Origin of the sequence: Bradyrhizobium sp. SMVTL-02 (assembly GCF_051853005.1) — a bacterium.
Taxonomy (GTDB): domain Bacteria; phylum Pseudomonadota; class Alphaproteobacteria; order Rhizobiales; family Xanthobacteraceae; genus Bradyrhizobium.
In genome coordinates, this window is record NZ_CP182469.1 from 5,826,159 (window position 1) to 5,939,167 (window position 113,009).

General features: G+C 64.3%; 106 protein-coding genes and 2 pseudogenes (2 of these 108 cut by a window edge). 59 read left to right on the forward strand and 49 right to left on the reverse strand.

From position 1 onward, the window contains the following. The 6 genes from ACNJYB_RS27915 to ACNJYB_RS27940 all read left to right on the forward strand — a co-directional run. Window positions 1-1,115, forward strand: the 3' portion of a protein-coding gene (locus ACNJYB_RS27915; RefSeq protein ID WP_439369734.1) for a methanol/ethanol family PQQ-dependent dehydrogenase. Its footprint begins 550 nt before the window's first position; 1,115 of the gene's 1,665 nt are visible here — the last part of the coding sequence; the start codon falls outside the window, past its left edge; the stop codon is at window positions 1,113-1,115. Window positions 1,116-1,125: 10 nt separating this feature from the next. After that, window positions 1,126-1,482: a c-type cytochrome gene (locus tag ACNJYB_RS27920; protein ID WP_439369735.1), complete on the forward strand. Its 357-nt coding sequence runs from the start codon at window positions 1,126-1,128 to the stop codon at window positions 1,480-1,482. After that, a complete protein-coding gene (locus ACNJYB_RS27925; protein ID WP_439369736.1) occupies window positions 1,479-2,402 on the forward strand; it encodes an ABC transporter substrate-binding protein in 924 nt (307 codons plus the stop codon). The genes ACNJYB_RS27920 and ACNJYB_RS27925 overlap by 4 nt, the downstream gene beginning before the upstream one ends. A gap of 212 nt (window positions 2,403-2,614) precedes the next feature. Then, window positions 2,615-2,953, forward strand: a complete 339-nt coding sequence (locus ACNJYB_RS27930) for an FUSC family protein (RefSeq protein WP_439369737.1) — start codon at window positions 2,615-2,617, stop codon at window positions 2,951-2,953. Window positions 2,954-3,062: 109 nt separating this feature from the next. Continuing rightward, the gene (locus ACNJYB_RS27935) at window positions 3,063-4,064 is read left to right on the forward strand and encodes a Bug family tripartite tricarboxylate transporter substrate binding protein (protein WP_439369738.1); all 1,002 of its coding nucleotides are present in this window, start codon (window positions 3,063-3,065) and stop codon (window positions 4,062-4,064) included. Window positions 4,065-4,200: 136 nt separating this feature from the next. Continuing rightward, the gene (locus ACNJYB_RS27940) at window positions 4,201-4,626 is read left to right on the forward strand and encodes a hypothetical protein (protein ID WP_439369740.1); all 426 of its coding nucleotides are present in this window, start codon (window positions 4,201-4,203) and stop codon (window positions 4,624-4,626) included. A 114-nt stretch (window positions 4,627-4,740) separates the two neighbouring features. On the opposite strand, the gene ACNJYB_RS27945 is transcribed toward ACNJYB_RS27940, so the two are convergent. Then, on the reverse strand, window positions 4,741-5,709 hold the full coding sequence (locus ACNJYB_RS27945) for a helix-turn-helix domain-containing protein (protein WP_439369741.1): 969 nt from the start codon (window positions 5,707-5,709) through the stop codon (window positions 4,741-4,743). A gap of 514 nt (window positions 5,710-6,223) precedes the next feature. Between ACNJYB_RS27945 and xoxF5 the strand changes: the two genes are divergently transcribed. The 7 genes from xoxF5 (at window position 6,224) to ACNJYB_RS27980 (ending at window position 14,131) form a co-directional block, all read left to right on the forward strand. Further along, on the forward strand, window positions 6,224-8,026 hold the full coding sequence (xoxF5, locus tag ACNJYB_RS27950) for a lanthanide-dependent methanol dehydrogenase XoxF5 (RefSeq protein WP_439369742.1): 1,803 nt from the start codon (window positions 6,224-6,226) through the stop codon (window positions 8,024-8,026). A gap of 110 nt (window positions 8,027-8,136) precedes the next feature. Next, entirely contained in the window at window positions 8,137-8,628 is a 492-nt protein-coding gene (locus tag ACNJYB_RS27955; RefSeq protein ID WP_439375662.1) for a c-type cytochrome, methanol metabolism-related, read from the forward strand. A 60-nt stretch (window positions 8,629-8,688) separates the two neighbouring features. Next, a complete protein-coding gene (locus tag ACNJYB_RS27960) occupies window positions 8,689-9,798 on the forward strand; it encodes an S-(hydroxymethyl)glutathione dehydrogenase/class III alcohol dehydrogenase (RefSeq protein WP_439369743.1) in 1,110 nt (369 codons plus the stop codon). Between the two features lie 31 nt (window positions 9,799-9,829). Then, entirely contained in the window at window positions 9,830-10,393 is a 564-nt protein-coding gene (gfa, locus tag ACNJYB_RS27965) for an S-(hydroxymethyl)glutathione synthase (RefSeq protein WP_439369744.1), read from the forward strand. 661 nt (window positions 10,394-11,054) lie between these two features. Further along, window positions 11,055-11,507, forward strand: coding sequence for a (2Fe-2S)-binding protein (locus tag ACNJYB_RS27970; protein ID WP_439369746.1), 453 nt, complete (start codon window positions 11,055-11,057; stop codon window positions 11,505-11,507). 1 nt (window position 11,508) lies between these two features. Next, window positions 11,509-13,821 carry a molybdopterin cofactor-binding domain-containing protein gene (locus ACNJYB_RS27975; protein WP_439369747.1) on the forward strand — a complete coding sequence of 771 codons (2,313 nt, stop codon included), beginning with the start codon at window positions 11,509-11,511 and terminating at the stop codon, window positions 13,819-13,821. A 52-nt stretch (window positions 13,822-13,873) separates the two neighbouring features. Beyond that, window positions 13,874-14,131, forward strand: a complete 258-nt coding sequence (locus ACNJYB_RS27980; RefSeq protein WP_439369748.1) for a hypothetical protein — start codon at window positions 13,874-13,876, stop codon at window positions 14,129-14,131. A gap of 335 nt (window positions 14,132-14,466) precedes the next feature. Here the strand turns inward: ACNJYB_RS27980 and ACNJYB_RS27985 are convergent, their stop codons facing one another. From ACNJYB_RS27985 to ACNJYB_RS28010, 6 genes are all read right to left on the reverse strand, one after another. Next, the gene (locus ACNJYB_RS27985) at window positions 14,467-16,218 is read right to left on the reverse strand and encodes a methanol/ethanol family PQQ-dependent dehydrogenase (RefSeq protein WP_439369749.1); all 1,752 of its coding nucleotides are present in this window, start codon (window positions 16,216-16,218) and stop codon (window positions 14,467-14,469) included. 117 nt (window positions 16,219-16,335) lie between these two features. Next, window positions 16,336-16,989 (reverse strand): ubiquinol-cytochrome c reductase iron-sulfur subunit, encoded by a 654-nt coding sequence (locus ACNJYB_RS27990; protein ID WP_439369751.1) that lies wholly within the window; start codon window positions 16,987-16,989, stop codon window positions 16,336-16,338. A 60-nt stretch (window positions 16,990-17,049) separates the two neighbouring features. Then, on the reverse strand, window positions 17,050-17,238 hold the full coding sequence (locus ACNJYB_RS27995; RefSeq protein WP_439369753.1) for a hypothetical protein: 189 nt from the start codon (window positions 17,236-17,238) through the stop codon (window positions 17,050-17,052). Then, window positions 17,235-17,699, reverse strand: coding sequence for a group III truncated hemoglobin (locus tag ACNJYB_RS28000; RefSeq protein ID WP_439369754.1), 465 nt, complete (start codon window positions 17,697-17,699; stop codon window positions 17,235-17,237). The genes ACNJYB_RS27995 and ACNJYB_RS28000 overlap by 4 nt, the downstream gene beginning before the upstream one ends. 135 nt (window positions 17,700-17,834) lie before the next feature. Then, window positions 17,835-18,686: a 3-hydroxybutyryl-CoA dehydrogenase gene (locus tag ACNJYB_RS28005; protein WP_439369755.1), complete on the reverse strand. Its 852-nt coding sequence runs from the start codon at window positions 18,684-18,686 to the stop codon at window positions 17,835-17,837. Window positions 18,687-18,948: 262 nt separating this feature from the next. Further along, entirely contained in the window at window positions 18,949-20,427 is a 1,479-nt protein-coding gene (locus ACNJYB_RS28010) for an FAD-binding oxidoreductase (RefSeq protein WP_439369756.1), read from the reverse strand. A gap of 226 nt (window positions 20,428-20,653) precedes the next feature. Between ACNJYB_RS28010 and hisC the strand changes: the two genes are divergently transcribed. Beyond that, on the forward strand, window positions 20,654-21,706 hold the full coding sequence (hisC, locus tag ACNJYB_RS28015) for a histidinol-phosphate transaminase (protein ID WP_439369758.1): 1,053 nt from the start codon (window positions 20,654-20,656) through the stop codon (window positions 21,704-21,706). A gap of 101 nt (window positions 21,707-21,807) precedes the next feature. Then, on the forward strand, window positions 21,808-22,506 hold the full coding sequence (locus ACNJYB_RS28020) for an ABC transporter permease (protein ID WP_439369759.1): 699 nt from the start codon (window positions 21,808-21,810) through the stop codon (window positions 22,504-22,506). Here the strand turns inward: ACNJYB_RS28020 and ACNJYB_RS28025 are convergent. Then, window positions 22,480-23,289, reverse strand: a complete 810-nt coding sequence (locus tag ACNJYB_RS28025) for a substrate-binding domain-containing protein (RefSeq protein ID WP_439369761.1) — start codon at window positions 23,287-23,289, stop codon at window positions 22,480-22,482. The two genes, ACNJYB_RS28020 and ACNJYB_RS28025, sit on opposite strands and share 27 nt — an antisense overlap. A 422-nt stretch (window positions 23,290-23,711) precedes the next feature. Between ACNJYB_RS28025 and ACNJYB_RS28030 the strand changes: the two genes are divergently transcribed. Next, window positions 23,712-24,944, forward strand: coding sequence for a hypothetical protein (locus tag ACNJYB_RS28030; protein ID WP_439369762.1), 1,233 nt, complete (start codon window positions 23,712-23,714; stop codon window positions 24,942-24,944). Window positions 24,945-25,007: 63 nt separating this feature from the next. Next, window positions 25,008-25,292 (forward strand): TonB-dependent receptor plug domain-containing protein, encoded by a 285-nt coding sequence (locus ACNJYB_RS28035; RefSeq protein ID WP_439369764.1) that lies wholly within the window; start codon window positions 25,008-25,010, stop codon window positions 25,290-25,292. Window positions 25,293-25,551: 259 nt separating this feature from the next. Here the strand turns inward: ACNJYB_RS28035 and hutU are convergent, their stop codons facing one another. Genes hutU through hutI form a run of 3 tightly spaced genes read right to left on the reverse strand, consistent with a single transcriptional unit; the run spans window position 25,552 to window position 30,002 of the window. Further along, window positions 25,552-27,222, reverse strand: a complete 1,671-nt coding sequence (gene hutU, locus ACNJYB_RS28040) for a urocanate hydratase (protein WP_439369765.1) — start codon at window positions 27,220-27,222, stop codon at window positions 25,552-25,554. 9 nt (window positions 27,223-27,231) lie between these two features. Then, a complete protein-coding gene (hutH, locus tag ACNJYB_RS28045; RefSeq protein WP_439369766.1) occupies window positions 27,232-28,791 on the reverse strand; it encodes a histidine ammonia-lyase in 1,560 nt (519 codons plus the stop codon). Next, entirely contained in the window at window positions 28,788-30,002 is a 1,215-nt protein-coding gene (hutI, locus tag ACNJYB_RS28050) for an imidazolonepropionase (RefSeq protein ID WP_439369767.1), read from the reverse strand. Before hutI ends, hutH begins: the two co-directional genes overlap by 4 nt. Before the next feature lie 86 nt (window positions 30,003-30,088). On the opposite strand from hutI, the gene ACNJYB_RS28055 reads away from it, so the two are divergent. From ACNJYB_RS28055 to ACNJYB_RS28085, 7 genes and pseudogenes are all read left to right on the forward strand, one after another. Then, window positions 30,089-31,447, forward strand: a complete 1,359-nt coding sequence (locus ACNJYB_RS28055; RefSeq protein WP_439369768.1) for a formimidoylglutamate deiminase — start codon at window positions 30,089-30,091, stop codon at window positions 31,445-31,447. Further along, window positions 31,444-32,172 (forward strand): histidine utilization repressor, encoded by a 729-nt coding sequence (gene hutC, locus ACNJYB_RS28060; RefSeq protein ID WP_439369769.1) that lies wholly within the window; start codon window positions 31,444-31,446, stop codon window positions 32,170-32,172. The genes ACNJYB_RS28055 and hutC overlap by 4 nt, the downstream gene beginning before the upstream one ends. A gap of 106 nt (window positions 32,173-32,278) precedes the next feature. Beyond that, a complete protein-coding gene (locus ACNJYB_RS28065; protein ID WP_439369770.1) occupies window positions 32,279-33,223 on the forward strand; it encodes an ABC transporter substrate-binding protein in 945 nt (314 codons plus the stop codon). Window positions 33,224-33,293: 70 nt separating this feature from the next. Continuing rightward, a complete protein-coding gene (locus tag ACNJYB_RS28070; protein WP_439375663.1) occupies window positions 33,294-34,067 on the forward strand; it encodes an ABC transporter permease in 774 nt (257 codons plus the stop codon). Next, the gene (locus ACNJYB_RS28075; RefSeq protein ID WP_439369771.1) at window positions 34,064-34,849 is read left to right on the forward strand and encodes an ABC transporter ATP-binding protein; all 786 of its coding nucleotides are present in this window, start codon (window positions 34,064-34,066) and stop codon (window positions 34,847-34,849) included. The genes ACNJYB_RS28070 and ACNJYB_RS28075 overlap by 4 nt, the downstream gene beginning before the upstream one ends. Next, complete coding sequence (locus tag ACNJYB_RS28080; protein ID WP_439369772.1) at window positions 34,842-36,074, forward strand: Zn-dependent hydrolase; 1,233 nt, start codon at window positions 34,842-34,844, stop codon at window positions 36,072-36,074. The genes ACNJYB_RS28075 and ACNJYB_RS28080 overlap by 8 nt, the downstream gene beginning before the upstream one ends. 160 nt (window positions 36,075-36,234) lie before the next feature. Continuing rightward, window positions 36,235-37,085: pseudogene (locus tag ACNJYB_RS28085) on the forward strand (catalase); the annotation flags it as partial. Window positions 37,086-37,105: 20 nt separating this feature from the next. Here ACNJYB_RS28085 and ACNJYB_RS28090 read toward each other — a convergent pair. Continuing rightward, the gene (locus ACNJYB_RS28090; RefSeq protein WP_439369774.1) at window positions 37,106-38,038 is read right to left on the reverse strand and encodes a helix-turn-helix domain-containing protein; all 933 of its coding nucleotides are present in this window, start codon (window positions 38,036-38,038) and stop codon (window positions 37,106-37,108) included. A 546-nt stretch (window positions 38,039-38,584) separates the two neighbouring features. Here ACNJYB_RS28090 and ACNJYB_RS28095 point away from each other — a divergent pair. Further along, window positions 38,585-38,848: a hypothetical protein gene (locus ACNJYB_RS28095; RefSeq protein WP_439369775.1), complete on the forward strand. Its 264-nt coding sequence runs from the start codon at window positions 38,585-38,587 to the stop codon at window positions 38,846-38,848. Window positions 38,849-39,345: 497 nt separating this feature from the next. Here the strand turns inward: ACNJYB_RS28095 and ACNJYB_RS28100 are convergent, their stop codons facing one another. Continuing rightward, window positions 39,346-40,335, reverse strand: coding sequence for a Bug family tripartite tricarboxylate transporter substrate binding protein (locus ACNJYB_RS28100; RefSeq protein WP_439375664.1), 990 nt, complete (start codon window positions 40,333-40,335; stop codon window positions 39,346-39,348). Between the two features lie 293 nt (window positions 40,336-40,628). Between ACNJYB_RS28100 and ACNJYB_RS28105 the strand changes: the two genes are divergently transcribed. Further along, complete coding sequence (locus ACNJYB_RS28105) at window positions 40,629-43,463, forward strand: ATP-binding protein (RefSeq protein WP_439369776.1); 2,835 nt, start codon at window positions 40,629-40,631, stop codon at window positions 43,461-43,463. Window positions 43,464-43,469: 6 nt separating this feature from the next. Here the strand turns inward: ACNJYB_RS28105 and msrA are convergent, their stop codons facing one another. From msrA to ACNJYB_RS28125, 4 genes and pseudogenes are all read right to left on the reverse strand, one after another. Beyond that, window positions 43,470-43,985 (reverse strand): peptide-methionine (S)-S-oxide reductase MsrA, encoded by a 516-nt coding sequence (msrA, locus tag ACNJYB_RS28110; RefSeq protein ID WP_439369777.1) that lies wholly within the window; start codon window positions 43,983-43,985, stop codon window positions 43,470-43,472. A gap of 139 nt (window positions 43,986-44,124) precedes the next feature. Beyond that, window positions 44,125-44,547: an OsmC family protein gene (locus ACNJYB_RS28115; protein ID WP_439369778.1), complete on the reverse strand. Its 423-nt coding sequence runs from the start codon at window positions 44,545-44,547 to the stop codon at window positions 44,125-44,127. 85 nt (window positions 44,548-44,632) lie between these two features. Then, window positions 44,633-45,322 (reverse strand): VOC family protein, encoded by a 690-nt coding sequence (locus ACNJYB_RS28120; RefSeq protein WP_439369780.1) that lies wholly within the window; start codon window positions 45,320-45,322, stop codon window positions 44,633-44,635. Window positions 45,323-45,356: 34 nt separating this feature from the next. Beyond that, window positions 45,357-46,023: pseudogene (locus ACNJYB_RS28125) on the reverse strand (sensor histidine kinase). Between the two features lie 327 nt (window positions 46,024-46,350). Here ACNJYB_RS28125 and ACNJYB_RS28130 point away from each other — a divergent pair. From ACNJYB_RS28130 to ACNJYB_RS28140, 3 genes are all read left to right on the forward strand, one after another. Further along, on the forward strand, window positions 46,351-49,194 hold the full coding sequence (locus ACNJYB_RS28130) for an ATP-binding protein (protein WP_439369781.1): 2,844 nt from the start codon (window positions 46,351-46,353) through the stop codon (window positions 49,192-49,194). A gap of 117 nt (window positions 49,195-49,311) precedes the next feature. Continuing rightward, window positions 49,312-50,019 (forward strand): hypothetical protein, encoded by a 708-nt coding sequence (locus ACNJYB_RS28135; protein ID WP_439369782.1) that lies wholly within the window; start codon window positions 49,312-49,314, stop codon window positions 50,017-50,019. 351 nt (window positions 50,020-50,370) lie between these two features. Further along, complete coding sequence (locus ACNJYB_RS28140; protein WP_439369783.1) at window positions 50,371-51,357, forward strand: helix-turn-helix domain-containing protein; 987 nt, start codon at window positions 50,371-50,373, stop codon at window positions 51,355-51,357. A 146-nt stretch (window positions 51,358-51,503) separates the two neighbouring features. Here the strand turns inward: ACNJYB_RS28140 and ACNJYB_RS28145 are convergent, their stop codons facing one another. Together ACNJYB_RS28145 and ACNJYB_RS28150 are read right to left on the reverse strand one after the other, a co-directional pair. Beyond that, entirely contained in the window at window positions 51,504-52,004 is a 501-nt protein-coding gene (locus ACNJYB_RS28145) for a Dps family protein (protein ID WP_439369784.1), read from the reverse strand. A gap of 212 nt (window positions 52,005-52,216) precedes the next feature. Continuing rightward, on the reverse strand, window positions 52,217-54,538 hold the full coding sequence (locus tag ACNJYB_RS28150; RefSeq protein WP_439369785.1) for a molybdopterin guanine dinucleotide-containing S/N-oxide reductase: 2,322 nt from the start codon (window positions 54,536-54,538) through the stop codon (window positions 52,217-52,219). Window positions 54,539-54,855: 317 nt separating this feature from the next. On the opposite strand from ACNJYB_RS28150, the gene ACNJYB_RS28155 reads away from it, so the two are divergent. After that, on the forward strand, window positions 54,856-55,206 hold the full coding sequence (locus ACNJYB_RS28155; protein WP_439369786.1) for a RidA family protein: 351 nt from the start codon (window positions 54,856-54,858) through the stop codon (window positions 55,204-55,206). 7 nt (window positions 55,207-55,213) lie between these two features. On the opposite strand, the gene ACNJYB_RS28160 is transcribed toward ACNJYB_RS28155, so the two are convergent. Then, window positions 55,214-56,695, reverse strand: a complete 1,482-nt coding sequence (locus tag ACNJYB_RS28160; protein WP_439369787.1) for an aldehyde dehydrogenase family protein — start codon at window positions 56,693-56,695, stop codon at window positions 55,214-55,216. Between the two features lie 173 nt (window positions 56,696-56,868). Continuing rightward, on the reverse strand, window positions 56,869-57,369 hold the full coding sequence (locus ACNJYB_RS28165) for an Lrp/AsnC family transcriptional regulator (protein ID WP_439369788.1): 501 nt from the start codon (window positions 57,367-57,369) through the stop codon (window positions 56,869-56,871). A gap of 125 nt (window positions 57,370-57,494) precedes the next feature. Between ACNJYB_RS28165 and ACNJYB_RS28170 the strand changes: the two genes are divergently transcribed. The 5 genes from ACNJYB_RS28170 to lpdA are packed head-to-tail and all read left to right on the forward strand — an operon-like array spanning window position 57,495 to window position 62,758. Next, entirely contained in the window at window positions 57,495-57,815 is a 321-nt protein-coding gene (locus tag ACNJYB_RS28170; RefSeq protein WP_439369789.1) for a hypothetical protein, read from the forward strand. Further along, on the forward strand, window positions 57,812-59,044 hold the full coding sequence (locus ACNJYB_RS28175; RefSeq protein ID WP_439369790.1) for a 3-methyl-2-oxobutanoate dehydrogenase (2-methylpropanoyl-transferring) subunit alpha: 1,233 nt from the start codon (window positions 57,812-57,814) through the stop codon (window positions 59,042-59,044). The genes ACNJYB_RS28170 and ACNJYB_RS28175 overlap by 4 nt, the downstream gene beginning before the upstream one ends. Window positions 59,045-59,047: 3 nt before the next feature. Beyond that, window positions 59,048-60,064: an alpha-ketoacid dehydrogenase subunit beta gene (locus tag ACNJYB_RS28180; protein ID WP_439369791.1), complete on the forward strand. Its 1,017-nt coding sequence runs from the start codon at window positions 59,048-59,050 to the stop codon at window positions 60,062-60,064. Next, entirely contained in the window at window positions 60,064-61,347 is a 1,284-nt protein-coding gene (locus ACNJYB_RS28185) for a dihydrolipoamide acetyltransferase family protein (RefSeq protein ID WP_439369792.1), read from the forward strand. The genes ACNJYB_RS28180 and ACNJYB_RS28185 overlap by 1 nt, the downstream gene beginning before the upstream one ends. Before the next feature lie 13 nt (window positions 61,348-61,360). Further along, complete coding sequence (gene lpdA / locus ACNJYB_RS28190) at window positions 61,361-62,758, forward strand: dihydrolipoyl dehydrogenase (RefSeq protein WP_439369793.1); 1,398 nt, start codon at window positions 61,361-61,363, stop codon at window positions 62,756-62,758. A 36-nt stretch (window positions 62,759-62,794) separates the two neighbouring features. Here the strand turns inward: lpdA and ACNJYB_RS28195 are convergent, their stop codons facing one another. Then, window positions 62,795-63,571 carry a LamB/YcsF family protein gene (locus ACNJYB_RS28195; protein WP_439375665.1) on the reverse strand — a complete coding sequence of 259 codons (777 nt, stop codon included), beginning with the start codon at window positions 63,569-63,571 and terminating at the stop codon, window positions 62,795-62,797. A 48-nt stretch (window positions 63,572-63,619) separates the two neighbouring features. Here ACNJYB_RS28195 and ACNJYB_RS28200 point away from each other — a divergent pair, with 48 nt between their 5' ends. Beyond that, entirely contained in the window at window positions 63,620-63,892 is a 273-nt protein-coding gene (locus ACNJYB_RS28200) for a hypothetical protein (RefSeq protein ID WP_439369795.1), read from the forward strand. Window positions 63,893-63,919: 27 nt separating this feature from the next. Here ACNJYB_RS28200 and ACNJYB_RS28205 read toward each other — a convergent pair whose 3' ends face one another. Beyond that, window positions 63,920-64,996 (reverse strand): flavodoxin family protein, encoded by a 1,077-nt coding sequence (locus tag ACNJYB_RS28205; protein WP_439369797.1) that lies wholly within the window; start codon window positions 64,994-64,996, stop codon window positions 63,920-63,922. Window positions 64,997-65,142: 146 nt separating this feature from the next. On the opposite strand from ACNJYB_RS28205, the gene ACNJYB_RS28210 reads away from it, so the two are divergent. Next, window positions 65,143-65,865, forward strand: coding sequence for a DUF72 domain-containing protein (locus tag ACNJYB_RS28210; RefSeq protein ID WP_439369798.1), 723 nt, complete (start codon window positions 65,143-65,145; stop codon window positions 65,863-65,865). A 21-nt stretch (window positions 65,866-65,886) separates the two neighbouring features. Here ACNJYB_RS28210 and ACNJYB_RS28215 read toward each other — a convergent pair whose 3' ends face one another. Next, window positions 65,887-66,495: a cysteine hydrolase family protein gene (locus ACNJYB_RS28215; RefSeq protein ID WP_439369799.1), complete on the reverse strand. Its 609-nt coding sequence runs from the start codon at window positions 66,493-66,495 to the stop codon at window positions 65,887-65,889. 350 nt (window positions 66,496-66,845) lie between these two features. Here ACNJYB_RS28215 and ACNJYB_RS28220 point away from each other — a divergent pair, with 350 nt between their 5' ends. Both ACNJYB_RS28220 and ACNJYB_RS28225 read left to right on the forward strand, forming a co-directional pair. After that, window positions 66,846-67,139, forward strand: coding sequence for a cupin domain-containing protein (locus ACNJYB_RS28220; protein WP_439369800.1), 294 nt, complete (start codon window positions 66,846-66,848; stop codon window positions 67,137-67,139). 151 nt (window positions 67,140-67,290) lie between these two features. Next, a complete protein-coding gene (locus ACNJYB_RS28225) occupies window positions 67,291-68,169 on the forward strand; it encodes a hypothetical protein (RefSeq protein WP_439369802.1) in 879 nt (292 codons plus the stop codon). An 83-nt stretch (window positions 68,170-68,252) separates the two neighbouring features. Here ACNJYB_RS28225 and ACNJYB_RS28230 read toward each other — a convergent pair whose 3' ends face one another. The 5 genes from ACNJYB_RS28230 to ACNJYB_RS28250 form a co-directional block, all read right to left on the reverse strand. Then, window positions 68,253-68,576 carry a hypothetical protein gene (locus ACNJYB_RS28230; RefSeq protein WP_439369803.1) on the reverse strand — a complete coding sequence of 108 codons (324 nt, stop codon included), beginning with the start codon at window positions 68,574-68,576 and terminating at the stop codon, window positions 68,253-68,255. A 27-nt stretch (window positions 68,577-68,603) separates the two neighbouring features. Next, complete coding sequence (locus ACNJYB_RS28235; protein WP_439369804.1) at window positions 68,604-69,389, reverse strand: SDR family NAD(P)-dependent oxidoreductase; 786 nt, start codon at window positions 69,387-69,389, stop codon at window positions 68,604-68,606. 95 nt (window positions 69,390-69,484) lie between these two features. Continuing rightward, window positions 69,485-69,652: a DUF2934 domain-containing protein gene (locus ACNJYB_RS28240; RefSeq protein WP_439369805.1), complete on the reverse strand. Its 168-nt coding sequence runs from the start codon at window positions 69,650-69,652 to the stop codon at window positions 69,485-69,487. A gap of 28 nt (window positions 69,653-69,680) precedes the next feature. Beyond that, the gene (locus ACNJYB_RS28245) at window positions 69,681-70,751 is read right to left on the reverse strand and encodes an ATP-dependent DNA ligase (RefSeq protein WP_439375666.1); all 1,071 of its coding nucleotides are present in this window, start codon (window positions 70,749-70,751) and stop codon (window positions 69,681-69,683) included. A gap of 59 nt (window positions 70,752-70,810) precedes the next feature. Then, window positions 70,811-70,999 carry a hypothetical protein gene (locus ACNJYB_RS28250; protein WP_439369806.1) on the reverse strand — a complete coding sequence of 63 codons (189 nt, stop codon included), beginning with the start codon at window positions 70,997-70,999 and terminating at the stop codon, window positions 70,811-70,813. 91 nt (window positions 71,000-71,090) lie between these two features. Between ACNJYB_RS28250 and ACNJYB_RS28255 the strand changes: the two genes are divergently transcribed. The 6 genes from ACNJYB_RS28255 to ACNJYB_RS28280 all read left to right on the forward strand — a co-directional run bounded on the left by ACNJYB_RS28255 (window position 71,091) and on the right by ACNJYB_RS28280 (window position 76,158). Further along, the gene (locus ACNJYB_RS28255) at window positions 71,091-71,261 is read left to right on the forward strand and encodes a hypothetical protein (RefSeq protein ID WP_439369807.1); all 171 of its coding nucleotides are present in this window, start codon (window positions 71,091-71,093) and stop codon (window positions 71,259-71,261) included. A gap of 31 nt (window positions 71,262-71,292) precedes the next feature. Then, window positions 71,293-72,468, forward strand: coding sequence for a zinc-dependent alcohol dehydrogenase (locus tag ACNJYB_RS28260; protein WP_439369808.1), 1,176 nt, complete (start codon window positions 71,293-71,295; stop codon window positions 72,466-72,468). A gap of 13 nt (window positions 72,469-72,481) precedes the next feature. Next, entirely contained in the window at window positions 72,482-73,024 is a 543-nt protein-coding gene (locus tag ACNJYB_RS28265) for a hypothetical protein (protein ID WP_439369809.1), read from the forward strand. 38 nt (window positions 73,025-73,062) lie between these two features. Next, window positions 73,063-74,664, forward strand: coding sequence for an alpha-amylase family glycosyl hydrolase (locus ACNJYB_RS28270; protein WP_439369810.1), 1,602 nt, complete (start codon window positions 73,063-73,065; stop codon window positions 74,662-74,664). A gap of 148 nt (window positions 74,665-74,812) precedes the next feature. Next, window positions 74,813-74,992 (forward strand): CsbD family protein, encoded by a 180-nt coding sequence (locus ACNJYB_RS28275; protein WP_439369812.1) that lies wholly within the window; start codon window positions 74,813-74,815, stop codon window positions 74,990-74,992. A 59-nt stretch (window positions 74,993-75,051) separates the two neighbouring features. After that, entirely contained in the window at window positions 75,052-76,158 is a 1,107-nt protein-coding gene (locus tag ACNJYB_RS28280; RefSeq protein WP_439369814.1) for a DUF305 domain-containing protein, read from the forward strand. 269 nt (window positions 76,159-76,427) lie between these two features. Here ACNJYB_RS28280 and ACNJYB_RS28285 read toward each other — a convergent pair whose 3' ends face one another. The 9 genes from ACNJYB_RS28285 to ACNJYB_RS28325 form a co-directional block, all read right to left on the reverse strand. Beyond that, entirely contained in the window at window positions 76,428-77,063 is a 636-nt protein-coding gene (locus ACNJYB_RS28285; protein WP_018642565.1) for a response regulator, read from the reverse strand. Between the two features lie 167 nt (window positions 77,064-77,230). Further along, window positions 77,231-77,860: a response regulator transcription factor gene (locus ACNJYB_RS28290; RefSeq protein WP_439369815.1), complete on the reverse strand. Its 630-nt coding sequence runs from the start codon at window positions 77,858-77,860 to the stop codon at window positions 77,231-77,233. A 60-nt stretch (window positions 77,861-77,920) separates the two neighbouring features. Next, window positions 77,921-79,126, reverse strand: coding sequence for an ATP-binding protein (locus ACNJYB_RS28295; protein ID WP_439369816.1), 1,206 nt, complete (start codon window positions 79,124-79,126; stop codon window positions 77,921-77,923). A gap of 369 nt (window positions 79,127-79,495) precedes the next feature. After that, the gene (locus ACNJYB_RS28300) at window positions 79,496-79,744 is read right to left on the reverse strand and encodes a hypothetical protein (protein ID WP_439369817.1); all 249 of its coding nucleotides are present in this window, start codon (window positions 79,742-79,744) and stop codon (window positions 79,496-79,498) included. A 14-nt stretch (window positions 79,745-79,758) separates the two neighbouring features. Continuing rightward, window positions 79,759-80,598, reverse strand: a complete 840-nt coding sequence (locus ACNJYB_RS28305) for an outer membrane beta-barrel protein (protein ID WP_439369819.1) — start codon at window positions 80,596-80,598, stop codon at window positions 79,759-79,761. 139 nt (window positions 80,599-80,737) lie between these two features. Continuing rightward, window positions 80,738-82,003 (reverse strand): arginine deiminase, encoded by a 1,266-nt coding sequence (arcA, locus tag ACNJYB_RS28310; protein WP_439369820.1) that lies wholly within the window; start codon window positions 82,001-82,003, stop codon window positions 80,738-80,740. Between the two features lie 14 nt (window positions 82,004-82,017). Next, complete coding sequence (locus tag ACNJYB_RS28315; RefSeq protein ID WP_439369822.1) at window positions 82,018-83,451, reverse strand: basic amino acid/polyamine antiporter; 1,434 nt, start codon at window positions 83,449-83,451, stop codon at window positions 82,018-82,020. A 144-nt stretch (window positions 83,452-83,595) separates the two neighbouring features. Beyond that, complete coding sequence (locus ACNJYB_RS28320; RefSeq protein WP_439369823.1) at window positions 83,596-86,661, reverse strand: efflux RND transporter permease subunit; 3,066 nt, start codon at window positions 86,659-86,661, stop codon at window positions 83,596-83,598. After that, window positions 86,658-87,740: an efflux RND transporter periplasmic adaptor subunit gene (locus ACNJYB_RS28325; RefSeq protein WP_439369824.1), complete on the reverse strand. Its 1,083-nt coding sequence runs from the start codon at window positions 87,738-87,740 to the stop codon at window positions 86,658-86,660. Before ACNJYB_RS28325 ends, ACNJYB_RS28320 begins: the two co-directional genes overlap by 4 nt. 350 nt (window positions 87,741-88,090) lie before the next feature. Here ACNJYB_RS28325 and ACNJYB_RS28330 point away from each other — a divergent pair, with 350 nt between their 5' ends. Both ACNJYB_RS28330 and ACNJYB_RS28335 read left to right on the forward strand, forming a co-directional pair. Beyond that, window positions 88,091-88,294: a DUF3551 domain-containing protein gene (locus tag ACNJYB_RS28330; RefSeq protein WP_439369825.1), complete on the forward strand. Its 204-nt coding sequence runs from the start codon at window positions 88,091-88,093 to the stop codon at window positions 88,292-88,294. A 216-nt stretch (window positions 88,295-88,510) separates the two neighbouring features. Beyond that, window positions 88,511-89,014: a DUF1269 domain-containing protein gene (locus ACNJYB_RS28335; protein ID WP_439369826.1), complete on the forward strand. Its 504-nt coding sequence runs from the start codon at window positions 88,511-88,513 to the stop codon at window positions 89,012-89,014. 19 nt (window positions 89,015-89,033) lie between these two features. Here the strand turns inward: ACNJYB_RS28335 and ACNJYB_RS28340 are convergent, their stop codons facing one another. Then, window positions 89,034-89,744, reverse strand: a complete 711-nt coding sequence (locus ACNJYB_RS28340; RefSeq protein ID WP_439369827.1) for a Bax inhibitor-1/YccA family protein — start codon at window positions 89,742-89,744, stop codon at window positions 89,034-89,036. Window positions 89,745-89,991: 247 nt separating this feature from the next. On the opposite strand from ACNJYB_RS28340, the gene ACNJYB_RS28345 reads away from it, so the two are divergent. The 9 genes from ACNJYB_RS28345 (at window position 89,992) to ACNJYB_RS28385 (ending at window position 95,651) form a co-directional block, all read left to right on the forward strand. Next, a complete protein-coding gene (locus ACNJYB_RS28345; RefSeq protein ID WP_439369829.1) occupies window positions 89,992-90,222 on the forward strand; it encodes a DUF6894 family protein in 231 nt (76 codons plus the stop codon). Between the two features lie 149 nt (window positions 90,223-90,371). After that, window positions 90,372-91,805, forward strand: a complete 1,434-nt coding sequence (locus ACNJYB_RS28350; RefSeq protein ID WP_439369830.1) for a basic amino acid/polyamine antiporter — start codon at window positions 90,372-90,374, stop codon at window positions 91,803-91,805. 26 nt (window positions 91,806-91,831) lie between these two features. Continuing rightward, on the forward strand, window positions 91,832-92,071 hold the full coding sequence (locus ACNJYB_RS28355) for a hypothetical protein (protein WP_439369831.1): 240 nt from the start codon (window positions 91,832-91,834) through the stop codon (window positions 92,069-92,071). A 29-nt stretch (window positions 92,072-92,100) separates the two neighbouring features. Next, window positions 92,101-93,222, forward strand: a complete 1,122-nt coding sequence (locus ACNJYB_RS28360; RefSeq protein WP_439369832.1) for an AI-2E family transporter — start codon at window positions 92,101-92,103, stop codon at window positions 93,220-93,222. Between the two features lie 6 nt (window positions 93,223-93,228). Continuing rightward, window positions 93,229-93,828 (forward strand): hypothetical protein, encoded by a 600-nt coding sequence (locus ACNJYB_RS28365; protein WP_439369833.1) that lies wholly within the window; start codon window positions 93,229-93,231, stop codon window positions 93,826-93,828. Continuing rightward, entirely contained in the window at window positions 93,829-94,314 is a 486-nt protein-coding gene (locus tag ACNJYB_RS28370) for a DUF992 domain-containing protein (RefSeq protein ID WP_439369835.1), read from the forward strand. It begins immediately after the preceding gene. 158 nt (window positions 94,315-94,472) lie between these two features. Continuing rightward, complete coding sequence (locus ACNJYB_RS28375; protein WP_439369836.1) at window positions 94,473-95,033, forward strand: HdeD family acid-resistance protein; 561 nt, start codon at window positions 94,473-94,475, stop codon at window positions 95,031-95,033. A gap of 14 nt (window positions 95,034-95,047) precedes the next feature. Beyond that, entirely contained in the window at window positions 95,048-95,371 is a 324-nt protein-coding gene (locus tag ACNJYB_RS28380) for a twin-arginine translocation signal domain-containing protein (protein WP_439369837.1), read from the forward strand. 37 nt (window positions 95,372-95,408) lie between these two features. Then, entirely contained in the window at window positions 95,409-95,651 is a 243-nt protein-coding gene (locus ACNJYB_RS28385) for a hypothetical protein (protein WP_439369839.1), read from the forward strand. A 784-nt stretch (window positions 95,652-96,435) separates the two neighbouring features. Here the strand turns inward: ACNJYB_RS28385 and ACNJYB_RS28390 are convergent. The 9 genes from ACNJYB_RS28390 to ACNJYB_RS28430 all read right to left on the reverse strand — a co-directional run bounded on the left by ACNJYB_RS28390 (window position 96,436) and on the right by ACNJYB_RS28430 (window position 108,420). Further along, window positions 96,436-98,397, reverse strand: coding sequence for an APC family permease (locus tag ACNJYB_RS28390; protein ID WP_439369841.1), 1,962 nt, complete (start codon window positions 98,395-98,397; stop codon window positions 96,436-96,438). Between the two features lie 271 nt (window positions 98,398-98,668). Further along, window positions 98,669-100,126: an aldehyde dehydrogenase family protein gene (locus ACNJYB_RS28395; RefSeq protein ID WP_439369842.1), complete on the reverse strand. Its 1,458-nt coding sequence runs from the start codon at window positions 100,124-100,126 to the stop codon at window positions 98,669-98,671. Next, complete coding sequence (locus ACNJYB_RS28400; protein WP_439369843.1) at window positions 100,123-101,400, reverse strand: NAD(P)/FAD-dependent oxidoreductase; 1,278 nt, start codon at window positions 101,398-101,400, stop codon at window positions 100,123-100,125. The genes ACNJYB_RS28395 and ACNJYB_RS28400 overlap by 4 nt, the downstream gene beginning before the upstream one ends. Before the next feature lie 68 nt (window positions 101,401-101,468). Further along, window positions 101,469-101,861 (reverse strand): hypothetical protein, encoded by a 393-nt coding sequence (locus ACNJYB_RS28405; protein ID WP_439369844.1) that lies wholly within the window; start codon window positions 101,859-101,861, stop codon window positions 101,469-101,471. An 11-nt stretch (window positions 101,862-101,872) separates the two neighbouring features. Further along, entirely contained in the window at window positions 101,873-102,748 is an 876-nt protein-coding gene (locus ACNJYB_RS28410; RefSeq protein ID WP_439369845.1) for a GNAT family N-acetyltransferase, read from the reverse strand. 384 nt (window positions 102,749-103,132) lie between these two features. Then, window positions 103,133-104,011: an ABC transporter permease gene (locus tag ACNJYB_RS28415; protein WP_439369847.1), complete on the reverse strand. Its 879-nt coding sequence runs from the start codon at window positions 104,009-104,011 to the stop codon at window positions 103,133-103,135. 38 nt (window positions 104,012-104,049) lie between these two features. After that, entirely contained in the window at window positions 104,050-105,000 is a 951-nt protein-coding gene (locus ACNJYB_RS28420; protein ID WP_439369848.1) for an ABC transporter permease, read from the reverse strand. A gap of 61 nt (window positions 105,001-105,061) precedes the next feature. Further along, window positions 105,062-106,732 (reverse strand): peptide ABC transporter substrate-binding protein, encoded by a 1,671-nt coding sequence (locus tag ACNJYB_RS28425; protein WP_439369849.1) that lies wholly within the window; start codon window positions 106,730-106,732, stop codon window positions 105,062-105,064. After that, window positions 106,729-108,420: an ABC transporter ATP-binding protein gene (locus ACNJYB_RS28430; protein WP_439369850.1), complete on the reverse strand. Its 1,692-nt coding sequence runs from the start codon at window positions 108,418-108,420 to the stop codon at window positions 106,729-106,731. The genes ACNJYB_RS28425 and ACNJYB_RS28430 overlap by 4 nt, the downstream gene beginning before the upstream one ends. Before the next feature lie 658 nt (window positions 108,421-109,078). Between ACNJYB_RS28430 and ACNJYB_RS28435 the strand changes: the two genes are divergently transcribed. Both ACNJYB_RS28435 and ACNJYB_RS28440 read left to right on the forward strand, forming a co-directional pair. Continuing rightward, window positions 109,079-110,404 (forward strand): NAD(P)/FAD-dependent oxidoreductase, encoded by a 1,326-nt coding sequence (locus ACNJYB_RS28435; protein WP_439369851.1) that lies wholly within the window; start codon window positions 109,079-109,081, stop codon window positions 110,402-110,404. A gap of 112 nt (window positions 110,405-110,516) precedes the next feature. After that, window positions 110,517-110,993, forward strand: a complete 477-nt coding sequence (locus tag ACNJYB_RS28440; protein WP_260375977.1) for an Lrp/AsnC family transcriptional regulator — start codon at window positions 110,517-110,519, stop codon at window positions 110,991-110,993. A 16-nt stretch (window positions 110,994-111,009) separates the two neighbouring features. Here ACNJYB_RS28440 and ACNJYB_RS28445 read toward each other — a convergent pair whose 3' ends face one another. Beyond that, the gene (locus ACNJYB_RS28445; protein ID WP_439369852.1) at window positions 111,010-112,386 is read right to left on the reverse strand and encodes an aspartate aminotransferase family protein; all 1,377 of its coding nucleotides are present in this window, start codon (window positions 112,384-112,386) and stop codon (window positions 111,010-111,012) included. A gap of 328 nt (window positions 112,387-112,714) precedes the next feature. Here ACNJYB_RS28445 and ACNJYB_RS28450 point away from each other — a divergent pair, with 328 nt between their 5' ends. Beyond that, window positions 112,715-113,009, forward strand: the 5' end (the start) of a protein-coding gene (locus tag ACNJYB_RS28450) for a haloacid dehalogenase type II (protein ID WP_439369853.1). The gene runs 395 nt beyond the window's last position; only the first 295 of its 690 coding nucleotides appear in the window; its start codon is at window positions 112,715-112,717; its stop codon lies beyond the right edge, outside the window.

Here is a 113,009-nt window from a genome sequence, read left to right on the forward strand (position 1 = left end):
CCGGCATCTCCGGCGCCGAGTTCGGCACCCGCGGCTTCATCGACGGTTGGGATCCGGCGACGGGCAAGCATCTCTGGCGCACCCATTCGATCCCCTCGCCGGACGAGCCTGGCGGCGACACCTGGAAGGGCGACACCTGGAAGCTCGGCGGCGGCTCGACCTGGATCACCGGGTCCTACGATCCCGAGCTGAACACTGTGTATTGGGGCATCGGCAATCCCGGCCCATTCAATTCGGCGGTGCGTCCCGGCGACAATCTCTACACCTGCGCCGTGCTGGCGATGGATCCCAAGACCGGCAAGATCAAGTGGCACCACCAGTTCTCGCCGAACAATCCGTTCGACTATGACTCGGTGGCCGAGATGGTGCTCGCCGACATGAACGTCGAGGGCAAGCCGACCAAGGTGCTGATGGATGCCAATCGCAACGGCTTCTTCTACGTGCTCGACCGCACCAACGGAAAGCTGCTCGCGGCCAACCCCTACGTGAAGGTCAACTGGGCGACCGGCATCGACATGAAGACGGGCCGCCCGATCGAGACCGACGTTTCCAAGGACGCGCGCGAGGGCAAGAAGGTGACGGTCTATCCGTCGATCCTCGGCGGCAAGAACTGGGAGCCGATGTCGTTCAACCCGCAGACCGGCCTCGCCTATGCCAACACCCTCGCCTTCGGGGGCCGGTACAAGACCGAGCCCGTCACCTTCAAGCAGGGTGAATGGTATCTCGGCATGGACCTCACCGACCTCTGGGAATGGGGTGACGGCCCGCGGGGTCATCTCAAGGCGATCGATCCCATGACCGGCAAGGCCAAGTGGGAAGCCCCCGCCGATATTCCGCGCTTCTCCGGCGTGCTGTCGACCGCGGGCGGCGTGGTGTTCACGGGCGCGCTGACCGGCGAGTTCGAGGCCTTCGACGCCGACAGCGGCAAGAAGCTCTGGCAGTTCCAGACCGGCTCCGGCATCGAGGGACAACCGGTGACCTGGCAGCAGGACGGCGTGCAGTATGTCGCGGTCACGAGCGGCTATGGCGGCGTCTACTCGTTGTTCTCCGGCGACGAGCGGCTTGCCAAGGTGCCCCCCGGCGGCTCGCTGTGGGTTTTTGCTGTCAAGCAGTAACCACGGCACGATGCTGAAAGACGCAGCTCACAACACGGTGGCTATGATCGCCACCGTCGCGGCGCTGACGGTCGCGCTGGCGGCGACCGTTCGTGCCGCGGACGATGCAACCGGTAATCCGCTTCAGGCGCAGATTGACCATGGCAAGTCGACCTATGCGTCGAAATGCTCGCACTGCCACGGCCCGAACATGATGAACTCCGGCACCATCACGCCGGACCTGCGCGCCTTCCCCGACGACAAGACGCGCTTCGTCACCACCGTGAAGAACGGCAAGAACAACAAGATGCCGCCCTGGGGCGATATCCTGAGCGACGAGGAGATCGGCGATCTCTGGGCCTTCATCTCGAGCCGGAGGAAGCCATGAGAGGCTGGCTCGCGGTGTGGGGCGTTGCTGCGCTGCTCGCGGCGGCCACCGCGCATGCGGCCGACGATCCGCTGAAAATCTGTCTCGACGAGGACCGGCCGCCGCTCTCGCTGCATCACAAGGGCGAGCCCGACGCCGGCTTCGACGTGCTGCTGGCGCAGGCGATCGCGGAGCGGATGGGACGGCCGCTGAAGATCCAGTGGTTCGAGAGCAAGCTGGACGAGGATTCCAGCCCGCAGCTCGAGGCCAATGCGCTGCTCTCCGACGGGCGCTGCGCGCTGGTTGGCGGCTATGCGCTGACGCAGGATTCCCTCGTCAAGCCGGGCATGAAGACGGCACGCCTGCCGGATTTCGCCGGGGCCACGCGCGACGACCGGCGCCGCCGCGTCGCGCTTGGCGTGCTTGCGCCGAGCCAGCCCTACATCTATTCACCGATGACGGTCGTGCTCGGGCCGAAGGCGAAAGGACGCAAGATCGCCGACATCGGCGACCTCGCCGGGCTTCGTCTCGTGATCGAGAGCGGCTCGCTCGGCGATGCCATCCTGATGACCTTCGACAAGGGACGCCTGATCGACGGCATCACTCATCTCGTCCCCGGCCGCGACGACCTCCTCGGCGCGCTCCAGCGCGGCGACCATGACGCAACGCTGATCGACCTTGCCCGCTTCGACGCCTACCGCGCTGCATATCCTGATACGGCGATCACCGCGTCCGGCTACTATTACCCGATCGGCGCCAATCGCGGCTATGTCGGGCTCGCCAGCGATCCCGCGCTGATCGAGGCGGTCAACAAGGCGCTGACGGAGCTCGCCCAGGAAGGCAAGATCGCAGAGTTCGGCAAGCAGGCCGGCCTGACCTATCTGCCGCCACGCGAGCCGGCGATCCTCGGCGATGTCTGGATGAAGATCATTCAACGGTGACGGTAAGGGCTTTCGTGCCTGGCTGCATCCAGAACACAAGACTTGGTTTTTGCGAGTAGCTGCATCAACACCGTCATTGCGAGCGCAGCGGAGCAATTCCAGAGTCCCTCGACGGAAAGATTCTGGATTGCTTCGCTACGCTCGCAAATGACGGGAGTGCAGAGGAGCGGGAGCGTACCTCTTGCGGCAGCCCGACGGCATCGACTCGCCTCGTGGCGGCCCGCAAGCTGAAGCAGCGGGCGATCGGCGCTCTCGTCGGCGTGCCGCTCGGCTTGCTCGCCGGCATGGCGCTGCCGCAGAGCCGGGTCGGCTATGCGGTCGCGGTGCTCGCGGCCACCCTCACGCTGATCTCGTTCTCCCGCTATATCGTCGGCTTCGGCCTGCGCTGCTTCTTCATTGCGCCGGCTGCGTCCTTTGCCGGCGGCGCCAGCGGCATCGCCGAGGAGCGCATCGTCAACGTCCTGATTGGCGGCACGTTCGGCCTGATTGCAGTGGCGCTGACCGAAATCGTCTGGCTGCGGGTCGTGCGAAAGGTGCGATCGTCCGGGTGACGTGCAAATGAGCACAGCCGCCTTCTCGAATGCGCCAATCTGTCTCGCCCCCCGCCCATGCCGGCGCCAGCCCGATGCGGTACCTTGGGCAAAAATCAGGGAGAGAATCATGTCCGCTAAACTCGATCGCCGCCACTTCGTCGCCGCCGGCAGCGGCGCACTCGCGATGCCCTTTGTCTCGCGCAGCGCCCCGGCGCAGGGCACATCGCAAGGCACTTGGCCATCGCGCCAGATCCGCATGATCTGCAGCTATCCCGCCGGCGGACAGACCGACCTGCTCGCACGCGCCTATGGCGAATTCATCTCCAAGCAGGTCGGCAAGACCGTCGTTGTCGAGAACAAGCCGGGTGCTTCCGGCGCGATCGGCACGGCCGAAGTTGCTCGCGCGGAGCCCGACGGCCACACCGTCCTGTGCTCGATCTCGACCACCTACATCATGAACCGGGTGGTGATGAAGAACCCGGGCTACGACATGGACAAGGATCTGACGCTCGTCAGCGTCATTCCGGGCGCCGGCCTGCTGCTGGTGGCGAACCCCAAGACCGGCGTCAAGACGCTGGAGGATTTCGTCGCCTTCGCGCGCAAGAGCGGCAAAGTGAATTTCGGCACCTACAGCGCGGGCTCGGCCCCGCACATGACGATCAACGAGCTCAACAAGCAGTACGGCCTCACCATCGAGCCGGTGCACTATCGCGGCGAGGCGCCGATGTGGACGGGCATGCTGGAGGGCACGCTCGATGCCGCCATGGGCAGCTACACGGCCGCGCAGTCGGTTCTGCAAAGCGACCGCGGCACCGTGTTCGCGGTGCATTCGAAGAAGGTCGACGCGATCCCGAACGTGAAGACGCTGCCCGAACAGGGTGCGACCTCGAAGTTCTTCACGGTGAGCGGTTTCTCGGGCTGGGCCGTGCCGAAGGCAACACCGCAGCCGGTGGTCGACCGTCTCGCCGAGCTCTGCGTCGCCGCCAACAACGATCCGAAGGTGAAGGAGGTTCTCGCGACCTTCGTGCTCGAACCCGCGATCGGTTTCAGGGAGAGCAATGCGCTGTACCAACGCGAGCTGCCGATCTGGATCGAGAGCGCGCAGTCGCTCGGCCTCGAGCCGGCCTGAATCTCGAGCCACCCGCTCGAAGCGCTCGGCCCGCCTCGCCTTCCGACCAAAGCCTAGTGTCGGGAACGCATTTTCTCACTATGATTGTGCGTCGCCGCCGGAAGCCTCGCAAGGGCGGTCAAGAAGGGCCGATCGCATGACACCGGATGCAGTCGCCGTTGGCGTTATGATCATCCTGCTCTTTCCGATGGGTTATTTCACGCTGGCATCGCCCGCCTTCCTGCTGGTGAAGCTCGATATCCAGCCCGTCGCCCAGTTGCTGCGCGGAATGTTCAATGCCCATTTCCTGGTGATGCGCGTTGCCGGTGTCGTCGGAACGGTGGCTCTCCTCCTCGACGGCCGCCTGCTCGCCGCGATGGGCGTCGGCATCATCGCGGCCCTGGCGATCGGGGGACGTCCCTGGTTCATGCAACGGATGGACGACCAGCTCAGTGCGCGGGACGCCGGCGATGCCGAGGCGCCGCGTCGGTTGCGCCGGCTGCATTGGAGCGGAATGCTGGGCAATGCGGTGCTGCTCGTCGCTCTCGTGGCCAGCATTCCCTATGTCGCGAGGGCCGCGTAACCGCGTCGGGAGAGCTCCGGCGTGCGCCTGAAGCATGATGCGGAAAAGTGCGAAGCGGTTTTCGCAAACAACAACCTACAGCGCGATGACGAGTCATCCCAATCTCATCGCGCTTTAATGTTCGCCCGAGATCGCCGTGCCCTGCTGGGCCTTGTGGATCGAGGACGGCACCACGCCGAAATATTTCCGGAACACGCGGCTGAAATGCGATGAGCTGGAGAAGCCCCAGGAGAAAGCGACGTCGGTGATGGTCTTGCCGGCGTGGGCCTCGAGCTCCTGGCGGCAGTTCTGCAGCCGGGCCTGCCAGATATAGTCGCTCACCGTGGTGCCGCGCTCGGAGAACAGCATGTGCAGATAGCGCTTGGAGCAGCCGAGCTCGGCGGAGATCTGGTCGATGCACAAATCCGGATCGCGCAGGTGCTCGCGGATGAAGAACTGCGCGCGGACATACATCGCCTCGGGCCCGACACGGTCGAACATCGTGTCGGCTTCGCGTAGCGGCAGCAGCAACAGGTCGATCAGCGAATCGGCGACGCCGACCGCGCTGTTCGCCGACAGTTTTGCCGCCTCGTCGAAAGCCGCATGAACGAAATCGTGGGCGATGCGCCCCGTCCCCGTCTTCGCCGACAGCTTGCACGCGGGCATCCGCTGCGACGGGAAGCCGCGGTCGCGCAGCAGCGCCTTCGGCACGATCACCACGTCGTGACGCGTGAAGGCGGGGCTGATGATCGAATGCGGGCAGGAGACGTCATAGGCGATGATGTCGCCCGGATTGATTTCGATGTGGCGGCCTTCCTGTTCGAAATAGGACACGCCATAGGTCTGGAAGTGGATCTTGATGTACGGGTGTTCATTGGCCTTGGCTCGCGCCATCGTGTGCGCAATGCGGTGCTGACTGACCTCGATCTGGCAGAGCTTCAGGCGCGAGACCGTGGTGTAGTCGATGCGGCCTTCGAGCGAGGACGCCTCCAGCGGATCGACGTCGAAATATCCGCACAGGCTCGTCAGCCCGTCGATCCAACTCTGGATCTGCCGCTTCGGCGTCATTCCGGTCGTCGAGAGCGTGTGAATGGTGTCGGACATTAATCCAGCCACTGGTTTGATCTGGAGATTCGACGCGAATCGCGACCAGCGCCACCGGAGCCCTCAGCCGTGATTGCGTGACGTTTACCTCGAAGTTGAGCGGTCTTCTGCAACGAGCGCCATCGTTTCATTGCCACTCTTGAAGCTTAATCCTCCGCCTTAGTTGCAGCGCCGTCAAGGGGAACCTGAGCGTTGAACGCGGTGCAAAAGGCTTACCGAAGCCGCTGAATTCGCTACTGCAAAATCAAAATCTTCATCTCCGTGCGCTGTCGAGCAAACCGCCTTCTCTCTTGGGCAAGTTTCCCGATGGCGAAGTGGTTAGGGATTGCGGCAGGAACAATAAGAACGGGCCGCTCCTGCACGTGGACCCGTGGCTCTCATCAGGAGGAGGAAACACCACAGCATCGTTTCTGGTCCCAAAGTGACCGCCCTGCACGAGCAGACGCCGGACGAGAAGCCCGGTGATTGAGCAATGCTTCGGAAACAATAAACGAGACCAACGGAGGAAATCACTATGCGCAAGGTGCTACTGGCGACCTATCTTGGCTCCGCGGCGGCTCTCGCCGTCGGCAGCGCTTCAGCCAATGACGAGCTGATCAAGATGTCGCAGAACCCTAAAGACTGGGTCATGCCGGCGGGCGACTACGCCAACACTCGTTATTCCAAGCTGAACCAGATCAACGCACAAAACGTGGGCAAGCTCCAGGTCGCCTGGACCTTCTCGACCGGCGTGCTGCGCGGCCATGAAGGCGGCCCGCTGATCATCGGCAACGTCATGTACGTCCACACGCCGTTCCCGAACAAGGTCTACGCTGTTGACCTTTCGAACGAGAACAAAATCATCTGGAAGTACGAGCCGAAGCAGGATCCGAACGTCATCCCGGTGATGTGCTGCGACACGGTCAACCGCGGCCTGGCCTATGGCGATGGCAAGATCATCCTGCATCAGGCCGACACCAACCTCGTCGCGCTCGACGCCAAGACCGGCCAGGTGGCCTGGAGCTCGACCAACGGCAACCCTGCAAAGGGTGAGACCGGCACCTCGGCGGCGCTCGTCGTCAAGGACAAGGTCCTGGTCGGCATCTCCGGCGGCGAGTTCGGCGTGCAGTGCCACGTCACCGCCTATGACCTCAAGAGCGGCAAGCAGGTCTGGCGCGCCTTCTCCGAAGGTCCGGACGACCAGATCAAGTTCACGGCTGCGACGACCTCGCTCGGCAAGCCGGTCGGCGCCGACTCGTCGCTGAAGACCTGGCAGGGCGATCAGTGGAAGATCGGCGGCGGCTGCACCTGGGGCTGGATGTCCTACGATCCCGCTCTGAACCTCGTCTATTACGGATCGGGCAATCCCTCGACCTGGAATCCGAAGCAGCGTCCGGGCGACAACAAATGGTCGATGACCATCTTCGCGCGCAACGCGGACACTGGTGAAGCCAAGTGGGTCTATCAGATGACGCCCCACGACGAGTGGGACTATGACGGCGTCAACGAGATGATCCTCTCGGACCAGCAGATCAACGGCCAGGCGCGCAAGCTCCTGACCCATTTCGACCGCAACGGTCTCGCCTACACCATGGACCGCGAGAGCGGAGAGTTGCTGGTCGCCGAAAAGTACGATCCGAAGGTGAACTGGACCTCCGGCGTCGACATGGACAAGAACTCGCCGACCTATGGCCGTCCGAAGGTGCTCGACGCAGCTTCGACCGACAAGGCCGGTGAAGACCACAACGTGAAGGGCATTTGCCCGGCCGCGCTCGGCACCAAGGACGAGCAGCCGGCAGCCTACTCGCCGGACACGCAGCTGTTCTACGTTCCGACCAACCACGTCTGCATGGACTACGAGCCGTTCAAGGTGAGCTACACCGCGGGCCAGCCCTATGTGGGTGCGACGCTCTCGATGTATCCGCCGCAGGGTGAAAGCCACATGGGCAATTTCATCGCCTGGGACGGCAAGACCGGCAAGATCGTCTGGTCGAACAAGGAGCAGTTCTCGGTCTGGTCGGGTGCGCTCGCAACCGCCGGCGGCGTGGTGTTCTACGGCACGCTCGAAGGCTACCTGAAGGCGGTCGACGCCAAGTCGGGCAAGGAGCTCTACAAGTTCAAGACTCCTTCCGGCATCATCGGCAACGTCACGACCTATGAGAACGGCGGCAAGCAGTATGTCGCAGTGCTCTCCGGCGTCGGTGGCTGGGCCGGCATTGGTCTGGCCGCGGGCCTGACTGATCCGACCGCCGGCCTCGGCGCAGTCGGCGGCTACGCGGCCCTCAGCAACTACACCGCACTCGGCGGTACGCTGACCGTGTTCTCGCTGCCCAACTAGCCCTCTCGGCATCGCTCCGGCGCGTGGATCGCTCCACGCGCCGGTTCGTCTCCACCGAACGCCTTCCGAGGAAAAATCTCTTGCGTAAAATCTGCTTTGTCGTTGCTGCGATGGTCTTCGTTGGGTCGGGAGGAATTGCGACCGCGGAGGGGCCGGGCGACCCGGCCGCCCTGAAGAGGGAAGACGACGGGAAATGGCTCGATAAGGAAGGAAACCCGACCTACAAGATTTCGGCCGACGGCACAGTGGACTGGTTCACCTATTCCGGCTACCGCCGCTATCACTCCGACTGCCACGTCTGCCATGGCCCCGACGGCATGGGATCCACCTACGCACCGGCATTGAAGGATTCGGTCAAGGCCATGAGCTACGGCGACTTCCTCGGCGTGGTCGCCTCCGGCCGCAAGAACATCTCGACGGCGCAGGAAAACGTCATGCCGGCCTTTGGCGACAACCCGAACGTCGCCTGCTACATGGACGATCTCTACGTCTATCTGCGCGCGCGCTCCAGCGAAGCCTGGGGCCGGCAGCGTCCCTCCAAGAAGGAAGAGAAGACGGAGGCCTACACCAAGGCCGAAGACGCCTGCATGGGCAAGAAATGAACCTTACGAGGACTGCCGAGACTACGTCCTGGCGTCTTGTGAGAATTTGAGGAGCTACCGATGAAGACACGTGCCGCCGTCGCTTTCGAAGCCAAGAAGCCACTCGAGATCGTCGAAGTTGACCTGGAAGGGCCCAAGGCCGGCGAGGTCCTGGTCGAGATCAAGGCAACGGGCATCTGCCACACCGACGCCTACACGCTCGACGGCTTCGACAGCGAGGGAATCTTCCCGTCGATCCTGGGCCATGAGGGCGCCGGGATCGTTCGCGAGATCGGCCCCGGCGTGACCTCGGTGAAGTCGGGCGACCACGTCATCCCGCTCTACACGCCGGAATGCCGGCAGTGCAAAAGCTGCCTGAGTCGGAAGACCAATCTCTGCACCGCCATCCGCGCGACGCAGGGCAAAGGCGTGATGCCGGACGGCACCAGCCGCTTCTCGTACAGGGGCAAGCCGATCTACCATTACATGGGCTGCTCGACGTTCTCGAACTTCACCGTGCTGCCGGAGATCGCGATCGCCAAGATCCGCGAGGACGCGCCGTTCGACAAGAGCTGCTACATCGGGTGTGGCGTCACCACCGGCGTCGGCGCAGTCGTCAACACCGCCAAGGTCGAGCCGGGCGCCAACGTGGTCGTGTTCGGCCTCGGCGGCATCGGATTGAACGTCATCCAGGGCGCCAAGATGGCCGGCGCCGACAAGATCATCGGCGTCGACATCAACGACTCCAAGGAAGATTGGGGCCGCCGGTTCGGCATGACCCACTTCGTGAACCCCAAGAAGGTCACCGGCGACATCGTCCAGCATCTGGTCGGCCTCACCGACGGCGGCGCCGACTACACCTTCGACTGCACCGGCAACACCACCGTGATGCGCCAGGCGCTGGAAGCCTGCCATCGCGGCTGGGGCACCTCGATCATCATCGGCGTCGCCGAGGCCGGCAAGGAGATCGCCACGCGCCCGTTCCAGCTCGTCACCGGGCGCAACTGGCGCGGCACGGCGTTCGGCGGCGCGCGCGGCCGCACCGACGTGCCGAAGATCGTCGACTGGTACATGAACGGAAAGATCCAGATCGATCCGATGATCACCCACGTGCTCAAGCTCGAAGAGATCAACAAGGGCTTTGACCTCATGCATGAGGGCAAATCCATCCGTTCAGTCGTCGTATACTAGCCCAAAGTCATCACACCCAGGAGGATCGACCATGACTGTTGCACTCCATCCATCGATCGACAACGGCGTCAAGCAGGGTAGCGGCAGCTTTGCCGGCGGCACTCTGGTCTGCAAATGCAGCGACCATCCGGTCAAGGTCGGCATCAAGGGCGACGTCGCCCACAACCACGCCTGCGGCTGCACCAAGTGCTGGAAGCCGCAAGGTGCGACGTTCTCCGTCGTCGCCGTGGTGCCGCGCCAGAACGTCACCGTGCTCGAGAACGGCGACAAGCTCCAGATCGTCGACCCCTCGGCGGTGATCCAGCGCCATGCCTGCAAGGCCTGCGGCACGCACATGTACGGCCGCATCGAGAACAAGAACCATCCGTTCTACGGTCTCGACTTCATTCATCCCGAACTGTTCCAGGAGCAGGGCTGGCAGGCGCCGCAATTCGCCGCCTTCGTCTCCTCGGTGATCGAATCCGGCGTGAAGCCGGAGCAGATGGCCGGCATCCGTTCGCGGCTGAAGGAAATCGGCCTTGAGCCCTATGACTGCCTGTCGCCGGCGCTGATGGACGCGATCGCGACCCATGTGGCCAAAGCCAAGGCCGCTTGAACAAGGCCGCTTGAACAAGGCAGCTTGAACTGAGCAGGCCGCCTGAGCCGGCGGCCCGCGCTATCGCCACGCCGATCGCTGGTTCCCCCTCCTCCACTCCCAGCGAACCGGACGGGCTGGCGCCCGGACGATTGCGGCGAAGCCGCCTCCTCGCCGTCGATGGATTGGCGAGAACTGTCGGCTCCCTCAGTCCTGGTCTCTGAATGACTGCGCAGGGCCGCCCACTTCCTGCTTGAGGTTCGCGGTCCCTGCGTTCTCCCTCCCTCGACCGAGGCATCCTGCTTCGTCCGCGCGGTTTTCCCGGCGGACGAAGCCTTGTTCTTCGTTGCCCATCTGCGGGCGCACAGTGCGCGTGGCGTGATGTCGCGCCCTGCTTTTGACAAACCATCGATGCAATCTTTTCCCGGTGAGAACACTCGGCTGTGAACGCCGGGTCGGCGCGATCTCTGCTACGCTCGCACCGTCACGATGCCGCACGAAGCTCAAAACAATCAAGAACAAGACGGGAGGTATCGAGTACATCCAGACATCGCTATCGGCCTTCCTGCCTCCCTCCGGGATTTGCCCGTGCGGGACAACGGCAGGGATGCGACGCACGGACCACGGCCCGCCGACATCGGCGGATTTGAATTTGCATGCTTATGAAGAGCGAGGGACGATCATGATCAAATTGAAGATCAATGGCCAGGAACAGAGCTGGGACGGCGACCCGGATCTTCCGCTACTCTGGTTTTTGCGCGACGAGGCCGGGCTGACCGGCACCAAGTTCGGCTGCGGCCAGGCCCTGTGCGGCGCCTGCACCGTCATCATCGACAAGCAGGCCGTGCGCGCCTGCATCACGTCGGTGAACGACGTCGCCGGACGCGAGGTCACGACGATCGAGGGGCTGCACCCGAGCGGCGATCACCCGGTGCAAAAGGCCTGGCGCCAGGTCAATGTGCCCCAATGCGGCTTCTGCCAGACCGGCCAGATCATGCAGGCCGCGGCGCTGCTGATGGACAATCCAAAGCCGTCGCACGATCAGATCCGCGAGGCGATGGCCGGCAACATCTGCCGCTGCGGCTGCTACCAGCGCATCGAGAACGCGGTCCATCTCGCATCGACGGGAGTGTGACATGAATTTCATCGACAATCCCCGCAAGCTTCGCGGCTTCGAAAAGCATATCAGGGTCGAAAAGATCTCGCGCCGCAGCATCCTGAAGGGGCTCGGCGTCACCGGTGGCTTCGTGCTTGCCGCCCCCGTGATGTCACGCCAGGCGCTCGCTTATGAGACAGGCGCCGGAAAGATGCCGCACGGCGTCGTGGTCGATCCGCGCGTGTTCGTTTCGGTCGCGTCTGATGGCATCGTCACCATCGTCGGGCACCGCTCCGAAATGGGCACCGGCGTGCGCACCAGCCTGCCGCTGATCGTGGCCGAGGAAATGGAAGCCGACTGGTCCAGGGTCAAGGTGCAGCAGGCCCATGGCGACGAGGTCAAATTCGGCAACCAGGATACCGACGGCTCGCGCAGCACACGGCACTATCTGATTCCGATGCGCCAGATCGGCGCCTCCGCCCGCACCATGCTCGAGCAGGCCGCAGCGAAGCGCTGGGGCGTGCCGGCGACCGAGGTCAAGGCCGTCAATCACGAGGTCGTCCACAGCGCCAGCGGTCGCAAGCTCGGTTTCGGCGAGCTTGCTGCCGACGCCGCCAAGGAATCGGTGCCGAGCATCGAGGGCCTCAAGCTGAAGGACCCCCGGGATTTCCGCTATCTCGGCAAGGGCCAGGTCGGCATCGTCGATCTGCACGACATCACCACCGGAAAAGCGCAATACGGCGCCGACGTCCGCTTGCCCGGCATGAAGTACGCCGTCATCGCGCGGCCGCCGGTGACCGGCGGCAAGCTGGTCAAGTTCGAGCCGGACGAGGCGCTGAAGGTGCCCGGCGTCGAAAAGGTGATGCAGGTGCGCGGCTGGCCGTGGCCGTCGAAATTCCAGCCGCTCGGCGGCGTCGCCGTGATCGCGCGCAACACCGGCGCGGCGATCAAGGGGCGCGACGCGCTGAAGCTGACCTGGGACGATGGCCCCAACGGCAAGTACGAGTCGGCCGCGTATCGCAAGGAGCTCGAGGAGGCCTCGCGCAAGCCCGGCCTGGTCCTGCGCCAGGAGGGCGATGCGGACGCCGCCCTGAAGGGCGCCGACAAGGTGATCGTCGGCGAGTACTACATCCCGCACCTCGCCCATGTCAGCATGGAGCCGCCGGTGGCGGTGGCCGACGTCAAGGGCGACAAGGCCGAGATCTGGGCGCCGGTGCAGAGCCCGGGCGGGACGCGCGAGGATGTCGCCAAGACGCTCGACATTCCGGAAGCGAACGTCACCGTCCACGTGACGCTGCTCGGCGGCGGTTTCGGCCGCAAGTCGAAATGCGACTTTGCGCTCGAAGCCGCCCTCCTGTCGAAGGAGCTCGGCGCGCCGGTGAAGGTGCAGTGGACGCGGGAGGACGACATCCACAATGGCTTCCTGCACACCGTCTCGGTCGAGCGCATCGAGGCGGGTCTCGACAAGAGCGGCAAGGTGGTCGCCTGGCGCCACCGTAGCGTCGCCCCCAGCATCGCCTCGACCTTTGCGGCCGGCACGGTGCATCAGGCGCCTTTCGAAATCGGCATGGGCCTCGTCGACATGCCGTTCGAGATCGCCAACATCTCTTGCGAGAATCCGGAGGCGGCCGCGCACACCCGCATCGGCTGGTTCCGCTCGGTCTCGAACATCCCGCGCGCCTTCGCGGTCCAGTCGATGGTCGGCGAGATCGCGCAGGCCACGGGCCGCGACCAGAAGGAGACGCTACTCGCGCTGATCGGAAGTCCGCGCATCGTCAAGCCGGCGGTGAAGGACCTCTGGAACTACGGCGAGCCCTTCGACAGTTACCCGATCGACACCGCGCGCCTGCGCAAGGTGGTCGAGCTGGTCGCCGAGAAGGGCGAATGGGGACGACAGGTGCCGAAGGGGCACGGCCTCGGCATCGCCGTGCACCGCAGCTTCGTCAGCTACATCGCGACCATCGTCGAGGTCGCCGTCGATGAGAAAGGCAAGCTGACAGTGCCGCGGGTCGACACCGCGATCGACTGCGGCACCTATGTCAACCCGGAACGCATCGCCTCGCAGATCGAGGGCGCGGCGATCATGGGCCTGAGCATCGCCAAATACGGCGAGATCACGTTCAAGGACGGCAAGGTGCAGCAGAAGAACTTTGACGACTTCCAGGTCGTCAGGATGGACGACTCTCCTGTCGTGACCAACGTCTATATCGTGCCGCCCGGCCCGGACACGCCGCCGAGCGGCGTCGGCGAGCCCGGCGTCCCCCCGTTCGCACCGGCGCTGATCAATGCCATCTTCGCGGCGACCGGAAAACGCATCCGAAGCTTGCCCATCGGCAAGCAGTTGGAGGCGTGAAGGAACGGAGGCGGCCTCACGCCGTTTCCATCGATCTGACAGGAGCAGATCGATGATCAACATCTCAAAGGCGCTCGCAGTCTCGCTGTCGGGCGCCTTTCTTTTGACGACCGCGGGCGCATTCGCCCAGACCAACACCACGCCCCCGGCCACGGCCACGCGCCCCACCGCGCCGGACCAGAACTCGCTGCCCAACGCCAACGCCCCGCCGGCGTCGACGACCCAGACCACCGGGCAGCACAATCCGGATCCGAAGGTTCGGGAGATGAACCAGAAGGAGAAGGACAAGGTGGAGCGCGAGGGGAAGTAACGATTTGCGGTGGGCATTGATGCGCCCTCTCCCCTTGCTTGCGGGAGAGGGCAGCGACGCTGAGAGATCCGCACTCGCTTGGGTGAGGGGTTTGTCTCCGCGAGCCCAAGTCGCGATGAGTGTGCGCGGATAGACCCCCTCATCCGGCGCCAAAGCCGAAGCTTGACTTCGGCGTTCTCAAGTACGGCGGCCGAAGGCCGCCTATGCCGCCTTGTCCCACAAGGGGCGAAGGGCAGGAAAGCACGATGACCACCACGCAAGAATGCGGCGGACGTTGCCGTCCGCCGCATTCGCCACCCCCCTGCTGCTCCGCCTTCGTCGATCCGCCCGCGGAGCTATTTCTTCAGCGCGAACACCCAGATCACGCCGCCCTGCGGCACATTGGCCTCTATGCCGATGTTGTTGGTCACCAGCGCATCCTGGATGCGCTGCGCGTCCACGCCCCATCCCGACTGGATCGCGATGTACTGGGTGCCGTCGATCTCATAGGACACCGGCATGCCCATGATGCCGGAGTTGGTCTTCTGCTCCCACAACAGCTCTCCGGTCTTGGCGTTGAAGGCACGGAAGTTGCGGTCGTTGGTACCGCCGGCGAAGACGAGATCGCCCGCGGTTGCCGTGACCGATCCGAACAGCTGCGACTTCGGGAAGTTGTGCTGCCACACCTTCTTGCCGGTGACGGGATCCCACGCCTGCAGCTCGCCGAAATGATCAGCGCCAGGCTTTGTCTTCAGCCCGATGTCCTCGGGCTTGGTACCGAGCCAGAGCTCACCCGGCTTGAGCGCAACCTTCTCGCCGGTGAAGCCGCCGCAGAAGTTCTCGTTGGCGGGCACGTAGACCAGCTTGGTCCTTTCGCTGTATGCCGCCGACGGCCAATCCTTGCCGCCCCACAGCGATGGGCAGAACTCGACGCGCTTGCCGATCCCTGGCTTGTGCGCGGGATCGACGATCGGCTTGCCGGTCTCGGCATCGATGCCCTTCCACACGTCGGTGGAGACGAACGGCCAGCCGGCAACGTAATTGATCTTGGTCGGCGTGCGCTCGAGCACCCAGAAGATCGCGTCGCGCCCCGGATGGACCAGGCTCTTGATGTTGCGGCCATCGCGTTGCAGGTCGATCAGCATCGGCGCCTCGACCTCGTCCCAATCCCAGGAATCGTTCTGGTGATACTGGTGATAGGTCTTGATCTTGCCGTTGTTCGGATCGAGTACCAGCACCGAGGAGGTGTAGAGATTGTCGCCCGGATGAGTCTCGCCGGGCCACGGCGCCGCATTGCCAACGCCCCAATAGATCGTCTTGGTGTCCTTGTCGTAATTGCCGGTCATCCAGGCCGAGCCGCCGCCGTTCTTCCAGTCGTCGCCCTGCCAGGTGTCGTGACCGGGCTCGCCTTCACCGGGAATGGTGTAAGTCCGCCACAGCTCCTTGCCGTCCTTGGCGTCATAGGCGGCGACATAGCCGCGCACACCGAACTCGCCGCCGGAGCCGCCGACGATAACCTTGCCGTCGACGATCAGCGGCATCAGGGTCATGTACTGGCCCTTCTTGTAGTCCTGCACCTTGGTGTCCCACACCACCTTGCCCGTCTTGGCATCGAGCGCGACGACGTGATCGTCGGTGGTGGCGAGATAGAGCTTGTCCTCCCAGAGGCCGACGCCGCGGCTGGTCGGATGCAGCTGGAACAGATCGTCGGGAAGCTGCCGCTTGTAGCGCCAATATTCGTCGCCGGTCTTCGCGTTCAATGCGATGACCTGCCCCATCGGGGTCGCCACGAACATCACGCCGTTGTTGACGATCGGCGGCGCCTCGTGGCCTTCGACCACGCCAGTGGCAAAGGTCCAGACCGGCGTGAGATTCTTCACGTTCGAGGCGTTGATCTGGTCGAGCGGGCTGTAGCCCTGCCCGTCATAGGTCCGGCGGTAGAGCATCCAGTTGCCGGGTTCCGGATTTTCCAGCCGCTGCGCGGTCACCGGCGAATAATTCTCGATCGGACCGGCCGTCGCAGCGGTCGCGGCAAAACAGGTGAAGGCGACAAAGCCGGACAGGTACCATTGCTTTCTGGTGATCGACGTTTGCTTGGACGTGTTCATGGACGTTTCCCTTTTTCATCCGTCTGAATTCTTGTTTTGAATTCTGTCGTTCGTCCCGTCGTCCGCCCCTGGGCGGATTGCGGCCTCTCGTGACGGGGGCATACCCCGCACGGTCCATTATCCCGGCTGCGCGCCACCTACCTTTCCGATGAAGTTGCCAGCGACGCTGAGCGAGCCGTCAGCGAGCGCCAGCGGCAGCGCTGCCAGCCGCCGCGGCGCCGGCCCGAACACGACCTTCGCACCCGCGCGAGGATCGTATTCGGAGTTGTGGCACATGCACTTGAACACCTCCTTGTCGCCGACATCGCTCTTCACCCAGGCGGTGACGGGACAGCCAGCATGCGAGCAGATAGCCGAATAAGCGAGGATGCCGTCGACGGCACGCTCGCGGGTCTTTTCGTCGAGCTCGGCGGGATCGAGGCGGATGATGAGGATCTCGTTGAGCCGGGACGCGCTGCGCACCACCGATGTCTTGGGATCCTTCGGCCAGGCGTGCACCGGCGGCCCGCCTGCTTGCAGGTCGGCCAAGATGACCGGCTTTCCTTCCTGGTCGCCTTCGGAGAAGACGAGCACGTCGCCCTTCTGCGGCCGTTCGTCGGAGCCGAGCGGATCTTCGCCGGCGCGCGACTCCTTGGAACAGCCGAGGCATGCGGTAGTCGCGAGTGCACCGAGCAGCAGTGTTCGCCGCGTCTGCTCCGTGCCCGCGACGACCTCAGGTTCCGCAGCACTCTCGGACGGTGAAGATGTGGTGTTGAACAATGCGCCAGCCATGCCGGTAGCAGGCGCCGGAAGTCTGCCAAAAACAAGGCGGGGACTTGGCGCCGCAATGCATCAATATGGCTTTGCTCGCATTGATTGAACGTGAATGAACACCGGCAAGCGCGTTTTCGCAGCTTCTACATCGCATTGCGCGAACGGCATGATGATTTTGCAGATCAGATCGATGCTGCTGGAATTGGTGCAGCGCGCCACCACGCGATGCGGACTGTAACTTTCGCCGGCAGGAATTTTGTATTTCACGATCTGAGCACGTGACGCGGCGAAGCGATGCGGCCCGCGACAGTTGCCGACGCCATCTCAAAACTGTCGGCGATGCGACGCGCCTTGTCGATAAGGAGCCCGGCTGCCGGAGGTGGGAAGACTTCGCGTGCGGTCTGTTCGAACAGATCGAGCCAGCGATCGAAATGATCGCCGACCAAGCTCAGCGGCAGGTGCGAGCGCATCGGCGAGCCATGGTAGCGGCCGCTCATCAGCACCACCGACGACCAGAAATCCTCGAGCTTTGCGAGATGCTCGTCCCAATTTTGCACGATCGCGAACACCGGCCCCAGCAGCGCGTCCTCGCGCGCGCGCCCGTAAAAGCGGGTGACGAGTTCCCCGATCATCTCTTCAGTGATCCCGGTGCGCTCGATCGCATCCTGGGTCAACAGGTTCCGCCGCGCGGACGCAGCTTCCCGCCCGGCCTTCGGTCGATCCGACATCCTTTGGTATCCGTTCCGTTGTTCCCGCGAGGTCGCCCGCTCGACATTGTCGGGCCAATCGCTACGTCCGTCTTTGTCGCAGCGCAAATGCGGGCTCCGGCGGCGGACGCTCGACGCCCGCCGCCGACACTTGAATCAGGCGTTGTAAGTGTAAAAACCCTGCCCCGTCTTGCGGCCGAGATGGCCGGCATCGACCATCTCTTTCAGCAGCGGCGCTGGCCGATATTTAGGATCGTTGAAGCCTTTGTAAAAGACCTCCATGACCGAGAGCATGGTGTCGAGACCGACGAGATCGGCGAGAGCCAGAGGTCCGATCGGATGGTTGCAGCCGAGCTTCATGCCGGCGTCGATCTCTTCGGCCGTCGCGATGCCTTCCTGGAGCGCGAAGATCGCTTCGTTGATCATCGGGCAGAGGATGCGGTTGACGGCGAAGCCCGGGCTGTTCTTGGCCGTGATCGCCACCTTGCCGACACGCTGGGCGAAATCGAGCGCCTTGGCATGGGTGTCGTCGGAGGTCTGCAGGCCGCGGATGAGTTCCAGCAGCGCCATCACCGGCACCGGGTTGAAGAAATGCATGCCGATGAAACGGTCGGGACGGTCGGTCGCCGCGGCGAGCTTGGTGATCGAGATCGACGAGGTGTTGGTCGCAACCAGCGTGCGCGGCGGCAGCGTGGCGCAGAGGTCCTTCAGGATCTTGACCTTGAGCTCCTCGTTCTCGGTGGCGGCCTCGATGACGAGGTCGCAATCCGACAGCTTCGCCCGGTCGGTCGTGCCGGTGATGCGCTTGAGCGTCGCGTCGCGGTCGGCCGCCGACATCTTCTCCTTCTTGACCAGACGCTCGAGGCTGCCGCCAACGGTCGACAGGCCGCGGTTCACCGCCGCATCGGAAATATCGACCATCACGACCGAAAGTCCCGCCGCCGCGCAGACCTGCGCGATGCCGTTCCCCATGGTGCCTGCCCCGATGATGCCAATGCTCTGGATCATTGCCTCGTATCCTTCATCCTTGTGGGCCGTCCGGCTGCCGCCCCGGGCCCCATTGTTCCTGCATCAGGGTCTAGCACCGCCAAGAGGCGCCTGCGACCTGATCCTGCCCTTCCTTAGCGCATCCACGGGGGGAATAAAGCCGTTCGCACGGGGCGAAAAGGCACGATCTTGCACCGCTGGAGCCTGCTTTTGCCCGGGTTTGCACCACATCCGCGTCCAATGGCCGCCGGGCGGCGGCCGGCCTGTGACGCCGGTCCTCATCTCACCCGAGATGCAGCACCTTGCCCGGATTCATGATGTTGTTGGGGTCGAGCGCCCGCTTGATCGTGCGCATGATGTCGAGCTCGGTCCTGGAGCGATAGTGCTCGAGCTCGTCGAGCTTCTCGATGCCGATGCCGTGTTCGGCCGAGATCGAGCCGCCCATCGACGTGATGAGATCATTGACGGCCCGTGTGATCGCCGGGGAATACTGCCCGAGCGTGGTGCGATCCATGCCCTTCGGACCCATGAAGGAGAAGTGCACATTGCCGTCGCCGATGTGGCCGAGCGGATAAGGGCGGATCGTCGGCAGGATGTCGAGCGCGGACTTCAGGCCCTTGTCGATGAATTCGGGAATCCGGGAGATCGCGACCGACACGTCGTAGCTCAGGCCCGGTCCTTCCGCGCGCGAGGCCTCGGCCACGCCCTCGCGGATGCGCCACATGTTGCGTGACTGCGTCTCGGTTTGCGCGATCACCGCATCGAGCAGGCGGCCTGCTTCGAGCTGATCGGCCAGGAACTGCTCCATCCTGTCCGACATGCCCGCGCCGCCGTCCTGCCGCGCGCGTGCCGACGACCATTCGAGCAGGAGATACCAGTCGGTCTCCGCCTTGAGAGGATCCTGGGTACCGGGAATATGCCGCAGCACCATGTCGATGCAAGCGCGGCTCATCAGCTCGCAGGAGCCGACATTGTCGTCGGAGGCGGCATGCGCCTCCGACAGGAGCTCGATCGCAGCGCTGGGATCGCGGATCGCGAGCCATGCCGTGCAGACGTCTTTCGGCGCGGGCCACAGCTTCAGCACTGCCTTGGTGATGATGCCCAGCGTGCCTTCAGCGCCCATGAACAGATGCTTGAGATCGTAGCCGGTGTTGTCCTTCTTGAGCGCACGCAGCCCGTCCCAGACATCGCCATTGGCCAGGACGACCTCGAGGCCCAGCACCAGATTGCGCGCATTGCCGTAGCGCAGCACCTGCACGCCGCCCGCATTGGTGGAGAGATTCCCTCCGATCATGCACGAGCCCTGCGCACCCAGGCTGAGTGGAAAGAAGCGGTCATGGCGCGCAGCCGTCTCCTGAAGCGACTGGAGGATGCACCCCGCCTCCACGGTCATGGTGTAGCCGACGGGATCGACATGCAGCACGTGGTTCATGCGGCCGAGAGAGAGCAGGATGCCGCGGTGCGCAGGCCACGGCGTGGCACCGCCCATCAGGCCCGTGTTGCCACCCTGCGGCACGATGGCGATACCGTTGTCGTGGCAGAGCTTGACGACCGCGGAGACCTCCGTGGTGCTGGCCGGTCGCACGACCGCTGCAGCCTGCCCTGCGAGCTCACCGCGCCAGTCGGTCACGAACGGCCGTTTGTCGTGCTCGTCCAGGATCAGGCCCTTGTCGCCGACGATCGCTCGCAATCGGTCGAGAACGGCTGGCGTCACGGGCGCGGTCGGAATGGAGGGAGTTCTGACAAGGGCTGCACCCGGCATGTGTTCCTCTCTTTGCGGCTCTTGTGCGCAGCCTTGGGCCGCGCCGGCCTTCCTTGTTGTTTTTCAGGTCTTGCGTTTGCGCGATGAGGCTAGCATGAAGGCCGCGCGCAGGGGAACGTCACCGGCCATGAGGCTCGCGCGGATCTGCCGAGGATGCCGATCGCAAGTGCCCTTCCGCCGACGCCCCGCATCCCCTACTGTGCCGGATCAACCCGGATTGGAGATCATGAGCCGCTTCTGGAGTCCCGTCGTCCACTCGCTTTCGCCCTACGTGCCGGGCGAGCAGCCGAAGCAGGACGGAATCGTCAAGCTCAACACCAACGAGAATCCCTATCCGCCCTCGCCGCGCGTGCTGGCGGCGATCGCATCGGCCGCCGAGCGGCTGCGCCTCTATCCCGATCCGCACGCCACGCGCCTGCGCGAGGCCATCGCGGCCCATAGCGACGTTGCGCCCGAACAGGTGTTCGTCGGCAACGGGTCGGACGAGGTTCTGGCCCACACCTTCCAGGCGCTCCTGAAGCACGATGCGCCGCTTCTGTTCCCTGATGTCACCTACAGCTTCTACCCGGTCTATTGCCGCCTCTATGGCATTGCGCGTGAGGAAGTGCCGCTCGATGCCGCGATGAGAATCGAGACCACCGACTACAGTCGGTCATCGAGCGCGATCCTGCTCTGCAATCCGAATGCGCCCACCGGCATCGCGCTTCCGCGCGAGGCGATCGCCGCCTTGCTTGCGGACAATCCGAACCGGCTGGTAGTGGTGGACGAGGCCTATGTCGATTTCGGCGCCGAGAGCGCCGTGCCGCTCGTTGCGCGCCACGACAATCTGCTCGTCATCCAGACCTTCTCGAAATCGCGCTCGCTCGCGGGCTTGCGGGTCGGATTTGCCATCGGCCAGCGGCCGCTGATCGAGGCGCTGGAGCGGGTGAAGGACAGCTTCAACTCCTATCCCGTCGACTGCCTCGCCATCGCCGGCGCCATCGCTGCGATCGAGGACGAGGCGTGGTTCCTCGAGGCCCGCGCCCGTATCATCAAGAGACGCGACGTGCTGACGCGCGATCTCGGGCAACTCGGCTTCGAGGTATTGCCCTCGCTTGCGAACTTCGTGTTCGCACGTCATCTCAGCCGGAGCGGCACCGATCTCGCGGCCGCACTTCGTCAGCGCGGCGTGCTGGTCCGGCACTTCAAGAAGCCGCGCATCGAGGACTTCCTGCGCATCACTGTCGGACCGGATGAGCAGTGCGGCCGCCTGATCGACGAGCTGCGCGGGTTGATATAATTCAGTGACGCACTTGCAGGGGACCAGCCCGTGACGCGCTTTTGCGACCTCGACATCGATGGCCCGGAGGCATACGGCCGAAACCCGAAGTTCAGGCGCGGATGAACGACTTCGCGCAATCCGCCGGCGCCGCCTTCGCTCTGATCGGCCATGCCGACGCCGAGCTGCTGGGCATCGTCGCATTGTCTGTCCGCGTCAGCCTGACCGCCAGCCTCGTCGCTCTCCTGATCGGCGCACCTTTTGGCGCCCTGCTTGCGATCAGCCGTTTCCACGGACGGCAGGTCATCATCGTGCTGACCAATGCGCTGCTCGGCCTGCCGCCGGTCGTGGTCGGGCTCGCGCTCTATCTGCTGCTGTCGCGGTCCGGCCCGCTCGCAGCGGCCGGTCTATTGTTCACACCCACCGCCATGGTCATCGCGCAGACGCTGCTCGCCACGCCGATCGTGGTGGCGCTGGTGCACCGCCCGGCGAGCCTGCTCTGGGCGGAGTATGGCGATCTGGCGCGGATCGACGGTCTGTCGGCCTTGCGCAGCATGGCGCTGCTGTTCGCGCTGGGACGGACCTCGCTGCTGACGGCCTTCCTCGCCGCCTTCGGACGCGCCATCGCGGAGGTCGGCGCCATCATCATCGTCGGCGGCAACATCCGCGGCTTCACGCGAACGATGACCACCGCGATCGCGCTCGAGACAAGCAAGGGAGACCTGCCGCTGGCGCTGGGTCTCGGGCTGATCCTGCTCGCACTCAGCGTGGCGGTGTCGACCGTCGCGTTTTTGCTAGTTGGCCGCGTTGGGGAAAAATAGCTGCTCGCCGCCGAGCTTGTAGCCGGCAATCGCCTGCTGTCCCTTCGGAGACACCAGCCAGTCGATGAAGGCCTGCCCATCCTGCGCCTTCACGTTCGGATGCTTGGCCGGATTGACCAGCATGACGCCGTACTGGTTGAAGAGCCGCTTGTCGCCCTCGTTGAGAACGGCGAGCTCACCGCGATTCCTGAACGACAGCCAGGTGCCGCGATCCGACAGCAGATAGGCGTTCGAGGATGACGCCATGTTCAGCGCAGGACCCATGCCCTGGCCGATCTCGCGATACCAGCTGTCCTTGCCGGCACCGACGTCGACGCCCGCCTCTTTCCACAATCTGAGCTCGGCTGCGTGGGTGCCGGATTTGTCGCCGCGCGAGACGAACGGCGCCTTTGCCGCCGCGATCCTGCGCAGCGCATCGGTGACGTCCTTGCTGCCGGAAATCTGCGCCGGATCGCTTTTCGGGCCGATGATGACGAAGTCGTTGTACATCACGTCGAAGCGCTTCACGCCCTGCCCTTCGGACATGAACTTGTCTTCGGCGGATCTGTCATGGACAAGCACCACGTCGGCGTCACCGCGCCGCCCGATGTCCAACGCCTGGCCGGTGCCGACGGCAACGACCTTCACGTCAATACCCTCGGCCTTCGAGAACAGCGGCAGCAGATGGCCGAACAAACCCGACTGTTCCGTCGACGTCGTCGAAGCCACCGTGATGGTGCGATTCTGCGCAAAGGTGATGGTGGACCAGAGCAGAACTGCTCCAATGGCGACTATCCTTTTCATGCCACGTTCTCACGCCAGGTGCCCGGAGAGTTCCAGCCTAACCTCGAGAGCGCACCACAGGGAACCCCCACGTTCGGCGCAACTCACATTGCTCCGGCGCGCCACGCCCGAGCTTGGAACGGCCCCTCCACGCAGGCCGGCGGTGGCGCAGGCTCCGGAAAGTAGCCGCTATCGTGGGAGGGAGCGGGCGTCCCTTCCACGACAAGGCAAAATCCCTCGGCTGTAGAGCGCTACGCCGCAGAGTCGAATCAGAGGCTAGCCGTCGATCACGCGCGACGACGCGCGTATGTTCTGCAATTAGTCCCACCTACATTGACATCGGTGTGACGGCCGGGGCAGTTTTTCACATTGCTGACGAATCAGCGATTGCCTCACGCAGAGTACCTCTTGGACAACTCCCAGTGCTTTCGAGACTGATATCGTTGCTGCACCGTATTCCTGCGGTGAAATGGGCGTTGACCCGGCTTCGGCCCGCGCCGCACGGCGGCGGCATCGACGCCACCCCGATCACCGCGAACGACTCGTCAGCTCTCGTCGTCGACGCGGCAGAAACTGCGCCCGCTCCGAACATCAGCATCAGCACCGATCCGCTGCCCGGTGACGCAGCCGCGGACGAAACCGCGATCTCTGTCCTCGCGGAGGGCCCGTCGGCCGCGCCGGCTGATGTGAGTGTCACCGAGGATTCATCCCGGGAGACGCCGAGGGAAGGCGAACCGGTCGTCGCGGCGGAGGCTGCAATCTCGCCGGTCGACGTCGCGCCCGGACCGACAGATATTCCCGAGTTCATCATCGACAACGATCCGCCGGCGACAGCTTCGGGTGACGTTGCGCCCGGCGAGACGGCCGCGGCCGCATCTGTCGAAGCCGAAAATGAATCGGCCGACGCCGAGCCCATTGCTATCAGCAGCGATCCGTCCCCCCAGTTTCCGGCCGACATCGAGCCCGTCGTCCCGGAGGAGACCGAGGTCGTCTCCCTGGACGTCGGGATCGCGCCGGTTGACGCCCTCAGCCTCAACGGCGATCACGCCCCGGGCATTCCCGCTGACGTCGAGCCCGCCGTTGCAGGCGCCCCCGGCGTCGCGCTTGGCGGCAGCGAAGTCCCGGTGGAGGACGTCTTCGAGAGCTACATCGACAGCGCGGCGACCTTCAGCGTCGAGATCGAGATCGAGATGATCCCGGCGAACGATCCTGCGCCGATCGTCGTCGCAGCCACCACTGAGAGTTCTTCCGACGACACGCCCAACGTCGTCACGGACATCGCGCCGGAGCCGGTCCTCGCGTCTCCAGCGCCCGAGGCCCGCAGCGCCCCGAAAGTTCGCGCCAAGCCTGCCGAACCAGCCGATCGTGCCGCGCTGATCCGACAGCGCTGGGCCGAGACCGGGATCCGGATGTGGAATCCGCGGCTTCACGGCGCCGGCGATGCCACGCTGAACATCCAGGGCAGCATCGAGTTGCTGCCGCCCGCGGCCGGCGAGACCATGCCGCGCTATGACAAGCTGGAATTCAAAATACTCGGCGGACAGATCGTGTGCGAGGGCGTCATCGTCGAGGCGCCCGCGCACGCCGGCCATCGCAGCTTCACCCGCCTCGCCGAGCCGCGGGTTCCGGACCGGGTCCGTGAACCCGTGCGGGAACGCCAGGCCGCTCTCGCCTGATCCTTTTCTCTGCGAACGATGCGCCCCATATGCTAGGCTGACGTCCCCGCTATGGGAGATCGCATGCCCGCGACATCGTTGCGATTGATCGTCATCGCGGCCCTCTGCTTCTCGCAAGGAGCTTTTGCAGCGTCCAGCAAGCGGCCGCGTCACGCGCCGACAGCGGCATCCGCCGTCGATCCCGCAACGCCCTACAAGGCCGACCGGCTCTCGTCCTCGCGTGGCGAGACGATCCTCAATACGCCTGGCGAGACCACCGTGCTGACGCGAGAAGTCCTCGACGACATGAAGGCGACGAGCCTGCGGGACGCCATGCGCTCGACCGCCGGCGTGACGATCGGCCGATAGGCTCTCGCTCCGCTGACACCAAACGCGCCGATATTCCCGCGCGGCCCATGAGTTGTTGCGGACACAAGGCAGTTGCCCTCAAACGTCAGCGGCATTTCGCTGGACGATTTCGGCACCGGCTACCGCTCGACAAGATCAAGATCGACCCTGCGTCGTCGAGGGCGTCGAGACGCGCGCCCAGTTCGACAGCCTGCGCCGCCTCGGAACGAAGGCCAGCGACTCGGTGGCGCCGGCGCCAAGATCGTGGCCTGAGGCGCGGCTACTTCGACAGGCTCGGCAGATCGAGCCCCTTCTCACGGGCGCATTCGATCGCAATGTCGTAACCCGCGTCGGCATGGCGCATGACGCCGCTGGCGGGATCGTTCCAAAGCACGCGCTCAATGCGCCTCGCCGCTTCCAGCGTGCCGTCCGCGACGATCACCATGCCGGCATGCTGCGAATAGCCGATGCCGACGCCGCCGCCATGGTGCAGCGAGACCCAGGTCGCGCCGCTGGCGCAATTGAGCAGCGCGTTGAGCAAGGGCCAATCCGACACGGCGTCCGACCCGTCTTTCATCGCCTCGGTCTCGCGGTTGGGGCTCGCCACCGAACCGCTGTCGAGATGATCGCGGCCGATCACGATCGGCGCCCTCAACTCGCCACGCGCCACCATCTCGTTGAACGCAAGGCCGAGGCGATGGCGATCGCCGAGACCGACCCAGCAGATCCGCGCCGGGAGGCCCTGGAACTTGATGCGCTCCTTGGCCATGTCGAGCCAGTTGTGCAGATGCTTGTCGTCGGGCATCAGCTCTTTCACCTTGGCGTCGGTCTTGAAGATGTCCTCGGCATCGCCCGACAGCGCGGCCCAGCGGAACGGCCCGACGCCACGACAGAACAGGGGACGGATATAGGCGGGAACGAAGCCGGGGAAATCGAACGCGTTCTTCAGGCCCATGTCCTGCGCCATCTGGCGGATGTTGTTGCCGTAGTCGAGCGTCGGAATGCCCTGTGCATGGAAATCCAGCATGGCCTGGACGTGCTCGACCATCGACATTTTCGACGCACGCTCGACCGACTTCGGATCCGAGGCGCGCTTGGCTTCCCATTCGGCAAGCGTCCAGTCCTTCGGCAGGTACCCGTTGATCGGATCATGCGCGCTGGTCTGGTCCGTGACAATGTCGGGCTTGACGCCGCGGCGCACCAGCTCCGGAAAAATTTCCGCAGCATTGCCGAGCAGGCCGACCGAGACCGCCTTCTTCGTCTTTGCGGAGTCCGCCATGATCGCCAACGCGTCATCGAGCGTTGCGGCCTGCCGGTCGAGATAGCCGGTGCGCAACCGCATCTCGAGGCGGCTCGGCTGGCATTCGACGGCGAGCATCGACGCGCCGGCCATGGTCGCCGCCAGCGGCTGCGCGCCGCCCATGCCGCCGAGGCCGGCGGTGAGAATCCATTTGCCGGCGAGGCTGCCGCCATAATGGCGACGGCCGACTTCGACAAATGTCTCGTAGGTGCCCTGCACGATGCCCTGGCTGCCGATATAGATCCACGAGCCCGCCGTCATCTGGCCGTACATCATCAGGCCCTGGCGATCGAGCTCGTTGAAATGATCGAGCGTCGCCCAATGCGGCACGATGTTGGAGTTCGCGATCAGGACGCGCGGCGCATCGGGATGGGTGCGGAACACGCCCACCGGCTTGCCGGACTGCACCAGCAGCGTCTGGTCGCCCTCGAGCTGGCGCAAGGCAGCCGTGATCCGGTCAAAGCTCTCCCAGTCGCGCGCGGCGCGGCCGATACCGCCATAGACCACAAGCTCGCTCGGGCGCTCCGCGACGTCAGGATCGAGATTGTTCATCAGCATACGCAGCGGGGCTTCCGTCAGCCAGCTCCTGGCGCTGATCTCGCTGCCGCGGGGAGCACGAATGGTGCGGTCATTGTCCAGTCGGCGGTTCATGTGGACCTCTCAGTCAAGTCGCGGAAACGGGTCGGTTGGAAGCGAAGCAATCGCCACGGCCGGCAGCACATCGGCTTCGATCAGGGCGGCGGCCTTGGCGAGATCGCCCGCCATGTAGCGATCGGCGCCGAGCGCCGGCACCTGCTCGCGCAACGCGGCGATGACTGCGACCAGCGGCGCGCTGGTCGCATGCGGCGCGCGCAGGGTGATGCCTTGGGCTGCGACCAGAAGCTCGATGCCGAGAATCGCGGCGAGATTGTCGGCCATATCGGACAAGCGCCGCGCGGCATGCGCGGCCATCGAGACATGGTCTTCCTGATTGGCGCTGGTCGGCGTAGAATCGATTGAGCAGGCAGCTGCGCGCTGCTTGTTCTCGGCATAGAGCGCGGCCGCCGCCACCTCGGCAATCATGAAGCCGGAATTGAGGCCGGGATCGGGGGTGAGGAACGGCGGCAGGCCGAAATTCAGCGCAGGATCGACCAGCGTCGCGATCCGCCTCTCGCTGATCGCGCCGACCTCCGACAGCGCCAGCGCGATCGCATCGGCAGCGAAGGCGACCGGCTCGGCGTGGAAATTGCCGCCGGAGACGATCTCGCCGGTCTCGACCAGCACCAGCGGATTGTCGGTGACGGCATTGGCCTCGACGGTCAGCATGCGCGCGGCCTGCGTGAGCAGGTCGAGCGCTGCGCCCGCGACCTGCGGCTGACAGCGCAGGCAATAGGGATCCTGCACGCGTTCGTCGCCTTCGAGATGCGACAGTCGGATGTCGCTGCCGTCGAGCAGCGCCGTCAGCGTCGCGGCCGCGGCGATCTGCCCGGCATGGCCACGCAGCGCCTGGATCTCGGGGCGGAACGGCGCCGTCGAGGCCATCGCCGCATCGACCGACAGCGCACCGGTGACGAGCGCGGCGCGAGCGAGGCGAAATGCACGCAGCACGCCCGATATGGCGTAGGCGGTCGAGAACTGCGTGCCGTTGATCAGCGCGAGGCCTTCCTTGGGCCCCAGGGTCAGCGGCGCGAGACCGGCGGCAGCGAGCGCCTCGCTGCCCGATACGATTTTGCCGTCGACGATCGCCTGTCCCTCGCCGATCATCACCGCGGTCATATGCGCAAGCGGCGCAAGATCGCCGGAGGCACCGACCGAGCCCTGCTGCGGCACCAGCGGATAGACGCCCTGCGCCAACATGGCCTGCAATTGCTCGATCACCTCGCGCCGCACTCCGGAGGCACCGCGCCCGAGCGAGACGATCTTCAACGCGATCATCAGGCGAACGATCGGCGCCGGCGTCGCCGGGCCGACGCCGCAGCAATGCGAGACGATGAGATTGCGCTGCAGCAGCGCGGTCTGGTCCGGCGGAATGCGCTTCGAGGCGAGCTTCCCGAAGCCGGTGTTGATGCCATAGACGGGGGCGTCGGCCTGCGCGGCCCGCGCAACGATCCGCGCAGCCGCCTCGACACGCGGCCAGAACGACGGATCGAGGACGACAGGGGCGCCTGCGAGCACGCGCACGAGATCGTCGAGGCTCACTGCGCCCGGCTTGACGACGATCGGCGCGCCCTGCTCCGTCACTGCGCCCTCCATACCCGCCGATGCAGCGGATTGAAGCCGATGCGGTAGACTAGCTCGGCGGGCCGCTCGATGTCCCAGATCGCGAGATCGCACCACTTCCCCGCTTCCAGCGTGCCGGTCTGATCCAGCACGCCGAGCGCACGCGCGCCTTCACGGGTGACGCCGGCGAGGCACTCGGCCACCTTCATCCGGAACAGCGTTGCCCCCATGTTCATCGCGAGCAGCAGCGATGTCAGCGGTGAGCTGCCGGGATTGCAGTCGGTCGCGAGCGCCATCGGAACGCCGTGCTTGCGGAATGCCTCGACCGGGGGCTTCTGCGTCTCGCGAATGAAGTAGAAGGCGCCGGGCAGCAGCACAGCTGCCGTGCCCGCCTTCGCCATCGCAGCCGCCCCGGCCTCGTCCGTATGCTCGAGGTGATCGGCGGACAGCGCCGAGAATTTTGCAGCGAGCGCGGCACCACCGAGGTTCGACAGCTGATCGGCATGCAGCTTCACCGGCAACCCAAACCCTCTCGCGGCCTCGAACACCCGCGCGGTCTGTTCGGCCGAGAACGCGATCCCTTCCATGAAGGCGTCGACCGCATCGGCAAGGCCGGCTTTTGCGACAGCCGGAAGCATCTCCTTGCAGACGAGATCGATGTAACGATCCTTGTCGCCATCGGCTTCCAACGGCAGCGCATGCGCCCCGAGGAAGGAGGTGCGGATCGCGACCGGCCGCTGACCGCCGAGGCTGCGCGCTGCGGAGAGTTGCCGCATCTCGGTTTCAACATCGAGGCCGTAGCCGGATTTGATCTCGACCGTGGTTGCGCCCTCGCTGATCAACGTATCGAGCCGCGACAGCGCGCTTGAGACGAGTTCGGCTTCGCTCGCTTCGCGCGTCGCCGCCACCGTCGAGACGATGCCGCCGCCGGCGCGTGCGATCTCCTCATAGCTTGCCCCCTTGAGGCGCAGCTCGAATTCATGCGCGCGGTTGCCGCCATAGACGAGATGGGTGTGGCAGTCGACGAGACCCGGCGTGATCCAGCGCCCTTCGCAATCGATCCGATCGATCGCCTCCGCATCAACAGGGAAATCCGCCTTCGAGCCCGCATAGGCGATGTGGCCGCCGCGCGCGGCAACGACACCATGCTCCATCTCGCCGAGATCGGGCCGATCGGCCCGCATCGTGGCGAGGCGGGCATTGTGCCAGATCCGGTCGAAGCGCTCTGCCATGCGGGTATCCATTCGGCGTGGGGATGCTTGACTTATATGTCTAGACATATAATCGTAAGCCGGTTCTGTCCAGCCGGCGTGTCATCATGTCCCGACTGCATTTTGCCTCCGCGCTCCTGCCCTCGGGCTGGGCCAATGACGTGCAGGTGGTCGTCGCCGCCCGGTCGATCGCGGCGGTGACAGCCGGCGTGGCGCCAGCTGCTGGCGACGAGCGCCACGCGATCGGGCTTCCGGGACTTGCGAGCCTGCACAGCCACGCCTTCCAGCGCGGCATGGCGGGGCTTGCCGAGCTGCGCGGTGACAGTACCGACACTTTCTGGACCTGGCGCGAGACGATGTATCGCTTTGCGCTGGCAATGACGCCCGACGACGTCGCGGCCGTTGCGACGCTGCTCTATGTCGAGATGCTGGAGCAGGGTTTTACCCGCGTCGGCGAATTCCACTATCTGCATCACGACCGCGACGGTTCGCCCTATGCCGATATCGCCGAGATGGCCGCGAAGATCGCGCAGGCCGCCGAGGCCTCCGGCATTGCGTTGACGCTGCTGCCGAGTTTTTATGCGCATGGCTCTTTTGGAGGCGCGGCGCCGCATGCCGGCCAGCGCCGCTTCATCTGCACGGTCGATCAATTCGCCGCGCTGGTGGCTGCCTCACGCAACGCCATCGGAAATTTGCCGGGCGCCAATATCGGCATCGCGCCACACAGCTTGCGGGCGGTGGCACCGGACGAGCTGACCTCGATCATTCCGCTTGCGAACGGCGGGCCGGTGCACATTCACGCCGCCGAGCAGGTCAAGGAAGTCGAGGATTGCCTTGCCTGGTCAGGCCGTCGCCCGGTGCAATGGCTGCTGGAACACGCCCCTATCGATCAGCGCTGGTGTCTCATTCACGCGACCCACATGACGGATGAGGAAGTGACGGCATTCGCGAAGACCGGCGCGGTCGCCGGCCTCTGTCCGATCACGGAAGCGAGCCTCGGCGACGGCATCTTTTTGGCGCGCGAGTTTCTAGACGCTGGCGGCCTCTTCGGTGTCGGCACCGATTCCAACGTGCTGATCGGCGCAGCCGACGAATTGCGCCAGCTTGAATACGGCCAGCGGCTCAAGCACCGCCAGCGCAACGTCCTCTCCGGCGGCGCGGGCCGCTCGACCGGACGCTCACTGTTCGACGATGCGCTTGCCGGCGGCGCGCGGGCGCTGGCGCAGCAGACCGTCGGCCTCGCGCCCGGAGCGCGCGCCGACATCGTCACGCTCGACGCCGCGCATCCCTCGCTTGCAGGGCGTACGCATGACGCTGTCATCGACGGCTGGATCTTTGCCGCGGGCGGCGCTGCGATCGATTGCGTCTGGGCGGGCGGCAACAAGGTGGTCGAAGGCGGGCGGCACAGGCTGCGCCAGGCCGCGCACGAACGCTTCAAGGCAGCGGTGCGGAGGCTCGTCGCATGAGCCTCGCTACAGAAGCGGCGGACAAGCCGACGCTCTACAAGCGCATCCGCGCCGATATCGAAAAGCGCATCCTGACCGGCGGATGGCCGCCCGGGCATCGCATTCCCTTCGAGCACGAGCTGGTCGCGCGCTACGGCTGCTCGCGCATGACCGTCAACAAAGCGCTGTCGGAACTCGCCCAGGCGGGCCTTATCGAGCGGCGGCGGCGCGCCGGCTCGTTCGTGCGCCGGCCGCAGCATCAGTCGGCGGTGCTCAAGATCGCCGACATCCGCGCCGAGATCACCGCGCTCGGCCGCGCTTACGGCTACGAGCTGATCGGCCGCAAGCTGCGCGCGGCGACCGCTGCCGACCGCGACCGTCTCGGCGTCAAGAAGGCCGGCAAGGTGGTCGCGATCACCTGCCGCCATAGCGCCGACAAGGTACCGTTCGCGGTCGAGGACAGGCTGATCGACCTCTCATCCGTACCGAATGCCGCGACCGCTGATTTCTCCCGCGAGCCGCCCGGCTCCTGGCTGCTTCACCATGTCCCATGGACCGAGGCCGAGCATACGATCAGCGCGATCGTTGCGGACGATCGCACGGCGGAAGCGCTCGACATCGCCGTCGGCGCGCCCTGCCTCGTGATCGACCGCTACACCTGGCGCAGCGCCCGCACCATCACCGCCGTGCGGCTGCTTTATCCCGGTGACACTCACCGCCTCGTCGCACGATTCAAGGGAGGCTGAGAGGAGAATGTCGGCACAATTCGTGCAATGCTTCCGACAACGGTCTACATAGACCAATAGGGATCAACAGGACGTCAATCCATCGATCGGCAAGAGGACGACAATCATGCGTAGTTCGACAATTTTTACGACAATCATTGCACTTGCGGCAGCCACGCCGGTGCTCGCCGACGAGGTCAAGGTCGGCGTCGGCATCTCCGGGTGGACCGGCTTCGCGCCGCTGACGCTGGCCAAGGAAGCCGGCATCTTCAAGAAGAACGGCCTCGACGTCACGATCAAGAAGATCCCGCAGAAGGACCGCCACCTTGCGATCGCGTCCGGCGACATCCAGTGCGCGGCCACCACGGTCGAGACCTGGATCTCCTGGAACGCCAATGGCGTCGCCACCAAGCAGATCTTCCAGCTCGACAAGAGCTATGGCGCCGACGGCATGGCCGTGCGCAACGACATCGCCGCGATCAAGGACCTCAAGGGCAAGACGGTCGCGGCGTCCGCGCCCGGCACGTCGCCCTATTTCGCCTTGGCCTGGATGCTCAAGAAGAACGGCCTCTCCACGAAGGACGTGACCGTCGTCAACCTCGAGCCGGCTGCCGCAGCGCAAGCCTTCGTCTCCGGCCAGAACGACGCCGCGATGACCTATGAGCCCTATCTGTCGACCGTGCGCGCCGCGCCCGACAAGGGCAAGATCATCGCGACCACGCTGGACTACCCGATCGTGATGGACACGTTTGGCTGCACGCCGAAGTTCCTGAGCGAGAATCCGAAGGCCGCGCAGGCGCTCGCCGACAGTTATTTCGAGGCGCTCGACGTGATCGCCAAGGATCAGGCCAAGGCCTATGAGATCATGGGCGCGGACGTGAAGCAGAACGGCGAGCAGTTCGGCAACTCGGCAAAGTACCTGCGCTGGCAGGACAAGGCCGCGAACCAAAAGTTCTTCGCCGGCGATTTCCTGACCTTCAACAAGGAGGCCGCCGAGCTCCTGCTCGAGATCGGCATCATCAAGTCCGCGCCGAAGGTCGAAGACCTCTACGACGCCAGCTTCATCAAGTAAGCTTCAACGAGCTGCCGGTCCCGCCTCGAGGCGGGACCGGCCCTGATCGACCACCTGGATAGACAGTTTGATGCGTCCCCTGGATCCCGTGACATCGAGGCAGCGCTTGGCCTTTGGCCTCGCGTTCTTCGTGCTGTTCGTTGCCCTCTGGTCCTGGGCGACCTTCGGCGGCCATGTGTCGAAGACCTTTCTCGCCAACCCGCTGACCATGGTGCAGGAAGGTTATGACTTGCTCGCCAGGCAGGGCTTCCTGTTCGACATCGGCATGACGATCTGGCGCGTCGTCGGCGGCTTTGCGCTCGCGGCGATCATCGCAGTGCCGCTCGGCGTGCTGATGGGGGCCTACAAGCCGGTCGAAGCGTTCCTCGAACCTTTCGTGTCCTTTGCGCGCTATCTGCCCGCCTCCGCCTTCATCCCGCTTCTGATCCTGTGGGCCGGCATCGGCGAGTTGCAGAAGCTGCTCGTCATCTTCATCGGCTCGGTGTTCCAGGTCATCCTGATGGTTGCGGTGACCGTCGGCGCCACGCGGCGCGACCTGGTCGAGGCGGCCTACACGCTGGGCGCCAAGGACCGCGGCATCATCCGCCGCGTGTTGCTGCCCTCCTCCGCTCCCGAGATTGCGGAGATCCTCCGGTTGGTGCTGGGCTGGGCGTGGACCTATGTCATCGTCGCCGAGCTGATCGGCTCGTCCTCGGGCATCGGCCACATGATCACCGACAGCCAGGCCCTGCTCAACACGGGCCAGATCATCTTCGGCATCATCGTGATCGGACTTATCGGCCTCGTCTCCGACTTCCTGTTCAAGGCGTTCAACGCCTGGCTGTTTCCGTGGAAGCTCGCATGACCCTTCTCAAGATCGAACAGGTCTCGCGCACCTTCCCCGCACGCCACGGCAACGCGCCGACCAGGGCGCTGGAGCCGACCGACCTCACCATCGGCAACAACGACTTCGTCACCATCCTCGGCCCGTCAGGCTGCGGCAAGTCCACGCTGCTGCGCATCGTTGCGGGCCTCGACCGTCCAACCGGCGGACGCGTCACGCTCGACGGGCGCGAGGTGACCGGCCCCGGCGCCGACCGCGGCATGGTGTTCCAGTCCTACACGCTGTTTCCCTGGCTGACCGTGCGCGAGAACATCGCCTTTGGCCTGCGCGAGCGCGGCGCATCCGAGGCGGAGCGAAACAAGATCGCAGATGCCTTCATCCGCCAGGTCGGATTGTCCGGCTTCGAGAACCATTGGCCCAAGCAGCTCTCCGGTGGCATGCAGCAGCGCACGGCGATCGCACGCGCGCTCGCCAATGATCCGAAAATCCTGCTGCTTGACGAGCCCTTCGGCGCGCTGGACAATCAGACCCGCGCCCTGATGCAGGAGATGCTGCTCGGGATCTGGGAGCGCGACCAGAAGACGGTGCTGTTCGTGACCCACGACATCGAAGAGGCGATCTTCCTCGGCAGCCGCGTCATCGTCATGAGCGCACGTCCCGGCCGCATCAAGGCCGAGATTACCGTGGACCTGCCGCATCCGCGCTCGTACAAGATCAAGACCACGCCCGAATTCGTGCAGCTCAAGGAGCGGCTGGTCGAGGAGATCCGCACCGAGGCGTTGAAGGTTGCCGAACATGCCTGATACTCAGCCCCGCGCCGACGGGAATCGCGTCCTGGCCGACCTCAATGCGCTGCGCGCCATCGGCGCCTACAAGACCGGCGTGCACAAGCCGACCTTTTCCGAGCCGCACAGGCAATCGCTGGATTGGCTGGTACGAAAACTGCCCGACGCTGACCTGTCCGCAACGATCGACGGCATCGGCAACGTCTATGGTACCAGCACGAAGCCCGGGCCGAAGCTGCTGGCGGGCTCGCATCTGGAGAGCCAGAACTACGCCGGCTGGCTCGATGGCCCGCTCGGCGTGATCTATGCGCTCGAAGCCGCCCGCGTGCTCAATGCCGATCCCTCCGTGAAGGGCGCCGTCGAAGTCGCGGCCTGGTGCGACGAGGAAGGACATTTTGGCAGCTTCCTCGGCTCGCGCTCCTATGTGGGACAAGTGACGGAGGCTGAAATCGACGCCGCGCGCGATCGCACCAGCGGGCGCGCCATGCGCGATGCCCTCGCCGAGATGGGTCTGTCGGGGCGCGCGCGTGTCGCCGTCGAGCCGCGCCGGCACGTCGGGTATCTGGAGGCGCATATCGAGCAAGGCGACACGCTCGAAAGCGGCCATCTTGCGATTGGCGTCGTGACCTCGATCGTCGGCATCTGGCAATACCGAATCAATTTCAGCGGCGAGCAGAACCACGCCGGCACCACCCGCATGGCCGTTCGGAAGGACGCCGGTCTCGCGCTGGCGAAGTTCTGCGTCGCGATCGACGAACGTTTTCCTGATAGCTGCGGTCCGCGCACGGTCTGGACGACCGGCCGCATCACGCTCGAGCCGGGCGCGCCGAGTATCATTCCGGGCGGTGCCGAAATGCTGTTCCAGATCCGCGACGATAATCCGGCGGTCATCGAACGGCTGGAGCAGTTGCTGCGCTCGATGGCGGACGAGGCCAGTGCCAAGGGCCCCTGCACTGTCAACGTGGAGAAAATCCGCACCGGCGCACCTGCCATGATGAACGCAGGTATTCAGGACGCGATCGAAGCTGCGAGCAAGGCCGTTGCCGGCGGCCGATCCATCCGCATGCCCAGCGGCGCCGGCCACGATGCGCAGATGCTCGCGACCGTCATGCCGGCCGGCATGCTGTTCGTGCCGTCGATCGGCGGCATCAGTCATCACTGGACCGAGAACACGGCCGATGCTGATATCATCACCGGCGCGCAGGTCTTCGTCGATGCCTGCCGGCGCATCTTGAGCGGCTAGCCGGAGACAGTCCTCCGCATCGCGCCGACAGAACGGCAACCGATCACATTCGTTCCACCTTGCACGCGCTTTGAGCGGGATCGTGCAAGGCACGATCGGTTTGGGCAAGACACCGTTTCGCGCACCACCTAGCCTGCCCGCCCAACGCGAGAAGGCTCACATGTCCAATGTCCCCGCCGCAACGCCCGCATCCATCGTCGACGCCCTCAAAGCCGTCGCCGGCACCCCGCCAAAGGTCCGCGCCAGCTTCGCCAACGGCACGAAACCATCGCGCGTGCTGGCACGCTTCTCGGTCGGCGGCGGCAATCCCGCCGTCGCCGACACCAACAATCTCGTGCTGCGCGGCTTCAGCTTCAAGCTCGGCGCCTACGATCACCGCTCGGATATCCTCGCCAAGAGCGCGCCCGTGCATTTTGCGCGAACGCTCGATCAGATGCTGGCTTTCCTCAAAGCGCGCATCCCGGGGCCGGATGGCACCCTGATATGGCGAAGGTGAAGGCTTTCTCGGCGGCCAACCCTGAGACGCTCAACCAGGCGAACTATATCGCCGCGCGTGCGCTACCCGGAAGTTTTGCCGGCACGACTTATTGGGGCGTACACGCCTTTCCGGCCACGAACGAGCACGGCGAGACGCGCTTCATCAAGCTCAAGGTCGTTCCGGCCGGCGGCGAGATCACGCTGAGCGAGGACGAAGCCAAGGCAAAGCCGGCCGACTTCCTGCACGACGATCTCGGCAAGCGGATCGCCGCAGGCACTGTCCGCTTCAACGTGATGGCGCTGCTAGATCGGCCCGGCGATCCCACCCTGGACGTCACCATGCGCTGGCCCGATGAAGATGATCGCGAGTTAGTGCGCCTCGGCACGATCGTGATCACCGGCTTCGAGCCCAACCAGGCCTGCGACGGCTCCATCTTCAACCCAGCCAATCTCTCCGATGGCATCGGTCCCCCGCCCGACGAGATCTTTGCGGCGCGGCGCGCCGCCTACACCATCTCTCTCGCGAAACGCCGCTGGGGACGGAGGCGTCGGCTTCATGCCTCGCTGCCGGAAGTGCCGGGCGCCTCGCGGCGCCACGCTGCGGGACTAACGCCGGCGATCGAGGAGAACACGCGTGTGAAGTGGCTCTGGTTGGCGAAGCCGGCCGAGATCGCGATCTCCGACAGCGGCAGGTCGCGGACGCCCATCAACTGCTTGGCTGCCTTGACGCGCTGATGCAGCAGCCATTGGTGCGGCGGCATGCCGACCGAGATTCGAAATGCGCGCGAGAAATGGCTGACCGAGAGATCGAGCTCGGCCGCAACCTCCTGCAGCGAGAGCTTGCCGCCGAGGTCCGACTCCAGCCACTCGCACGCGCGCTTCGCCTGCCAGGGCGCAAGACCGCCGCGCGCGGGCGCGGACTTACGCTGCAGCCCGCCATAGGCCCGGGCGACGTGGGCGGTGAGCCCGAGCATCATGTGGTCGATGAAGAGCTGATTGGCCTCGTCCGGCCTGCGCAGCCCTTCCTGCAGTGACGCGCCGATGTGGCGGATGATTCCGTCATCATGCCCGACACCGACCTCGCAGTCGAGATCATCGACCCGCGGTACATGACTCTGATCGGCGATGCTGTCGAGCGCCGAGCGTGGAATATAGAAGAACAGCGAATGGAACGGCTTGTCGATCACGTAGCGCGGATCGCGCTTGAGGTCATAGAGGTAGGTCGTACCGGCGCGAACGTCTGCCTTCGCGACGGATTTGCCGCGCTCCCAGAGCTCGCAATCCGGGTAATCGTGCAGCTTCAGGCTGACCAGGAAGGCATCCTCCGCGGCCAGAGAGCCGGACAGGCCGCGCTCCGGATGGTCGTTTCGGGTCTCGGTGACCGCGAGCTCGGCACTACGCAGCGAGCGAGCGACCAGCACGGGCGGCGCGTCCTTCAAGCGCAGGAATTGCCCGAGCCTCTTTCCGTAGGCGCCTGCCTGTGTCATCGGCTAGTCCTTCTGTGGCAGTCCAAGCGCAGGCCACAGCGTCCTGCAATTCTGCGGCGCATTATCCGACATCCGCCAATGTCTGTCCACGCGGGCGTACGCGAGGCTCGTCAGATTTTCACAAATGCACGACAACGGCGCAAACGTCGCATTCTAGTTCAAATCACAGACACGCCTTCGGAGGTGAGTTTGACCGGGTTATGAAGGGGAAGCTCAAGGCACCGACTTTGATCCGGTCGGAAAGTTATTTTGAAGCGCCGCCCGGTTTCGTTTCTGGGCGGCGTTTTCTTCGCGTTTCGCTTGACGTTCCGACTTCTCCATCTGCCCGAGAAAATGGTCCCGAAGGAACAAAACGCTCTGCTTGCTTGCGATGTTCTCTCTTGGAAATCTGTTTTGTATAGCTGCCATACCCGTAGCGATGACAGACATCCCGGATTTCACATCGCTATTCGGCAATAGCTCAGGCTGTTTGGCGCATCGCGGAAAAACCCGAACCTGTGCTACAGTCAGCAGATGCGACTGAATGCCAGTTGAGGGCCAAACGTCATGTGGAACTGGATGTTGCTGGGACTGGAAACCAACCGCGTAATCGGACTGCGGATCACGAAGCTGATGCGAGGCGGCAAAGCGGCGCAACGCGAAGCCCAGCGCATGGTCACTGAAAAGATGTTTGCTGCGGCGAAGGCCGGTACAAGCCTGATGGCCGGAGCCTCCGCAGACAAGATTGTTGCGCAGTATCGAAGGAAGGTGGCGGCCAACGCCAAACGGCTCAGCCGCGAACAAACACGCCGCAAGCGAAAATCGCGCTGATCCTTCGACGGCGGGGCTTCCTTGCTCTGCTGCTTGACCGCCCACAGCCGGTGGGCTTCGTGCTCCTGGGGATCATGCACTCACGACTCTTCGCGGCGCTCGCGGCATCCCTCACGCCGATCTTGGCGCCTTTCCATGCCAGCGGGACAAGGTGATCCGCGCACGTCGCATGCTCAACGAGGCGCAGGTCTTGACAATCATTCCGGTATCGAGGACCACGCGACGCCCCTTGCGCCGAGGCCGGTTCGGGTCGAGCTCGACCCTCGCGACGCACTTGGCGCGCGTCGGCCGTGACGCGCGCCACGTGCGGCGAGGAGGCACACCGGGGACGGCAGATACGACCGGCCAGCATCGTCACCCGCGGCGTGACCAAAGCGCGATGAGATTGGGATGAATCGTCATCGCCCTCTAGGTTATTGCTTGAGCGTGATCCTTTCGGAAAACCGCTTCACACTTTTCGCTAACCCTGTCCTCCGGGTCCCGATCATGCTGTGATCTCAAAACCTCTCCAGCCCGATCGATTTGATCATGCCCGCCAGGCTCGCCGACGTCGCCTCGACGAGGCGCTGGAATTCGGCCGGCTTCGAATCGCTGTCCGGCTCCATACCCTCGGCACGGTAATTGGCCTGCATCGCCTCGTCCGCCATCGCCATGCGCGACGCCTGCGCGATCCGGTCGATGATCGCATCCTCGGTCTGCCGGGGTGCGAACAGGCCGAACCAGCCGTCATAGCGGAGTTCAGGCATGCCGGATTCGATGGCGGTCGGGATATCGGGAGCCACGCTCAGCCGCTTCGCGGTGGCGACCGCGATCATCCGGATCTTGCCGGCCTCCCGCCACTGCTGCAATTGCGCCGACATCACGGCAATGATGAGGGGGATCTGGCCGGCGAGGAGGTCGTTGCTGGCCTGCGCGATGCCCCGATACGGGACATGGACGATGTCGAGCCCGCCCGCCTGCAGCTTGAAGGCTTCACCGACGAGATGATTTCCGCTGCCGTTACCAGGTGTCCCGTAGGACAGCTTTCCCGGATTGGCCTTCGCGTAGGCAATCAGCTCCCGCAGATTTGTGACGGGCACCGCCGGATGGACGACGAAAACCAGCGCGCTGGTGATGAGGCGGCAGATGGCGCGGAAATCGTCCATCGCATAGGATGGATTTTTCGCTAGCAGCGGAATGGCCGCCTGCGTGCTGTCGTTTCCGAGCAGCAGCGAGTAACCGTCGGGCTTCTCGCGCGCGACCGCTCCTGTCCCGATCGCGCCGCCCGCACCGGTGATGTTTTCGATGAAGACGGGTCCAAGCAGCGACGACATCTTCTCCGCCCAGGGACGCCCGATCTGGTCGCCGGATCCGCCTGCTCCATAGGGAATGACCAGGCGAATGGGACGGGAGGGATAACCGGCGCCGTGCCCGATGCGCGGAATCGCCGCAAGCGCGGCTGCGCCCGACAATGCATGGACGATCTGTCGCCGCGAGAAGGAAGACATGCCCGAATTCCGGAAGCGGTTGGTTACGGACCGAGACGAGACCGGATACCGGATCCCATCGCAGCAACCGGCGACCGAGGTCAATGCTCCGTCTGGACTAGGCGGTGGCGTCACCGCCATGTCGTGTGCTCTAACCCGCTACTTTTAAAACAATATTTCGGAAGACGGCCGACCCACGCGGCCCATGCAGGGCTGCCGGCCCTGCCCACTGCTTTCGGCCAGTTTACTGTACGGTCCGTTCTGATAGACCACGAAGAAATACCTTCTGACTCCCGTCGCGGGGGCAATGGCGCGTGCCAGATCGTAGCGAAGACTCGTCCATTTCATTTGGGCCATTTCGACTGTTTCCCAGGTCCCGGCTCTTGGAGAAGGAGGGCGTGCCGCTCCATGTGGGCGGCCGCGCGCTCGACATCCTCATTTTCCTGGCCGAGCGGCCTGGTGAAGTCGTCGACAAGAGAGAGCTCGTCAAGCGCATCTGGGCCGACGTCAATGTCGACGAGGGCAGCCTGCGCTTCCATGTCGCAGCGCTGCGCAAAGCGCTCGGCGATACCGGCAAGTCGGCACGCTACGTCGTCAATGTGCCCGGCCGCGGCTATTGTTTCGTCGCCTCGCTCGCCCCGCCGGCCGCGCCCGCCGCGCAGCCGACCATCGACATCCTGCCTCCCCGCGCGCTTCCCGCGCCGATCTCGAAGATGGTCGGACGGGAGGAGGTCGTCGAAAAGATATCGAACGGACTCTCGCTCCATCGCTTCATGACGCTGGTCGGCCCGGGCGGCATCGGCAAGACCGCCGTCGCCATCGCCGTCGGGCACCGCCGCTCGCCCGATTTGCCCGGGCGCGTCTTCTTCGTCGATTTCGGCCCGCTCCGGGATGCCACCCACGTCGCAACCACCATTGCCTCCGCGCTCGGCCTGACCATCAGCGCGGAGGATCCGACGCCGGCCCTGCTGACGTTCCTCAAGGTTGGGCCGGCCCTGCTGATCCTCGACAGCTGCGAGCACGTGCTGGACAATCTGGCCCCGCTGGTCGAGCACATCGTGCGCGAGGCGCCGCAGCTTCGCGTTCTCGCAACCACCCGCGAATCGTTCCGCAGCGAAGGCGAGCGCATCTTCCGGCTGTTCCCGCTGGATTGTCCGCCCGAGCGCGAAGGGCTCGCTGTCGCCGAGGTCCTCGCCTATCCCGCCGCCCAGCTCTTCGTCGAGCGCATCGCGCAGAGCTCCGGCCCGTTCCAGCTCGGTGCGGAGGAAGCGCCTCTGGTCGCGAGCATCTGCCGGCGCCTCGACGGCATTGCGCTCGCGATCGAGCTCGCGGCGGGGCGGGTCAATGCCTACGGCATCGCCGGCACCGCCTCGCTGCTCGACAGCCGCTTCTCGCTGCAATGGCGCGGCCGGCGCACGGCCGTGCCGCGGCACCAGACGCTCGCCGCCGCGCTCGACTGGAGCTACGACCTGCTGCCTGAGGCCGAGAGCGCGACCCTGCGCCGGCTCTCCGTATTCGCCGGGCCTTTCGCGCCGGAGGCGGCTGCCGCGATTGCATCCGGTGACGGCCTCAGCGCATCGGAAACGCTGGAGGCCATCGACAGCCTGGTCACCAAGTCGCTGATCTCGCCGTGCGGTGCGCGGACGTTGCGCTATCGCCTGCTCGACACCACGCGGGCCTACGCGCACGGAAAGCTCAGCGCGCTCGGCGAAACCAGGCAGTTCGCACGCCGCCATGCCGAGTATTTTCGCGATCTCTTCGCGCATGCGGAGGCCGACACATCGACACCGCTGCCCGAATGGCTCGGCATCTATGGTGCGGAGCTGGATAATGTGCGCACAGCGCTCGACTGGGCTTTCGCGCCCGAGGGCGACACCGAGCTGGGAATCGCGCTGACGGCGGCCGCGGTCACGCTGTGGGTGCGGCTTTCCCTGTTCGCCGAATGCCGCGAACGAAGCAAGACCGCACTCGCGGCGCTCGGCGACGCCGGCGAAGACCGTATCCGCATGCAGCTCCTGTCGGCACTCGGCTGGTCGCTGATGTATGGCGAGGGCCGCGCGCGCGAGGCGCGCCCGATCCTGGAGACGACGCTCGAGCTCGCCGACAGGCTCGACGACAAGGATTTCCGGCTGCGCGCTCTCTGGGGCCTGTGCATCGATCAGTTCAACAACGGACAGTTCGGCAAGGCCCGTGCATTCGCCGATCGCTTTGCGGACGCGGCGGCGAACTCTCCCGACAGGACCGACGTGATGCTGGGCGACCGGCTGACGGCCGTCGCGCTACATTATCTCGGCGAACAGAACGACGCGCGGCTGCGCATCGACCGGGTGCACGCGTCGCTGCATGTGCTGGCGGAGAAGCCCAAGATCTTCCCGCTCGATCTGAGAATATCCACGCAATATTTCCGCGCGCGCATCCTGTGGCTGCAGGGCCTTGCCGACCAGGCGCAGGCGCTCGCCGCCAGAAACATCGAGGAGGGCCGCGCCAACGGTCACGCCCTGACCTTCTGCAGCGTGCTGGGACAGGCCGCCTGCCCGATCGCCTTCTGGGCCGGCGATTTCGACGCTGCGGAACGCCACGGCACCGAGCTGCTCGATCACACCGAGCGGCACGCGATCCGGCTGTGGGGATTGTGGGCGCGGGCCTTCAATGCGGCGGTGATCGCCAGGCGCGGCAACGTCGCGAGCGGCCTGCCGCTGCTGCGCGAGGAGCTCAACCGCGCCGGCGATGCGCGCTTCCTGCCGCGCTTCCTTCCACTACTTGGCGAGCTTGCGGCGTGCTTTGGCGGGGCCGACCAGGTCGACCGCGGCCTCGACGTGATCGAGGACGTCTTGACCCGCTGCCACGACCGGCAGGAGCTCTGGTATCTGCCGGAGCTGACCCGCATCAAGGGAGAACTGATGCACCGGAGCGCAAAGCATTCGGGCGACGCGGAAGCGCATTTTCGCGAGGCCATGGGCATCGCAGTCCAGCAGGGCGCACGTTTCTGGGAGCTGCGCTGCGCGACCAGCCTCGCGCGGCTGATGGGCGCGACCGGCCGGAACACGGACGCTCTGGCCGTTCTGGAGAACGCCGCCGGATCATTGACGGAGGGTGCCGAGATCGCCGACATGCGCAGCGCGCGCGAACTGATCGCGCAGTTGCGCTGAGACGCTCTACCTTCCCACGGCAGCCGCGCGACGCGGCAGCTTCCAGTCGGGCCGGATGAAGTGACAGGTGTAGCCGTCGGGATATCGCTCGAGATAGTCCTGATGCTCGGGTTCAGCTTCCCAGAACTCGGCTGCGGGCGCGACCTCGGTCACCACCTTGCCGGGCCACAGGCCGGACGCATCGAGGTCGGCGATGGTGTCTTCGGCAATCCGCTTCTGCTCGCCGCTGGTATAGAAGATCGCGGAACGGTAGCTCGTGCCGAGATCATTGCCCTGACGGTTGAGCGTGGTGGGATCGTGGATCTGGAAGAAGAACTCCAGCATGGTCCGGAAGCTGGTCTTCGCCGGATCAAAGATGATCTCGATCGCTTCGGCGTGGCCTTCATGATTGCGATAGGTGGCGTTCTTGACCGTGCCACCGGTGTAGCCGACCCGGGTGGAGATCACGCCCGGCTGCTTGCGGATGAGATCCTGCATGCCCCAGAAGCAGCCTCCGGCCAAAACTGCGCGCTCAGTCGTCATCTGATGCTCCCAATTGATCGCTCTGTCGGTTCTGCGCCTGCCGCATCATAGGCTCTCGGACGCCCGGCCGAAAGCCACGCATCTCACGCCTGTCCACCCGGTTCCTAGAACCGGACGGACCCAAATTGAAAACTCGCCTCTAGCCCAGTTTGGCGTCGAGCGTGATCGCGGCGTTGAGCACCTTCGACACCGGGCAATTCTTCTCGGCCTCACCGGCGATTCGGGCAAAGGCGGCATCGTCGAGGTTCGGCACTTTTGCGCGCAAGGTGAGCGCCGACTTGCTGATCTTGAAGCCCTTGCCCTCGGGCTCGAGCGTGACGGCGGCTTCCGTCGAGAGTTCGTCCGGCGTGAAACCCGCCATCTGCAGGCCGAAGGCGAGCGCCATGGTGAAGCAGCCGGCATGGGCTGCTGCGATCAACTCTTCGGGATTGGTGCCCTTCTCGTTCTCGAAGCGGGTCTTGAACGAATAGGGAGTCCCGGCAAGCACGCCGGATTCGCTCGACAGCTGGCCTGTGCCATCGCGACCGGTGCCCTTCCAGACTGCCGTTGCCTTGCGGATCATCTCACTTCTCCTCGCTTGTTGTTGACACCGGCGCTCCGTACCGGCCGAAGGCGACATCAGCGTGACCGCCTGGCGCCAGCTCGCTTCAGGTTGGCAGTTCCTGGCCGGCCTGCTCGCGCACGATGTAGTCGGCATACCAATCCGCCCAGTTGTCGTCGTGACCGCCGGTACGCTTCTCGTGCTCGCCATGTGCCACCGAGGCGCGGCGCAGCGCCGCGGCGAGATCAGTTTGCGATGCGAATGTCGTGTCGTCTGCCGCGATGCGTCCGGGCAACCGTGTCGTGACCTCCTGGAACAGCCAACCATTGCCGTCGGGATCACTGAACGAGGCGAATGAGCTGTAGCTGCCGCGCTTCGGGTCAGCGCCGCTGACGCGAACTCTGCCGAACAGATACGGCTCATCGGGCCCGGCATGAACATCACCGGCACCGTGGAAGGGCTCGCTGACGGCAATGCCACGCTCGAGCAGATCCTTTCGCGCGGCCGCGAGATCGGAGACGATCAGATACAGACCTCGCGCCGAGCCAGGGGCGGCCGGCGTGACGTTCCTGCCGAAGATCACGGAGCAGGCCGAGCCCGGCGGCGTGAACTGGATCACGCGCCAGTCGTCGAGTGAGGCGAAATCGGCATCCAGTCGCCAGCCGAGCCGCGCATAGAATGCCTTCGCGCGGTCGACGTCGGACACCGGAATGACGACGACTTCGAGCTTCATGTCAACGCTGCGTGATGCCGACGGCTTGGCCGCGGCATTGCGGTCGATTTCGAGTGTGGCCATGTCGAGCTCCCGTGGTGTGAGTTGAGGCAATCCTTCAGGCGGCGGTTGGCATCACGATGGTCACCCGCGTGCCGCCCTGCCCGGCTTCACCATGCAGCCGCGCATGGATGCTGCGGGCGAGCCCTTCGAGAATGCGGCTGCCGGTGCCCCGGAGCGGACCGATCGCACCAATGCCGTTGTCGGCCACCGTGCAGACCCAGGCGCCGCCGCGGCGCGCGACGTCGATGCGGATCAGCCCGCCGTTCTTGTTCGGGAAGGCGTGCTTTGCCGCGTTCGTGACCAGCTCCGTCAGCATGCGCGAGCCGATGACAGCGTGAGGCCGGCAGCACGCCGCCTTCGATTGCGGCTTCGCAGCGGATGCCCGCCGGCTCCAGCACCGCCTCGGAAAGCGCCCCGCACAGATTTTCGAAGAAAGGCCCGACGGAGACCGTCGACGGATCGTCGTTGCAGCACAGCAGCTGATAGAGCCTGCCAAAGGCAACGACGCGCCGCTCGAACCGGTCCACCGCCAGCGAGACGTCCCTCGTGCCGGTCCGTGCGAGGTCGCGGCGGACTGACGCACCCAGCAGCGTCAGCGTGTTCTTCATGCGATGGTGGGACTCGCGCAGCACGAGCTCCCAATCGCGCGACTGATCGTCGAGACCTGCGGCGAATTGAGATCGAACGGCACTCCCGTTCGGCATCGAGCCGATGGTGGACATGACAGGCTCCCGCTGCAATGAGACCTCACTCGAAAGCTATACTGAATGCGCCGCCTGCGATTTGCTCGTTAGACTTTGCAAGATTCTGTTATGATCGGCGGCGTCACAATCCGGCAGCGGAGACCGCCGTCGCGACGGTCAAGCACACTGACGAATTGTCGCGGCCCGCGTCGTAAGCCGCTCGCGTTTATGCAGAATTTGCGGGTGTCATTCCCCGGGCGCTCCGGCGATCGCCACGCGATTTCGCCACTTTCGACCGGTTTACTCGCGATGTCGTTCTGCTAGACCAAAGTTGCAGACAGCATCCCTTCATTGGACCATTGGCTCGTGTCGGACACTAACGACCAGGATTCGGCAATCTTCTTCGGACCATTCCGGCTGTTTGCAAAATCGCGGCTTCTGGAGAAGGACGGCGCCCCGCTTCATCTCGGCGGTCGCGCGCTCGACATTCTGATTTTTCTCGCCGAGCGCGCCGGCGAGGTCGTGGACAAGCGGGAGTTGATCAAGCGCGTGTGGTCCGACGTGAACGTCGACGAGGGCAGCCTGCGCTTCCACATCACGACGCTGCGCAAGGCGCTGGGAGACGCCGGAGAAGGCTCGCGCTACGTCGTCAACGTGCCCGGCCGCGGCTATTGCTTCACCGCCCCGCTGCTCCGTCCTGCTGTAGCGGAGAGCCGAACCGGCACGCCTGTCACTTCGCCGCACGCGCTGCCCTCGCCGCTTGCGCGGATGATCGGACGGGACGACGCGGTCGAGAAGATTTGCGCCGAGCTCGCCCTGCATCGCTTCGTCACCATCGTTGGCCCCGGCGGGATCGGCAAGACCTCGGTCGCAGTCGCCGTCGCGCATCGCGAGCGCGAGACGTTCGAAGGCCAGGTGTGCTTCGTCGATTTCGGCGCGCTGACGGATGCGCGGCTCATTCCCGGAACGATCGCGGCCACCCTCGGCTTGACGGTCAATTCCGACAACCCGACGCCGGGCTTGCTGAGCTTCCTGCGCAGCCGCCGCACGCTGCTGGTGTTCGACAGCTGCGAGCACATCCTCGACGACCTCGCGCCCCTGGCCGAGCGCCTCGTCCAGGAGGCGAGCGAGCTGCACGTTCTCGCCACCAGCCGGGAATCCTTTCGCAGCGAAGGCGAGCGCGTGCATCGGCTGTTTCCGCTGGATTGCCCGCCCGAGCGCGACGGGCTCGGCATTGCCGACATCCTTGCTTATCCAGCAAGCCAGCTCTTCGTGGAACGCATTACCGAAAGCCTCGGCGATTTCGAGCTCAGCGAGCAGGACGCGCCGCTCGTCGCGGAAATCTGCCGGCGGCTGGACGGCATTGCGCTCGCGATCGAGCTCGCGGCCGGACGCGTCAACGCCTACGGCATCGCCGGGACCGCCTCGCAACTCGACAGCCGCTTCTCGCTGCTGTGGCGGGGACGCCGCACCGCCATTCCACGGCACCAGACCCTGAGCGCCGCGCTCGCCTGGAGCTACGATTTGCTCCCCGCAGCCGAGAGCGCGACGCTGCGCGGATTCTCGGTGTTCGTCGGGCCGTTCACGCTGGAGGCCGCGCTGGCGGTCGCATCCAGCCAGGGCATCGGCGAATCCGAGGCGGTCGAGGCGATCTCGAACCTCCTGTCCAAATCCCTGATCGCAACCTCCCCTGCCGAGCGGCGGCTGCGCTATCGTCTGCTCGATACCACCCGCACCTTCGCCGGCGACAAGCTCGTCGAGAACGGGGAAGCGGACCGCGTCGCGCGTGCACATGCCGAATATTTCCGCGATTTGCTGCGCGACATCGCACTCAAATCCTCCGGGCTGCAGAGCGCGGGCGGCTTCCTGCCCTATGCTGACCATTTGCCCAATGTCCGGGCCGCGCTAACCTGGAGCTTTTCGGACAGCGGCGACCGGACGCTCGGCGTGGAGCTGGCAGCCTCGGCCGCGCAGTTCTTCCTCGAGCTGACCTTGCTGACGGAGTGTCTTCGCTGGACGCAGCAGGCGCTGGCCGCTTCCGATACGGGCACATTGGACCGCCGCCAGGAGATGACGCTGCAAGCCGCGCTCGGCGTCTCCGTGATGTTCACGCAAGGCAACACGGAGGAAGTCCGAGCCGCGTTCACGCGCAGCCTTCAACTCGCCCGCGAGCTCGAGGATTTGCACTGGCAGCTCTGGCTGCTACGCGGCCTGCATATCTACCTGACCAGGGTCGGAGATTTCCACGGCGCGCTCGGGACCGGCGTCGATGGCGAGAGTGTTGCGCGCAAGCTGAACGATCCAGCTGCCGCACTGAACGTGGAATGGATGCTCGGCGTCGCACATCATCTGATCGGCAATCAGGACAAGGCGGTGCGGTTCTGCGAGAGCGCGATGTTGCACAATCCCGGCTCGCAGCGGCTGAATATCGGACATCTCGGCTATGACGACCGCATCGTCGCACTGGTGGCGCTGGCGAGGGGGCTCTGGCTCATCGGCCGGCCCGATCGCGCCATCGAGGCGGCCAGATACACGGTGCGCGAGGCCGAGCTGCTCGAACAGCCGCTGACGCTCGGCATTTCCCTGATCTGGACCATCTACGTCTTTCTCTGGGTCGGCGACTGGGCCAATGCCGAAATCCTGATCGAACGGCTGATCGATCATTCGGCGCGGCACTTCCTCGGCCCCTATCACGCGGTCGGGATCGGCCAGAAGGGCGAACTGATGCTGCGCCGCGGCGACCTTGCCGCCGGCATCGAACATCTTCGCCGCAGCCAGGCCACCCTCTATGCGACGCGGCACCGGATCATGACGACGGTGTTTGCGACGGCGCTCGCCGAGGGTCTCGCGGCGCACGACCAGACCGGCGAGGCCTTGCGCACGATCAACGAGGCCATCGCCCAGATTCCCGATCATGGCGAATCCTTCGACATGCCGGAAATGCTCAGGGTCAAGGGCGACATCCTGGCCCGCTCGGGCAACCCAGCCGAGGCCGAAACCTGCTTGCGCAAAGCGATCGATCTGTCACGCCGGCAATGCGCTCTCGGCTGGGAGCTTCGCGGAGCGATCAGCCTCAGCCGCATCTGGCACCGGGCCGGAAAAGCCCGCGACGCTCGCGACCTGCTCGCCCCGCTTGTGGCGCGCTACCAGGAGGGCCTCGCGACTCGTGATCTGGTGACCGCAACGGGACTGCTGGGCGCGCTGAATTGACAGCGTGTTCAACGGGATACCGCCCAAATCCCTGCTCGCAACTCCTAACAACTTCTAACACGCCAAGCCGCAAGCGCCCCGCCATGGTGGTGGCACTCACTGCGGATATTGCGGGACATGGCTCTTCTGGACGACGTGATCGATGCCAGCGGCGGTTTGGCCCGCTGGAACAGCTTGAACCGGTTCACGCTCCATTTGTCCGTCGGCGGAACGCTGTTCGCAAGCGCCGGACATGCCAGGGAATTCAAGGATGTGATTGCGGAAGGCTCGACCCGGACGCAATCCGTTCGTTTCACCGGCATCACCGGCGGGGAATATTCGGCCTCCTTTCAACCGAATGCGATCACGATCGAAAGCCCCGATGGCGAGGTGCTGCGGACCTGGCGCAATCCGAGCCTGGCGTTCCCCGGGACCGGCTCTGCTGCACTCGCGGACGAGCTTCACCTCGTGTTCTTCTGCGGCGTCGCGATCTGGAATTATCTGACTAATCCGTTCCTGCTCGCCCACCCCGGTGTCGTGCTGGAGGAACTGCCGCCGTGGCACGAGAACACCGAAACCTGGCGGCGGCTGCGCGCGCAATTTCCCCCGAGCCTGATCACGCTCGCGCCCGATCAGATCTTCTATTTCGACGCGAACGCGCTGCAACGACGGACGGATCACGATCTGTTCGGAACGAAGGTCGCGCACTACTCCTGGGCCCATGACAGTTTCGGCGGCATCGTGGTGCCGACGCTGCGGCGCGCGCAGGCGCTGCAGCCTGACGGAACCGTGATCGCCAGGCCCGTGCTGATGGATGTGGAGATTTTCGATGCCGTATTCGAGTAGCAGCGGTGAGGCGCCAACGAGCGCGCAGGCCTCGGCAGGCGATCTGCGATCGAGCCGTCGCTCCATCAGCTATCACAGCGTTGACCATGCGCGCGCAACGCGATCGAACTCTCCCGCGCCACGCCGGCTGAAGCAAGCAGTTGAAAAGCTTGACGAAGTCGGATCAACTGCGACGAGCTGCCGCATCCTGTGCACTCGCACAAAATCTAACACATCCTAATCACCCCTAACGGGCTTCTTGTCGGGCCCACGCCTATCCTCCGACCATGGAAAGCCTTCTCGAAAGCCTGGTGACCGGGCTTGAGAGTTTGCCGGTCGCCCCCAGCGACCGCGATGCGGAGAGAATGAGCGATGTTTACCGACTTGCAGGCGGCACATGCCTGGACTGATCTTCAGGCTGGCCCCCGGGACCATCAGGTGCATCAGGCGGCACAGCCGATTCCCAGAGAAAGCGGATGGCGCAGGCTCGAGCGCGGTACGAATGCGGCGATCGAGGACATCGCGATTTCGCGATGGGAGGATGTGAGAGACAGCTCGTCGCACGAGGCAACGACGCCTGAGGATCGGTATTTCGTCGGCATTGCACTGAAGACCACGCGAGCGAAATTGACGCGCGACCGCCAGATCATTTTCGACGGCGTCATGCCCGCAGGCACGCTGTATGTCAGCGCGCCGTCGAAGCCGCTCCGTGCACAATTCCAGGCGCCCTGCGCCTTCCTGCACTTCCACCTCCCGGCTGACCAATTTCCGGCGCAATCGCCCGCGACCGACGGGCTTGGCGACCTCGTTCTGCTACGCGATCCGCTCGCCGCCGAGCTCGCCAAGGCGCTGATCGAGCATGGCGATGCCGCAGACCGTCAATTCGCGCGCTGTGTCGGCCAGACCCTTGCGATGCATCTCACGCGGCTCGAGCCGCCACGCGCGCGGGTCAATGCGCTGCCGAAATGGCGGCTGCGACGAGTCGAGCGGCATATCGCCGATCATTTCGACCGCAGCATCAGCCTGTCCGAGCTCGCCAGCGTCGCCGGCCTGTCCAGGATGCACTTTGCGGCGCAATTCCGCGCCGCGACCGGCTATCGCCCGCGCGAATATCTGCTCAATCACCGGATCGAGCACGCCAAGACGCTGCTGGCGACGACCGGGCGGCCACTGGCCGAGATCGCGCTTGCCGTCGGCTTCTCCACGCAGGCGCATTTTTCGACCGTCTTCAAGCGGATCAGCGGCCAGTCCCCGGCACGTTGGCGCCTCACCAGCAAAAGCGCTCGGCGTGAGATCGAGGCGATGCCGCGGCACCGGCCCGCTACGGACGGAGGCTGGATCGCCAGCGCGGCTGCGTAGCCCGTCGTTCCCTGCCTTTGGCGCAGGCGCCCTGCCGCTTGCGCCGGCTCGCACCCTCTTCCTCCCGGGTCTGTGAGCCAGTTGGGGCCGTCCCTGCTCCCACACGGGACGGCCCCTTTTTTCTTGTTTTTTCTCGGCGTCGGGAATCACCCATGCGCGCCGGTGCGGCCCGACTCGTACAGGAACCAGACCCGCCGCTCTGCCTCGTCGATCCAGTTCTCGATCAGGCTTGCCGTTGCGACATCGCCATATTCGTCGCAGAGCTCGTGGACGCGCCGCATCTCGCGCGTGAGCTGCTGGTTGTCGCTGCGCAACTCCGCCAGCATGTCCAGGGGATCGACATAGTCCGCATCGTTGTCGAGGATGCGCTGCTCGCGCGCGATCTGTCCGATCGAGCGCAGCGTCGTGCCGCCGATCTTGCGGGCGCGTTCCGCGATGTCGTCGGTCATCGCAAAGATCTGGTCGGCCTGCTCGTCCAGCAGCAGGTGATAGTCGCGAAAATGGCTGCCCGACATGTGCCAGTGAAAGTTCTTGGTCTTCAGATAGAGCGCGAAGACGTCGGCGAGCAAGGCGCGTAGCGCGGCGGGAATGTCGCGGCTCGCGTTGGCGCCGAGATCGGTCGGGCCTTGAAGGTCTGCTTTGGTCATGTTCGTTGATCCATCGGTGAGGAGACGAACCCTTAGCAGCGCCGCGGGTGTGGTTCTTCCGTCATCCGCGCGACGATTTCGAATTCGCACGGAGGACGGAAGTGGGACCGATGCTATTTCCACACCGTCATTGCGAGCGCAGCGAAGCAACCGCGGAGGGATTCTGGATTGCTTCGCTGCGCTCGCAATGGCGGAGGATGACGAGCCAATCCCTACACCGGATCGAACGCCCGGATCGGCGGCAGGTTGCCGGTGAACCTCTCGACCTCGACCGTCGTCAGCTGCCCGGTGCAGCCCTGCGCGAAGGACGAGGTACCGATGTCGCGCGTCAACACGTTGGGATTGCCATGGACGCAGAGCGGCGCGTCGTCTTCGGGGTCCATCGGGTCGTACCAGGCGCCGGTCGGCAGTTGCACGACCCCGGCTGCAATGCCGTCGGTGACGTGGACGGCGGCAAGGCACGAGCCGCGCTCGTTGAACAGGCGGATGATGTCGCCGTCCTTGATGCCGCGCGGGTCGGCATCAACCGGGTTCATGCGCGCGACCTCGCGGCCGCGATGCTTTGCGGCGAGCGAATGTCCACCGAAATCGAGCTGGCTGTGCAGGCGCGTCGCCGGCTGGTTGGCCACCAGGAAGCACGGTGTGCCGGGCTTGGGCGTGTCGGTCTTCTCCAGCCAGACCGGATGGCCGGGACAATCGGCATCGCCATGGGCGGCAATCTTGGTGGAGAAGATTTCGATGCAGCCGCTCGGCGTCGGTAGCGCATGATTGAGGGGATCCTCGCGGAAACGGCGCAGCCGGCCGCCGTCGTCCGGCTGCTGCGGCACGACCAGGCTGCCGCGGCGCCAGAACTCGTCGAACTCAGGCGCCTCCAAACCACGCTTGGCGAGCGAGGCGCGGGTCGGCTCGTAGAGATGTTCCAGCCACTGCCGAGATGTGCGGCCCTCGGTGAAGGGTTCGCGCGCACCGAGGCGCTCGGCGAGATCGGCGAAGATGTCGTAATCGTCGCGCGCAAGGCCGAACGGCTCGGCGATCTGGTGCATCGCGACCATGAGAGGATCGTTGGTGGAATAGCCGATATCCTCGCGCTCCAGCGTCATCGTCGCGGGCAGCACGATATCGGCGTGGCGGGCGGTGGCGGTCCAGGCGAGCTCGTGCACGACGAAGGTGTCTGCTTTCGCAAACGCCTTGCGCAGACGGTTGATGTCCTGGTGGTGGTGGAAGGGATTGCCGCCGGCCCAATAGACGAGGCGGATGTCCGGATAGGTGCGGGTCTCGCCGTTGTAGCGATAGGTCGTGCCGGGGTTGAGCAGCATGTCGGCGATGCGCGCCACCGGAATGAAATCGGCGACACCGTTACGTCCCTGCCCGAGCGTCGGCCCCGGCACGTCGTTGACGCGGCGGCCGTAATAGCCGATCGCCCCGAGCGAATAGGCGTAGCCGCCGCCGGGAAGACCGATCTGGCCGAGCGCTGCCGCCAGCACCATGCCCATCCACACCGGCTGCTCGCCATGCTCGGCGCGCTGGAGCGAGTGTGAGACGGTGATCAGCGCGCGCTTTCCGGCGAGGCGGCGCGCCAAGTTGCGGATCGTGCTCGCATCGACGCCCGAGATCGCGGCGGCCCATTCGGCGTGCTTCGCCTGCCCGTCGCTCTCGCCGGTGAGATAGCGCAGGAAGACGGCCCAGCCCTCGGTGTAGCGATCGAGGAAGGCCTGGTCGTGGAGGATCTCGCTGACCAGCGTATGGACGATGCCGAGCATCAAGGCGGTGTCGGTGCCGGGCACACAACTCATCCATTCGGCACCGGCCTCTACGGGCAGATCGTCGCGCAGCGGGCTGACCAGGATGAACTCGCAGCCGCGCCGGCGCGCCGCCGCCATCGCGCCGCGCTCGACATGCTTGCTGATCGAGCCGCCGGCCACCATGGAGTTCTTCAGCGCCATGCCGCCGAAGGCCAGCACGACGTCGGTCTCGGTCGCGATCTGCTCCCAGGTGACGTTGCGCTTGGTGATGTCCTCGTAGCCGCAGAGGATCTGCGGCAGCAGCACCGAGGACGCGCCGGAAGAATAAGTGTTCACCGAACGCACATAACCGCCCATGGCGATGTTGAGGAAGCGATGCACCTGGCTCTGGGCGTGATGGAAGCGGCCTGCGCTCGACCAGCCATAGGAGCCGCCGAACACGGCGCCGGGCCCGCGCGTGTCGCGGATGCGGCCGAGCTCGTCGCCGAGAAGATCGAGCGCCTTCTCCCAGCTCACCGACACGAATTCGTCGCGGCCGCGGCGATCATCCGGGCCGGGGCCACGCTCGAGCCAGCCGCGGCGGATCGCCGGCTGCGCGATGCGCGCCTGATGGCGGAGCGCGCCGGGGAAATTGTCGATGATGCGGTTCGGATCGGGGTCGCCCGCATAGGCCCTGACCTCGAGCCCGGTCGCGCCGTTGCGCACCGAGAATACACCCCAATGGGAGGTGTGCGGCTTGAAGCCGTCCGAGAGGTCGAGGCCGGGGTCGGGGTGGCCAATCGTATCGTCCATCATCTGATCCTGGTTCCGAGGCATGGCACGGTTCAGCCGCCCCGAGTCAATTCCGGTGGCAGTATACCGATCCACCCGCCGATGTCGTCGGGCTCAGGGTCGGCGGAAATGCTGGGCTCTCGTGCGCAACGACATGTGGTGAACATTCGGCGAGCGATCGACGACGATTCCACCGGAAATTTATTCTTTTGTTTTCAGTGCCTTATCTGAGCGCCTTCGGTCGAACCATTTGCAAGCACGCGAAATCTCCAGCAGCGACACCGACATGGAAATGTGCGATACGCCGCCCATCCCCTCAAGCAAACATCGGCCTCATCATGATCCAGCGCGTCTTGCCCTATGAAGGACTCCTCCACGAAGTGGTCGAGCACAACGGTGTGCTCTACATCGGTGGAATCGTCCCCGAGGACACCAGCCTCGACATGTCGGGCCAGGCCAACGACGTCCTCGGACAGCTGGCAGGCCTGTTGAAGACGCTCGGATCCGACCTCGCCAACGTCCTTCAGGTGACCATCTACATGACCAACCTGAAGGAGAAGGCCGAGTTCAATGCGGCCTGGAAGGCGCATTTCGCAGAAGCGGATCTGCCGGCGCGCGCGGCAATCGGCGTGGCCGATCTCGGTCCGGGCGTGAAGCTCGAGATGACCGCCATCGCTGCCCGAGGATAGCGGCGCATCAGTCCAGCTTGATCCACACACCCTTCGTTTGCAGGTATTCGTCGAGCTGCTCGGTGCCGCCCTCGCGGCCATAACCGCTCATCTTGTAACCGCCGAACGGCATGGCGGGATCGATTGCGTGATAGGTGTTCACCCATACCGACCCTGCACGGAGGCTGCGCGAGATCACGTGCGCCTTGCTCACGTCGCGCGTGAACACACCTGCCGCGAGCCCGTACGGCGTCGCATTGGCTCGTTCCACGGCCTCGTCGAGAGTGTCGAACGGCAAGGCGGAAATCACCGGGCCGAAGATCTCCTCCCGTGCGATCTGCATGTCGTCGGAGACACCGGCGAACACGGTTGGCTCGACGAAGTTGCCCCTGGCGAGACTGCCCTCCTTCGCTCGACGGCCGCCGGCCACCACCTTCGCGCCCTCCTCGCGCCCGCTTTGCAGGAAGCCCTCGACCTTGTCGAGCTGTCGCTGGGAAACGAGAGGCCCGATCTCCGTCGCCGGATCCGCGCCATCGCCGATCTTCAGCGCCGAGGCGAACTTGCCGAGGCGCTCGACCAGTTCATCATGGATCTTGCGCTCCACGAACAGGCGTGAGCCGGCGATACAGATCTGGCCCGAATTGGCGAACGCAGCCATCGCTGCGATCGGCACGGCCTTGTCGAGGTCGGCATCGGCGCAGACGATGACCGGCGACTTGCCGCCAAGCTCGAGAGACACCCGCTTGAGGTTGCCGGCCGACGCGCGGATGATCGCCTGGCCGGTCGCAGTGGACCCGGTGAAGACGATCTTGTCGACGCCGAGATGTTCGGCCAGCGGCGCACCGGCCTCGGATCCGGTTCCAGTTACCACGTTGACGACGCCGGGCGGCACGCCGGCCTCGTTCATCAGGTCCGCGATCAGCAGAGGTGTCAGCGGCGCCTCTTCCGACGGCTTCAGCACGATCGTGCAGCCGGTCGCGAGCGCAGGTCCGATCTTCCAGACCGATGCTGCCGTCGGCGCATTCCAAGGAATGATAGCGCCAACCACGCCGATGGGCTCCTTCCGCGTGAATGAGACGATATCGCCCGGAAGCGAATTGTCCACCGTCTGACCGTGGAGCGCGGTCGCCATGCCGGCGTAGTAGCGCAGCATGCCGATCACGCGGAGCTTGTTCGCCCGCGTCCGGACGATCGGCATTCCCATGTCGGCGGTATCGGACTGGCTGATCTCCTCCCAGTGCTTCTCGAACAGGTCGGCGATACGCAGCAGCAGCGCCTGCCGCTCGAACGGCTTGAAACGGCTCCACGGTCCCACGAAGGCGCGACGGGCCGCGGCGACCGCGTCGTTGATGTCGGCCGCCTCACTGCGCGGGACTCGACCGATGACTTCGCCGGTCGCTGGATTGCGCGTCTCGAAGACCTTGCCCGAACGTGCCTCCACCCAGGCGCCATCGACGAACATCTTTCGGGTTCGGCCGTCGATCGGAAATCGGATCTCAGCTTTCGTCATCGCAGTACTCCTGTCTCGACGGAGGCGAGGACGGACACCCCGCCGCCGTTTGATTTCGCGCTTTCATAGCGGTTATTCTTCGCCTCGGGCAGGGTCCGCAACGACGGCGAGGACTGCATTCTGACGATCCTCGGGCTTTCGCTTGAACGCGGGAGAAGGCGTCGATCCGAATGTCAGGGCTGGACGGCCTTGGAAGGATCGATCGAGATCTGGCGCTTCAGCGTGCGCAGGCCGAACGTCGTTCGCGACTGCCGGATGCCCGGTATCCTGTACAACGCCTGTCGCAGGAAGCGCTCGTAGTGATCGGTGTCCTGCACGACGACCTTGATGAGATAATCGTATTCGCCGGTCACCAGATAGGCTTCCATCACCTCCGGAATTCGCGACAGTGCGGTGCCGAAGCGCTCGAGCACCTTCTCGTCATGCTTGTCCAGGGTGATCTCCACGAAGGCGATGTTGTTGTAGCCAAGATTGGCGTGATTGAGCACCGCGACGTATTTCTCGATCGCGCCATTTTCCTCGAGGCGCTTCACCCTGGTCCAGCACGGCGAACTCGAGAGCCCGACCTGCTCCGCAAGAGCGCTCGTCGTCAGGCGGCCATTCTCGCTCAGAGCCGAGAGAATGCGGCGATCCAGCTGATCGAGCTCCTCGACGGGGCCCCGCCTGGCAGGCATCAGATAATCCTTCTGTATCTCGGCTGTCTTGCGGGAAAATATCCCGAAACTTTGACCAGTCCGTCGAATTTTTAGGAAATCTTCGTGAATGAAGAGATTATCATTGTGCCGCGAGAGAACGTGACATGCAACCTCAACAGCGCCGCTGCGTCAGCGTGAGGGCCACGACGTCCGACCCCTTTGACGGTATCGTTCGGCTTGTCCTCGACGCAGGCCGGTTCGGCTTTGGCCTCGATCAGGTCTCGATGACCACGCAGGCGGACGGGAACCGAACGATACGGATGGTTCTTGAAGTCCAGCCGTCGGCCGACTGCGCCGACCTCACGGAACGGTTGTCACGGCATGCCGCGATCACCGGCCTTCACGTCGTGGAGCTCGCGCGCGAGGACGCCGGTCGGCCAGACGCCGTCTCTCCAGAACCGGCAAACGAGCGGATGCTCCCATGACCAGCCCCACGCCGCTTCGCTTTCACGTTCCGGAGCCTGCAAGCCGTCCCGGGGGCAAGCCGGATTTCTCCGGCGTCTCGATTCCGAAGGCAGGTTCGGTCCGGCGCCCGCCGGTCGACGTGCCGTCCGAGGAGATTCGCGATCTCGCCTACTCGATCATCCGCGTGCTCAATCACGAGGGCCGGGCGATCGGGCCGTGGGTGCCGGACCTCTCCCAGGACGAGCTCGTCGCCGGCCTGCGCCACATGATGACGCTGCGCACGTTCGACGCGCGCATGCAGATGGCGCAACGGCAGGGCAAGACATCCTTCTACATGCAGCACACCGGCGAGGAAGCCGTGAGTTGCGCCTTCCGCATCGCGCTCGGCCCCGAGGACATGAACTTCCCGACCTACCGCCAGGCCGGCCTGCTGATCGCGCATGACTATCCGCTCGTCGACATGATGTGCCAGATCTATTCCAATGAGCACGATCCGCTAAAGGGCCGGCAATTGCCCGTGATGTACTCTTCGAAAAAGCACGGCTTCTTTTCGATTTCGGGCAACCTCGCCACGCAGTTCGTCCAGGCGGTCGGCTGGGCCATGGCATCGGCGATCAAGCGCGACAACCGCATTGCCGCCGCCTGGATCGGCGACGGCTCGACGGCTGAGTCGGATTTTCATGCGGCGCTTGTGTTCGCCTCGACCTACAAGGCGCCGGTCGTCCTCAACGTGGTCAACAACCAGTGGGCCATCTCGACCTTCCAGGGCATCGCGCGTGGTGGCTCGGGCACCTTCGCGGCGCGCGGCCTCGGCTTCGGCATCCCCGCGCTCAGAGTCGACGGCAACGACTATCTCGCGACCTATGCCGTCGCAAAATGGGCAATCGAGCGGGCGCGGCTCAACCTCGGGCCGACGCTGATCGAATACGTCACCTACCGCGCCGGCGCGCATTCAACCTCGGATGATCCTTCCGCCTACCGGCCGAAGCACGAATCCGAGGAGTGGCCGCTGGGTGATCCCGTGATCCGGCTCAAGCAGCATCTCATCGCATCCGGGGCCTGGTCGGAGGAACGCCACAAGCAGACAGAAGCCGAGATTCTTGCCACCGTCATCGCCGCTCAGAAGGAAGCCGAGGCCTTCGGCACCCTGCATTCCGGCGGCAAGCCCTCGGCCCGTGACATCTTCGAGGACGTCTATGCCGAACTGCCGCCGCACCTGCGGCGCCAGCGCCAGCAGATCGGGGTCTGAGCCATGCCGCGCATGACGATGATCGAGGCAATCCGCTCGGCGCTCGACGTCTCGATGGCTCGCAACGACGACGTCGTGGTCTATGGCGAGGACGTCGGTTTTTTCGGCGGCGTGTTCCGCTGTACGCAGGGCCTGCAGCAGAAATACGGCGTCTCGCGCTGCTTCGACGCGCCGATCAGCGAATGCGGCATCGTCGGCACCGCGATCGGCATGGCCGCCTACGGGCTGCGCCCCTGCGTCGAGATTCAGTTCGCCGACTACATGTATCCGGCCTACGACCAGATCGTCTCGGAGGCAGCTCGCCTGCGCTATCGTTCGGCCGGCGACTTCACCTGCCCGCTGGTCATCCGCATGCCGACCGGCGGTGGCATTTTCGGCGGGCAAACCCACAGCCAGAGCCCCGAGGCGCTGTTCACGCATGTCGCGGGACTGAAGACCGTGGTGCCGTCCAATCCCCATGATGCGAAGGGCCTCCTGATCGCGGCCATCGAGGATCCGGACCCGGTCATCTTTCTGGAGCCGAAGAGGCTCTACAACGGCCCGTTCGACGGTCATCACGATCGCCCGGTCACCGCATGGGCCAGGCATGAGCTCTCCGACGTGCCGGAGGGACACTACACCACGCCCCTTGGCAAGGCCGTGACGCGACGCGCCGGCGAGGCCGTCACCGTCCTTGCCTACGGCACCATGGTTCACGTTGCCCTCGCGGCCGCCGAGGAGACGGGCGTCGACGCCGAGGTGATCGACCTGCGCACCCTGCTTCCGCTCGATCTCGAGACGATCGTGGCTTCCGTCGCCAGGACTGGCCGCTGCATCGTGCTGCACGAAGCCACCCTGACCTCCGGCTTCGGCGCGGAACTGACGGCGCTGGTGCAGGAGCACTGTTTCTATCATCTCGAAGCGCCGGTGATGCGCGTCACGGGCTGGGACACCCCCTACCCGCATGCGCAGGAATGGGACTATTTCCCCGGCCCTGCGAGGCTCGGGCAGGCGCTGCGCGAGATCGTGGAGGCACGCTGATGGGCGAGCGCAGCGTCAAGCTTCCGGATATCGGCGAAGGCATTGCCGAAGCAGAGCTGGTCGAATGGCACGTCAAGGTGGGCGATCTCGTCCGCGAGGACGATTTGCTTGCCACCGTCATGACCGACAAGGCTTCGGTGGAAATTCCCTCGCCGCTCGCGGGCGAGGTCAGCTGGGTCGGCGCCCAGATCGGTGAAGCGGTCGCGATCGGCTCGACGCTGGTGAGGCTCAAGGTCGCCGGCGATGACGCCGCGGAGCCGGCAGACGAGGCACCAAAGAAAGATGCCGCGACGCCATTGGTCGCGACGAAGGCCGAATCCCCGGTTGCCAAGCCGGCGCCCCCCGCCCGCGCTCACTCCGCGGCGATTGAGACCCGGCCGGCGATCACATCCGCGGTCCGCCGCGCGCCGGGCGAGAAGCCGCTGGCCTCGCCTGCGATACGCCTGAAGGCGCGCGAAGCCGGTATCGACCTGCGTCAGGTCCACGGCACGGGTCCCGCCGGGCGCATCACCCACGAGGACATCGACGCCTTTTTGGCGCGTGGACCGGCACCGCTCCATGGTCGCGGCATGAGCCCAAAGACCGCCGTCACCGACGTCAAGGTGGTAGGCTTGCGCCGCCGCATTGCCGAGAAGATGGCGCTGTCGAAATCGCGCATCCCGCACATCACCATCATCGAGGAAGTGAACGTCTCGCCGCTGGAGGATTTTCGCGCGTCGCTGAACAGGAAACCCACGCCGGAGCATCCCAAGCTGACGCTACTGCCGTTCCTGATGCGCGCCATGGCCAAGGCGCTTGCCGAGCAGCCCGCGCTCAACGCGCTCTATGACGACGAGGCCGGTATCGTGCATCAGCATGCCGGCATCCATATCGGCATCGCGACGCAGACTCCGCTGGGTCTCGTCGTACCCGTGGTGAAGCATGTGGAAGCGCGCGACCTGCGGGACTGCAGCATCGAGTTGAACCGTCTCGCGCAACGCGCCCGCGAGGGCACCGCGACGCGCGAGGAACTGACCGGCTCGACCATCACCATCACCTCGCTCGGCGCGCTCGGCGGCCTTGCGACCACGCCGGTGATCAACCATCCCGAGGTCGCCATCGTCGGCGTCAACAAGATCGCGGTGCGCCCGGTCTGGGACGGCACGCAGTTCATGCCCTGCAAGATGATGAACCTCTCCTCCAGCTTCGATCACCGCGTCATCGACGGATGGGACGCCGCCGTCTTCGTGCAGAGGCTCAAGGAGCTGCTGGAGAATCCGGCGACGATCTTCGTCGACCCCTGAGGCGGAAGAAGCAATGGCCGAGATCACCTGTCAGCTCGTCGTAATCGGTGGCGGCCCCGGCGGCTATGTGTGCGCGATCCGCGCCGGCCAGCTCGGCCTCGACACCGTCCTCGTCGAACGCGGCAAGCTGGGCGGAAGCTGCCTCAACGTCGGCTGCATTCCCTCGAAGGCGATGATTCACGTTGCCGAGGAATTCGAGAAGTTGACCGAGGCCGCGAGCGGCAAGACGCCGTTCGGCCTGACGGCGGCAGCGCCCGCGCTGGACTTCAAGCAGGCGATCGCCTGGAAGGACGGTATCGTCCAACGGCTGAACAACGGCGTCGCCGCGCTGCTCCGCAAGGCCAAGGTCAAGATCGTGCAGGGCCATGCTCGCTTTCGCGACGGCAAGACGGTCGTTGTCGAGACCGAGACCGGCCCGAAGACGATCAAGGCCGAGACGGTCGTGATCGCGACCGGCTCGGCGTCCGTGGAGTTGCCGTCCCTGCCGTTCGGCGGCAAGGTCATCTCCTCGACCGGTGCGCTGTCGCTCGCAGAGGTGCCAAAATCCCTTGTTGTCGTCGGCGGCGGTTATATCGGGCTCGAGCTTGGGACCGCTTTCGCCAAGCTGGGAAGCAGGGTGTCCTTGGTGGAGGCGCAGGACAACATCCTGCCGCTCTACGATGCGGAATTGACCGCTCCGATCACGAGACGCCTCGCCGCACTCGGCGTCGAGGTGCTGACCGACGCCAGGGCGCTCGGCCTGACCGCCCAGGGCGACGGATTGCGCATCGAGACGGCCGATGGGCGCGAGCGCAGCCTGGCGGCTGACAAGATTCTCGTCACGGTCGGCCGGGCGCCGGTCACTGCCGCATTAGGGCTGGAGCAACTCGTCCTCGACATGGACGGTCGCTTCATCCGCATCGGCCAGCACTGCGAAACCTCGATGCGCGGCATCTACGCGATCGGCGATGTCACGGGAGAGCCGATGCTGGCCCATCGCGCCATGGCGCAAGGTGAGATGGTGGCGGAAATCGCCGCCGGCATGCCGCGCGCGTGGGACAAGCAGTGCATCCCGGCGATCTGCTTCACCGATCCCGAGATCGTCGCGGCGGGCCTGTCACCGGAAGAGGCTCGCCAGGCCGGCATCGACATCAATCTTGGGCAGTTTCCCTTTGCTGCCAACGGCCGCGCGATGACACGCCATGGCGAGCCCGGCTTTGTGCGCGTGGTTGCCAGGGCCGACAATCAACGCATCCTCGGCATCCAGGCCGTCGGACAGGGCGTCTCGGAGCTCTCTGCCGCGTTTGGCATGGCGATCGAGATGGGCGCGGTCTTGCAGGACATCGCCGGCACGATCCACGCGCATCCCACGCTGGGCGAAGCGATCCAGGAAGCGGCCTTCAAGGCACTCGGCCACGCGATCCACGTCTAGGCCTGTCCCAGCGGGCGGAGGCCAGACCGAGGGCGCTCAGGCGCCGATGACCTCAGCCATTGGCGCCAGCGTCACTCCCGCTGCGGCAAGGCGCGCCTTCAGGCGCTGTGCCATCGCGACCGCGCCAGGCGTATCGCCGTGGACACAGACGCTGTCGATGCGGGTCGGCAACTGCGCTCCCGACAGGCACGTGATCGCGCTGTCCTCGACCATACGAATGACCCGTTCGGACGCGACCTCGGCATCGTGAATGACCGACCCGGCCAGACGGCGCGATACCAGATTGCCGTTGTCGGCATAGGCGCGATCCGCATAAATCTCGCGCACCAGCGGCAGGCCGAATTTCTCGCCGGCCCGTTCCGTCTCCTGGCCAGGCATCACCACGAAGATCAGGTTCCTGTCGATGGTGCGGATCGCACGCGCCACGGCTTCGGCGAGGTCACGATCCTCCGCCGCGATGTTGCCGAGCGCACCGTGGGTCTTGACGTGGCGAACGGTGTGACCGGCATCGGAGGCCAGCGCCATCAGCGCGCCCACCTGGTAGAGCACGATCTTCTCGATGTCGGCGGGCCGCTCGCCCTGGATGGGCCTGCGGCCAAACCCCCAGAGATCGAGAAAGCCGGGATGCGCACCGGCCTGCACGCCATTGGCCTTCGCCTCGCTCAAGGTGCGATGCATGACGAGCGGATCGCCGGCATGAAAGCCGCAGGCGATGTTGGCAGAGGTGACGGTCCGCAGCATCTCGGCGTCATCGCCGAGCGTGTAGACGCCGAAACCTTCGCCCATGTCGCAGTTCATGTCGATCAGAGTCATCATCGTCCTCATTTGGCGTGCAGGTTTGATATACCCGTGATACGCGGTGTGCGTCACGACAAATTCGGCGTGCCGCTTGCATGGGCGGAAGACGGTTTTCGAGGAACATGCCTGCCGCGACTGGCTGAGCTCCGCCCCGGCGAACGCGTCCGCTTTCAGGCGACCGGGGAAGACGTCGCCGTGCAGCTCGCCCGCGAGATGCGCGAACGGATCAGGCGCATCGACGCGTCCCTGGTCGAGGTCAAGCGTACCGCCGCGCCCACGAGCGACCATTCGCCGGCCCGCAATCTCATCGACGGCGTGATTTCCGCGCTCGATTGAACAGAGCTCGCAGCGAACGCGCTCGCGTCACTTCGGGTTAGGCTCTTCCAATCCTGCGCCCGGTTCATCCAGGCGCCCGCCCCTCGCAAGCCGAACCGCATTTCCCAGCGCACGTGCCGCGTTCAGCACCTCCTTCTGAAACTCCTGGTCTTCGTCCAGCTCCTGATGCGACGTGGCATATGTCTCCATATAACCGACGTAGCCGTCGAGCTCGCCGAAGCGGCCCGCCGAGATCAGGTGCATGTCCGTCAGCCAGTCGGACAGGGTCCTGCGCACACCCTCGGCGCCGACGCTGTCGCCGTGGACCACGAGGCCAAAATGGCGACCGGCGAGATGACGCGGATAGGGCCAGCCTTTCAGCTCGATCGCCTTGGCCTCATCCGCCTTCTTGCCGTGCGTCGAGGTCGGATCGGGATTTCCCCCGTCGGCGCATACGAGGCGGTCCATCATCGCCTTGAGCCCGGCCGGGACATGGTACCAGTTCACGGGCGTCAAGATCAGGATGCCGTGGGCAGCGACCCAGAGCGGATAGATCTCGTTCATCCAGTCGCTGGTCTGGCCCAGCGAGTAGTTCGGATAGCAGCTGCAAGGCCAATGGCAGAGCGGCATGGCGGTGGACACGCACGCTTTGCAGGGATGGATGTTCTTGCCGAACTCCGAGGTCAGGCGGGAGAGATCGAGGATATCCACGGCAAAGCCCATCTCGATGAAGACGGGCTCGGCCATCTTGACCATGCGCCAGGTCTTGGACATCTCTCCAGGACAGGTGTGCTCGCTCCGCGCTGACCCGTTGATGATGAGGACGCGGGGAGGCTCAGCGGCGTCATCATGCCGCCGCTGGGCCTCGAGGACCGCAGACCGGGCATTCAGCCAGTCAACTGCGAGATCGTAGTCGGGATCGGAGAAGCCCGCCCCTGCCTTTCGGGTGACCGGCGCTTTGCGCGAATGACTATAGGCATCCCAGGCCGCGCCGATCACAGCATCCAGCTCATGCTGCAGGGGCGCAAAAGCGGGATCAACAAACTGGTCCCTGTAGCGGCGCTCGAACTCCTCGCGCGACAGTTTGACGGTCGGCATCCCCTTGCGAATATCCGGATCCGTCATGCTGTATCCTCTGGACATCGGTGCAATCCGTTCAACCGGAGAGTGCTGCGCGCGGTTCCAAAGATGTCAGGCCGAAGCCAAGAGCGTTTCGTGAAAGCAACATATAGGGCCGCCAGGCGTTTCCCGACGAGGGAGAGTGGCGACAGATGGCTCGCGTACTTGTTGGAACTTCGGGTTGGCACTACGCCTCGTGGCGAGGTCCATTCTTCCCAAGCGATTTACCCCTGAAACAGCAACTCGGCTATTACGCCAATCAATTCGAGACGACCGAGCTCAATGGCGTCTTCTATCGCACGCCAACGCCGGAAGCCGTCAAGACGTGGCGGTCGCAGGTGAACGGGGATTTCGTATTCGCGTGGAAAGCCTCCAAGTTCATCACGCACTGGAAACGCTTGTCCGACAACTCCACGAACAGCCTTGAGCTGCTGGAGGATCGCATTTCCTTGCTCGGTCCGGCGGCGGGGCCGATCCTGTTTCAGCTTCCGCCCCAGTTTGAAGCAAACGCCGACCGCCTTGCCTCTTTCTTCAAGCTGCTCTCCCGAAAGCGCCGCTACAGCTTCGAGTTTCGTCATCCGAGCTGGTATCAGCCTCGTATCCTGCGAATGCTGGCCGACGAGAACATCTCGCTATGCCTGTCGGACCATCACGACGCACCCGCGCCATGGCGACGGACAGCGGATTTCGTCTACGTGCGGGGCCACGGCCCGAGCGGACGCTATTACGGCCATTACCGGCGGCCCGTGCTTGCGGAGTGGGCCAAGCGCATCAAGTCCTGGAAGCGCCAGGGCTGCGACGTCTATGTCTATTTTGACAACGACCAGAAAAGCGCGGCACCAAGCGATGCCCTGAAGCTTCGGTCGCTGCTATAGGCCGCGCTCAGGACCGCACTGCTATTCACGCCAGAATTCCGCGAGCTCCTCCGCGGTCACCAGGTCGACCTGGCCATGGAAACGCGTGCGATACATCGTCATGAGCGCGTCATGGCCGACGTCGGATGAGCTGCACAGAGCGTCCTGCACGATGACGACCCTGAAGCCGAGATCGACCGCACTCAGGACCGTCGACAGGACGCAAACATCGGTTTCGGCGCCGGTGATGACCACCGTCCCGATTCCTTTTTCAATCAACGAGGTCGCCAGCGCTGGATTGCTGAACGCCGAATAGGCCGGCTTGTCGATGACGCGAGCCGGCGGAACGTGGCGTGCCAGTGCCGGCACGAGGTCGAGCGCCGATGCCGGAAGATGGTTGCGGGTGGCCTGCTCCCAACGCCGGAAATAGCTGCGCCATTGCCCGGGACGTTCCTCCGGGTGTTGTGGCGTGACGAAGCGTGAAAACACGGTTCGGGCCTCGTAGCGCGACACGATCGTGACGATCGTTGGCAGGACCCGCTCCATCCACGGAGTCTCCCAAAGTCCGCCGGGAGCAAAGATGTTCTGCATGTCGATGCAGAGATGAACGGCGCCGCGAATCTCCGCGACCTCCGACTTGCTGTCCCTCATTATCTTCCACCGTCCGCCTGGATGACCCGTACTCACAAGCCCGACCGATCCGCGTGCAAGCGCCGGCGCCAGAGGGCGCGAGCGGCGTCGCGGAGTTATTTGCGGCCACTGCAGGCCTGCCCAAGAAACCTGAAACAAGAACGCTGGTTCCAAGGCGGATCCCCGAGGAACAAGGAGGAGCCAGGCTTCTTAACCGGACAGAACGACGGTGGAGGTCAGCATGGGTGAAACCACGATCAAGAAAGTTTCGGCCCGCGAGTCCCCGGTCGGGGAGATGGGACAGACGTACCTGGTCTCCGGAAAGCGCGTTTCAATGCGCTTGTGGCAGAACGAGGCGCCAACAGGGCGCCATGACGCAACGCGAATACGAGACCGCTGGCTATGTCATTGCGGGGCAGGCCGAACTCACGCTTGAAGGCCGAACGATTAATCTGAAATCCGGCGATTCCTGGCTTGTTCCAGCGCAGGCAAAGCACGCCTACCGGATTCAGAAGACCTTTACGGCGATCGAGGCGACGGCGCCGCCTGCGCAGGTGCACGGCGCGACCATTGAGCAGCCGCGCCGACCGGCGCGAAGGTGGACCGCTGACCGCTCCATGAAACGACGGTCCGCCACGGGGGTGGTGCGGGAAGCCTTCCTATAACGCCCAACCGGCCCGATTAGGAACCTCCCCGACGACACCGAATTGGTACCGCACAATTCGGAGGATTTCACATGGATGGGATTATCTATCTCGTTGGGCTGATCGTGATCATCATGTTCATCCTGTCGCTATTCGGCTTGCGGTGATCATCATGGAAACGTTGGTGAGAGGCGAAAACGCGGCGATGCGCGAGCAAGGCCGACTGGAGCCGTGGAGCTTGCAATGGACGCCTGTCATTGCCGGCGCTCTGGCGGCATCGGCGCTTTCGCTTATCCTGATCTCGTTTGCGACCGCTCTCGGGCTTGGCGTCGCCTCGACGGCTCCGACCTGGCGGGACACGTCGTTTGCGCTCTGGCTGCTCTCGGGCATCTATCTGATCCTTCAAGCCCTGATCAGCTTCGGTTGCGGCGGCTATTTTGCCGGGCGGATCCGATCACCCGATGCGTCCTTGGACGACGACGTCGCAACCCGCGACGGGATGCATGGTGTCGCCTCTTGGGCGCTCGCCGTCGTGATCGGCGCCGTCCTGACCGCCATGGTCGCATGGGCGGCCAGCAAGCCGTCCTCGACGATGCAGGCGCCTTCGGCTTCCGAACCTACGGTTCTCAGTTTCGAGCTCGACCGCCTGTTTCGTGCGCCGCGCCGGCCGCCGAACGTTGATCTGAGCGCAGAACGAGCCGAAGCCGCGCGCATCCTGATGACGTCGTCCAGCCACAGCGGCGTTGCGACCGACGATCGCGCCTACCTCGTCCAACAGGTCACCGCGCTGACCGGCCTGACCGGGCCGGATTCGGAGAAGCGGGTCGATGCGACGATTGCGAACGCCAAGAACGCCATCTCCAAGGCGCGCGCGGCGAGCATCATTCTGGCTTTCTCGGCGGCCGCCGCACTGCTGTTCGGAGCCGTTGCCGCCTGGGCTGGCGCCGCGGCCGGCGGACGGCACAGGGACGGCGAACCACTCTCTGCCTGGATGACGCATTCGAACCGCTGGTCACGCCACCCGGCGAAGACGCCGCAGTCCATGCCGTAGAGCGAATTGAAGGACGATCGCAACAAGGGCGCCCCGGCAACGGGGCGCCCTTCTGAATCGGACACGACGACGGGCGAACCCAGTCAGCAACCATCGTCGGCAGCGGTCGACTTGCTCGCGTCGGCAGCGGTGGACTTGGTCGATTGCTCGGCAGCCGTCGGCTGGCTCTGCATCTGACGCTGGGCATCCTGCGACGAGGCCGCGGTCCCCTCGGTCGCCTTGTTCATGGCTGAGGTCGGCGGATGCTCCTTGGCATTCGATGAAGCAGCTCCCGTCGTCTCACCGGCTTTACCTGTCGTGACTGGCCCGGAGCCGGCATCGCGGCTGGCCGTATTGCAGGGCCCGCCGAGCGCGAACGTCGAACTGAGCACGAGCAGCGCGCCGGCCAACATTGACTTGTGAAACATGACAATCTCCTTCCTCGCTTTCACCGGCTAGTGCCTGGCGGAGCCGGGTTCCGCCATCTTGCGATGCTGCTTGGCCAGCCTCTCCGCGGGCGTGATGTTTGCCATCGCAGACTGGATCTTGTTCTTCAGACCTGTGACGACATCGCCCTCGCCTCTCATCATGGCGTCGAAGCCCTGCCGCGCCACCATGGCGGGATCGTCCTTCGCTTCAGAGCCAACCTTGGTGTCGAGCATATCGGCGCGCTCGAAAAACGCGGTCTCGGTCGCGCCGGGCATGAGGCAGGTCACCGTGATCGCGGTATCGCGGAGCTCTTCGCGAAGCGCGAAGGACAGCGAATTGAGATAGGATTTCGACGCGTTGTAGACCGCCTGGAAGCTGCCGGGCGTGAAGCCGGCGATCGAACCCGTGATCAGGATGCGGCCGTGATTGCGGCGCCGCATGTCGTTTCCGACTCGGTGGAGCAGGCATGTGGTTCCCGTGATGTTCGTATCGATGACATCGCGGATTCGCGCGAGCTCCTGATCGAGAAACGCGTGTCCAAGGCCTCGCCCGGCATTCGCCATGAGCAAGTCGATCGGACGGCCGTTAGCGGCGGCGTAGAGCGCCTCGATACCTTCCTGAGTGGCGAGATCGACATGGAGAGCCTCGATGGTACCCGCACCCGGCTCGTTGCGCAGGCGTGCGGCCGCCGTCTCGATCTCCGGCTCGTCCGCGGCAATCAGCAGATCGCATCCCTCGCGCGCGCAAATGCGCGCAAGCTCAAGGCCGATCCCAGTCGACGCACCGGTGACAATCGCAAATTGCCTGTCCATCTTCGCTCTCCATTCTCGCGCAACTTGCCGGTCTAATCGCGAAAGACCTCGGCCGTTCCTAACGCGACGGGAGCGCCAGCTGCGCCTGGATTGCGCTATTCCGTGAACCTCCTGGAGGCTTCGTCGGCGTTGATGGCGGGATCGCTCGACAACTCGCGTTCCGCTTCGCGCCAGAACTCGTCTTCCCGCCCGTCCGGCTTGCCTGCCAGTTCCCAGAGCTGATGCGCGCGAGTCCGGATCCGATCTTCCGTCGGTTTCTCCATCCGCCTCCTCCTCCCGATATCTGCCCACTCAACGTCGGTCCGCAGCCCACGTTCCAGGTGCGGGCGCGAGCCGCGATCGTCGATCCGGCTTCGCGGCTTCCGTCTTCTGTCGCTTCGCTGATTTCTGCCGAAGCTGATCCATGCGGCATTGCGAAGGCTTCTTGTCCGGGCGCCAGCGCAGGATCGTCGTGCCGTGACGAAACCGGTCGCCGGACACATGGTCGTAGCAGACTTCGACGACGTGAACCGGACGCACGGGCTGCCACTCGGCAGATCGTTTGGTCGACCATCGACTGGGCCCGCCCGGGGCCTTGCCGGTAAAACTGCTCTTGCTGACGATCTTCTCGAATTTATCCGTGAGGCCAGGCCTGTCGGACGCCTTGATCGCCGAAGTGAAGCCGACGTGGTGCAGGCGGCCGGCGTCATCGTACAGCCCAAGCAGCAGCGAGCCGAGCACCTTCCGTTTGCCCTGCCTCTTCTCGCCATATCGGAAGCCGCCGACCACGCAATCGGCCGATCGCAGCAGCTTGATCTTCTGCATCCCGTCGCGCGTGCCGCTGCGGTAGGCGAGGTCCAGCCGCTTTGCAACGACGCCGTCATGGCCGTCATCGACATGCTGGAGCCACCGTTTCGCCTCTGCATAATTGCGGTTCGCCGGCGACAGCTCGAAAACGTCGTTGCCCCGGAAGTAGCGCCGCGCGAATTTCTCAAGTGCGGGCCGCCGTTTCGCCAGCGGCAGCGCTCCGACATCCACGTCCGCCGATCGCAGCAGATCGAAGGCAATGAAGCGCGCAGGCGTTTCCTGCGCGAGGCGCTTGACCCGGCTGGCCGCGGGATGGATGCGCTGAAGCAGGGCGTCGAACGAGTAACCCTCGTCGAGCCGGATGATCAGCTCGCCGTCGAGCATGAAGGACTCAGCGGATAGTGCCGATGCGGCGGACGCGACTTCCGGAAAATAGCGGACGAGGTCGCGTCCGCCCTTGGACTGCATGCGAACGCCTCGACCGTCGCGACTGAGCAGGCAACGGAAGCCGTCCCATTTCGGCTCGTATTGCCATTGCTCCCCCTGGGGAAGCTCGGTGACGGATTCGGCTTCCATCGGCTCCATGGTCGATACTCGCAACACGCTTGGTCATCCAAACGTAGCCGCCCCTTCTCTCAAGCGGGCTTGGCAGGATGCGCTGTGCGCGGATGACGCTCGTGCAGCAGTCGCGCGAGCGCTTCACGCTCCGAGGCATGGCCCTTCATCGCCGTCTCGAACAGCGCCTCCTGGACATCCCGTGGCATATCACCCCACACCTCCATGGCAGCCTGGCCCAGCAGATAAGCAAAGCGTTCGTCGGCCATGTCGACCCTCCCTCTCGTGCCTGAGGATAGGAACTGCAGCCGCCCTGCCCGTGTTCCAACCCGTCATTTGGAAACGGAGGAATTGGCGGACATGGGACTGTTCGCCAGGGACAACGCGAAGGCGTCCAGCGCGGCCTGGACCTCGACGAGCGGAATGGATGTCCGGGCCGCGCATGGCCTCCTCACTGCAGTTGCAGCACATGTCAACCAGGTGAAAGATTTCGCGTACGACATAGCAACCATCGCGCATTCCTCGACTTAGATGCCTCGTGGGTGAGCCCGGAGGACGGAAGATGAAGGCGCTGGTCTGGCATGGCAAGGAGGACGTAAGGTGCGACGCCGTCACGGACCCGGAGATCCAGGACCCGCGCGACGCCATCATCAGGGTCACGAGTTGCGCCATCTGCGGCTCCGACCTGCACCTCTTCCACAACTTCATCCCGGGCATGCTGCCCGGCGACATCATGGGCCACGAGACCATGGGCGAAGTGGTCGACGTCGGCTCCGGCGTCGACGGCAAGCTGAAGAAGGGCGACCGCATCGTCGTCCCTTTCACGATCATCTGCGGCGAATGCGACCAGTGCAAGCGCGGCAATTTTTCCATCTGCGAGACCACCAACCGCAAGCGCCATCTGGCCGACAAGGTGTTCGGACACACGACCGCGGGCCTGTTCGGCTACACCCATCTCACCGGCGGCTACCCGGGCGGCCAGGCTGAATATCTGCGCGTGCCCTATGCCGATGCCACCCATATCAAGGTGCCCGCCGGCATCCCGGACGAACAGCTGCTGTTTCTCAGCGACATCTTCCCGACCGGTTGGCAGGCCGCCGCACAATGCGACATCGAGCCGACGGATACAGTCGCGATCTGGGGCTGCGGTCCGGTGGGACAAATGGCGGTCCGCAGCCCCATCCTGCTCGGGGCCAACCAGGTGATCGCGATCGATTGCCTGCCCGAGCGGCTCAGCATGGCCGAGGCCGGCGGTGCCACCACGATCAACTTCGAAAACGAAAGCGTTCTGGAGCGGCTAAGGGACCTCACCGACGGCAGGGGCCCCGAAAAATGCATCGACTGCGTCGGCATGGAATCGCATGTGATGGCCTCACTGCCCGATACGCTGCTCGACCGCGCCAAGCAGATGGTGATGGCGGAGAGCGATCGGCCGCATGTGCTGCGCGAGATGATCTATGTCTGCCGGCCAGGCGGCATCATCTCGGTGCCTGGCGTCTATAGCGGCTTCTCGGACATGCTCCCGATGGGAGCATTCATGAACAAGGGACTGACGATGCGGACGGGCCAGACTCACGTCAACCGTTGGACCGACGACCTGCTCCGCCGCATCGAGGAGGGCGAGATCGACCCATCCTTCGTCATCACCCACACCGTCCCGCTCGAGCAGGGCCCGGAGATGTACCAGGTGTTTCGCGACAAGCGGGATTCCTGCGTCAAGGTCGTGTTGAAGCCCTGAAGGAGCGAAGCCAATGTTTCATTTCTCCAACATCGTGCGCACCAAGGGCGATCCGAAAATCGTCAGGGGCGGGCCGAGCCTGAAGCGGCCGGAAGACCAGCTTGCCCGCGCGCTCGGCTGGTTCAGCATCGGCCTCGGCGTCGTCGAGTTCTTCGCGCCGAGGCGCGTCACGGAAACGCTCGGCATGGAAGGTCACGAGACGTTGGTCCGCGCTTTCGGCGTGCGCGAAATCCTCGCGGGGATCATGTCGCTGTCAGTGGACAAGAACGCCGGCCTCTGGGCTCGCGTCGGCGGCGACGGCCTCGATGCCGCCGCGCTGATCTCCGGTCTGACCTCCGACAATCCCAAAAAGGGCAATATCGCGCTGGCGCTGCTGATGGTGGGCGGCATCGCCGTGCTCGACTACCGCGCCGCGCAGGATACCAGACCGCGACGGCCGCCGCGTGATGCTCGGCGCAGGCTCTATCCGAACAGGAGCGGTTTTCCCAGGGGCATCGAGAGTGCCCGAAGCAAGGCCAGACAGATCGCATCGCATGCCGCCGCGCGACAGAGCTGAGGTCGATGAAACGCGAGCCATGCGGGTGAAGCAAGGCAATGAGTGACGAGTCCCCTGACGAAAGCGCGTGGTGGCAATCCGCGGTCATCTACGAGATCGCGCCGATCTCCTTCCAGGACTCGAACGGCGACGGCAAGGGCGACCTCGCTGGCCTGATCTCGCGCATCGACTACCTGAAGTGGCTGGGCGTCGATGCGGTCTGGCTCACACCAATCTACAGGAGTCCCTTCCGCGATCTCGGTTACGACATATCCGACTATTGCGCCATCGAACCTGCCTTCGGCAGCCTCGACGAGTTCGACCGTCTCGTCAAAGCCCTGCATGCCGAAGGCATTCGCCTCATCCTCGATCTCGTCCCCAATCACACCGCAAACGACCACAAATGGTTCGTCGAGAGCAGCAGCTCGCCCAACAGCGCGAAAGCCGATTGGTACATCTGGGCCGATGCGGCCGAGAACGGCGGCCCGCCCAACAACTGGCTGAGCCGCTTCGGCGGCAGCGCATGGGAATGGTGCGAAGCGCGGCGGCAGTACTATTATCATTCTTTCCTGGTCGAGCAGCCCGATCTCAACTGGCGCAATCCGCAGGTGCGTGCCGCGATCAGCGAGGTCATGCGCTTCTGGCTCGATCGCGGCGTCGACGGCTTTCGCGTCGATGCCAGCGCGGTCCTGATCAAGGACGCGCTCCTGCGCGACAACCCGCCGAACCCGGGCGCTGCGGGCAAGCCGCCGCCGCAGCGTCACACGCCCGTCTTCACCGACGACCGGCCGGAGACGATGAGTTGCATCGAGTTCATCCGGGAGGTGATCGACAGCTATCCGGCCCGGCTGCTCTGCGGCGAAGTCCAGGGCAAGACCGACCGCATCGGGCATTTCTACGGCACGGAGCGGCCGCGGCTGCATCTGCCGCTCAACTTCGTGCTTCTCGATACGCCATGGAACGCGCTGCCGCTGCAGGCGGCGATCGATGCCTATTTCAACGCGCTGCCGGAGCACGCCTGGCCGGTCTGGGTCGTCGGCGGCCACGACAAGCAGCGGATCGCCAGCAAGGTCGGCGCGGCGCAGATGCGCGTGCTGGCCATGCTGCTGATGACGCTGCGAGGGACGCCGTTCTTCTATATGGGGGACGAGATCGGCCGCAAGCGCGTGACAATTCCGCCCGATCGCATCCGCGATCCCTTCGAGAAGCTGGTGCCGGGATATGGACTGTGCCGAGATCCCGAGCGCGCGCCGATGCGGTGGGACGCCAGCCCGCACGGCGGTTTCACGAAAGGCAGTCCATGGCTTCCGTTGGAGGCTGATGGCGGGACCAGCGTGACAGAGCAGCAAAGTGACGAGCGATCGATCCTGGCGCTGTTTCGCGCGCTGATCGCGCTTCGTCGCGCGCATGCGTGCCTGCGTCAAGGCGGCTACGCGCCGTTGCGATCTCACAACGACGTGCTGGCCTACAAACGCACGGAGGGCCGGAACGAGGCCCTGATCGTGCTCAACATCGCCGCCGAACCGCGAAAATGGCACTGGCGCGGTCGTGGCCGCCTGCTGCTATCGACACATCTGGACCGGCCCTCTGAGCCATTGCCCGATGCCTCGATCCTGCTCCGGGCCAATGAAGGCGTCGTTATCGCACTTGAGGTCAGGTAGCCTAGCGAGGAACTATTGGAGCGCCAGAGAGTCTGACCAACGCTTCCGGCACTCCCCCCTGCTGCTGGAGGCAGACTGGACGAAACCGCAGCCCCGGCGCTCCCCCCTTTCAGGCGCCGGGGTCGCGGCGTGAGCTCGGAGACCAGCCATGGGCAAGACGAAGGGTTTGCAGCAGCGGATCGTCGGCAAAGCCAAGCAGGCCGTAGGTGAGCTGATCGGAGATCAGGATCTGCATGAGGACGGCAAGACGCAAGCGCAGCGTGGCCGCGAAGAACAAGACAAGCCCAGCGAACTCAATCCGTTCAAGAAGCTCAACAAACTAACGTGAGTGCGACCGCGCCGCCCGCCGCTCCAGCCGGGCCGACCGAGTCAAACGCAGCGGCGCGCGTGACGTCCGAACGCCGTTCGCGCTGGATCGCCGCGATCGAGCTCGGCCTCATCAGCAGCACGTTTTCGACCATCGTCAGCCAACTGTCCGCGGCGCGGATCGGCCGTGAGGCGACGGTCGATTGGATGACGGTTGCCGCAATTCCCGCGGGCGACTGGGCGATCACTGCCGAACCGTCGTGGAACGCGATCCTCGCCGGGATCGCCTTTCACCAATGGGCGGACTTCTCGTGGGCGCTGCTTTTCTTCGGCGTGCTCGGCCGCTGGACGGCGAACCTGCGGCCGCTGACCATCCTGCTGCTCGCGATGCCCTGGGCAGTGTTCTCCTCAGGCATGGAGTGGTTCGTGCTGGTGCCGCTGTTTCCGTTCTGGCAGCCGCTGTTCACGCTGCAGCAGCCGTACTGGATCGGGCTGCTTGTCCATGGCTCGTCAGCGGTGATGTATCCTCTGTTCGCTCGGCTGCGCTGGGCACGCGGCAACGTGCCGAAGCAAGACTTGCGCTTCACCAATGCCTGGATCGCCGGGGCGCTCGTCGTGATCGCTGTGCTCGGAACGGTCGCGCTGTTCGGCGACCATGGCTACGAGCTGCCGTGGCTCGGTCGCGACAGGGACGCCGACCAGACCTATATCCGCCACATGACCACGCATCACGCCCAAGGCATCGAACTGGCGCGGCTTGCCGCCGAACGCGCCAACGACCCGCATTTGCGCAAGCTCGCGATGCTGATGGTGGCAAGCCAGACCGGCGAAAACCGGATCTTCGAGAACTGGTGGCTGAGCTGGTTCGACGCGGAGATGCCGGATTGCGACGCGCAGGAGCGTGCTGCGATGCCCGGCTTCCTGACACCGGCGGAGATGCGACAGGTGAAGACGGCGCCGCCCGGCGAATTCGACAGGACGTTCGTCGAAGCCATGAGCAGGCATCACAAGGGTGCGGTCAAAATGGCCGACCAGATGTGGCATAGCCGCGGCGATCCGCGCCTTCGCGTCATGGCTCATGCGATCCGCCACGCGCAGCAGGGCGAGATCGCGTTGATGCAAGGCGCGAGCGGCCTCGCCGCGGTCGCCACGGGTTTGCACAACATGCTCGGCGACAACGTCAATTGAGTGCCTGGAGCGTCGGCACCCGCCCGATCTCATCGTGAACGACGATGCCGTGGCCGACCTCGCGCAGAAACTGCCAGTCTTCCGGAGCGGCGCGGCCAGCCGCAGATTACGTTTCGGAACAGCCACCTGGCGAAACAATCCACCAAATCGCCACTGCCTTCGGCACCGGAAGCTTCTTGCGTGACCACTTGCGGTCGGCAAAGTCTCGGACTTCTAGACAAGGTCATCATACGGGCTGAAGCCGCACCGGCCCGGGCATCAGCATCCGTTCAGGGCGAGACCAGCTTCTTGCGGACGGCATAGCGCACCAGCTCGGCGGTGGACGACATTCTGAGCTTGCGCATGGCCGAAGCGCGATGGGTCTCGACGGTCTTCACGCTCAGATTCAGGATCGCGCTGATCGACCTGTTGGTATTCCCTTCCGCGATCAGCTGGACCACGCTCTGCTCGCGTGACGTCAGCAGCATGTCGGCCCGATTCTGCTTGTTCGCCTGGTAGTCGTGCAGCAGCTTCTCCAGGAGGACGCTGGTGAAGTAGGGCCTACCGTCGAGCAAGGCCTCGATGGCGGAAATCAGGTGCTTGCGGGCGTCGGACTTGAACAGGAAGCCGCGAATGCCGGCCAGGATGGCCTCCGTCAGGAGTTCCTCGCTTTCGTGCATGGTCAGGATCAGCACCTCGGTTCGCACATGCAGCGTCCTGAGGCGACGGCTGACCTCCAGGCCGTTCATGATCGGCATGGAGTAATCGACAATCACGATGTCCGGTCGGGTTTCGAGCGCCAGCGCAACAGCCTGCTCGCCGTTGGTGGCCTCACCGCTCACGATCCAGTCGGACCGCGTTCCAACGATCGCGCGAAGGCCGGAACGTACGATTTCATGATCATCCGCAATCAAGATGCGTTTCACGACATCGTTCCCGTTTGCCGGCTCCTGTCCGGCCGGGCGGACAACGGCAGTGACCGGCCGTAGCGTCGAACGATCATACGGCGCCCTGCGGCCAACGTTATCCAACAAAACCCTGAGATGTCCCGGCGAAGGTACTGACGCCGAAGACCGGCTCGCCGACTCACCGTTCAGGCCTCGACCAGCCCCGTCCGGACCGCGTATCGGACGAGGCCCGCCGTCGAGTTCACCTCGAGCTTGCGCATCGCAGCCGCCCGATGCGCCTCCGTTGTCTTGACGCTGAGATCGAGGATCGCGCTGATCCCCTTGTTGCTGTAGCCTTCCGCAACCAGCTTGACCACGAGCTGCTCGCGCGCCGTCAATTCGTGATGCCGCTCGCCGCTACCGCCCGAGCCGCGGCCGAATTCCGTCACGCAGCTGGTGGTGCAGAACGGGCGATGCAGCAGCAACGCCTCGACCGCCGCAAGCAGCAGCTTGTTGGCGTCCGACTTCACCAGGAACGCACGCGCGCCGGCCTCGAACGCCTGCTGCGCGATCAGGCCCGAATTGTGCACGGTGAAGATCAGGACCTCGGTCTGCAACGGATAGTCCTTGATCCGCCGCGCCGCCTCCACGCCGGTCATACGGGGCATCGAGAAATCGAGGATGGCGACATGGGGATGGCTCTCGATTGCCGCAGCGACCGCCCGGCCGCCATCGGTGACCTCGGCCACCACCTCCCAATCCGCCCGCCGTTCGAGCACCGCTCGCAAGCCGGACCGCACCGCTTCGTGATCGTCGGCTATGAGAATTCGTTTCATGGCAGCACGCTCCCAATCCTTCACGGCGGTTCGGCCGCCCATCCGGCCTTCCGCCGCGGGCTAGTGTTCTTTCGCTGATCGTGTGCCTGCGTGGGCCCTCATGATGGTCGTGGCTTTTCGCCGGTTCCGTCTGTTCGCCGCGAGGCGACGCGGAAACGTCGCGCACAGGACGGTTCCGGACAGTGGCGCGGTCCGGCTGGACCGGATGTCCAGCGTACCTCCGATCTCATGCAGCCTCACCCGCATCGCCGGAATGCCGACCCCGATCGATACGGCAGTGTGGCCGCGCCCGACTGCATCGGGAAGACCGCGTCCATTATCGCTGATCGTCAGCACGAAACGGCTGTCGGCAAGGTCGATGACGATGGCCACCTCCGTCGCCTTCGCATGGCGGTAGACGTTCGTGAGCCCCTCCTGAACGACGCGCAGCAGCGAACGTTTCGTTTCATACGGCAGCCGATCGACGTCCGGAACGATGTTCACGGTCACGCGCAACGAGGTGCGCGCCGCAAATCCTTCCGCGTATCGCTCGATCGTCGCCTTCAATCCCTCCACCGCCAGATTCCGCGGATGCAGGAGATAGGCAAAGGCGCGGAGCTCCCGGAGGGCTTCATCGATCGACGCGTCGATATCGTCGCAGAGCCGCTCCGCCGGAGCGGCGTCGCCCAGATTGTTGCGCATCCGCATCACGCCGAGGCTGGCAGCAATCAGATGCTGACAGGTCGAATCGTGCAGATCGGAGGCGATCCGTTGCTGGATGCCTTCCTGAATGGCGAGCAGGCCGATGTCGATATCGAGCCCGTCGCCGCATGCGGCGGCGTGCTCGAAAGGACCGTTGCGCAGTTCGCGGTGGCTGCCGATCAACCGGACCACCCCGCCGTCCACGATCGGCGTCACCGTCGTTTGCATCGCCCGCGGCGCCCCGCCGAGCGCGAGCCGCTGGCGGATCCTGACCTCCGTTCCCTCCGCGATGCCCGCCTGAAGCGCCTCGCAGACGGACCTTGCGTCGTTCGCACTCATGCAATCGAACACGTCCATGTCGCTGACGTCTTCCGACGATACGCCGAGCTGAGACTCGAATGCCGGATTGATTCCCTCGTAGGCGAAGTGTCCACGGAACAACGGGCGCGCGGCGAAGAGCAGATCCGCCGAAGACGTCCAATAGAGCTCGTCGACCGATTGTTGCGAACCTAGGCGCAACCAGTTCTTCAGACCGGTTCGGTCCGACTCACTGTCGGGGCAGCCATGTGGCTTCACGGTACGCACTCACTGTATTCCGGCGACGCCCGATATTGGCGACGATATCGCAGGTCCCCTCCCCGCCCCACCGGCGAGACATCCGCCACCGGATCCGGAAGACGCAAGCCATTGGGGTTGACCAATCATACACCCCGCCGCGCGGCCACACCATCAGGTAGTATTGTTTACAGATTGAAATCTCGAATTCGTGAGGCATGTTTCCGCGGCGGGCAGTATGCAGTTTGTGCCACGCCGCAACGTCAAATCCGATGCAACAGAGAATCAAAGTCAAAGTGCGGGTGGCCGCGAGATCGTTGCGGCAACGTGGCTGCCCCATACACGGCAGCACACTTATGCAATTCACCACTACCATTGCCGACGCGACTCGGAACCAGCCTAACGGCTGCTGCTCGCATCTGACTTCTTTTTCCTCGCTGCCTTCGCCGCTGGTGCGGGGCGAGGCGGCGCAATAGCGAGAGGATGCGACGGCTGCTGCAAACGGTGTATCGCGGCATCATCCCGAAGCGCATCGGTATCGAGACGCTGGCCTCGATCCACCGCATCGCGCGGATCGGCGAGCGCCATGGATGCCGCGAGGCTTCCGGCGACGATGCAGGTCAGCGTCAGCAGGCGTCTTGCGGGCATCTTTCAGGTCTCACTCAAAAGGCGAAATCCAGGCGAGGGCCGATGCGAACGTCCCTGTACCGCCGCAGCGGAACGTTCGACGTTCGCGCCTCGTATAACACGGTGGTCGTGAGCGACACATTACTGGCGAAATTATACTTCAAGCCCACATCGACCGAATAAAGCTGATCCTGACGGCCGCTGTTGAGCCCATCGGTGAACCAGTAGGCCTCGAACAGCGGCGTGCTTACGATCGACCAACTGGGATCGAGCTTGACCTCGATACCGAGCACGGCGTCAAAGCGCCAGCGGCGCGCTTCCGCGAGATCCGAGAATCGATAGGTCAGCAGCAGCAGCGGCGAGAAAATCGCGTTGTCGATGCGGAAGTCGCGCGCCACCGAGCCCGTCACATCATCGGACGTGAATGCGAGATCGCGATAGACCCCGTCGAAATCATAGCGGTGTTCATAGATGGCAGAGAAGCGCCAGCCGTTCCAGTTCTCGGTCAGACGCGCGCCCACGCGCGCCACGGCGAAGTTGCCGTCCTTCTCACGCGAGAAGGCCTCGTACTGCGTCCGCGCGTAGAGCCGATAGGACAGATCGTTGGTGAGGTTGCCGTCGAGCCTGACACTGACGTCGGGCTCGTAGTAGATGTCCGACTTGCGGTTGTCGCGGGTGAAAAGCGCGTTGTCGGTGAAGGTCGGAGAGATGGAACCGACGACACTCCAGGACGGTGCGGAGTAGTAGGGTACAGCGGCAATCGGGCCGGTCTTGAACTCGTTGAGATCGAGATCCGCCGCACCGGCCGTGCCAGCACTGAGCAGGCCGAGGACGGGCAAGCCGACGATCGGCAGAAGAAATCCAGACCTTAGCATGGCATCCACCTCCGATGCTGCTAGGCAGCCCGGTTTCGCGTCACGCTGCGCAATGATTGTGGCGTGTTAATGTCACAATTTTAAATCAGTGGTTGTTGCGAACGGAGCGGCCTTGGCGCAGGCCACAGATTGCGCTCGCCTAGTATTCAACCGCGTCCCTGATGATCGGACACGTCATGCAATGACCACCGCCGCGGCCTCGCCCGAGCTCCGCGCCGACGATGGTGATCACCTCGATCCCCTCCTTGCGCAGCAGCGTGTTGGTGTAGGTGTTGCGGTCATAGGCGAACACGACGCCGGGGGATGCGCAGACGAGATTGGCGCCGCTGTCCCACTGGGTTCGCTCGCGCAGATAGGCGTTCCCGCCGGTCTCCACGACGCGCAGCTTCTTCAGGCCGAGCGCTTCTGCGACGACGTCGACGAAGGGCTTCTCGTCCTTGCGCAATTCGAGGCCGGCCGGATTATCAGCCGGCCGATAGGAGAATGCGGTAATGTTGTTGACGATATCGGGGTAGAGCAGCACGCAATCGCGATCGGCGAAGGTGAACACGGTATCGAGATGCATCGCCGCGCGGAGCTTGGGCATGGCGGCCACGATCACCCTCTCGGCCGCCTTCTTCTTGAACAGCGCCGCAGCAAGCTGGCTGATCGCCTGCCGCGAGGTCCGCTCGCTGAGCCCGATCAGAACGTTGCCCTTGCCGATCGGCATCACGTCACCGCCTTCCAGCGTGGCGAGACCGTGATCCTGCGTCGGATCTCCCCACCAGACATTGACCTTGCCGGCGAAATCCGGGTGGAATTTGTAGATGGCAGCGGCGAGAATCGGCTCTTCATGACGCGCCGGCCAGAACAGCGAGTTCAGCGTCACGCCGCCATAGATCCAGCACGTGGTATCGCGGGTGTACAGCGTGTTTGGCAGCGGCGGCAGCAGATATTCGGTCATGCCCGCCGCTTCCCGGATCAGCCGGAGCATCTCGCCGCCATCGGCCTCGGGAAAATCGCGGGTGGACAGTCCGCCGATCAGGGTCTCGGCCAGCTCGCGAGGCCTGAGGCTTTCCAGATAGCCGCGCAGCTCGTCGATCAACCCGAGCCCGACCTGATTGGGAAGGACCTGGTTGTCGAGAATCCACTTCCTTGCTTCCGGAATGGCCACGGTGTCCGTGAGCAGATTGTGCATTTCGACGACGTCGATGCCGCGGTCGCGCATTTTCTGCACGAAGTCGAAATGATCGCGCTTGGCATTGTCGACCCACAGCACGTCGTCGAACAGCAAAGTATCGCAGTTGGTGGGCGTGAGGCGCTGATGCGCGCGGCCCGGCGAGCAGACCATCACCTTGCGCAGCTGACCGACTTCCGAATGAACACCGAACGGGGTCCTTGCATCCGACGCCTGTGCTGTCGCCATGGGAAATGCCTCGCCTAGATGGTGATGTAGCCGGTGGCCAGACCATGAATCCCGACCGCGGCGCCGATCACGGCTGCGATGAAGATGACCCAATCGATCGGCGTGAAGATCTTCGCCTTCTGCTGGAGGCGCGCCCAGAAATACAGCGCCGTGCCAGGAGCGTAGAGGATCGCCGACAGGAGCAGATATTTCATTCCGGCGGCATAGATCAGGAAAAGCGTGTAGACCACGGCGATGCCGGTGAAGATCAGGTCGCGTCGCCGTTCGCCCGGGCTCTTTTCGTAGGTCTCGCCGCGCCTGACCAGCAGGAGCCCGTAGGCGGCGACCAGGAAAAACGGAATGAGGTTCATGACGCTCGTCAAATTGAGCATCAACGCGAAGGCATCCCGCGACCAATAGGTGCTGATCACGAACAGCTGCACGACGATATTGGTGAGCCAGAGCGCTGCGGCGGGCACCTTGTTGGCGTTTTCGGTGCCGAACACGCGCGGCATATCCCTGGTTCGGCCGGCGGCGGAGAGCACCTCGGCGCAGATCAGCGACCAGGCGAGATAGGCCCCGAGCACCGAGACCAGAAGTCCGATGCTGACGAAGACGGCGCCCCAGTGCCCGACCACCGCCTCCAGCACCGTCGCCATCGACGGCTGCCGCGCGTCGGCGATCTCGGCGCGCGGCAGCACGGCATAGGGCAGCATCGTCACGAGCACCATGAGGCTCGTGACGACCGCGAAGCCCATGATCGTCGCGGCGCCGACGTCGGACCGTTCCCTGGCGTAGCGGGAATAGACGCTGGCTCCCTCGATCCCGAGAAAGACGAATACCGTGACCAGCATGGTCGCGCGGATCTGATCGAACAGACTTTTATCCGGCATGCCCTCGCCGCCCCAGAAATTGGCTTGGAATAGATCGGCCTTGAAGGCAAACGCCAGGATGACGATGAAGATCAGGATCGGGACGAGTTTGGCGATGGTGACGATGGTGTTGATCGCGGCGGCCTGTTGCACGCCACGCAGGATCATGAAGTGGAACAGCCAGATCCCGATCGAGGCGACGATGATCGCGGTGACCGTATTGCCGTCGCCGAAGACGGGAAAGAACGCGCCGAGCGTCGACTTGATCAGGACCCAGTAGGACACGTTGCCGATGCAGCTGCCGGTCCAATAGCCGAGCGCCGACAGGAAGCCGGGATAATCGCCGAAACCTGCCTTGGCGTAGGCGTAGACGCCGGCATCGAGATCCGGCTTTCGCTCGGCCATGGACTGAAACACGCGCGCCATCGTGTACATGCCGCCGCCTGCGATGCACCAGGCGAGGATGGCGCCGAACGGGCCGGTGGCGATGCCGAACGTCCGCGGCAGCGAGAAGATGCCTGAACCGACCATGGAGCCGACGACCATCGCCGTCAGCGCGAACAACGAAAGCTTTTGGGCCGTTGGCGTCGCAGTCATGGGGAGACCTCGAACCGCGAACGATGACCGATGCCGTGACCGATCGCCTGCTCATTCCGAGGCCGAACCATGCGCCCGCGCATGAAGGTGGCATATCAGGTGATTACCTAGTCGGAGTCCGGGATTCCCCTCACGGCACGACGCTCAGGCCGCGCTCGCCGCATTGGGAGCCGCGACCGGCTCCTTTCCGCCCGACCAGGTCACATACAAGGTCGGCAGAAACACGAGCGTGAGCACGGTTGCGACGAGCAGTCCGCCCATGATCGCGAAGGCCATCGGCCCCCAGAAGACAGTCGGCGCAATCGGAATCATGCCGAGGACGGTGGAGACCGCCGTCAGCATGATCGGACGAAAGCGGGAGCTGCCGGCATCGACGGCGGCCTCCCAGGGGTCCTTTCCCTGCGCGCGTTCGGCCTCGATCTGCCCAATCAGGATCACCGCATTCTTGCTGATCATGCCGAGCAGCGCCAGGACGCCGAGAATGGCGACGAAACCCAGCGGCCGTCCTGACAGGAGCAGCGCCGCGACCACGCCAATCAGACCAAGCGGGGCAACGCTGACGACCATCAACAGCCGCGGGAAGCTCTGCACCTGGACCATCAGGACCGTGAACATGACGAACAGCATCACCGGCACGACGGCCATGACGGACGCCTGGGACTTCCGGCTCTCCTCCACGGTGCCGCCGACAACGACATCGTAGGACGGCGGCAGAGTCGTCCTCAGCTTGGCGATGGCGGGAGCCAAGGCATTGACGACCCTCTCCGGCAGTACCCCGTCGGGAATGGCAGCCCGCACCGTCAGGGTGGGCACGCGGTCGCGGCGCCAGATCAAGGGGAATTCCTGATCGTACTCGAAGGAGGCAAACTGGCTCAGCGGAACGGTCCGGCCGCCGGGGATCGGCACCTGCAGCGTTCGCAGGCTCGCCAGCGACGCCCGCTGCTCGTCTGTCGCGCGGACGACCACGTTGACCAGATAGATATCGTCTCGAACCTGTGTAACCGGGGTACCGGAGATCACAGTGTTCAGGACCGTGGCGATCGCCTGCGAGCTCAGACCGAGAAGCCGTGCCTCATCCTGATTGACGCGGATGCGCACCTGGCGATCCGGCTCCATCCAGTCGAAGTTCGTGCTTCTTGCGCTCGGATCGGACGCGAGGATCCGCGCCACTTCGAGAGCGATGTCGCGCACCCGCTCGACATCGGCGCCGCTGACGCGATATTGCAGCGGCCATCCGACGGGAGGACCGAGGCCGAGCGGCGAAACCGACGAGATCGCGTTCGGAAACTCATTCGCCAGAAACCGCTCCAGCTTGGCATGCAAGCGCTCGCGCGCCGCAACGTTTTGGGCCACGACCACGGCCTGGGTAAAGAACTCGTTCGGCAGCTCGACGCTGAGCGGCAGATAGAAGCGGATCGCACCGCGGCCGACATTGGTGCTCCAATGCGCGACGTCGGGATCACCGGTCAGCGCCGCGTCCAGGCGCCCGGCAGCGGCTTCGCTGGCGAAGATCGACGCGTTCTGCGGCAGGCTGACATCGACGAGCAGCTCCGGCCGGTCGGACTGGGGGAAGAACTGTTGCGGTATCAGCGGGAGCGCGAGCATGGACGCGACGAAGAGCGCTGCCGTCCCGCTCAGCGTCAGCCATTTGGCGCGGATCGCCAGCACCAGAATGCGCCGATACAGCCGGAACACCGCCCCGGGAGCCGGAGCGCCCGCCTGCTTGGGCGGGACAAGGATGGCGAAGCCCAGCAGCGGCGCGAAGATGACCGCGACGAACCACGATGCCAGCAGGGCGATCGCGACGACTGCGAACAGCGAGAACGTGTATTCGCCGGCGGAGCTGGCGGCAAAGCCGACCGGAATGAAGCCGGCGATGGTCACCAGCGTACCGGCCAGCATAGCCAGCGCATGGGTGCGGAAGGCATAGCTCGCGGCGGCAATCTTGCTGTCGCCCAGCGCCAACCGGTTGAGTGTGGCATCTGTCGTCGTCATGGCGTCGTCGACCAGCAGCGCGAGTGCGATGATGAGAGCGCCGAGCGAAATGCGCTGCATGTCGATGCGGAGAAGCTCCATGCTCGGAAACACGATGGCAAGCGTGAGCGGGATTGCCAGTGCGATGACGAGGCCGGGACGGAGGCCGAGGCTGACGAAGCTCACCGCGAGAATGATGGCGATCGCCTGTACCAGCGACGTCATGAACTCGCCGATCGCCTTGTCCACCACGACCGCCTGATCGGCAACCAGGCTCGGCTCGATTCCGATCGGCAGGTCGGCGGTGATGGCCGCCATCGCAGCTTTGACGTTCCTGCCGAGGGCGAGGATATCGCCGCCGTCGCGCATGGCGATCGCGAGCCCGATTGCCGGATGGCCGTTGACCCGGAACAGCGGCTGCGGCGGATCGGCATAGCCGCGCCGCACCGCCGCAAGATCGCTCAGGCGGAGCATGCGGCCACCGGCCGCGAAGTTGATGCCGGCGATGTCCTGCTCGGACTGGAAGCTTCCCGACACCCGAAGCGAAATTCGCTCGGAGCCGGTCTGGATCGTCCCGGTCGGCATCACGACATTCTGAGCCTGGAGAGCGGCGATCAGCGCAGTCCGATCAACCCCGAGATTCGCGAGCTCCTTCTTGGAGAACTCAACGAAGATCACTTCGTCCTGCGCGCCCAGCAGCTCGATCTTCGCAACGTCTGGCACGCCCAGGAGGCCCGATCGGATCGCCTCGACCCGGTCACGCAGCTCGCGCTCGGTAAACCCGTCGCTGGTGAAGCCGTAGACGATACCGAAGGTGTCGCCGAAATCGTCGTCGAACGCCGGCCCGACGATTCCCCCGGGAAGCGTATGGCGGATATCCCCGATGCTTTTCCGCACCTGATACCAGGTATCGGAGACGTCCCTCGCGTTGGCGCTCCCCTTCAAATTCACGAAGATCGTGGTGAGACCGGGCCGGGTGAAGCTGCGCAGGAAGTCCAGATGCGGCGTCTCCTGCAGTTGGCGTTCGAGCCGTTCCGTCACCTGCTTCATCGTCTCGGCCGCCGTCGCCCCCGGCCACGCCGCCTGAACGACCATGGTCCGGATGGTGAACGCAGGGTCCTCGTTCCGGCCGAGGCGGACATAGGACAGTCCGCCGGCGAGCACGGCGACGAGCATGAGATAGATGACGAGCGAGCGGCGCTCGAGCGCCCACTCCGAGAGGTTGAAACCGGTCATGGCTCGGACCCGAGCACGCGCACCTTCTGGCCCGGATGAAGTGCCTGAACGCCCGCGGTCACGACGATCTCGCCAGCATCGAGCCCTTGCGAGATGATCACCTGTGCCTGATCGAACCGCAGCACGTCGACATTCCGGATGGAGACCGTTTTGCTCAGGGGGTCGAGGATCCAGACGGCCGGCTGTTGGTTCATCCTGGTCAGCGCAGTTGCGGGAATATCGATCATCGGTCCGGCGCTCGCCTCGGCGCGACCGATCACCGTGGCGCCCAGTCGCATCGCCGCGGGCGGATCGCCAAGTCCCACCCTCACCTCGAAGGTGCGCGTGACCGGGTTCGCCTGTGCGGCAACCTGCCGGATGCGCCCTTGCGCGGTTACTGCCGGATCGTCCGTCAGGGTGACTGTCACTTGCAGATTGGCGGGAGCCGCTCGCACCAGCTGGGCGGGGACCTCGAAGACAGCATCGCGGCCATCCTGCCGCGCAATCCGCGCAATGGTCTGTCCGGCCTGGATCACCTCGCCGGCGGCCGGCCCGGTCTCGATGATCTTGCCCGGCGCATCGGCGCGCACCTCGGTGAAGTTGACCTGGTCGTGGGCGGCGCTCAACTGCGCCTCGGCCGCGTCGACCTGGGACTGGGCCGTCTGTTGCGCCTGCGTTGCCGCTTCGAAATTGGCGCGCGTGGTCCATCCCTGCGCGAGCAATGTCTGCTGGCGTTCGAAATGATTGCGTGCCTGGGTGAGCTGCCCTTGCGCGGCGGCGAGAGCCGCTTGCGCCTGACGCAGCGCGTTCACTTCGTTCTGTGATTCCAGTTGCGCCAGAAGCTGGCCGGCCTCGACGCGCTCGCCGAGCCTGGTGTTGTTCGCGAGCAGCCGCCCGGAAATTCGGAACGCGACACTGATCTCGTCCTCGGCTTCGATGTGTCCGGTGAAGACGAACGGCATCGGCGACTCCCGCTTCCCGATCGTCGTCGTGCGAACCGGGCGCGGCGCCGGCGCGACGTCGCTGGCCGCTTCCCTTTCGCAGGCCGCCAGCAGCAGCGACATCGCGCCGGCAATAGCCATCGTCCTGAGCGTCGGCATGAGATGATCACCGATCGACTTCGCCGGACCTGATTTTGCCGAGGAGCCATCGTCCTTGTATCGGTAAATCTACTGAGCGCCCGCGGATACAATCGTGATCGACGCGTCTTGCCTAAGATTCGTGCCCAAGATTCTCCCAGGATTCCTGCCCAAGACTTGATCCGACGATGACTGGATGATTCCCTCTCCCGCGTCAGGCAATCACCCGATAGCGAGAGCGTCACACGCGGCGCATAACACCTGCACCGGCCATCATGGTGGCACGACCAGCGTTCGCCAAGATCGCCGGCGCACGACGGAGCGGGTTACGCGGGCTCCGGACGTTTGACTCCAGGACAGGAGGACTCTCCATGAAAAAGCTGGCTTTGCTGGCGGCCGCGATCACCATGGCCCTTGGCGTCATGGGAGCGGCTGCGCCAGGACGCGCGCAAGATCTGGCGTGGTGCACGAAGATCAAGGGAATGACCAACTGCATGTACTCGACGCGCCAACAATGCCGCGCATCCATCAGCGGACGACACGGCACCTGCGTTCGAAATCATCGTTGGGGGTAGTAGCGGCAGACTCGGGCCCGTCCTCAGGCCTCGCCGGTCGGGCGTCGCTAGGCGATTTCCCGGTTGTCTCGCGCCGCCCAAACTCCAAAGCGGGTGCATCTATCAGGACATTCATCCGCCTGAGGCAGGGTTTCCTCTGATCCCGGAGGTGTCGCCCTCGGGATACGGTCCGCACCAACATTTTGGTCCGCATTTTCGATCCAACGGGAGGTCTTCATGTCCGATCTGGTCGCGATCGTGTATCCGTCCGAGGCAAAAGCCGAAGAAGTGCGTCAGCGGCTACTCAAGCTGCAGAAGGAATATCTGATCACGATCAGCGACGCCGTGATCGCCGTGAAGACGGCTTCGGGCGGCATCAAGCTCAATCAGCTCGTCAACACCACCGCCATGGGCGCGATGACCGGGAGCTTCTGGGGCCTCCTCATCGGAGTCCTGTTTCTCAATCCGATCCTCGGGGTGGCCGTAGGCGCCGCATCAGGCGCGCTGGGCGGTGCGCTGTCCGACTTCGGCATCGACGATTCCTTCATGAAGAACCTGTCAGCCAATCTCCAGCCCGGCAATGCCGCCTTGTTCGTCCTGATCAAGCACATGACCGCGGACAAGGTGATCAAGGAGATCAAGGACGCCGGCGGCGTCGTGCTCAAGACCTCGCTCGATGAGACCAAGGAAGCGGCGTTGCGCGACGCGCTCGCAAGTAGCGTGGAGCGGCCGGCGGCCTGAGCCGCCGTCCTCTCGCGTCTCAACGGCGGCCGCCGGCAAGTCGCAGCAGCATCATGAACAGGTTGAGGAAATTGAGATAGAGCGACAGCGCGGCGACGACCGACTTGCGGCCCGCGGCGGTGTGGTCATCCGAGATGTCGTACATCCCCTTGATCCGCTGCGTATCGTAGGCCGTCAGGCCGGCAAACACGCCGACGCCGACGATCGAGATCAGCCAGTCGAGCGCGGTCGACCCCAGGAACAGGTTGATCAGGCTCGCGATGATGATTCCGATCAGGCCCATGAACAGGAAGGTGCCCAACCCCGACAGGTTGCGCCGGGTCGTGTAGCCGAGAATACTAAGCGCGCCGAACATCGCGGCCGCGATGAAGAAGACGCGGGTGATCGACGAACTCGTATAGATGTGCAGCAATATCGATAGCGATACGCCGACCAGGGCCGAATAGACGAAGAACAAGATCCGCGCCGCGGACACCGACAGCGTGTTGATGCGCGAGCCGATGAAGAACACCAGGGCCAGCGGCGCCAGGATGAAGACCCACATCAGGGGACTCTCGAGCAACTCGGGTCCGATGGCCTGATACGTCACCCAGGCGACGACCGCGGTCAAGCCGACACCGGCGGCCATGTAGCCGTAAATCCGCAGCATGTAATCGCGCAGTCCGGTATCCACCGCGGTCAGGCCGCCGGGGGAATCCGTGGCGGTCAGGTTTTGATCATAGTTCGACATCGCTTGCCTCCTCTGGCGCTCGCCGAATGAGGTCACGCTAGCCTCCGAACCCGCTGACCAACATCGGACAATCCCCCGAGGGCCATCGGTGAAAACCACCGGCTCCCAATGCCGGAGCGCCCACGGCAGCCGCGTTTCATGACCAATCCGCAAGTCGGGAACCGTTTTTAGGCCTCTAGGTCTTTTGGCCGAGGCACCTTACACCGTTGTCACTGGAGGCTCGCCGCGGTCCGGCCTAATCGGGGGCATGCGCTTTTTCTTCCATATCGCCGACAAGTATGGTGTCTCGACCGATGGGATCGGATGCGAGTATGCCGGACAGGACGCAGCCGTCCTGCATGCCAGCCGCCTTGCCGCCGAGCTTGCCAAGGCCGGCGAATTCTTCCGTGGCAGTGTCGTGCTGGTTGCCCGGGCCACGGAGACCCTCTCCTGCTCCGCGAGCGAGGACGACCCGGCCGGGTTGCCTTCCAGGACCTGACGACCGCACCTGACGCTCCGCGTCCGCCGATTTCCTGCGCTGCTCCCTACAGAGAATCCCTGATGGGCGCACGGGGTGCGGCCCTCTAAGGTCCGCGCTTGAGGCGGCTGCTGCAACTGCGGCCGTCTCGGATTGGAAGGCCATCCGTCATGGCGGTGAACGAGGCCGATCAGAAACTCTCGCGCAACGCCTTGATTGCGCTTGTGATCGGGTCGATGGTCGGGTCCGGCATCTTCGCTTTGCCCGCCCAATTCGGACGCACCACCGGCGCCCTCGGCGCGATCATCGCCTGGGTGATTGCCGGCACCGGCATGTTGACGCTGGCCTTCGTGTTCCAATCGCTGTCCCGGCGCAAGCCGGAGCTCGATGCCGGCATCTACGCCTACGCCAAGGACGGCTTCGGTGACTATATCGGCTTTGCGTCCGCCGCGGGCTACTGGATAGGCTGCTGCCTCGCCGACGTCGCCTGTCTCATCCTGATCAAGGCCACGCTCGGGCAGTTCTTCCCGGTCTTCGGCGACGGCACGACGCCGATCGCGATCGCCTCGGCGTCCCTGCTGCTGTGGAGCGTCCATGTCCTGGTGCTGCGCGGCATCAAGGGCGCTGCCGCGCTCAACACCGCCACGACCTTCGCAAAAATCATTCCGATCCTGCTGTTCATCGTCGTGGCCGCGATCGCCCTTAACGGCGACGTGTTCTCGGGAAATTTCTGGGGTGCGGAGCGGCCGGACGCCCGCGACGTGCTGTCCCAGGTCCGCGGCACGATGCTGCTCACGGTGTTCGTGTTCGTCGGCATCGAGGGTGCGAGCGTGTATTCGCGCTACGCCAGGACGCGTTCCGACATCGGCATCGCAACGGTGACAGGCTTTCTGACGGTGCTCTGTCTTCTCGTGCTCGTGACGCTCCTGTCCTACGGCATCCTGCCGCGGGGCGAGCTTTCGGAGCTGCCGACACCGTCGATGGCGGGCGTGATGGAAGCGATGGTCGGCCGCTGGGGCGGCGTGTTCGTCAGCATCGCCTTGCTGATCTCGATCCTCGGCAACTACCTGTCGTGGTCGCTGCTTGCAGCCGAGATCCTGCACTCGGCGGCGAACCAGCGCACCATGCCGGCCTTTCTCGCGCGCGAGAACGCGCACAGGGTTCCGGTCGGGGCACTCTGGCTCACCAATTGCGTGATACAGAGTTTTCTCTTCGTCAGCTGGTTCGCAGAATATGCCTTCACGCTCGCCCTGAAGATGACGAGCGCGATGACTCTGATCCCGTATTTTCTCGTCGCCGCGTACGGCCTGAAGCTCGCGTCGACCGGCGAGGCCTATGATGCCGGCGAGCGCGCCCGCACCACCGACGGGATCATCGCAGCCGTCGCGACGCTCTACGCGGCCGCCATGATCTACGCCGGCGGACCGAAATTTCTACTGCTGTCCGCAATCCTCTACGCGCCGGGAACGCTGCTGTTCCTGATCGCCAAGCGTGAGCGCAAGGAGAGGCTGTTCAGGCCGGTTGAGTCCGTCCTGTTCGCGGCGATCGCCATCGCCGCGGGTGCCGGAATCTATGGGCTGGCTGTCGGAGCCATCTCGATCTGACCGATTGTCGCTGACCGGAGGCGAGTATGAACATCTGGACCGTGTGTCGAGCGTCGATCCTGAGCGCAGTGGTGGCCGTCGTCGCACCATCGGCCATTTCCATGGCCCAGCCGACGGACGGCACCGTCGCGGCACCGAAGCAAACCGGTGTGGCCACGCCAGGCGATGCACGGCCCAACACCAATACGAATCCGGTCAAGCACCGCTATTGGCGTCATCGCGGCGGCAAGCATCCGCATTACGGCAGCCGCCGCGTTCGCACCTGAGACACGGCCACATGACGGCGGACCGGTCAATGAGCGATTCCAGGATCGGACCAGAGCGAGCCCACGGGGTCGTTCTGCACGCGAGCCCCGTCGACGAGTCCGGGCAAGCCGGAGGGCCGGGCCTCCTGGGGGTCGGCCTCACCTTGCTTGCTATAACCGTTGTCCTGTTCCTGGTGTGGCAAACGGTGTCCAGCCTCCTCATCGTCTTCGCGGGGGTGCTGTTCGCAGCTTTTCTGGATGCCGCGGCGCGGGCTCTGGCGCCGGTCCTTCCGCTCAGCCGCATCTGGCGTCTGACATTGGTTCTCATGCTGCTCTCGGCCTTGTCGGGCTTCGGGCTGGTCTGGGGCGCCGGCAAGCTGCCGGAGCAGACGCGCCTGCTGCTGAAGGTCATGGATGCCCAGGTCGATATTCTGCAAGAGCACCTGCTGTCCTACGGCGTGGACCTGCTCGGCCCGGAATGGGGGCGCGACTTCGCCCAATGGCTGTTCGCCGACCAGGGACGGTTTCTCAGCCACGCGCAATTCCTGCTGGGGGGCGCCTCGAGCCTTCTGACCGGCGTGCTCGTGGTCGTGTTCCTGGGGATCCTCTTTGCCTTCGATCCCACCAGCCACCGCGACAGCCTGGTCGTGCTGGTCAGGCCATCCTACCGCGCCCGCATGCGCACCGTGATGGACGAGATCGGCAACGTCATGCGGCTGTGGTTCGTCGGCCAGTTGATCCGCATCATCCTGATGACGCTCTGCGTCTGGCCGGCGCTCTATTTCATCGGCCTGCCGGGGCCGTTCCTGCTGGGGCTGCAGGCGGGCTTGTCGAATTTCATCCCTTATCTCGGGCCGATCGTCGCCGCGGTCCCGATCGCGCTCGTGGCCATGCCGCTCGGCGCCTCGCTGCTGATCTGGGCCGTCGCCGTCTACACCATCATCCAGTCGATCGAAGGCTACGTGATCGGCCCCCTGATCCAGCGCCGGGCGGTCGAGACACCGCCGGCTTGGACGCTGGTTGCGATCGTCCTGCTCGGCGCCCTGTTCGGCATCATGGGTATCGCGCTGGCGATGCCGCTCGTCGCCGTCGGACGGGTCGCGGTGATCCGGTTCTATGTCGAGGACTATCTCGGCGACGGCCGTGAGCCGGCAACCGAAATTCGTGAGTGAGCCGCCATGAGCGAAATCGATGCACAGCAACGCGATGTTCCCGAGCCTCCCCTGACGCGCGCAGGGGCCGGTCAATTTCTCTGGCAGCAGCTTCCGTATGTCGTCGCGCTGCTGCTCGCCATCGCAGGCGTCGCCTACACGAACATCTCGCACCAGCCCCTGGTCGGCTATTGGGAGTTCCTGGCGCTCGCCATCGGCGTGGTCTGCGTCATTACCAAATGGCCCGAGACTGAAGGCAGGGAAAGCCAGATCCGCCTGGTGTGGACCCAGGCGCTGCACTGGATCGCGGTCCTGATCACGATGAACATCATGCTGGTCTCCGGGGTTCAGCAGATGCTTCCGATGCCGGCGACCGGTCTCGTGCTGCTGACGCTGCTTGCGCTCGGAACGTTCCTTGCGGGCGTCAGCCTGCTGTCGTTGCAGATTGCCTTTCTCGGGCTTGCGATGGGCGCCGCCGTCCCGGCGATATCCTGGCTGAAGCAGTCCATCTTCTTCTTCCTGCTCGGCGCCGTGCTGCTGATCGGCCTCGCGATCTCGTTCTGGCTGCGCCAGGACAGCCGCCTCTCGCGCCGCACGAGGAAAGCCCAACACCTGACGGAGGCTTGAATGCGAACATTGCGAAATCTTGCGGCCATCTGCGCCTTGGCTGCTCTTTCCGCCACCACCACGTCCGCGCGCGCCGAGAGATTCAGGATTGGCAGGCTGCTGTGCTTCTCCGAGCCTCGCGTCGGGCTGGTGCTGGGATCGACACAGGCGATGCGTTGCGTCTTCACCGGGCTGCGGTCGCCCCGGCAGTATATCTATGAGGGACGGATCAGGCGCGTCGGCCTTGACCTCGGCGTGACCAGCGCCGGCACGTTGTCATGGGCGGTCTTCGCCCGGAATTCGCGCATTGGCCCCGGCACGCTCCGCGGCAGCTATGTCGGGGCGAGCGGCAATTTTGCATTGGGTCCGGGTCTCGGCGCCAACGTCCTCATCGGCGGCTCACGGAGGAGCCTGATGCTGCAGCCGATCTCGATTGAACGTTCGATCGGCCTCAATCTCGCTGCCGGCGTGACTCATCTGACGTTGGGACCGCGGGGCGCGCAATAATCCGCATCCCGCCTGGTGGATGCTGGCGCTGATGCAGACCGAAGGGGACGCGAACATTCCCGCCCGATGGCTCAGGGTTTCGTCTGATGTCCGCATGGCGGGTTCGCCGCTAGGATTCACCGTCCGTCGATGGAACCATCGTTGTCGGAGAGGATCGCATGACAGCCTATGACAGCCGGTCCGGCATCGCAGCGCTGGGTCCTCCGCCACTTTGGGCCTGCGCTCTCCTCGGCGCCGTCTTGATCGCGGCCGGCTTCTTTGCGCTCGGCGACCTCGCCTTTGCCACCATCGTCAGCGTCAAGTTCATCGGACTGACCGCGATCGCCGCCGGCGGATTCGAGATCGCGCATGCGTTCTGGACCAAGGAATGGGGCGGCTTCCTGTGGCGGATCGTTCTCGGCGCGCTCTACCTCGTCTTCGGCCTCATCCTGCTGACCCAACCGGCCTCCGGCGCGCTGATCCTGACCTATTTCCTCGGCGCGGTGCTGTTCGCGTCCGGCGTCATTCGGTGCGTGCTGAGTTTTGCCTACTGGCATCAGAACGGCTGGATGATGCTGATCTCCGGCATCTTTGCCGTCATCGCCGGCGTGCTCATCCTGTTCGGCTTCCCCGACATCAGCGTCTGGGCGGTTGGCGTCCTGCTCGGTGTCGACCTGATCTCGCATGGTCTCGCATGGTTGCTCTGCGCACTGCAATCGCTGCGGACGGCCGAATCATAAAGGAGAGAAGCACAATGATTGCTCCCAACCGCCGTGCCTTCCTCGGCCTTGCAACGAATGCCATTGCCGCGTCCGCAATCGGCACCGCCGGCGTTCGCCTTATCGGCGTCGCCGAGGCGATGCCGGTCGACCCCGATCCCGGACGGGCCGGCGAGGCAGCGCTCCCTGTCATGCCGGCGCAGTGGGGACCGGGACCCAGTCCGGGCTGGGGCAGCCCGGGCTGGGGCGCCCCGCCACCGCGTCCCGGTTGGGGTCCCCCGCCGCCGCGTCGTCGTCGTCGCCGCTGGGTTTGCTGGTGGCATCGCGGTCGTCGTCATTGCGGATGGCGCTGGCGCTAGGACGTGCCGAGCCCTTGCCAAGGTGATGGAGGGAATCGTGCGCAACAACTACCAATGGGCCCTCGCCGCCGTGCTGGCCGCGCTTCTCGTCATGGCAACCTGGTTTTGCGTATCGGTCTGGCGCTCGACGCCGGCGATGCCGGTCTACGGCAATGTCATCCTGGCCGGGGCCGCTGTCCTCATCCTGGTGTCGGGCTGCGGCCTGATCGCATTGATGTTCTACAGCCATCGCAAGGGCTACGACGAACCCGCGCGCAGCGACAGGGCCGCGCGGGACTGATCCCCGCCAAAACATTGGGAGTTGCGCGCAGAAGAGTTCCGCGCAAAGGCGGACTATTGCGAGCACGAGCAGGTCAGGAAAACGCTGCGGAGAATCGCCAGGATCTACGACGACCTCCCCCGTCGAGCGGCACTGATCCGGACCGTCCAAGAGGCCACAGAGTAGCCCGCAGCCCCTGTCGAATTCCGGCCTGTTTTTCCGCAAGTGGCAGGCGTAGACTTCATGCGCCTCTCGGGCTCGCGCCGCACCAGCCCCGGGACGCCCGAGAGAGCAGGCGACCCCGCCGAGCCTCCCCGTGCCAGGTGGGGTCGCTGCATTGTAGGACACGCGCAGAGACAGATTAGGCCCTCCGAATGAGTGCCTCTTTCTAGCAATCGCCATCCTAAATCTGGGAGACGTAAAATCTGTCGGCCTCCGGGATCCAGCCCCTCCGGCCGACCCGGAGCGCAGGCGGCCTCGCCATGTGTAACAGCATTGGCGGGGTCGCTGCTCCTCCGAGCACCCGCAGAGGGTTTGGACACTGCGTTAGGAACAAGAATTTCCCTTGAGGCGGTTATCCCGCGTCTGCTCTGCGAGGCACAAGACTTACCGGAGCACACTGTCCTGGCGTTCAATCTGCCGGGAGCAACATTCCAGCTAGGCGCAAATGGAGTAAGCCCGGGTTACAGTTGCAGAACCCGGAGGTAGAGCATCGGCGCCCAGATCAATGTGGTGTTGCCCGGTCGCGGTCTTTCGTAGTCTTTGCCATAGGCCGCAAGTCCCCGCCGCCTCCCCAGACTCCGACTCAGGCAGGCTGTCTATTCCGGCGGGCGCTGGCAGGTACGTTGCGCACATTCTTGTTCAGATCCAGGCGCCACGGAACGTTGATCACCGTTAAGTCGGGTTGTCCAAGCGCGATCAGCTGCCGGCGTAGCCGGAGCGCGCGATGGGTATGCAGGAAATGCTGGTACCAGCGCCGCTTGACGACCTCGGGAATGAGCACCGCGATGGGCTTGCCCGGGAATTGGCTCCTGATTTCGTCAATCGCTCTCAATATGGGAAACTGGATGGTGCGGTATTGGGCATGGAGTAGGACGAGACGCGGAGGCGCGAGCCCGACTTTCCGTGCGGGGACTTCAACGTCCGCCCACCACTTCTCCCTGAGCATGCGCTGCTCTTCCGTGGTATCAGGGCCTGACAGCTGCATCAGGTGAACGCCAACGACCTGGGGTGAAATGCTCAACGCAAACTTCAATGCATTGTCGCTCAACTTATTCCAGCCTTCGAAAGCCACGACAACGATGGGCGGGCTCAATCCACTGAGATCCAATGGCGTTGAATCGCGGAGCTGCGTGGCCAGTTCGTCATAATATGCCCTTATCACCTTGAGCAGGATGATGACGATTGGCAGCACCAACAGCGTTATCCAGGCTCCCTCGGTGAACTTGGCCGTGACAATAATGATGAGAGCGATAGCCGTCGTTCCTGCGCCTGCCGCATTGACCAGAAGATGGGCTTTCAATTGTCGCGGCTTCGGCTCTCCTGGTTGATCGATGGCGTGTCGCCAGTGCCAGGCCATCCCCGTTTGGGAGATCGTGAACGTGAGAAATGCACCGATGGCAAATAGCGGGATCAGACGGTCCGTTATGCCGCCAAAGACGATCAAGAGAATCCCCGATGTGAACCCGAGGTAGAGAATGCCGATGTCGAAAACCAAGCGACGGCCTGCGACTGCAAATGATTTTGGCAGAAAGCCGTCCTCGGCGACCACGTGGCAAAGGCGGGGGAAGTCGACGAAGCTGGTATTCGCCGAAAGAGCCAGTACACACAGGAGAGAGCCGATCGCGACGTAGTACACAAGCCCGTCTCCCACGACGGCGGCCGCAAGCTGCGACAGCACGCTGCGATAACCTTCCTGTTCCTGATTCATCGCACCGATTCCGTAAGCGCGGGTCAGGAGACTGATCCCGATCAACAGGATACCGAGGATCACGACGATGGCAGTTAGGGTCCGATGACCGTATTTCACGGTAGGCTCGCGAAACGCGGTCATGCCATTGGAAACGGCCTCGACGCCCGTCATCGCCGTGCAACCGCTGGCGAACGCGCGCAACAGCAACCAGAGGCTGGCACCCTCGATGGCTTTCCCAATGGGCGGGGGCGGCACCACCGGCTGGGGCGATCCGCCGGACGTAACCACATTGTACATACCGATCGCCAGGATGATGCCGAAACTCGCTACAAAGACGTAGGTCGGCAACGCGAACACCCTGCCGGCATCGAGCGTGCCGCGAAGGTTTACGACCGTCACCAAAGCCAAAATCGCGAGGCACAACGGAAGAATGTAAGGGTGCAGGACCGGCACGGCCGAGACCAACGCGCCCACGCCAGCTGCGATGCCCACCGCGACGTTCAGAACGTAGTCGATCATCAGCGCGGCAGCCGCGAGCAAGCCGGCATTGGTGCCGAGGTTGTCTTTTGCAACGATGTAGGCACCACCGTTGTTGGGGTACGCCCGAATGGTCTGCCAGTAGGAGGCGAACAATATCCCGAGAAGCACCACGATCGGTGCCATGACCCAACCAACGTAGAACGTCGCTGCCGCTCCGAGCGGCGTGAGAATTGTGAGAGCCGCCTCGGGCCCATAAGCGGACGAGCCGAGTCCGTCCAGCCCCATTGCGGGAAGCCCCTCGAACGCTCCGATCTTGCGTTCCTTGAACTCCCTATTGGCCAGGCGCCGGCCGAGAAGAAAATCGAGCAGACTCACGACTAAATCGGTCCGGCTGGGGGATATCAACTTCGAAACAATGGGACCCGACCTGTAAAGGTTCCTGGCGTCGCACAATTCAGAAGGAACCTGCAGGGTTGCAGGCCGAGCAAATGACCCGACGTATCTGCGACGAATGAGCTTCTTTGATCCGCAGCTACGAATCCCGATGCCTCTTGGTAACAACGACAGTGCGAAATCTGACCGGCCGATCACGGCGCAGACCGCATCGACAGTTTCGGGCGGTGCTAAGCAGATGTTTCCGCAGCTTTCAGCGATAAAATCCAAGGGCAGCCTTGGTCTCGAGATACTCCTCCATGCCCTCGATGCCATATTCGCGGCCGTTGCCGGAGCGCTTGTATCCGCCAAAGGGTGCGTTGGGGTCCCAGTCGGGATGGTTGAGATGAACTTGACCCGACCTTATCTGACGGGCGACTGCGCGCACCGTCTCAATATCAGTGCCCTGCACATGGGCGCCGAGGCCGTAGACGGTGTCGTTGGCGATGGCAATCGCCTCGTCCGCGGTGTCGTAGGGAATGATCGACAGCACCGGGCCGAAGATTTCCTCCTGCGCGATCCTCATGTCGCGACGGACGTTCGAGAAGATGGTCGGCCGCGCATAGAAGCCGATCCGAAGGTCGGTCGGCCGCCCGGGCCCGCCGATGACGAGCTTGGCGCGTTCCTCCAGGCCCACGCGGATCATGGCCTGAACCCGCTCGAACTGTGGATGGTTCGCAATCGGACCATGGGTCGTGTTTTCCGCAAGCGGATTGCCGACCACCAGCTCAGAAGCGGCGGCGGCCGCCAGGATCTCGACCTCCCCCATCCGTGAGCGGGGCACGAGCATGCGCGTCGGCGCGCTGCAGGATTGGCCGAGATTGCGGAAGGCGGCGCCGACGCCGAGCGGAACAGCACGGCCGAGATCGGTGTCCGGCAAGATGATGTTCGGCGACTTGCCGCCGAGCTCCTGGGCAACGCGCTTGACGGTGGGCGCCGCCGCTTGCGCGACGAGAACGCCGGCGCGCGTCGAGCCGGTGATCGAGATCATGTCGACCTCTGGATGCGACGCCAGAGCGGCGCCGACGATCGCGCCGGTCCCGTTGACGAGATTGAACACGCCGGGCGGGCAGCCGGCAGCGTCCATCAGCTCGGCGAACAGCAAGGCGCTCAGCGGCGACAATTCACTCGGCTTCAACACCACCGTGCAGCCGGCTGCTATCGCGGGGCCCACTTTGGCGGTGATCTGGTAGAGAGGCCAGTTCCAGGGGGTGATGAGGCCGCAGACGCCGATTGCCTCGCGTAGGATCGCGGTGCGGCCGCGCGCGGTGATGAAGGGATAAGTCGCGAGATTGTCCCGGGCGACACGGATATGTTCGGCGGCCAGCGGCACCTGGGCGCGGCGCGCGTAGGTGATGGCGGCTCCCATCTCGCACGTGAGGGCCTGTGCGAACAGTTCCAGCCGCTCCAGGAGCAAACCGTGAACCCTGTCGAGCAGCGCCGCCCTCTCAGCAGATGGCGTAAGGGACCAGCTGCCGAAGGCTTTTCTCGCAGCTGCGACCGCACTGTCGACATCCTCGTCATTGCCGAGAGCGACGTCTGCGATCCGCTGCTCGGTCGCCGGATTGACGACGCTCGCCGTGGCCGAGCCGACCGGCTTGCGCCATTCTCCATCGATGTAGAATTTGCCGAGGAAGCCGGCTTCCGCCAGGTATCGAACGGGCGAGGTCATTGGAAGCGATCCTTGATGCGATAGTAGGCGCCGACCAGCGGAAGGAACCAGGGCGGACCGAGATGGCCGGGAATGGCGGGCCAGGCGAAGTCCTTCCACGGATTGAGATCGGCGCGGCCGTCCATGACCTCAGCCATGATCGTCCCCATCAGGGTCGACATCTGGGTGCCGTGGCCGCTATAGCCCATGGAATAGTAGATACCGTTGCGTTCGCCGGCGCGCGGCAGCCGGTCGCGCGTCATGTCGACCATTCCGCCCCAGCAGTAATCGACGCGCACGCGGCGAAGCTCGGGAAACACGTCGTGCAGCGCCGCCTGCAGGATGGCGCCGCTCTTCTCGTCTGATGTCGGATTGGAGATGGCGAAGCGCGCGCGTCCGCCGAACAGCAGCCGGTTGTCGGGCGTCGTTCGGAAGTAGTTGACCAGATTCTTCGTATCCACCGCCATTCGGCGGCTTGGCAGAAGTCGATCGAGCGTCGCGAGCGGCAGGGGCTCGGTGACGATCAGGAAAGCACCGACTGGAACGATCCGGCGTCGAATCCAACCCAGCGGTCCGGTTTGCGAGATGCCGCTCGCAAGCAGAACCTGCGAGGCCCGTAGCCGACCTTTGGATGTCTCGATCTCGTGTCCGCCTCCGGCGATCGGCCGCAGGCCCATCATCGGCGTATGCTCGTGGATCTCGACGCCGCGCCGCGCCGCGGCTTCCGCGAGGCCGCGAACGAAGCGCCCGACATGCATGCCGGCGCTCTTGCGGTAGATGAGCCCGCCATAATAACGCTGCGAGCCCACTTCGCCGGCGAGGCCAGCACGGCTCACCATCTCCGTATCCGGATCAACATTGGCGGCGAGCAATTCCTGGCTGCGCGCCAGCTTGTCATAATGCTCCGGCCTCGCCGCGAGCTTGATCTTGCCGACGCGCGCGAAGCTGCAGTCGATCTTCTCTTCGGTCACAAGACGTTCGACCGTGTCGACGCCGGCGTCGAAGGCCCGGTAGAGCCGGTCGGCAGTGTCCTTACCGAGCCTGGCCGAGAGCGTGCCGTAGTCCTGGGCGAACCCGTTGTTGCACATCCCGCCGTTGCGGCCGGACGCCGCGTGCCCGATCGTCTCGGCTTCGAGCAGCACCACGCGCGCGCCCTTCTTGGCGAGCGCCAGCGCGGCGGAGGAGCCGGTCAGGCCGCCCCCAATCACTGCGACGTCGCAGCTTCCCTGCAGCGGCCCTGCCGCGGCCGCCGTGAACGGCCCCGATGTATCCAGCCAATAGGACGCAAGCTTCATACCCGGCTCCAAGAGCTCCACTCATGACCGCTGGGCTTCGCACATCGCGGCAACCCACATCGGTTGAACTAACAGCCGCGCATCCGCGGCCATTGCGCTTCGATTACGTCGCTGCCGGCGCAGACGACGTTGTACAGATCGTGTTGCGATGCCGTCGCGCAGGCCTGATTAGGCTGGATCCTGACTTTCGCGCCGATCGAAAGATGCGGCAAAGCTTGCGTCGATCCCGATCTCATCGCGAGGATGCCGTGCTCCTGGCTTGCCTGCGCGACGATCAAGTCCGGATAAACCCTGCCGGAGAGATCGCAGACCAGACCATAGCCCTGGTCAACCCACAGACGGTCGAGATTGCGATCCAGCCGGCCTCCCGCGAGCAGGAGGGCCGGTGTTGCCAACGTGCTCGCCGTTCCGGCGCTTTCGCCCTTCTGGGTATCCGGTCCGTGAATATCCTGCCGCAGCACTTCGATGCCTCCTAGCCGAACGACTGGTTGGCGATCGCGAAGCTGCGCGCCGGCCCGGTCGATGGTGTCGGCGCGCCCAAGATCATGGTGGTGGCGTGGCTGACCTGGTGCAGACCGATGCGTTCGAGCCACGCTCCGAGCTGCGACGTGGCGGAGGTGTCGATGCGAACGAAGCGAGGCCCGAGGCGTACGAGCGCAGCCTCGATCAGCGCGCGCGCGTCGGCCGGGCTTTCGGCAACGACTGGGCCGATGACATGCCCGCGGCCGAAAAGCCGGGAGATGGCGTAACCGCGGGGCATGCCGTCACGGTGCAGGACATAGCCATCCCCGCTCTGGACGAGCCGATCCAGCATCCGGTGCCTTTCCCAACCGGTGGCCTCGCGATCGAGCCGCACCATTGCCTCGAAATCCGATGCAGCCATTGACCCGACGCGGCCCGAGCGCGGCGCCTCGCGGGCTTCGCTCGGAATTCCCTGATGCTGGTGGATGACCCCGATCGGCACGAAGCCGCGGCGCCCGTAAAGGGCGATGCCTTCGGCCGTCGAATTCAGTGCGATGGTCCGCGGAAGTGCCGACGCCAGCAACGCATCCATGAGCCGCGCCCCATAGCCGCGGCCCTGAGCCGCCTTCGCGACGATGATCATCCCGGCGGAAGCATGGGTCGCGCCATATGGCCACCACGCCGCTGTCCCGATCACCACTCCGGCGCGCTGTAGAACGAAGCCATGGCCCAACTGCAGCGCGACGTCCCAATCCTCGATCCGGTAGGGCCAACCCATCTCCTGCGAGAGCTTCAGGGCGCCCTCCAGGTGCGCTCTGGCGAATGGAAGCAGCACCGCGGCCTCATTGTTGCGTTCGCCGGTTCGGTAAGCCGCGCTCGTCATCATGGGTCGTCTCTTGGTCGCGGTGCCGGCCTGATTGCCAGTGGCGGGGCGCAGCCATCTGACGATCCCCGCACCTGCAGCGTACGTTGCGCCCGACAGCATTACGCGATCGGACCGCAGCAAAGTTCGGCATAGAATTCCATTGAAGGTGCCCGGGAGCGGCCAATCTGCTGTCAGGAGCCGCCGCCCAACAAACCGCTTCGAGCGGGCCCTCAGAGCAGGCTCACTCAGCCTTCCAGTCCAGCACGATCTTGCCGCAGGTGCCCGCCCGCATGATCTCGAATCCGGTCCTGAACTCGGCGACCGCCAGGCGGCGCGTCATGATCATGCATGGCCTTAGCTTCTCCTATGTCTCGTCGCGTTCAGCCGAGGCTTGGCTCGGACTGATCAGATGTGGTCGTTCCGAACGTCGAGGGCATCTCGCAGGCCATCGCCGATGAAATTGAAGCTCGTCACCGCAATCGTAATCGCGGCGCCGGGAATGATGGCGAGCCATGGAGCGCTCGCCAGATATTGCTGGGCGCCGTTGAGCATGTTGCCCCAGCTCGGCAACGGCGGCTGGATGCCGTAGCCGAGGAAGCTGATATAGGCTTCCAGAAGAATCGCGCGGGCGACCGCCAGGCTTGCGGCGACGATGATTGGGCCCATGGCATTGGGCAGGATCTCGCGGAACACGATGTGCCGGCGGCTCAGCCCCACCATGCGTGCAGCCTGGACAAACTCGCGCTCGCGCAGCGAGCGGACCTCGGCCTCGAGGATTCTGGCGGTCTCCATCCAGCTCGTGACGGCAATGATGACGGTGATCATCACCGGGCTCGGCCGCAGCACTGCGGCCAGCGCCAGCACGAGGAAGATGGAGGGGTACGAAAGGAAGCCGTCCACAGTGCGCATCAGCGCTGCCCCGACCCAGCCGCCGCGATAGCCCGCCGTCACGCCGACCAGGGTGCCGATCAGCGTCGACAGCAGCATCGCGGAGAATCCCACCAGCAGCGACACGCGCCCTGCCATCAATAGCCGTGCGGCCAAGTCACGTCCGAGAGGGTCGGTGCCGAAATAGTGGTGACCGCTGAGAGGTGGCGCAAAGCGGGCGCGCAGATCGATCTGGAGCGCGTCGTACGGCAACGCATAGGGGCCGATGGCGCACGCCAGCACAAGCACGGTGATCATCGCGATCCCGGCAAGTGCCAGATGATGGCGCATGAAGCGCGCCACCGCACGGCTGTGCCACCAGCGAGTTGGAGCTGCGTGCACGACGATGGCGGTCATATCTGCTGCCTCCTGGTAACATAGGTGAGCCGGCGGGCTCAGCCCAGGCGAATGCGCGGGTCGACGGTGGCGATGACGATGTCTGCGATCAGATTGCCCAGCACGACCAGGATGGCCGAGAAGATCAACAGCCCCATCACCATCGGATAGTCACTGTAGCCGAGGCTGTCGAGAAACAGCCGCCCCATTCCCGGCCAGGTGAAGACCGTCTCCGTCACCAATGCGCCGGTCAGAATGCTGGGCAACTGCATCCCGGCCAGGGTGATCATCGGCAACAGCGCATTGCCGACGACATGCTTCAGCAGGATGCGTCGCTCGCTCACACCCTTGGCGCGGGCGGTCTTGATGAAGTCCTGGCTCAGCGCGTCGAGCGTCGCCGTTCGCATGTAGCGGCTCCAGATCGCGACATGAACCAGTGACAGCACCAGGCTCGGCAGGATCAGATGGTGCAGATAATCCAGCACCGAGCCATCGCCGATCGTGTACATGTTGCCTGCAGGAACCCAGCCGAGCTTCAGCGTGAAGGTGTAGATGCCGATGAGGCCGGACCAGAAGGTCGGCACCGACAGTGCGACCATGGCACCGACAGTCGCGCAATAGTCGAACAGGGAATAGCGGTGCGTGGCACCGCGGACGCCGATCCAAGTGCCGGCCGCGATTGCCAATGCAGTGGATGTGCCCATCAGCAGAAGCGTCGCCGACAGATGTCGGCCAATCACCGCCAGCACCGCAGAGCCATCGCGGAAAGAGTGTCCCCAGTCGCCCCGGATCAGTCGCCAGGCCCAGTCCAGATACTGAATCCAAAGCGGCCGGTTTAGCCCCAGCTGCGCTGCAAGTCGCTCGACGTCCTTCTGCGTCATGCCGGGATCGAGACCGAATTGCGCGAGATGACCGCCCGGCATGAGGTTGAGAACCGTGAAGCCGATGATCGAGACGATCACCAGCAGCACGATGCTCTGCGAGAGGCGATTGAGCAGGAAGGCAGACATCCGAGACCTCCGGTAGCGTGACTATGGCGTTCGCCGTCCTTCCAGGTCCGGCGGACGGACATCAGCTCGCCCAGTACCAGGCCAGCGCATTCCAGGATTCCGTGCGCGTATTGCCGTTCGGCACGAAGCCGTTGATCCCTTTCTTGAGACCTTCGACCGCATTGCTCTGGTACAACGGAAGGAAGGGCAGGTCGCCACGAACAAGTTCCTGGACGCGAGAGTAGATCGCGCGCCGGGCTTCAGGATCGAAGGTGCGCGCGCCCTTGTCGAGCAGGGCGTCGACCTCCGGATTTGCATACTGCGCATTGTTCGAGCCGCGACCGCCCTTCACTCCGATCGAACGCGAGTGAAGGCGATTGGTGACATCCGGATCGGCGCCGATCAGGTACGAGCTGCCGACGATCACGGAATCGAATTGCGATTGCATCCAGAACTCGCCCCACATCACGGCGGCGGGCAAGTTCGATATCTTCATCTCGACGCCCAGCTGAGCAAAGGTCTGCTGAAGGAATTGCTGCACCTGTTCGCGGAGGGGATCGCCGGACGTTGTCGAATTGGTAAAGGACAGACGGACGCCATTCTTGGTGCGAATGCCGTCGCCTCCGGTCGCCCAGCCGGCCTGATCGAGGATCTTGCGCGCGCGATTCAGGTCGAATTGGTGCAGCGGCAGATTGGCGTTGAAGAAGAAGGACTGCCGCGGCATAAAGGTCTCCGTCGGCGTCGGCACGCCGTAGTAGAGCCCCTGGATGATCGCCTCCTTGTCGATCGCCGCATAAAGCGCCTCGCGGACCGCAAGTTCCTTGAACTGCGGGCGCTCGAGGTTCAGGTAGAAGGATTCGAACGAGGCCCTGGGGACCAGCGTCACCACGCGGTTCGGCAGGGTCTTGGCTTCGCCATAGTGATCGGGCGTGATGTAGGGCTGACCCACGAGATCGATGTCGCCGCTCCTGAACTGGGTGTAGAGGACGGTCAGATCGGGAATGTATTTGAAGACCAGCCGCTCGATATGAGGGCCTTCACCGAAGTATTCGGTGTTGGCCACGAGTTCGAGATGATCACCAGCAACCCGCTTGCCCCACTTGAACGGGCCGGTGCCGACCGGCGCCTGGTTGAAGGCGGCGTTGTTCGGATTGGCCTCTTTCTCCAGGATGTGCTTGGGCACGATGAAGGTTTCGGTCAGGAACGACAAATACGGCGCAAAGGCCTCTTCCATTCGCCACGAGATCTCCGTGGGGGAGACCACCGTGATGTCGCGCACGAGAGCATGGCCGGACGTGCGCCAACTCCGGAAGTTGGGGTTCGTGATCAGTTCGAGCGTGAACTTCACGTCCTCGGCGCTGAAAGGCTTGCCGTCGTGCCAGCGGACATCGTCACGCAACCGAATGCGCCATTTGAGACCGTCTTCCGAAATACCGCCGTTCTTCTGGTTCGGCACTTCCAATGCAAGGTTGGGCTGAATGACGCCCTGAGGATCGATGCGGAAGAGCGCGTCAAAAACCGAGAAATGCACGCCATCGTCGACTTCGATGTGGACCATCAGCGGATTGAAGACGGTCGGCTCCTGTCCAAGTCCGACGATCACGCGGCCGGTTGGCTTTGCCGAAGAGGTGCGCGCCAAGGCCGGCTTGCCCAGGAGATTGGGCGCGAAGAGGCCGGCACTTCCGCCAATTGCCACCATGCGCAGGGCATCGCGCCGCGAGTAGTTCGATGTCGTCGCAGAACGCTCGGTCATAACTTCTCTCCTTGCCTGTGGTGTCCGGCGCGGCTTTCATCTTGGGGCATTTCCCCGGGCTGCTCTCCGGGGATCGCTGCCACCAGTTCGCGCGTGTAGCTGGATTTCGGGTCGAGGAAGATCTGAGACGGCGGTCCGCGTTCAACGATCTGTCCTCGATGCATGACGGCAATTTCATCGCAGATCTGGCTTGCGACGCGCAGATCATGGGTGATGAAGATCATCGAGACGCCCGTCTCGCGCTGAATTTGATCCAGCAGCTTGAGGATTTGGGCCTGGATCGAGACGTCGAGCGCAGAGACCGCCTCGTCGGCAATCAGCAGCTTTGGCTTCAACATCAGCGCCCGCGCGATCCCGATGCGCTGGCGCTGCCCGCCGGAGAACTCGTGGGGATAGCGATCGAAGGCTCCTGAATCGAGGCCGACGTGGGACAGAAGCTCCCGCGCCCGCCCACAAGCCTCGCCGTAGGGCACCCCATGTGCGACTGGACCGACCGTGAGAATATGTCCGACCGTCGATCGCGGATTCAGCGAGGCAAAGGGATCCTGGAAGATCATCTGGATCTTGGGCCGCAGCGATCGAAACTCGGCCTCGGAAAGCCCGGCGATGTCGCGCCCTTCGAACAGAATCGAGCCGCTGTCGCACTCCATGAGCTTGATCAGCAGCCGACCGAGCGACGACTTGCCCGAACCGCTCTCCCCGACGACGCCGAGCGTGCGGCCCGACGTGAGGTCGAAGCTGACCCCATTGACCGCAGGCACGATGCGCTGCGTGCGGAAAAGCGCGCTGCCGCTGCGATAGGTTTTTGCGAGGCATTCGACCTTGAGAATGGCGAGTGGGTCAGCAGCTTCCAGGGCCACACGGTTTTTGCCGGTCAGGTGCGGGACGGCTGCGATCAGGCGGCGCGTATAGAGATGGCTGGGCGACTTCAGCACCTGCTCGGCACCGCCCTGCTCCACGCAATGGCCTTTCTCCATCACCACAACGTAGTCGGCGATCTCGGCCACGACGCCGAAGTCATGGGTGATGAACATGACGCTCATCCCCTTCCGGCGCTGAATGTCGCGGATCAACTTGAGGATCTGCGCCTGGGTCGTCACGTCCAGGGCGGTGGTCGGCTCGTCCGCGATCAGGATCGCGGGCTCTAGAGCCAGAGCCATGGCGATCATCACGCGCTGCCGCTGTCCGCCCGAAAGCCGGAATGGATATTGGTGATACATCAGCTGCGGATCGGGCAGACCCACTTCGATCAACAGGTCAATCGCCCTGCTGCGACGGGAGGCCGGCGTTCCAACGTCGTGCGCAGCCATCACCTCCTCGATCTGCGCGCCCACGGTCATCAGCGGGTTGAGCGCCGAGAGAGGGTCTTGAAAGATCATTGAAACGACGCGGCCGCGCAGGCTGCGGAGCTTGTCGGGCGAGAAACCTACGATGTTCATCCCGTCCAGGTGGATCGCACCCGAGGAGACCCGGATCGCCTTCGGCAAAAGCCCCATGATCGCGTTGGCGGTGACCGACTTGCCCGATCCGGATTCCCCGATGATACAGAGAATCTGTCCACGTTTCAGATCGAAGGAGACGTTCTCGACGGCGTAGGCCCGCTCCATTCCCATCGGCAGACTTACGGTCAGTTCGCGCACCGAGAGCGCCACATCCGTGGGAGTTGCCACGTCGATGCCAGAGGCCATAGGAACATCCTCCCCTCTCAACCGAGCACGGTCACCCTGCTGCCGGCCGCGCCTTCGGCCCTTTGCGTCGATACGCTTCTTGGACAGGTCAATAATTCGGCGCTCAACTTGCCATTCCTTCGTTGGAGGCTGCGACATGATTCAGGCCTGTTCGCGCAAGAAGCAGCAGCTGATGCTCAGAGCGCGCCACCGGCCTGATCGGCCACCTCGATCGAAGCGAAGCTCGGATGTCACCCCCGTCATGGCTTGATCGCTTTCCGCGAAGGCCCGCCCCTGGATAAGGCTCATGCAAGTTGCCTCTTTGGACTTCGGCCATCGATCGGCTGGTTCTGCCGATCTTGACGATGTCGATCACCCCGGAGTCGCCGAAAGCCGGCATCGAAGCAGCATGAACTTCTGAAAACGAAGTCCGATTTGGCATTTCAGTCTGCGCCGCGAGGCCCGCGGCGGCGCCCAGCCAGGAGAGAGCGCAAGGGATTGCGGGAGCGCGTCCGTCGGTCTCGGCGCCTGCAAATGCGGTGCAGGCAAAGTATTTTCGCAATAATAGCCTGTGTCGAAGGCGGTAAACCGCAGGATGTTCGGCCACACGACGAAAGTCCGCGGGGAGCTGCCGAAATTCCTCGGTTACGTTACGGCAACCACCGGAGATTCCTGTCCGATGAGCGCGCCGCTCCTGCATATCGAATCCAGTCCATCCCTACCTCGTGAGGCAGACGTCGTGGTCATCGGCGGCGGCGTCGTGGGCGTGTTCACAAGCTACTATCTCGCTCGTCGCGGCCTCAAGGTTGCGTTGCTTGAAAAGGGCCGCGTCGCCGCCGAGCAGTCCAGCCGCAACTGGGGATGGTGCCGCCAACAGAACCGCGATGCGCGCGAGCTACCGCTTGCGACCAGGAGCCTGGATCTCTGGGAAAGGGTTGCTGGAGAGACCGGTGAAGATACGGGTTTTCGCCGCTGCGGGCTTTTGTATCTGTCGAACGACGAGAATGAGCTGGCGGGCTGGGCAAAGTGGCGAGACCTCGCCAGGACCGTGGGCGTCAAGACGCACATGCTGAGTGCGGAAGAAGCGAACGACCGAGGCAAGGCGACCGGTCGCAAGTGGAAAGGCGGCGTCTTCTCGCCGACTGACGGGACGGCAGATACTTCAAAGGCCGTGCCCGTCGCCGCGCGCGGGATCATGGCGGCGGGTGGCACCGTGCACCAGCTTTGCGCGGCTCGCGGCATAGAACTCAGCGCCGGCCGGGTCAGCGGAGTGGTGACCGAGGCGGGCACGATCCGGACGAAGACGGCGGTCATGGCAGGAGGTGCATGGGCTTCGTCGTTCTGCAACCAGCTGGGAATTCGCTTCCCTCAGGCATCGGTACGCCAGTCCATTCTCGCTCTGGCCCCTGGCGCCGCCGGCCTGCCCGATGCCCTTTACACCGGGCTCGTCTCGCTCACGCGGCGCGGCAATGGCGGATACACGCTCGCTATCAGCGGGCGCGCGCGAGTCGATCCGACGCCGCAGCAGTTCAGGTTCGGCCGCGAATTCCTGCCCATGTTCGCCCGCCGCTGGCGAAGTCTCAGCCCTGGGGCTTTCGAGGGCCTGCGACAGGGCCATGAAACCCTGGGGAAATGGGGGCTCGATGAGGTGACCCCGATGGAGCTGAACCGGACGCTAGATCCTCGTCCTGACATGAGGCAGATTCGCGCGACGCATCGACGAGCTTGCAAGCTCGTGCCGGAACTTGAGCAAGTCGAAATCTCAAATGTTTGGGCCGGCTACATCGACAGCACGCCGGACGGCATTCCAGCAATCGGTGAAGTTGAGTCGATTCCAGGGTTCATCCTTGCGGCGGGATTCAGCGGCCACGGTTTTGGAATTGGCCCAGGCGCGGGTCATATGATCGCTGACATCATCACGGGTAGTCCGCCGATCGTCGACCCGCGCCCCTACAGGCCGGAGCGGCTGACAATGAGCGCCTGGGGCAAGGTCAGCGAGTTCTAATTGCAGTTCCCGCCCCCGGTGGGAAAAGATGCTGGTTGATGCTATGAGATGCATATGACGATGAAGTCTCGAAGCATTGACGCCGTAATCGCCCGGATCTGATGGCATTGCTATGAAGCTCGATAAGATCGACATCAGGATTTTATGCGAACTGCAGAAGAACGGCCGGATTTCCAACGTCGAGCTCGCAGAGCTGATCAACCTTTCTCCGAGCCCGTGCCTGATGCGCGTCAAAAGGCTCCAGACGGAGGGCTTCATCACCGGCTATTCCGCCCAGATCGATGTTGCCAAGCTCGGACAAACGCTAACCGTCTTCGCTGAAATCACCCTGAAGAATCACCGGCAGATCGATTTCGCCCGCTTCCTCACGACCATTGAAAAGATCGATTCCGTCGTCGAATGCCACCTTGTTTCGGGCGGGTACGACTATCTCGTCAAGTTCATCACGGCTGGGATCAGCGAATACCAGGCCGTCATGGAACGGCTGGTCGAGATGGATATCGGCATCGACAAGTATTTCAGTTTCGTGGTGCTGAAGTCCCCGATCGTGAAATCCCATCTGCCGCTCGAAAGCATATTCAATAACTGACAGACAGGCGCGTCAATTATCCTCTCATCGCTGCGCGGACGTCCCTGTCTTGCAGCGTCTGGTCGAGCGTGGTCCTCGTCCGTTCGATGATGCCGTCGATATCCGCATCCGTGCAGCAGAGCGGCGGCGCGTAGCCCAGCACGCCCTGGGCAAAGGCGCGGATGACGAGGCCGTTGTCCCATGCGCGGTCGAAAATACGGCGTGCTGGATCGGCTTCCGCCGGCAGGGGCGTCCTGCGCTCCTTATCAGTGACGAGCTCGATTGCAGCCAGCATGCCGCGACCGCGGACATCGCCGACAAGCGGATGATCGGCCAGCGCGCGAAGACCTTCCATCAGGCGGTGTCCCGCCTTCCGACCGTTTTCCAGTAAACCGTTTTCGTAAAGATCAAGGCATGCAAGCCCGACGGCTGCGCTGACGGGATGTGCGGAATAGGTGTAGCCGTGGCCGACGGCAGACTCGCCGGCACCATCGGCAATCGTGTTGTAGACGCGGTCGGACATCAGAACGGCCCCCATCGGCACATAGCCCGACGTCAAGCCCTTTGCCGTGGTCATGAGATCCGGCACGACGTCATCCTCTTCACAGGCGAACAGCGGACCGACACGGCCAAAGCCGGTGATGACCTCATCGACAACGAACAGAATGTCGTGCTCCTTGCAAACAGCGTGCATGGCCTTCAGCCAGCATGGCGGCGGCACGAGGACGCCTCCCGATCCCTGTACCGGCTCGACATAGAAGGCCGCGACGCGTTCGGCGCCGAGCTCGGCGATCTTGGCCCGCAGAGCGGCGACCGACGCCGCGATGATAGCCTGGGGGTGGGAACCGACCGGATTGCGATAGGCGTAATGCGACGGTATTTTGTGCTGCCAGTTGTATGGCACTCCGAAGCCCGCATGAAAGGCCGGCAGCGCGGTCAAGCCGGCCCCTGCAGTCGACGATCCATGGTAGCCATACTCGACCGAAATGAACCGGTCCTGCTGTGGCGTCCCCCTGGCATGATGGTAGTACGAAATGAACCGGATCGTGCTGTCGATCGCGTCGGAGCCACCTAACGTGAAATAAACATGGTTCAGGTCACCAGGCGCCAATTCAGCCAGCCTGGCGGCCAGCCGGATGGCCGGGTCGGAGCCCAACCCGAAATAACCCGTCGCATAGGGAAGTTCGCGCAACTGCCTCGTGGCCGCTTCGACGATGCTGTCCTGTCCGTAGCCGGCATTGACACACCACAGACCCGCAAAACCGTCGAGCAATTGACGTCCCGAGACATCGGTCAGCGTCGCGCCCTTCGCTGACTTCAGCACACGGACGCCTGCCGTCTCGTGGCTGCGATAGGATGAGACCGGGTGAACGAGATGCGCCCGATCGAGTTCAATCAGCGAGTTGCTCAACATGTCGTCCTCCAGATCAACCGCAATGCTTGGGCGACCACCCCGATGCTTTCGGGCTCAATGTAAGCTGCCGAAGACGGCACTTGCTCCCAGGCAGGACACCGGCGGAAGGCGTTTTGACTTTCATTGACGATTGACGCGGCATCTTGTGCCGGCATTGGGCGGCGCCGGCGCTCGACTTGTTTGCGCAACTCTCTGCCATAGCTCCGATCCGATACGACACAATCTGCTCCCGACCGCCGCGATAGCGGTGCTTTCTCTGGTCGGCTGCCCGTTATGATGCTTGTCGTGCCGGGAAGCGGTGCGAGAGGATTGAAGAAGGATTCGAGCCATGGCGACGTTCAGACCCAAATACGTCACCTTCGACTGCTACGGCACGCTGACGAATTTCGACATGGCGGGCGCGGCGAGGAGAGTTTATGGCGCCGAGCTTTCGCCAACGGCTATGGCAAAGCTCATCAAGGACTTTTCTGCCTATCGCCTGGACGAGGTTCTCGGCGCGTGGAAGCCGTACTTCGAGGTCGTGCACAATGCGCTGGAGCGCGCATGCAAACGAAACGGTATCGTATTTCGGCCGGAGCATGCCCAGCGCATCAATGAGGAGATCCACACTTGGGGTCCACATC

Bases quoted from the DNA above. Each gene is read 5' to 3' on its own strand.
- ACNJYB_RS28300 (WP_439369817.1), bottom strand. From the start codon at position 79,744: ATGCCCGCAAGACGCCTGCTGACGCTGACCTGCATCGTCGCCGGAAGC.
- ACNJYB_RS28100 (WP_439375664.1), bottom strand. From the start codon at position 40,335: ATGTCTTCCTTCTCGCGGCGACAGATCGTCCATGCATTGTCGGGCGCA.
- ACNJYB_RS27970 (WP_439369746.1), top strand. From the start codon at position 11,055: ATGATCAAATTGAAGATCAATGGCCAGGAACAGAGCTGGGACGGCGAC.
- ACNJYB_RS28265 (WP_439369809.1), top strand. From the start codon at position 72,482: ATGTTTCATTTCTCCAACATCGTGCGCACCAAGGGCGATCCGAAAATC.
- ACNJYB_RS28430 (WP_439369850.1), bottom strand. From the start codon at position 108,420: ATGGCCTCTGGCATCGACGTGGCAACTCCCACGGATGTGGCGCTCTCG.
- ACNJYB_RS28080 (WP_439369772.1), top strand. From the start codon at position 34,842: ATGCCTGATACTCAGCCCCGCGCCGACGGGAATCGCGTCCTGGCCGAC.
- ACNJYB_RS28005 (WP_439369755.1), bottom strand. From the start codon at position 18,686: ATGATCCAGAGCATTGGCATCATCGGGGCAGGCACCATGGGGAACGGC.
- lpdA (WP_439369793.1), top strand. From the start codon at position 61,361: ATGGCCGAGATCACCTGTCAGCTCGTCGTAATCGGTGGCGGCCCCGGC.
- ACNJYB_RS28210 (WP_439369798.1), top strand. From the start codon at position 65,143: ATGGCTCGCGTACTTGTTGGAACTTCGGGTTGGCACTACGCCTCGTGG.
- ACNJYB_RS27920 (WP_439369735.1), top strand. From the start codon at position 1,126: ATGCTGAAAGACGCAGCTCACAACACGGTGGCTATGATCGCCACCGTC.
- ACNJYB_RS28395 (WP_439369842.1), bottom strand. From the start codon at position 100,126: ATGACCTCGCCCGTTCGATACCTGGCGGAAGCCGGCTTCCTCGGCAAA.
- ACNJYB_RS28330 (WP_439369825.1), top strand. From the start codon at position 88,091: ATGAAAAAGCTGGCTTTGCTGGCGGCCGCGATCACCATGGCCCTTGGC.
- ACNJYB_RS28000 (WP_439369754.1), bottom strand. From the start codon at position 17,699: ATGTCGGATCGACCGAAGGCCGGGCGGGAAGCTGCGTCCGCGCGGCGG.
- ACNJYB_RS28055 (WP_439369768.1), top strand. From the start codon at position 30,089: ATGTCCCGACTGCATTTTGCCTCCGCGCTCCTGCCCTCGGGCTGGGCC.
- ACNJYB_RS28305 (WP_439369819.1), bottom strand. From the start codon at position 80,598: ATGCTAAGGTCTGGATTTCTTCTGCCGATCGTCGGCTTGCCCGTCCTC.
- ACNJYB_RS28115 (WP_439369778.1), bottom strand. From the start codon at position 44,547: ATGATCCGCAAGGCAACGGCAGTCTGGAAGGGCACCGGTCGCGATGGC.
- ACNJYB_RS28195 (WP_439375665.1), bottom strand. From the start codon at position 63,571: ATGACTCTGATCGACATGAACTGCGACATGGGCGAAGGTTTCGGCGTC.
- ACNJYB_RS28245 (WP_439375666.1), bottom strand. From the start codon at position 70,751: ATGGAAGCCGAATCCGTCACCGAGCTTCCCCAGGGGGAGCAATGGCAA.
- ACNJYB_RS28160 (WP_439369787.1), bottom strand. From the start codon at position 56,695: ATGACGAAAGCTGAGATCCGATTTCCGATCGACGGCCGAACCCGAAAG.
- ACNJYB_RS28120 (WP_439369780.1), bottom strand. From the start codon at position 45,322: ATGGCCACACTCGAAATCGACCGCAATGCCGCGGCCAAGCCGTCGGCA.
- ACNJYB_RS28360 (WP_439369832.1), top strand. From the start codon at position 92,101: ATGAGCGATTCCAGGATCGGACCAGAGCGAGCCCACGGGGTCGTTCTG.
- arcA (WP_439369820.1), bottom strand. From the start codon at position 82,003: ATGGCGACAGCACAGGCGTCGGATGCAAGGACCCCGTTCGGTGTTCAT.
- ACNJYB_RS28425 (WP_439369849.1), bottom strand. From the start codon at position 106,732: ATGACCGAGCGTTCTGCGACGACATCGAACTACTCGCGGCGCGATGCC.
- ACNJYB_RS27940 (WP_439369740.1), top strand. From the start codon at position 4,201: ATGACACCGGATGCAGTCGCCGTTGGCGTTATGATCATCCTGCTCTTT.
- ACNJYB_RS28090 (WP_439369774.1), bottom strand. From the start codon at position 38,038: ATGACACAGGCAGGCGCCTACGGAAAGAGGCTCGGGCAATTCCTGCGC.
- ACNJYB_RS28440 (WP_260375977.1), top strand. From the start codon at position 110,517: ATGAAGCTCGATAAGATCGACATCAGGATTTTATGCGAACTGCAGAAG.
- msrA (WP_439369777.1), bottom strand. From the start codon at position 43,985: ATGACGACTGAGCGCGCAGTTTTGGCCGGAGGCTGCTTCTGGGGCATG.
- ACNJYB_RS28315 (WP_439369822.1), bottom strand. From the start codon at position 83,451: ATGACTGCGACGCCAACGGCCCAAAAGCTTTCGTTGTTCGCGCTGACG.
- hisC (WP_439369758.1), top strand. From the start codon at position 20,654: ATGAGCCGCTTCTGGAGTCCCGTCGTCCACTCGCTTTCGCCCTACGTG.
- ACNJYB_RS28355 (WP_439369831.1), top strand. From the start codon at position 91,832: ATGAACATCTGGACCGTGTGTCGAGCGTCGATCCTGAGCGCAGTGGTG.
- ACNJYB_RS28075 (WP_439369771.1), top strand. From the start codon at position 34,064: ATGACCCTTCTCAAGATCGAACAGGTCTCGCGCACCTTCCCCGCACGC.
- ACNJYB_RS28260 (WP_439369808.1), top strand. From the start codon at position 71,293: ATGAAGGCGCTGGTCTGGCATGGCAAGGAGGACGTAAGGTGCGACGCC.
- ACNJYB_RS28205 (WP_439369797.1), bottom strand. From the start codon at position 64,996: ATGACGGATCCGGATATTCGCAAGGGGATGCCGACCGTCAAACTGTCG.
- ACNJYB_RS27990 (WP_439369751.1), bottom strand. From the start codon at position 16,989: ATGGCTGGCGCATTGTTCAACACCACATCTTCACCGTCCGAGAGTGCT.
- ACNJYB_RS28275 (WP_439369812.1), top strand. From the start codon at position 74,813: ATGGGCAAGACGAAGGGTTTGCAGCAGCGGATCGTCGGCAAAGCCAAG.
- ACNJYB_RS27985 (WP_439369749.1), bottom strand. From the start codon at position 16,218: ATGAACACGTCCAAGCAAACGTCGATCACCAGAAAGCAATGGTACCTG.
- ACNJYB_RS28290 (WP_439369815.1), bottom strand. From the start codon at position 77,860: ATGAAACGAATTCTCATAGCCGACGATCACGAAGCGGTGCGGTCCGGC.
- ACNJYB_RS27935 (WP_439369738.1), top strand. From the start codon at position 3,063: ATGTCCGCTAAACTCGATCGCCGCCACTTCGTCGCCGCCGGCAGCGGC.
- ACNJYB_RS28400 (WP_439369843.1), bottom strand. From the start codon at position 101,400: ATGAAGCTTGCGTCCTATTGGCTGGATACATCGGGGCCGTTCACGGCG.
- ACNJYB_RS28340 (WP_439369827.1), bottom strand. From the start codon at position 89,744: ATGTCGAACTATGATCAAAACCTGACCGCCACGGATTCCCCCGGCGGC.
- ACNJYB_RS28165 (WP_439369788.1), bottom strand. From the start codon at position 57,369: ATGCCTGCCAGGCGGGGCCCCGTCGAGGAGCTCGATCAGCTGGATCGC.
- ACNJYB_RS28020 (WP_439369759.1), top strand. From the start codon at position 21,808: ATGAACGACTTCGCGCAATCCGCCGGCGCCGCCTTCGCTCTGATCGGC.
- ACNJYB_RS28325 (WP_439369824.1), bottom strand. From the start codon at position 87,740: ATGCCGACGCTCAGGACGATGGCTATTGCCGGCGCGATGTCGCTGCTG.
- ACNJYB_RS28320 (WP_439369823.1), bottom strand. From the start codon at position 86,661: ATGACCGGTTTCAACCTCTCGGAGTGGGCGCTCGAGCGCCGCTCGCTC.
- ACNJYB_RS28135 (WP_439369782.1), top strand. From the start codon at position 49,312: ATGGCTCTTCTGGACGACGTGATCGATGCCAGCGGCGGTTTGGCCCGC.
- ACNJYB_RS28345 (WP_439369829.1), top strand. From the start codon at position 89,992: ATGCGCTTTTTCTTCCATATCGCCGACAAGTATGGTGTCTCGACCGAT.
- ACNJYB_RS27975 (WP_439369747.1), top strand. From the start codon at position 11,509: ATGAATTTCATCGACAATCCCCGCAAGCTTCGCGGCTTCGAAAAGCAT.
- ACNJYB_RS28375 (WP_439369836.1), top strand. From the start codon at position 94,473: ATGACAGCCTATGACAGCCGGTCCGGCATCGCAGCGCTGGGTCCTCCG.
- ACNJYB_RS28370 (WP_439369835.1), top strand. From the start codon at position 93,829: ATGCGAACATTGCGAAATCTTGCGGCCATCTGCGCCTTGGCTGCTCTT.
- ACNJYB_RS28230 (WP_439369803.1), bottom strand. From the start codon at position 68,576: ATGTTTCACAAGTCAATGTTGGCCGGCGCGCTGCTCGTGCTCAGTTCG.
- ACNJYB_RS28180 (WP_439369791.1), top strand. From the start codon at position 59,048: ATGCCGCGCATGACGATGATCGAGGCAATCCGCTCGGCGCTCGACGTC.
- ACNJYB_RS27925 (WP_439369736.1), top strand. From the start codon at position 1,479: ATGAGAGGCTGGCTCGCGGTGTGGGGCGTTGCTGCGCTGCTCGCGGCG.
- ACNJYB_RS27945 (WP_439369741.1), bottom strand. From the start codon at position 5,709: ATGTCCGACACCATTCACACGCTCTCGACGACCGGAATGACGCCGAAG.
- ACNJYB_RS28175 (WP_439369790.1), top strand. From the start codon at position 57,812: ATGACCAGCCCCACGCCGCTTCGCTTTCACGTTCCGGAGCCTGCAAGC.
- ACNJYB_RS28185 (WP_439369792.1), top strand. From the start codon at position 60,064: ATGGGCGAGCGCAGCGTCAAGCTTCCGGATATCGGCGAAGGCATTGCC.
- ACNJYB_RS28445 (WP_439369852.1), bottom strand. From the start codon at position 112,386: ATGTTGAGCAACTCGCTGATTGAACTCGATCGGGCGCATCTCGTTCAC.
- ACNJYB_RS28255 (WP_439369807.1), top strand. From the start codon at position 71,091: ATGGGACTGTTCGCCAGGGACAACGCGAAGGCGTCCAGCGCGGCCTGG.
- ACNJYB_RS28010 (WP_439369756.1), bottom strand. From the start codon at position 20,427: ATGCCGGGTGCAGCCCTTGTCAGAACTCCCTCCATTCCGACCGCGCCC.
- ACNJYB_RS28215 (WP_439369799.1), bottom strand. From the start codon at position 66,495: ATGAGGGACAGCAAGTCGGAGGTCGCGGAGATTCGCGGCGCCGTTCAT.
- ACNJYB_RS28155 (WP_439369786.1), top strand. From the start codon at position 54,856: ATGATCCAGCGCGTCTTGCCCTATGAAGGACTCCTCCACGAAGTGGTC.
- ACNJYB_RS28240 (WP_439369805.1), bottom strand. From the start codon at position 69,652: ATGGAGAAACCGACGGAAGATCGGATCCGGACTCGCGCGCATCAGCTC.
- ACNJYB_RS28415 (WP_439369847.1), bottom strand. From the start codon at position 104,011: ATGACCGCCATCGTCGTGCACGCAGCTCCAACTCGCTGGTGGCACAGC.
- ACNJYB_RS28035 (WP_439369764.1), top strand. From the start codon at position 25,008: ATGCCCGCGACATCGTTGCGATTGATCGTCATCGCGGCCCTCTGCTTC.
- ACNJYB_RS27980 (WP_439369748.1), top strand. From the start codon at position 13,874: ATGATCAACATCTCAAAGGCGCTCGCAGTCTCGCTGTCGGGCGCCTTT.
- ACNJYB_RS28410 (WP_439369845.1), bottom strand. From the start codon at position 102,748: ATGATGACGAGCGCGGCTTACCGAACCGGCGAACGCAACAATGAGGCC.
- ACNJYB_RS28350 (WP_439369830.1), top strand. From the start codon at position 90,372: ATGGCGGTGAACGAGGCCGATCAGAAACTCTCGCGCAACGCCTTGATT.
- ACNJYB_RS28420 (WP_439369848.1), bottom strand. From the start codon at position 105,000: ATGTCTGCCTTCCTGCTCAATCGCCTCTCGCAGAGCATCGTGCTGCTG.
- ACNJYB_RS27955 (WP_439375662.1), top strand. From the start codon at position 8,137: ATGGTCTTCGTTGGGTCGGGAGGAATTGCGACCGCGGAGGGGCCGGGC.
- ACNJYB_RS28150 (WP_439369785.1), bottom strand. From the start codon at position 54,538: ATGGACGATACGATTGGCCACCCCGACCCCGGCCTCGACCTCTCGGAC.
- ACNJYB_RS28140 (WP_439369783.1), top strand. From the start codon at position 50,371: ATGTTTACCGACTTGCAGGCGGCACATGCCTGGACTGATCTTCAGGCT.
- hutI (WP_439369767.1), bottom strand. From the start codon at position 30,002: ATGGCAGAGCGCTTCGACCGGATCTGGCACAATGCCCGCCTCGCCACG.
- xoxF5 (WP_439369742.1), top strand. From the start codon at position 6,224: ATGCGCAAGGTGCTACTGGCGACCTATCTTGGCTCCGCGGCGGCTCTC.
- ACNJYB_RS28235 (WP_439369804.1), bottom strand. From the start codon at position 69,389: ATGGACAGGCAATTTGCGATTGTCACCGGTGCGTCGACTGGGATCGGC.
- ACNJYB_RS28335 (WP_439369826.1), top strand. From the start codon at position 88,511: ATGTCCGATCTGGTCGCGATCGTGTATCCGTCCGAGGCAAAAGCCGAA.
- ACNJYB_RS27960 (WP_439369743.1), top strand. From the start codon at position 8,689: ATGAAGACACGTGCCGCCGTCGCTTTCGAAGCCAAGAAGCCACTCGAG.
- hutU (WP_439369765.1), bottom strand. From the start codon at position 27,222: ATGAACCGCCGACTGGACAATGACCGCACCATTCGTGCTCCCCGCGGC.
- ACNJYB_RS28435 (WP_439369851.1), top strand. From the start codon at position 109,079: ATGAGCGCGCCGCTCCTGCATATCGAATCCAGTCCATCCCTACCTCGT.
- ACNJYB_RS28270 (WP_439369810.1), top strand. From the start codon at position 73,063: ATGAGTGACGAGTCCCCTGACGAAAGCGCGTGGTGGCAATCCGCGGTC.
- hutC (WP_439369769.1), top strand. From the start codon at position 31,444: ATGAGCCTCGCTACAGAAGCGGCGGACAAGCCGACGCTCTACAAGCGC.
- gfa (WP_439369744.1), top strand. From the start codon at position 9,830: ATGACTGTTGCACTCCATCCATCGATCGACAACGGCGTCAAGCAGGGT.
- ACNJYB_RS28225 (WP_439369802.1), top strand. From the start codon at position 67,291: ATGGAAACGTTGGTGAGAGGCGAAAACGCGGCGATGCGCGAGCAAGGC.
- ACNJYB_RS28365 (WP_439369833.1), top strand. From the start codon at position 93,229: ATGAGCGAAATCGATGCACAGCAACGCGATGTTCCCGAGCCTCCCCTG.
- ACNJYB_RS28170 (WP_439369789.1), top strand. From the start codon at position 57,495: ATGCAACCTCAACAGCGCCGCTGCGTCAGCGTGAGGGCCACGACGTCC.
- ACNJYB_RS28095 (WP_439369775.1), top strand. From the start codon at position 38,585: ATGTGGAACTGGATGTTGCTGGGACTGGAAACCAACCGCGTAATCGGA.
- ACNJYB_RS28070 (WP_439375663.1), top strand. From the start codon at position 33,294: ATGCGTCCCCTGGATCCCGTGACATCGAGGCAGCGCTTGGCCTTTGGC.
- ACNJYB_RS28250 (WP_439369806.1), bottom strand. From the start codon at position 70,999: ATGGCCGACGAACGCTTTGCTTATCTGCTGGGCCAGGCTGCCATGGAG.
- ACNJYB_RS28380 (WP_439369837.1), top strand. From the start codon at position 95,048: ATGATTGCTCCCAACCGCCGTGCCTTCCTCGGCCTTGCAACGAATGCC.
- ACNJYB_RS28145 (WP_439369784.1), bottom strand. From the start codon at position 52,004: ATGACCAAAGCAGACCTTCAAGGCCCGACCGATCTCGGCGCCAACGCG.
- ACNJYB_RS28065 (WP_439369770.1), top strand. From the start codon at position 32,279: ATGCGTAGTTCGACAATTTTTACGACAATCATTGCACTTGCGGCAGCC.
- ACNJYB_RS28220 (WP_439369800.1), top strand. From the start codon at position 66,846: ATGACGCAACGCGAATACGAGACCGCTGGCTATGTCATTGCGGGGCAG.
- ACNJYB_RS28025 (WP_439369761.1), bottom strand. From the start codon at position 23,289: ATGAAAAGGATAGTCGCCATTGGAGCAGTTCTGCTCTGGTCCACCATC.